Origin of the sequence: Bradyrhizobium icense (assembly GCF_001693385.1) — a bacterium.
Taxonomy (GTDB): domain Bacteria; phylum Pseudomonadota; class Alphaproteobacteria; order Rhizobiales; family Xanthobacteraceae; genus Bradyrhizobium; species Bradyrhizobium icense.
In genome coordinates, this window is record NZ_CP016428.1 from 785,442 (window position 1) to 898,672 (window position 113,231).

The 113,231-nt window shown below is 63.3% G+C and carries 104 protein-coding genes, 1 other RNA gene, 3 pseudogenes and 2 riboswitches (2 of these 110 cut by a window edge); of the genes and pseudogenes, 68 read left to right on the forward strand and 40 right to left on the reverse strand.

The genetic code is table 11. The annotated features are described in order from the left end of the window. Nucleotides 1-2,711, reverse strand: the 5' portion of a protein-coding gene (locus LMTR13_RS03745) for an EAL domain-containing protein (protein ID WP_065726728.1). Its footprint begins 166 nt before the window's first position; the window shows 2,711 of its 2,877 coding nt (coding positions 1-2,711); its start codon is at nt 2,709-2,711; its stop codon lies off the left edge, out of view. A gap of 121 nt (nt 2,712-2,832) precedes the next feature. Next, nucleotides 2,833-3,831: an NAD(P)H-quinone oxidoreductase gene (locus LMTR13_RS03750; RefSeq protein ID WP_065726729.1), complete on the reverse strand. Its 999-nt coding sequence runs from the start codon at nt 3,829-3,831 to the stop codon at nt 2,833-2,835. Nucleotides 3,832-3,952: 121 nt separating this feature from the next. Here LMTR13_RS03750 and LMTR13_RS03755 point away from each other — a divergent pair, with 121 nt between their 5' ends. Continuing rightward, nucleotides 3,953-4,144 (forward strand): DUF1192 domain-containing protein, encoded by a 192-nt coding sequence (locus LMTR13_RS03755; protein ID WP_065726730.1) that lies wholly within the window; start codon nt 3,953-3,955, stop codon nt 4,142-4,144. Nucleotides 4,145-4,662: 518 nt separating this feature from the next. After that, nucleotides 4,663-5,175 (forward strand): protease adaptor protein RcdA, encoded by a 513-nt coding sequence (gene rcdA, locus LMTR13_RS03760; protein WP_065726731.1) that lies wholly within the window; start codon nt 4,663-4,665, stop codon nt 5,173-5,175. An 82-nt stretch (nt 5,176-5,257) separates the two neighbouring features. Here rcdA and rpmE read toward each other — a convergent pair whose 3' ends face one another. Next, nucleotides 5,258-5,485 (reverse strand): 50S ribosomal protein L31, encoded by a 228-nt coding sequence (gene rpmE, locus LMTR13_RS03765; RefSeq protein ID WP_057833964.1) that lies wholly within the window; start codon nt 5,483-5,485, stop codon nt 5,258-5,260. A 180-nt stretch (nt 5,486-5,665) separates the two neighbouring features. Between rpmE and LMTR13_RS03770 the strand changes: the two genes are divergently transcribed. After that, on the forward strand, nt 5,666-7,519 hold the full coding sequence (locus LMTR13_RS03770) for an ABC transporter ATP-binding protein/permease (RefSeq protein ID WP_065732403.1): 1,854 nt from the start codon (nt 5,666-5,668) through the stop codon (nt 7,517-7,519). 170 nt (nt 7,520-7,689) lie between these two features. Here LMTR13_RS03770 and LMTR13_RS03775 read toward each other — a convergent pair whose 3' ends face one another. The 3 genes from LMTR13_RS03775 to LMTR13_RS03785 all read right to left on the reverse strand — a co-directional run bounded on the left by LMTR13_RS03775 (nt 7,690) and on the right by LMTR13_RS03785 (nt 10,293). After that, nucleotides 7,690-8,136, reverse strand: coding sequence for a GNAT family N-acetyltransferase (locus LMTR13_RS03775; protein WP_065726732.1), 447 nt, complete (start codon nt 8,134-8,136; stop codon nt 7,690-7,692). Beyond that, complete coding sequence (locus LMTR13_RS03780; RefSeq protein ID WP_065726733.1) at nt 8,136-9,161, reverse strand: peptidoglycan -binding protein; 1,026 nt, start codon at nt 9,159-9,161, stop codon at nt 8,136-8,138. The genes LMTR13_RS03775 and LMTR13_RS03780 overlap by 1 nt, the downstream gene beginning before the upstream one ends. 136 nt (nt 9,162-9,297) lie before the next feature. After that, complete coding sequence (locus tag LMTR13_RS03785; protein WP_065726734.1) at nt 9,298-10,293, reverse strand: flagellar motor protein MotA; 996 nt, start codon at nt 10,291-10,293, stop codon at nt 9,298-9,300. 266 nt (nt 10,294-10,559) lie between these two features. On the opposite strand from LMTR13_RS03785, the pseudogene LMTR13_RS43495 reads away from it, so the two are divergent. The 3 genes and pseudogenes from LMTR13_RS43495 to LMTR13_RS03795 all read left to right on the forward strand — a co-directional run. Further along, nucleotides 10,560-10,670 (forward strand): annotated as a pseudogene (locus LMTR13_RS43495) (SAM-dependent methyltransferase); the annotation flags it as partial. 331 nt (nt 10,671-11,001) lie between these two features. Then, nucleotides 11,002-12,207 carry an efflux RND transporter periplasmic adaptor subunit gene (locus tag LMTR13_RS03790; RefSeq protein ID WP_197520993.1) on the forward strand — a complete coding sequence of 402 codons (1,206 nt, stop codon included), beginning with the start codon at nt 11,002-11,004 and terminating at the stop codon, nt 12,205-12,207. Nucleotides 12,208-12,216: 9 nt separating this feature from the next. Continuing rightward, nucleotides 12,217-15,375 (forward strand): multidrug efflux RND transporter permease subunit, encoded by a 3,159-nt coding sequence (locus tag LMTR13_RS03795; RefSeq protein ID WP_065726735.1) that lies wholly within the window; start codon nt 12,217-12,219, stop codon nt 15,373-15,375. Nucleotides 15,376-15,677: 302 nt separating this feature from the next. Here the strand turns inward: LMTR13_RS03795 and LMTR13_RS03800 are convergent, their stop codons facing one another. Then, nucleotides 15,678-16,331 (reverse strand): glycerophosphodiester phosphodiesterase, encoded by a 654-nt coding sequence (locus LMTR13_RS03800; RefSeq protein ID WP_197520994.1) that lies wholly within the window; start codon nt 16,329-16,331, stop codon nt 15,678-15,680. Nucleotides 16,332-17,825: 1,494 nt separating this feature from the next. After that, nucleotides 17,826-19,271 carry an IS1182 family transposase gene (locus LMTR13_RS03810; protein ID WP_083218676.1) on the reverse strand — a complete coding sequence of 482 codons (1,446 nt, stop codon included), beginning with the start codon at nt 19,269-19,271 and terminating at the stop codon, nt 17,826-17,828. 261 nt (nt 19,272-19,532) lie between these two features. Here LMTR13_RS03810 and LMTR13_RS42115 point away from each other — a divergent pair. Then, a pseudogene (locus tag LMTR13_RS42115) lies at nt 19,533-19,685 on the forward strand (transposase); the annotation flags it as partial. Nucleotides 19,686-19,883: 198 nt separating this feature from the next. Here LMTR13_RS42115 and LMTR13_RS03815 read toward each other — a convergent pair. From LMTR13_RS03815 to tkt, 8 genes are all read right to left on the reverse strand, one after another. Continuing rightward, nucleotides 19,884-20,678: an inositol monophosphatase family protein gene (locus tag LMTR13_RS03815; protein WP_065726739.1), complete on the reverse strand. Its 795-nt coding sequence runs from the start codon at nt 20,676-20,678 to the stop codon at nt 19,884-19,886. 89 nt (nt 20,679-20,767) lie between these two features. Then, complete coding sequence (locus LMTR13_RS03820) at nt 20,768-21,874, reverse strand: tetratricopeptide repeat protein (protein ID WP_065726740.1); 1,107 nt, start codon at nt 21,872-21,874, stop codon at nt 20,768-20,770. Between the two features lie 8 nt (nt 21,875-21,882). Beyond that, nucleotides 21,883-22,578: a thiamine phosphate synthase gene (locus LMTR13_RS03825; protein WP_065726741.1), complete on the reverse strand. Its 696-nt coding sequence runs from the start codon at nt 22,576-22,578 to the stop codon at nt 21,883-21,885. A 2-nt stretch (nt 22,579-22,580) separates the two neighbouring features. Next, nucleotides 22,581-23,618 (reverse strand): class I fructose-bisphosphate aldolase, encoded by a 1,038-nt coding sequence (locus LMTR13_RS03830; RefSeq protein WP_065732405.1) that lies wholly within the window; start codon nt 23,616-23,618, stop codon nt 22,581-22,583. Nucleotides 23,619-23,731: 113 nt separating this feature from the next. Continuing rightward, nucleotides 23,732-24,799: a class II fructose-bisphosphate aldolase gene (fba, locus tag LMTR13_RS03835; protein WP_065726742.1), complete on the reverse strand. Its 1,068-nt coding sequence runs from the start codon at nt 24,797-24,799 to the stop codon at nt 23,732-23,734. Nucleotides 24,800-24,857: 58 nt separating this feature from the next. Continuing rightward, nucleotides 24,858-26,054 (reverse strand): phosphoglycerate kinase, encoded by a 1,197-nt coding sequence (locus LMTR13_RS03840; protein ID WP_065726743.1) that lies wholly within the window; start codon nt 26,052-26,054, stop codon nt 24,858-24,860. A gap of 159 nt (nt 26,055-26,213) precedes the next feature. After that, nucleotides 26,214-27,221 carry a type I glyceraldehyde-3-phosphate dehydrogenase gene (gap, locus tag LMTR13_RS03845; RefSeq protein ID WP_065726744.1) on the reverse strand — a complete coding sequence of 336 codons (1,008 nt, stop codon included), beginning with the start codon at nt 27,219-27,221 and terminating at the stop codon, nt 26,214-26,216. Between the two features lie 140 nt (nt 27,222-27,361). Then, nucleotides 27,362-29,347 carry a transketolase gene (gene tkt / locus LMTR13_RS03850; protein ID WP_065726745.1) on the reverse strand — a complete coding sequence of 662 codons (1,986 nt, stop codon included), beginning with the start codon at nt 29,345-29,347 and terminating at the stop codon, nt 27,362-27,364. A 374-nt stretch (nt 29,348-29,721) separates the two neighbouring features. Here tkt and LMTR13_RS03855 point away from each other — a divergent pair, with 374 nt between their 5' ends. Together LMTR13_RS03855 and LMTR13_RS03860 are read left to right on the forward strand one after the other, a co-directional pair. After that, nucleotides 29,722-30,048 carry a DUF4164 domain-containing protein gene (locus LMTR13_RS03855; RefSeq protein WP_065726746.1) on the forward strand — a complete coding sequence of 109 codons (327 nt, stop codon included), beginning with the start codon at nt 29,722-29,724 and terminating at the stop codon, nt 30,046-30,048. Next, nucleotides 30,045-30,428, forward strand: coding sequence for a cell division protein ZapA (locus tag LMTR13_RS03860; protein ID WP_028349229.1), 384 nt, complete (start codon nt 30,045-30,047; stop codon nt 30,426-30,428). Before LMTR13_RS03855 ends, LMTR13_RS03860 begins: the two co-directional genes overlap by 4 nt. 73 nt (nt 30,429-30,501) lie before the next feature. Here the strand turns inward: LMTR13_RS03860 and LMTR13_RS03865 are convergent, their stop codons facing one another. Next, on the reverse strand, nt 30,502-30,897 hold the full coding sequence (locus LMTR13_RS03865; RefSeq protein WP_065726747.1) for an endonuclease domain-containing protein: 396 nt from the start codon (nt 30,895-30,897) through the stop codon (nt 30,502-30,504). A 221-nt stretch (nt 30,898-31,118) separates the two neighbouring features. Here LMTR13_RS03865 and ssrS point away from each other — a divergent pair. From ssrS to LMTR13_RS03880, 3 genes are all read left to right on the forward strand, one after another. After that, nucleotides 31,119-31,279: non-coding RNA, 6S RNA (gene ssrS, locus LMTR13_RS03870), on the forward strand. Nucleotides 31,280-31,466: 187 nt separating this feature from the next. Further along, a complete protein-coding gene (locus tag LMTR13_RS03875; protein ID WP_065726748.1) occupies nt 31,467-32,042 on the forward strand; it encodes a 5-formyltetrahydrofolate cyclo-ligase in 576 nt (191 codons plus the stop codon). A 3-nt stretch (nt 32,043-32,045) separates the two neighbouring features. Continuing rightward, on the forward strand, nt 32,046-32,867 hold the full coding sequence (locus tag LMTR13_RS03880; RefSeq protein ID WP_065726749.1) for a TIGR00282 family metallophosphoesterase: 822 nt from the start codon (nt 32,046-32,048) through the stop codon (nt 32,865-32,867). Between the two features lie 14 nt (nt 32,868-32,881). On the opposite strand, the gene LMTR13_RS03885 is transcribed toward LMTR13_RS03880, so the two are convergent. The 4 genes from LMTR13_RS03885 to LMTR13_RS03900 form a co-directional block, all read right to left on the reverse strand. Continuing rightward, complete coding sequence (locus tag LMTR13_RS03885) at nt 32,882-35,089, reverse strand: xanthine dehydrogenase family protein molybdopterin-binding subunit (RefSeq protein ID WP_065726750.1); 2,208 nt, start codon at nt 35,087-35,089, stop codon at nt 32,882-32,884. A 5-nt stretch (nt 35,090-35,094) separates the two neighbouring features. Next, on the reverse strand, nt 35,095-36,111 hold the full coding sequence (locus LMTR13_RS03890) for an FAD binding domain-containing protein (RefSeq protein WP_065726751.1): 1,017 nt from the start codon (nt 36,109-36,111) through the stop codon (nt 35,095-35,097). Then, nucleotides 36,108-36,623, reverse strand: a complete 516-nt coding sequence (locus LMTR13_RS03895) for a (2Fe-2S)-binding protein (protein ID WP_065726752.1) — start codon at nt 36,621-36,623, stop codon at nt 36,108-36,110. The genes LMTR13_RS03890 and LMTR13_RS03895 overlap by 4 nt, the downstream gene beginning before the upstream one ends. Nucleotides 36,624-36,894: 271 nt before the next feature. Continuing rightward, entirely contained in the window at nt 36,895-38,673 is a 1,779-nt protein-coding gene (locus LMTR13_RS03900) for a methyl-accepting chemotaxis protein (protein WP_065726753.1), read from the reverse strand. 198 nt (nt 38,674-38,871) lie between these two features. Between LMTR13_RS03900 and LMTR13_RS03905 the strand changes: the two genes are divergently transcribed. From LMTR13_RS03905 to LMTR13_RS03950, 10 genes are all read left to right on the forward strand, one after another. Continuing rightward, entirely contained in the window at nt 38,872-39,618 is a 747-nt protein-coding gene (locus tag LMTR13_RS03905) for a YebC/PmpR family DNA-binding transcriptional regulator (RefSeq protein ID WP_065726754.1), read from the forward strand. Between the two features lie 147 nt (nt 39,619-39,765). After that, on the forward strand, nt 39,766-40,293 hold the full coding sequence (ruvC, locus tag LMTR13_RS03910; protein ID WP_065726755.1) for a crossover junction endodeoxyribonuclease RuvC: 528 nt from the start codon (nt 39,766-39,768) through the stop codon (nt 40,291-40,293). After that, complete coding sequence (gene ruvA / locus LMTR13_RS03915) at nt 40,290-40,907, forward strand: Holliday junction branch migration protein RuvA (protein ID WP_065726756.1); 618 nt, start codon at nt 40,290-40,292, stop codon at nt 40,905-40,907. The genes ruvC and ruvA overlap by 4 nt, the downstream gene beginning before the upstream one ends. A 41-nt stretch (nt 40,908-40,948) precedes the next feature. Then, a complete protein-coding gene (locus tag LMTR13_RS03920) occupies nt 40,949-41,368 on the forward strand; it encodes a cytidine deaminase (protein ID WP_065726757.1) in 420 nt (139 codons plus the stop codon). Continuing rightward, nucleotides 41,365-42,411, forward strand: coding sequence for a Holliday junction branch migration DNA helicase RuvB (gene ruvB, locus LMTR13_RS03925; RefSeq protein WP_065726758.1), 1,047 nt, complete (start codon nt 41,365-41,367; stop codon nt 42,409-42,411). Before LMTR13_RS03920 ends, ruvB begins: the two co-directional genes overlap by 4 nt. A 90-nt stretch (nt 42,412-42,501) precedes the next feature. Next, the gene (locus tag LMTR13_RS03930) at nt 42,502-43,371 is read left to right on the forward strand and encodes a DUF6869 domain-containing protein (protein ID WP_065726759.1); all 870 of its coding nucleotides are present in this window, start codon (nt 42,502-42,504) and stop codon (nt 43,369-43,371) included. Between the two features lie 95 nt (nt 43,372-43,466). Further along, on the forward strand, nt 43,467-44,378 hold the full coding sequence (locus tag LMTR13_RS03935; protein WP_065726760.1) for a metallophosphoesterase: 912 nt from the start codon (nt 43,467-43,469) through the stop codon (nt 44,376-44,378). A 75-nt stretch (nt 44,379-44,453) separates the two neighbouring features. Next, nucleotides 44,454-44,915 (forward strand): tol-pal system-associated acyl-CoA thioesterase, encoded by a 462-nt coding sequence (ybgC, locus tag LMTR13_RS03940; RefSeq protein WP_236843274.1) that lies wholly within the window; start codon nt 44,454-44,456, stop codon nt 44,913-44,915. A gap of 59 nt (nt 44,916-44,974) precedes the next feature. Beyond that, complete coding sequence (locus LMTR13_RS03945) at nt 44,975-45,442, forward strand: nuclear transport factor 2 family protein (RefSeq protein ID WP_065726761.1); 468 nt, start codon at nt 44,975-44,977, stop codon at nt 45,440-45,442. A 4-nt stretch (nt 45,443-45,446) separates the two neighbouring features. Continuing rightward, nucleotides 45,447-46,013 (forward strand): TetR/AcrR family transcriptional regulator, encoded by a 567-nt coding sequence (locus LMTR13_RS03950; RefSeq protein ID WP_065726762.1) that lies wholly within the window; start codon nt 45,447-45,449, stop codon nt 46,011-46,013. Nucleotides 46,014-46,184: 171 nt separating this feature from the next. Here LMTR13_RS03950 and LMTR13_RS03955 read toward each other — a convergent pair whose 3' ends face one another. After that, entirely contained in the window at nt 46,185-46,829 is a 645-nt protein-coding gene (locus LMTR13_RS03955; protein ID WP_065726763.1) for a glutathione binding-like protein, read from the reverse strand. Nucleotides 46,830-46,937: 108 nt separating this feature from the next. Between LMTR13_RS03955 and LMTR13_RS03960 the strand changes: the two genes are divergently transcribed. Next, nucleotides 46,938-47,597 (forward strand): TetR/AcrR family transcriptional regulator, encoded by a 660-nt coding sequence (locus tag LMTR13_RS03960; protein ID WP_065726764.1) that lies wholly within the window; start codon nt 46,938-46,940, stop codon nt 47,595-47,597. A 73-nt stretch (nt 47,598-47,670) separates the two neighbouring features. Here the strand turns inward: LMTR13_RS03960 and LMTR13_RS03965 are convergent, their stop codons facing one another. Then, nucleotides 47,671-48,636 carry a 2-hydroxyacid dehydrogenase gene (locus tag LMTR13_RS03965; protein WP_065732407.1) on the reverse strand — a complete coding sequence of 322 codons (966 nt, stop codon included), beginning with the start codon at nt 48,634-48,636 and terminating at the stop codon, nt 47,671-47,673. Nucleotides 48,637-48,971: 335 nt separating this feature from the next. Here LMTR13_RS03965 and LMTR13_RS03970 point away from each other — a divergent pair, with 335 nt between their 5' ends. The 5 genes from LMTR13_RS03970 to LMTR13_RS03990 all read left to right on the forward strand — a co-directional run bounded on the left by LMTR13_RS03970 (nt 48,972) and on the right by LMTR13_RS03990 (nt 52,300). Continuing rightward, a complete protein-coding gene (locus LMTR13_RS03970; protein ID WP_065726765.1) occupies nt 48,972-49,340 on the forward strand; it encodes a YciI family protein in 369 nt (122 codons plus the stop codon). Beyond that, complete coding sequence (locus tag LMTR13_RS03975; RefSeq protein WP_065726766.1) at nt 49,337-50,608, forward strand: RNA polymerase sigma factor; 1,272 nt, start codon at nt 49,337-49,339, stop codon at nt 50,606-50,608. The genes LMTR13_RS03970 and LMTR13_RS03975 overlap by 4 nt, the downstream gene beginning before the upstream one ends. A gap of 124 nt (nt 50,609-50,732) precedes the next feature. Beyond that, the gene (locus LMTR13_RS03980) at nt 50,733-51,146 is read left to right on the forward strand and encodes a DoxX family protein (RefSeq protein ID WP_065726767.1); all 414 of its coding nucleotides are present in this window, start codon (nt 50,733-50,735) and stop codon (nt 51,144-51,146) included. A gap of 32 nt (nt 51,147-51,178) precedes the next feature. Further along, nucleotides 51,179-51,715, forward strand: a complete 537-nt coding sequence (locus LMTR13_RS03985) for an SRPBCC family protein (RefSeq protein WP_065726768.1) — start codon at nt 51,179-51,181, stop codon at nt 51,713-51,715. A 171-nt stretch (nt 51,716-51,886) separates the two neighbouring features. Next, a complete protein-coding gene (locus tag LMTR13_RS03990) occupies nt 51,887-52,300 on the forward strand; it encodes a VOC family protein (RefSeq protein WP_065726769.1) in 414 nt (137 codons plus the stop codon). Nucleotides 52,301-52,405: 105 nt separating this feature from the next. On the opposite strand, the gene LMTR13_RS03995 is transcribed toward LMTR13_RS03990, so the two are convergent. From LMTR13_RS03995 to cobT, 3 genes and pseudogenes are all read right to left on the reverse strand, one after another. Next, nucleotides 52,406-52,843, reverse strand: coding sequence for a hypothetical protein (locus tag LMTR13_RS03995; RefSeq protein WP_065732408.1), 438 nt, complete (start codon nt 52,841-52,843; stop codon nt 52,406-52,408). Between the two features lie 727 nt (nt 52,844-53,570). Next, entirely contained in the window at nt 53,571-55,304 is a 1,734-nt protein-coding gene (gene ybaL, locus LMTR13_RS04000) for a YbaL family putative K(+) efflux transporter (protein ID WP_065726770.1), read from the reverse strand. 191 nt (nt 55,305-55,495) lie between these two features. Further along, nucleotides 55,496-56,511, reverse strand: a pseudogene (gene cobT / locus LMTR13_RS04005) (nicotinate-nucleotide--dimethylbenzimidazole phosphoribosyltransferase). A gap of 111 nt (nt 56,512-56,622) precedes the next feature. Here cobT and cobS point away from each other — a divergent pair. Continuing rightward, nucleotides 56,623-57,381, forward strand: a complete 759-nt coding sequence (gene cobS, locus LMTR13_RS04010) for an adenosylcobinamide-GDP ribazoletransferase (RefSeq protein WP_065726771.1) — start codon at nt 56,623-56,625, stop codon at nt 57,379-57,381. Beyond that, nucleotides 57,378-57,947: a histidine phosphatase family protein gene (locus LMTR13_RS04015; protein ID WP_197520995.1), complete on the forward strand. Its 570-nt coding sequence runs from the start codon at nt 57,378-57,380 to the stop codon at nt 57,945-57,947. The genes cobS and LMTR13_RS04015 overlap by 4 nt, the downstream gene beginning before the upstream one ends. 413 nt (nt 57,948-58,360) lie before the next feature. Here LMTR13_RS04015 and LMTR13_RS04020 read toward each other — a convergent pair whose 3' ends face one another. From LMTR13_RS04020 to LMTR13_RS04030, 3 genes are all read right to left on the reverse strand, one after another. After that, nucleotides 58,361-59,149 (reverse strand): SDR family NAD(P)-dependent oxidoreductase, encoded by a 789-nt coding sequence (locus tag LMTR13_RS04020; protein ID WP_065726773.1) that lies wholly within the window; start codon nt 59,147-59,149, stop codon nt 58,361-58,363. 102 nt (nt 59,150-59,251) lie between these two features. Continuing rightward, the gene (locus LMTR13_RS04025; RefSeq protein WP_065726774.1) at nt 59,252-60,937 is read right to left on the reverse strand and encodes a methyl-accepting chemotaxis protein; all 1,686 of its coding nucleotides are present in this window, start codon (nt 60,935-60,937) and stop codon (nt 59,252-59,254) included. Nucleotides 60,938-61,149: 212 nt separating this feature from the next. After that, the gene (locus LMTR13_RS04030; RefSeq protein ID WP_065726775.1) at nt 61,150-61,647 is read right to left on the reverse strand and encodes a winged helix-turn-helix transcriptional regulator; all 498 of its coding nucleotides are present in this window, start codon (nt 61,645-61,647) and stop codon (nt 61,150-61,152) included. Nucleotides 61,648-61,762: 115 nt separating this feature from the next. Between LMTR13_RS04030 and LMTR13_RS04035 the strand changes: the two genes are divergently transcribed. The 10 genes from LMTR13_RS04035 to LMTR13_RS04075 all read left to right on the forward strand — a co-directional run bounded on the left by LMTR13_RS04035 (nt 61,763) and on the right by LMTR13_RS04075 (nt 69,210). Continuing rightward, nucleotides 61,763-62,314, forward strand: a complete 552-nt coding sequence (locus LMTR13_RS04035) for a dihydrofolate reductase family protein (RefSeq protein ID WP_065726776.1) — start codon at nt 61,763-61,765, stop codon at nt 62,312-62,314. A 56-nt stretch (nt 62,315-62,370) separates the two neighbouring features. Further along, nucleotides 62,371-63,024 (forward strand): glutathione S-transferase family protein, encoded by a 654-nt coding sequence (locus LMTR13_RS04040; protein WP_065726777.1) that lies wholly within the window; start codon nt 62,371-62,373, stop codon nt 63,022-63,024. 14 nt (nt 63,025-63,038) lie between these two features. Beyond that, nucleotides 63,039-63,407: a nuclear transport factor 2 family protein gene (locus LMTR13_RS04045; RefSeq protein ID WP_065726778.1), complete on the forward strand. Its 369-nt coding sequence runs from the start codon at nt 63,039-63,041 to the stop codon at nt 63,405-63,407. Nucleotides 63,408-63,530: 123 nt separating this feature from the next. Further along, nucleotides 63,531-63,947, forward strand: coding sequence for a YciI family protein (locus LMTR13_RS04050; RefSeq protein ID WP_065726779.1), 417 nt, complete (start codon nt 63,531-63,533; stop codon nt 63,945-63,947). 28 nt (nt 63,948-63,975) lie between these two features. Continuing rightward, nucleotides 63,976-64,401, forward strand: coding sequence for a YciI family protein (locus tag LMTR13_RS04055; RefSeq protein WP_065726780.1), 426 nt, complete (start codon nt 63,976-63,978; stop codon nt 64,399-64,401). A 158-nt stretch (nt 64,402-64,559) separates the two neighbouring features. Further along, nucleotides 64,560-65,270: a TetR/AcrR family transcriptional regulator gene (locus LMTR13_RS04060; protein WP_065726781.1), complete on the forward strand. Its 711-nt coding sequence runs from the start codon at nt 64,560-64,562 to the stop codon at nt 65,268-65,270. A gap of 108 nt (nt 65,271-65,378) precedes the next feature. Beyond that, the gene (locus LMTR13_RS04065) at nt 65,379-65,864 is read left to right on the forward strand and encodes a DUF2852 domain-containing protein (protein ID WP_065726782.1); all 486 of its coding nucleotides are present in this window, start codon (nt 65,379-65,381) and stop codon (nt 65,862-65,864) included. Between the two features lie 183 nt (nt 65,865-66,047). After that, nucleotides 66,048-66,809, forward strand: a complete 762-nt coding sequence (locus tag LMTR13_RS04070; RefSeq protein WP_065726783.1) for a serine acetyltransferase domain-containing protein — start codon at nt 66,048-66,050, stop codon at nt 66,807-66,809. 385 nt (nt 66,810-67,194) lie between these two features. Continuing rightward, complete coding sequence (locus LMTR13_RS43500; protein WP_197520996.1) at nt 67,195-67,572, forward strand: twin-arginine translocation signal domain-containing protein; 378 nt, start codon at nt 67,195-67,197, stop codon at nt 67,570-67,572. A gap of 222 nt (nt 67,573-67,794) precedes the next feature. Then, complete coding sequence (locus tag LMTR13_RS04075) at nt 67,795-69,210, forward strand: PQQ-dependent sugar dehydrogenase (RefSeq protein WP_065726784.1); 1,416 nt, start codon at nt 67,795-67,797, stop codon at nt 69,208-69,210. Between the two features lie 233 nt (nt 69,211-69,443). Here the strand turns inward: LMTR13_RS04075 and LMTR13_RS04080 are convergent, their stop codons facing one another. Continuing rightward, nucleotides 69,444-70,151 (reverse strand): ferritin-like domain-containing protein, encoded by a 708-nt coding sequence (locus LMTR13_RS04080; protein ID WP_065732409.1) that lies wholly within the window; start codon nt 70,149-70,151, stop codon nt 69,444-69,446. Nucleotides 70,152-71,151: 1,000 nt separating this feature from the next. Between LMTR13_RS04080 and tolQ the strand changes: the two genes are divergently transcribed. From tolQ to pal, 7 genes are all read left to right on the forward strand, one after another. Continuing rightward, a complete protein-coding gene (gene tolQ, locus LMTR13_RS04085) occupies nt 71,152-71,865 on the forward strand; it encodes a protein TolQ (protein ID WP_065726785.1) in 714 nt (237 codons plus the stop codon). A 36-nt stretch (nt 71,866-71,901) separates the two neighbouring features. Then, nucleotides 71,902-72,378, forward strand: coding sequence for a biopolymer transporter ExbD (locus LMTR13_RS04090; protein WP_065726786.1), 477 nt, complete (start codon nt 71,902-71,904; stop codon nt 72,376-72,378). A gap of 54 nt (nt 72,379-72,432) precedes the next feature. After that, nucleotides 72,433-73,356, forward strand: a complete 924-nt coding sequence (locus LMTR13_RS04095; protein WP_065732410.1) for a cell envelope integrity TolA family protein — start codon at nt 72,433-72,435, stop codon at nt 73,354-73,356. A gap of 85 nt (nt 73,357-73,441) precedes the next feature. Then, nucleotides 73,442-74,773, forward strand: coding sequence for a Tol-Pal system beta propeller repeat protein TolB (gene tolB, locus LMTR13_RS04100; RefSeq protein ID WP_065726787.1), 1,332 nt, complete (start codon nt 73,442-73,444; stop codon nt 74,771-74,773). A 182-nt stretch (nt 74,774-74,955) separates the two neighbouring features. Then, nucleotides 74,956-77,286, forward strand: coding sequence for a putative bifunctional diguanylate cyclase/phosphodiesterase (locus LMTR13_RS04105; RefSeq protein WP_065726788.1), 2,331 nt, complete (start codon nt 74,956-74,958; stop codon nt 77,284-77,286). A 133-nt stretch (nt 77,287-77,419) separates the two neighbouring features. After that, nucleotides 77,420-78,163: an N-acyl amino acid synthase FeeM domain-containing protein gene (locus LMTR13_RS04110; RefSeq protein WP_065726789.1), complete on the forward strand. Its 744-nt coding sequence runs from the start codon at nt 77,420-77,422 to the stop codon at nt 78,161-78,163. A 321-nt stretch (nt 78,164-78,484) separates the two neighbouring features. Continuing rightward, nucleotides 78,485-78,976, forward strand: coding sequence for a peptidoglycan-associated lipoprotein Pal (gene pal / locus LMTR13_RS04115; RefSeq protein WP_057838504.1), 492 nt, complete (start codon nt 78,485-78,487; stop codon nt 78,974-78,976). Nucleotides 78,977-79,024: 48 nt separating this feature from the next. Here pal and LMTR13_RS04120 read toward each other — a convergent pair whose 3' ends face one another. Next, on the reverse strand, nt 79,025-80,011 hold the full coding sequence (locus LMTR13_RS04120) for an alpha/beta fold hydrolase (protein WP_197520997.1): 987 nt from the start codon (nt 80,009-80,011) through the stop codon (nt 79,025-79,027). Between the two features lie 70 nt (nt 80,012-80,081). On the opposite strand from LMTR13_RS04120, the gene ybgF reads away from it, so the two are divergent. The 3 genes from ybgF (at nt 80,082) to ftsH (ending at nt 84,503) form a co-directional block, all read left to right on the forward strand. Further along, complete coding sequence (gene ybgF, locus LMTR13_RS04125; protein WP_065726791.1) at nt 80,082-81,230, forward strand: tol-pal system protein YbgF; 1,149 nt, start codon at nt 80,082-80,084, stop codon at nt 81,228-81,230. Nucleotides 81,231-81,279: 49 nt separating this feature from the next. Then, nucleotides 81,280-82,314: a tRNA lysidine(34) synthetase TilS gene (tilS, locus tag LMTR13_RS04130; RefSeq protein ID WP_065726792.1), complete on the forward strand. Its 1,035-nt coding sequence runs from the start codon at nt 81,280-81,282 to the stop codon at nt 82,312-82,314. 266 nt (nt 82,315-82,580) lie between these two features. Next, entirely contained in the window at nt 82,581-84,503 is a 1,923-nt protein-coding gene (gene ftsH / locus LMTR13_RS04135) for an ATP-dependent zinc metalloprotease FtsH (protein WP_065726793.1), read from the forward strand. Nucleotides 84,504-84,593: 90 nt separating this feature from the next. Here ftsH and LMTR13_RS04140 read toward each other — a convergent pair whose 3' ends face one another. Together LMTR13_RS04140 and metE are read right to left on the reverse strand one after the other, a co-directional pair. Continuing rightward, nucleotides 84,594-84,794 carry a hypothetical protein gene (locus LMTR13_RS04140; protein WP_065726794.1) on the reverse strand — a complete coding sequence of 67 codons (201 nt, stop codon included), beginning with the start codon at nt 84,792-84,794 and terminating at the stop codon, nt 84,594-84,596. Nucleotides 84,795-84,943: 149 nt separating this feature from the next. Then, a complete protein-coding gene (gene metE, locus LMTR13_RS04145) occupies nt 84,944-87,301 on the reverse strand; it encodes a 5-methyltetrahydropteroyltriglutamate--homocysteine S-methyltransferase (RefSeq protein WP_065726795.1) in 2,358 nt (785 codons plus the stop codon). Nucleotides 87,302-87,408: 107 nt separating this feature from the next. Continuing rightward, a riboswitch (cobalamin riboswitch) is annotated at nt 87,409-87,622 on the reverse strand. A 132-nt stretch (nt 87,623-87,754) separates the two neighbouring features. Beyond that, a riboswitch (cobalamin riboswitch) is annotated at nt 87,755-87,974 on the forward strand. 117 nt (nt 87,975-88,091) lie between these two features. On the opposite strand from metE, the gene LMTR13_RS04150 reads away from it, so the two are divergent. From LMTR13_RS04150 to LMTR13_RS04170, 5 genes are all read left to right on the forward strand, one after another. Continuing rightward, on the forward strand, nt 88,092-90,998 hold the full coding sequence (locus LMTR13_RS04150; protein WP_065726796.1) for a ribonucleoside-diphosphate reductase subunit alpha: 2,907 nt from the start codon (nt 88,092-88,094) through the stop codon (nt 90,996-90,998). A gap of 25 nt (nt 90,999-91,023) precedes the next feature. Then, nucleotides 91,024-92,151, forward strand: a complete 1,128-nt coding sequence (locus tag LMTR13_RS04155) for a ribonucleotide-diphosphate reductase subunit beta (protein ID WP_065726797.1) — start codon at nt 91,024-91,026, stop codon at nt 92,149-92,151. Between the two features lie 253 nt (nt 92,152-92,404). Continuing rightward, a complete protein-coding gene (locus tag LMTR13_RS04160; protein WP_065732411.1) occupies nt 92,405-93,628 on the forward strand; it encodes a glycosyltransferase family 87 protein in 1,224 nt (407 codons plus the stop codon). A gap of 287 nt (nt 93,629-93,915) precedes the next feature. Continuing rightward, nucleotides 93,916-94,590: a TetR/AcrR family transcriptional regulator gene (locus LMTR13_RS04165; RefSeq protein ID WP_028351322.1), complete on the forward strand. Its 675-nt coding sequence runs from the start codon at nt 93,916-93,918 to the stop codon at nt 94,588-94,590. Between the two features lie 90 nt (nt 94,591-94,680). Continuing rightward, entirely contained in the window at nt 94,681-95,106 is a 426-nt protein-coding gene (locus LMTR13_RS04170; protein ID WP_065732412.1) for an OsmC family protein, read from the forward strand. Nucleotides 95,107-95,115: 9 nt separating this feature from the next. Here LMTR13_RS04170 and pyk read toward each other — a convergent pair whose 3' ends face one another. Further along, a complete protein-coding gene (gene pyk, locus LMTR13_RS04175; protein ID WP_065726798.1) occupies nt 95,116-96,552 on the reverse strand; it encodes a pyruvate kinase in 1,437 nt (478 codons plus the stop codon). Further along, nucleotides 96,549-97,133, reverse strand: coding sequence for a DUF1036 domain-containing protein (locus LMTR13_RS04180; protein WP_065726799.1), 585 nt, complete (start codon nt 97,131-97,133; stop codon nt 96,549-96,551). Before LMTR13_RS04180 ends, pyk begins: the two co-directional genes overlap by 4 nt. Nucleotides 97,134-97,327: 194 nt before the next feature. Between LMTR13_RS04180 and LMTR13_RS04185 the strand changes: the two genes are divergently transcribed. Together LMTR13_RS04185 and LMTR13_RS04190 are read left to right on the forward strand one after the other, a co-directional pair. Continuing rightward, nucleotides 97,328-97,630 (forward strand): DUF1244 domain-containing protein, encoded by a 303-nt coding sequence (locus tag LMTR13_RS04185; protein ID WP_065732413.1) that lies wholly within the window; start codon nt 97,328-97,330, stop codon nt 97,628-97,630. 333 nt (nt 97,631-97,963) lie between these two features. After that, a complete protein-coding gene (locus LMTR13_RS04190; RefSeq protein ID WP_057847308.1) occupies nt 97,964-98,236 on the forward strand; it encodes a DUF2312 domain-containing protein in 273 nt (90 codons plus the stop codon). A 171-nt stretch (nt 98,237-98,407) separates the two neighbouring features. Here LMTR13_RS04190 and mepK read toward each other — a convergent pair whose 3' ends face one another. From mepK to LMTR13_RS04215, 5 genes are all read right to left on the reverse strand, one after another. Further along, the gene (mepK, locus tag LMTR13_RS04195; protein WP_065726800.1) at nt 98,408-100,036 is read right to left on the reverse strand and encodes a peptidoglycan L,D-endopeptidase MepK; all 1,629 of its coding nucleotides are present in this window, start codon (nt 100,034-100,036) and stop codon (nt 98,408-98,410) included. A gap of 254 nt (nt 100,037-100,290) precedes the next feature. Beyond that, on the reverse strand, nt 100,291-102,450 hold the full coding sequence (locus LMTR13_RS04200; protein WP_065726801.1) for a L,D-transpeptidase family protein: 2,160 nt from the start codon (nt 102,448-102,450) through the stop codon (nt 100,291-100,293). A 367-nt stretch (nt 102,451-102,817) separates the two neighbouring features. Next, complete coding sequence (locus LMTR13_RS04205; RefSeq protein ID WP_065726802.1) at nt 102,818-104,317, reverse strand: sigma-54-dependent transcriptional regulator; 1,500 nt, start codon at nt 104,315-104,317, stop codon at nt 102,818-102,820. Nucleotides 104,318-104,419: 102 nt separating this feature from the next. Continuing rightward, nucleotides 104,420-105,064, reverse strand: coding sequence for a TerC family protein (locus tag LMTR13_RS04210; protein WP_065726803.1), 645 nt, complete (start codon nt 105,062-105,064; stop codon nt 104,420-104,422). A gap of 120 nt (nt 105,065-105,184) precedes the next feature. Continuing rightward, nucleotides 105,185-105,475: a hypothetical protein gene (locus LMTR13_RS04215; RefSeq protein WP_156795426.1), complete on the reverse strand. Its 291-nt coding sequence runs from the start codon at nt 105,473-105,475 to the stop codon at nt 105,185-105,187. A 201-nt stretch (nt 105,476-105,676) separates the two neighbouring features. Here LMTR13_RS04215 and LMTR13_RS04220 point away from each other — a divergent pair, with 201 nt between their 5' ends. The 11 genes from LMTR13_RS04220 to LMTR13_RS04270 all read left to right on the forward strand — a co-directional run. Then, nucleotides 105,677-105,937: a helix-turn-helix domain-containing protein gene (locus LMTR13_RS04220; protein WP_065732414.1), complete on the forward strand. Its 261-nt coding sequence runs from the start codon at nt 105,677-105,679 to the stop codon at nt 105,935-105,937. Then, a complete protein-coding gene (locus LMTR13_RS04225; RefSeq protein WP_065726805.1) occupies nt 105,934-106,377 on the forward strand; it encodes a hypothetical protein in 444 nt (147 codons plus the stop codon). Before LMTR13_RS04220 ends, LMTR13_RS04225 begins: the two co-directional genes overlap by 4 nt. 46 nt (nt 106,378-106,423) lie before the next feature. Then, entirely contained in the window at nt 106,424-108,301 is a 1,878-nt protein-coding gene (locus LMTR13_RS04230; RefSeq protein ID WP_065726806.1) for a M3 family oligoendopeptidase, read from the forward strand. Nucleotides 108,302-108,406: 105 nt separating this feature from the next. Then, entirely contained in the window at nt 108,407-108,994 is a 588-nt protein-coding gene (locus LMTR13_RS04235; protein ID WP_197520998.1) for a dioxygenase family protein, read from the forward strand. 141 nt (nt 108,995-109,135) lie between these two features. Then, entirely contained in the window at nt 109,136-109,408 is a 273-nt protein-coding gene (locus LMTR13_RS04240; protein WP_065726807.1) for an AbrB/MazE/SpoVT family DNA-binding domain-containing protein, read from the forward strand. Further along, nucleotides 109,405-109,791, forward strand: a complete 387-nt coding sequence (locus tag LMTR13_RS04245) for a type II toxin-antitoxin system death-on-curing family toxin (protein WP_065726808.1) — start codon at nt 109,405-109,407, stop codon at nt 109,789-109,791. Before LMTR13_RS04240 ends, LMTR13_RS04245 begins: the two co-directional genes overlap by 4 nt. Nucleotides 109,792-109,874: 83 nt before the next feature. Then, the gene (locus LMTR13_RS04250; RefSeq protein WP_057847315.1) at nt 109,875-110,027 is read left to right on the forward strand and encodes an aa3-type cytochrome c oxidase subunit IV; all 153 of its coding nucleotides are present in this window, start codon (nt 109,875-109,877) and stop codon (nt 110,025-110,027) included. Nucleotides 110,028-110,161: 134 nt separating this feature from the next. Continuing rightward, nucleotides 110,162-111,289 (forward strand): Re/Si-specific NAD(P)(+) transhydrogenase subunit alpha, encoded by a 1,128-nt coding sequence (locus tag LMTR13_RS04255; protein ID WP_065726809.1) that lies wholly within the window; start codon nt 110,162-110,164, stop codon nt 111,287-111,289. 11 nt (nt 111,290-111,300) lie between these two features. Further along, entirely contained in the window at nt 111,301-111,618 is a 318-nt protein-coding gene (locus tag LMTR13_RS04260; protein ID WP_065726810.1) for a proton-translocating transhydrogenase family protein, read from the forward strand. A gap of 43 nt (nt 111,619-111,661) precedes the next feature. Then, nucleotides 111,662-113,059: an NAD(P)(+) transhydrogenase (Re/Si-specific) subunit beta gene (locus tag LMTR13_RS04265; protein WP_065726811.1), complete on the forward strand. Its 1,398-nt coding sequence runs from the start codon at nt 111,662-111,664 to the stop codon at nt 113,057-113,059. A gap of 18 nt (nt 113,060-113,077) precedes the next feature. Next, nucleotides 113,078-113,231 carry the 5' portion of an alpha/beta hydrolase gene (locus tag LMTR13_RS04270; protein ID WP_065726812.1) on the forward strand. The gene runs 701 nt beyond the window's last position, so only the first 154 of its 855 coding nucleotides appear in the window; its start codon is at nt 113,078-113,080; its stop codon lies off the right edge, out of view.

Here is a 113,231-nt window from a genome sequence, read left to right on the forward strand (position 1 = left end):
TCATGCGCCAGCGCGATGATCGATTTGAGGATCACCGGACGGGTGCCGCGGCTGGTGGTGCGCACGAAGGACTGGTCGATCTTGATGGTGTCGAACGGAAAGCGCTGCAGGTAGGCCAGCGAGGAATGGCCGGTGCCGAAATCGTCCAGTGACAGTCCGGTGCCGAGTTCGCGAATGCGCGTCAGCATCTGTGCGGCGTGCTCCGGGTTCTCCATGACGAGCGATTCCGTCAGCTCCAGTTTCAGCGTGCCGCGCGCTACAGAAGAACGCGACAGCACGGTGCGGATGTCGTGGATCAGGTCGTGGCGCAGCAACTGCCGCGAGGAGACGTTGACGCTGGCAAAGATCGGCTCGCGCGAGCGCATCGCGCGCTGCCACACCGAGAGCTGCCGCGCCGTCTGGTCCAGCACGAACATGCCGAGATCGACGATCAGGCCGATTTCCTCGGCAATCGTGATGAACTCGGAGGGCGACATCCTCCCGAGCTTGGGGTGGTCCCAGCGCGCCAGCGCCTCGAAACCCGCGATCGAGCGGTCTTCCAGCCGCACGATCGGCTGATAGAGGATCGTGATTTCCTGCCGTTCGATGGCGCGGCGCAATTCGCTTTCCAGCGTCAGGCGGTCGGTCTTTCGCGCGCGCATCGCAGGCTTGTAGACGTCGATGCGATCGCCGCCGATCCGCTTGGAGTGATACATCGCAAGCTCGGCGTCCTTGATGATCTCGTCGGACAATTGCGTCTGCGGATCCGACAGCGCGAGGCCGATGGAGGCGGTCAGGAAGATCTCGCGGTCGTTGAAGGCGATCGGCGCGCGGATGGTCTTGCGGATGGTTTCGGCGAACGCGGTGATGCGCGCCGGGTCCTGTTCCGACATCAGGATCAGGCCGAACTGGTCGCCGGCCAGCCGCGCCAGCGTATCCTGAGGCTTCAGGATGCGCGTCAGCCGCCGCGCCAGCGTCAGCAGGATGGAGTCGCCGACCGCAATGCCGACGGAATCGTTGACCTGCTTGAAGCGATCGAGGTCGATCACCATCAGCGTCGGCCGCAGGTTCGGCATGCTCTTGGCGAAATTGGCCACCGCGCCGAGGCGATCCATGAACAGTTTGCGATTGGGCAGGCCGGTGAGGTTGTCATGCACGGAGTCGTGCAGCATGCGCTCTTCGGCGTTCTTGATGTCGGTGACGTCGGTCAGCGTGCCGACCACGCGCGAGACCTCGCCGTCGGAGCCGACCACCGGGCGCGCCTTCAGCGCGAACCACATGAAGTGGCCATCCGGCGTGCGCAGGCGAAAATCCTGCACCAGGCGGCCGCGGCGCTGGTCGAGCACGCTGTCCAGCGCGGCGCGGAAGCGGTCCTGGTCGAGCGGATGCAGCACCTCGAGCCATTTTGCGGCCGGCCCTTCCAGCGTGCCGCGCTTTAAGCCCAGCAGGCTTTCGGTCTCCGGGCTGGTGAACACCTTGTCGGCGGAAACGTCCCAGTCCCAGATCAGGTCGCCGGAGCCGGTCAGCGCCAGCGCGCGGCGCTCGACGTCGGAGACGATGCCGGTGGTCGCGCCGCCGCCGGCAAACGCGTGCTGCATCACCGTAAATCCGATCAGCATCACGATCAGCACGAGGCCGCCGAGCAGCGCCGGGCCGACGATGTCGTTGGTGACGCTTCCCGCCACCGTCATGCCGGCGGCGATCACCCAGACCACCAGCAGGAACCAGGTCGGGATCAAGAGCACTGCGCGGTCGAAACCATGTGTCGAGAGATAGACGATCAGCGCAAAGCCGGCGAAGGCGATCAGAACCAGCGAGATGCGCGCAATGCCCGAGGCGACCGCGGGATCGAACAGCGCCAGCGCCACCAGCGAGCCGAGGAAGGCGAGCCAGCCGACGGTGATGTGGGAATAGCGCACATGCCAGCGGCTGAGATTGAGATACGCGAACAGGAACACCAGCAGCGTCGCCGCCAGGATCGCTTCGCCGGCCGCGCGCCAGACACGCTCGGCGTTGTTCGACATGTCGAGCACCTTGCCCCAGAAGCCGAAATCGACGCCGATATAGACCAGCACCGCCCAGGCAAGCGCGGCGGCGGCGGGGAACATGATGCTGCCCTTCACCACGAACAGGATCGTCAGCACCAGCGCCAGCAGGCCGGAGATTCCGATCACGATCCCCTGGTAGAGCGTGAACGAGTTGACCTTGTCCTTGTAGGCGTCGGGTTCCCAGAGATAGAGCTGCGGCAGCTTATCTGTGCGCAGCTCCGCCACGAAGGTGATGACGGCGCCGGGGTCAAGCGTGATGCGGAAGATGTCGGCGGTCGCGCTTTCCTGGCGCTCAGGGCGATCGCCGGTCGACGGCGTGATGGTTGCGATGCGCGACAGGCCGAGGTCGGGCCACAGCAGGCCGGACGACACGATGCGATAATGCGGGGCGACGATCAGGCGGTCGAGCTGGTCGTCGGTGTTGTTGGCCAGCGCGAACACCACCCAGTTCTGTCCGCCTTCGCGGGCGCGCACCTCGATGCGGCGGACGATGCCGTCGGTTCCCGGCGCGGTCGAAACCTGGATGCGGTCGGTTTCGCTGCGCTGGTGATCGAGCACCGCGGTGAGATCGATGGCAGGCGCGTCGCTGCGGACGCTGACCGCGTCGATGGCGTGCGCCGCAGGCGCGGCCAAAACAATCATGAGGCCCAGCGCAAGTGGCGCAAGGCACCTGATCAGACGCAATGTCAGTACTCCGCGACCAACGATCCTCCCGGCCCAGCGAACGGGTCGGCGTTGCCCGCGATAAATGGCATGAAAGCGAAGCAAATCAAAGGGTTTCCGCCCGCACTCCGCTCGCGATCGTTTAAACCGCCAACACAATTTTGCCAATATGTGCGGAGGTCTCCATCCGCCGGTGCGCGTCGGCCGCTTTTTCCAGCGGGAATGAGCTGTCCATCAGCGGTTTTACACGTCCTTCGCGCAATAGCGGCATCACCTTGGCCTCGATCGCGGCCACCATCGCCGCCTTATCCGCATTAGTACGGGGGCGCAGCGTGGAGCCGGTATGCGTCAGCCGCTTCACCATCACCTTGGCAATGCTGACGGTGACCTTGGGGCTATTGAGGGTTGCGATCTGCACGATACGGCCATCCACCGCGGCGGCATCGTAATTGCGATCGACATAGTCGCCGGCGACCATGTCGAGGATGAGGTTGACGCCCACATTGTTGGTCTCCGCCTTGACCACGGCAACGAAGTCCTCAGTCTTGTAGTTGATCGCGCGATCGGCGCCGAGTTTCAGACAGGCATCGATCTTGTCCTGCGATCCTACGGTCACGATCACTTTCGAGCCGAATGCTTTCGCAAGCTGGATCGCCATGGTGCCGATGCCAGACGAGCCGCCATGGATCAGCAAGGTCTCGCCCGGTTTCAGCGCGCCGCGTTCGAATACGTTGTGCCAGACCGTCATCAGCGTTTCCGGGATCGCTCCGGCTTCCTGGATCGAAAGCGACGGCGGTACCGCCATCGCCTGCGCGTCTTGCGCGATGCAATATTGGGCGTAGCCACCGCCCGCCACCAGTGACATCACCTTGTCGCCGAGCTTGTGCTTTTTGGCGCCTTTGCCGAGCGCCACCACTTCGCCCGCGATTTCAAGGCCGGGCAGGTCGCTGGCGCCGGGCGGCGGCGGGTAAGCGCCGGAACGCTGCGCGACGTCGGGGCGGTTGACGCCGGCGGCCATCACCTTGACCAGGATTTCGCCTGGACCGGGCGCCGGCACTGCGCGGGTTTCGGGCAGCAACACTTCGGGGCCGCCTGGCTTGCTGATGCCGATGACGGTCATTTGCGCGGGCAGCTTTTCCATGATTTGTCCTTGCGAAAGGCTGAGAATTGAAGGCGGCCCCTGATTAGCCAGCCCGGCTGCGGCTGGCAACCGCGAGAAGGGACGGCCAGATCTTTAGGGAAATGCCGAAAGGAGGAAACGCATGGCCATCGAAGACGACGACAAGCCGCGGAAGAAAATCAGCCATGAGATCGGCCAGGATCTGTCGCTGCTCTCGGTCGAGGAACTGACGGAGCGGATTGCGCTTCTGAATTCGGAAATCGCCCGGCTGCAGGAAGCTGTCACCAAAAAGCGCGCGTCAAAGGACGCCGCGAACAGTTTCTTCAAGTCGTAGAATTCAAGCCGCGATCTCTCGCCTTGGTCCCGGACAAGTGAGCGCAGCGAACGCGATCCGGGACCCATACGCCGCGGCTTATCTTGTGGCAGGCCGCTGGCCGACTTTCCCTCAGTCATAACCGCCGGTGGTCATGGGTTCCTGCGTTCCGCAGCAACGACAAGGAATTTCAGTCAATCACCAAAACTCGGCCAATGGCCGACATGGCAAATAATCCCTAAATAAAATCGTTCGTTTACGATCGGTTAAGCTTTCCCGTTTATGACTGTCATCGTCCTCGTTTGGACACCGAGTGGCTCCTGTCCACTCTGTTTGACGCCTCCCTGTTATCAACTTCAAAAGCCGCCGGAAACGGCGGCTCTTTTTTGTGCTCTCCGCGGCTATTTTGTGCCCCCACGAGCTGGAAACCATAAATCCGGTTGCCGCTGGACTCTCGACTTCGCCCGAGCAATGATTTGTTCATCATAAGCCGGTGGTTCACAGCCGGTGGGGCAAATAGTGGCGTGAGGGCGTTAACCATGGCGGACCGTTCGCAAAGCGAATCCGCGCTCGTTCTGTTCAGCGAGCGGCTGACTAATTCGGCGGTGTTCGGAGCTCTCTTCCGGGAAGGCATGGATCTGGTCGAGGAAACCGCCGCCTATCTCGACGGTGACGGCCGCACCGAAGCCAAGGCGCTCGAACGCTCCGTCAGCCTCACTTACGCAACCGAAAGCATGCGCCTGACCACCCGCCTGATGCAGCTTGCGTCATGGCTGTTGTTGCACCGCGCGGTCAAGGAAGGCGAGATGACGCTGACCCAGGCCAATCGGGAAAAGACCAAGGTCAAGCTCACGGCCGCCGATCCCGGGCCGGAGGACATGATCGCAAAGCTCCCGCAGCAATTGCAGGATCTGATTGCACGATCGATGAGTCTGCAGACGCGGGTGCGCCGCCTCGACATCTCGATCCACGCGCCGGCCGCCGAACGCGCGCCGATCGGCAATCCGCTGGTGCCGCAGCTCAACAGGTTGAAAGCGGCGTTCGAGCAGTAATTCTCTTCGTCGTACAACAAAAAACGCCCCGGGAAACCGGGGCGTTTTTGCATTCTGGATGGAGACGGGAAGGGGCGGACCCTCAATCCTTCTTGAGGAAGCCCGAAAACTTCTTCTGGAACCGCGACACACGGCCGCCGCGGTCGAGGATCTGCTGCGAGCCGCCGGTCCAGGCCGGGTGCGACTTGGGATCGATATCGAGGTTCAGCTTGTCGCCTTCCTTGCCCCAGGTGGAGCGGGTCTGGTACTCGGTCCCGTCGGTCATCACGACCGTAATCGTATGATAATTCGGGTGAATTTCGGCTTTCATGGCATATCCTTCGGCGCGCCGGCGCCCATCTCAAAAAGTCAGGGGATACGGGATTTGGCGGCTCTATAGCTCAGGAAGCCCGTCAAAACAAGCTACGTATATGTCCTGATTGGGAATCTCCCGGATTTGCCAGAGGGGGCTGCGGAGGCCTATCTGGAGGCAGAAAAACGGGTCGGATTCATGAGCGCAGTGGAACAGATTGAAGCATCCCGCGGCAAGCCACCGCGCGATGCGCTGCTCGAGGACGAGGCCTTCATCGAGAGCCAGTTGACGCAATCGCCGACCAGGACCGGCGCCAGGCTGCGCCCGCTGCTGGCGCTCGCGCCCTATGTCGCGCGCTACCGCGGACGCGCGGCGCTCGCCCTTATCTCGCTGACGGTCGCGGCGATTACCACGCTGGTCGTGCCGATCGCGGTCAGGCGGATGATCGATTTCGGCTTCAGCCCGGAAGGCATCGCGCTGATCAACAGCTATTTCAGCGTCATGATCGCCATCGTCGCGGTGCTCGCCGCGGCCAGCGCGTCGCGCTACTACCTCGTCATGACGATCGGCGAGCGCATCGTTGCCGATCTCAGGCGCGACGTGTTCGCGCATCTGATCTCGCTCTCGCCTGCCTTCTTCGATTCCGCGCGCTCGGGCGAACTGGTGTCGCGGCTAACGGCCGATACCACCCAGATCAAATCCGCGGTCGGCGCCTCGGTATCCATCGCACTGCGCAACATGATGCTGTTCATCGGCGCCGCTACCATGATGGTGATCACGAGCCCGAAACTTTCCGGTTTCGTGCTGCTGGCGATTCCTGTCATCGTGATTCCGCTGGTCGCGTTCGGGCGCTGGGTGCGGCGGCTGTCGCGCAACGCCCAGGATACGCTGGCGGACGCCAGCGCGTACGCTTCCGAGTTGGTCGGCGCGATCAGAACCGTGCAGGCCTACACCAGCGAGCGGATGGCGACAGCCCGCTTCGGCGGCGAAGTCGAACAGGCTTATGAGGCGGCGCGCAGCTCGACGCGGGCGCGCGCGGTGCTGACGCTGATCATCATCTTCATCGTGTTCTCCAGCGTCGTTGCGATCCTCTGGGTCGGCTCGCATGACGTGCTGACCGGCCAGATCACGCCGGGCCGCCTCGGCCAGTTCGTGCTGTATGCCGCGTTCGCCGCGGCCGGTCTCGGCCAGCTCAGCGAGGTCTGGGGCGAAGTCTCGGCCGCATCAGGTGCGGCGGAGCGGCTGCTCGAGATCCTTCGGGTGAAGTCCCAGGTCACGGCGCCGCCGCAGCCCGTTGCGCTGCCGCAGCCGGCGCGCGGCGACGTCGGGTTCGAGAATGTCAGCTTTGCCTATCCGGCGCGGCCGGACGTGCTTGCGGTCGACAATGTTTCGCTATCGGTCAAGGCGGGCGAGAAGGTCGCGATCGTAGGTCCCTCGGGTGCAGGCAAGAGCACACTGTTTCATCTTCTGCTGCGGTTCTACGATCCAGACAAGGGAACGGTCTCGCTCGACGGAGTGCAGATCAAATCGGCGGACCCAATCGACGTGCGCTCGCGCATCGCGCTGGTGCCGCAGGACTCGGTAGTGTTCGCGGCCAGCGCACGCGAAAACATCCGCTTCGGCCGGCCCGATGCCACGGACGCCGAGGTCGAGCGCGCCGCCGACCTCGCGCACGCCACCGAATTCCTGCGCCGCCTGCCCGGCGGATTCGAGGCGCAACTCGGCGAACGCGGCGTGACGCTGTCGGGCGGCCAGCGCCAGCGCATTGCGATCGCGCGCGCGATCCTGCGCGACGCGCCGCTCTTGCTGCTCGACGAAGCGACGTCTGCGCTCGATGCCGAAAGCGAAACGCTGGTGCAGACTGCGCTTGAAGAACTGATGCGCCACCGCACCACGCTGGTGATCGCGCATCGCCTCGCCACCGTATTGTCCTGCGATCGCATCATGGTGATGGACCAGGGCAGGATCGTCGAGCAGGGCACGCATGCCGAGCTGGTCGCTGCGAACGGGCTGTACGCGCGATTGGCGCGGTTGCAGTTCGAGGGGATTTGATTAAGGCTGCCGCTCCACCACTGCTGTCGTCACCCGCCACCGGGTCGCGCGAATGCGCGCCCGACGACAGGCTCCGGCCGGTGATCAGTATTCCAGAGACGGTGACTTCAGAGGCAGCGGCGGATACCCCGCATTCGCGGGGTATGACGATTGAGGATTAGGTGCGAGCCTCACCCCTTCCATGCCATCTTCAACACCGGCCGCCCCGACGTCGGATTCACATCCTCGCCGGCATGTTCAAAGCCGTTGCGCTCATAGAAGCGGATCGCGCGGGCATTGTCCTTGTTCACGAGCAGCGTGACTCCCTTCGGAGAGATGCGCTTGGCCTCTTCGACCAACAGGTGAGCGACGCCGGAGCCCCAGTGCTCTGGCGCAACCACAAGCTGGTCGAGATAGCCTTCGCGATCGACGGTCACAAAACCGATCAGCGCGCCGGCCTCCTGTTCCGCGACCATGATCTCGGCCTTCGGTACGAGATCGTTGCGCCAGCGGCCGCGCCACCATTCCAGCCGTGAGGTGAAGTCGATCTCGGGATACGCCTCTTGCCAAGTGCGATGCCACAGCTCAATTGCCGCTGCTTCATCATCTGGACGGTAGAGGCGAGTGTGAAATACCACTACCGTTCCGTCAGCTTCAGCTCGATGCGGCGGTTGCGCTTGTAGGCGTCGTCGTTGGGCGCTGAGTCGAGCGGCTGGAATTCGGCAAAACCGGCGGCGACCAGCCGCTGCGCGGGAACGCCGAGGAAAACCAGATATTGCACGACGGAGATGGCGCGCGCTGATGACAATTCCCAGTTCGACTTGAACAGCGGCGAGTTGATCGGCCGCATGTCGGTGTGGCCGTCGACCCGAAGCACCCAGCCGATCTCGCTCGGTATCTGTTTGTCCAGATCGATCAGTGCGGTGGCGAGCTTGTCGAGTTCGGCGCGGCCCTCGGGGAGCAGCACCGCCTGACCGGTATCGAAGAACACTTCCGACTGGAATACGAAGCGGTCGCCGACGATGCGGATATCGGGGCGGTTGCCCAGAATGGCGCGCAGGCGGCCGAAGAACTCCGAACGGTAGCGCGACAGTTCCTGCACGCGTTGCGCCAGCGCGACGTTCAGGCGCTGGCCGAGATCGGCAATCCGCCCCTGCGATTCCTTGTCGCGCTTTTCGGAGGCTTCCAGCGCTTCCTCGAGCGCGGCAAGCTGGCGGCGCAGCGCGCTGATCTGCTGGTTCAGCACCTCGATCTGGGCGAGCGCGCGCGAGGTCACCGCCTTTTCGGATTCGAGCGCCTTGTTGAGCTCGTTGGCGCGGCCCTGGGCGTCGCCGGCACCGCTCAACCCCTCGTAAAGCCCCTTGATGCGGTCGCGCTCGCCTTCGGCGGCGGCGAGGCCGGCGCGCAATTGCGCGAGCTGGTCGTCGAGCGTGAGCTTGCCGAGCTTTTCCAGCGACAGCAGGTCGTTGAGCTGCGCGATCTTGGCGTTGAGTAGTTCGAGCGCCTTGTCCTTGCCGGTGACCTCCTGCGACAGGAAGAATTGCACCACCAAAAACACCGACAGCAGGAACACGATCGACAGCACCAGCGTCGACAGCGCGTCGACGAAACCCGGCCAGTAGTTGAAACCGGATACGCTGCGGCGGGCACGGGCGAGGGCCATTTGTTGTCTCCGGTATCCTGTCCCGGACGCGGTGCGGCGTGCAACGCCGCTCCGCAGAGCCGGGATCTATTCATGGTGGGCCCCGGCTCTGCGGCGCAACGCTTCGCTGCGCCGCGTCCGGGGCACGAATGCTCGTTCAGCTCTTCTCGGGCTGCCTGGCGATCCGCTCCAGGAGCTTCTTGATCTCGCGGTTTTGTTCGCCCTGGCCGTCGGCCCACTCGCGGATCATCTGCTGCTCCGTGCGCATATGCGCGACCAGGCCCTGGATCGCCTCGGCCAGATTGGCCATCGCAGCCGTGGTGTTGCGGCTGCCGCCGCTCTCTTCCACCACGGCGCGGATGCGTTCCATGGCATGCTGCAGTTCGCCGCCGATCCCGGAACTGCCATCGCCATATTCGCGCACGGTGGAGGCGAGCCAGTCCTCTAGGTCGGTATAGAAGCGGTTCTGCGCCTGGCTCGACTGCAGGTCGAGGAACCCCAGGATCAGGGAGCCGGCGAGGCCGAACAGCGAGGACGAAAACGAAATGCCCATGCCGCCGAGCGGCGCAGCCAGCCCCTCTTTCAGGGTATCGAACAGCGAGCCGGCATCGCCCCCGACCTTCAGGCCGTCGATCACCTTGCCGACGGAACTGACGGTTTCAATCAGGCCCCAGAAGGTGCCGAGCAGGCCGAGGAAGACCAGCAAGCCGGTCATGTAGCGGGAAATATCCCGGGCTTCGTCGAGCCGCGTCGCAATCGAATCCAGCAAGTGCCGCATGGTCTGCTGCGAGATCGTCATCCGGCCCGAGCGTTCGCCGCCGAGGATGGCCGCCATCGGCGCCAGCAGGGTCGGGCGGCGGTCGATCGCCAGCCCGGGATCGGCGATTCGGAAACTGTTGACCCAGGTTACTTCCGGATAGAGCCGAACCACCTGCCGGAACGACAGGATGATGCCGATCAGGAGCACGCCGCCGATCAGCGCATTGAGGCCGGGATTGGCAAAGAACGCCACGACGATCTGCTTGTAGAGCACGACCATGACCAGCGCGCATAGCATCAGGAACACCAGCATCCGCACCAGGAAAATTCGTGGCGAGGACAGTTTGCTCAGTTCGATCTCCATTTCGGAGCGGGAGGTGTGGCCTGATGGCATTTGCGGGGTGTCATCCGTTACGAAAAGCCGCGCTGGCGGCCAATATGGCACAGCGGGCTGGAGAAAAAAGCTGGCAAGCCGCGATTTCGGGCCGACGGTGGTGGAACCTCGTCCCGAAACCCGGCTTTGACATCAGCGTATTTTGGAACGGTTCGATGTCCAACCGGGATTTTCGTGACGGTCTCATGTCTCAAGGCGCTGGTGGCCATTGCCGCGTCTCTCTCGGTTCTGTTGCCAGGCGCCTAGGGTGATGCAGCAGCATTTCTTGGATGCGGCGCTGGCGCTGGTTCCTGCTCGCCAACGCAGGCCTGTTCGGTTAGGCCGGTGGCAGCGAGTGGGGCGTCAGCCATTACCGGATGGGAGCGACGGCGCATTAAGCAATTGTTTACCGATTCGTGCCCGATGCCCCACAAAATTGCGGTTCGTCGCTTTATCGTGCACGCCAATGATCTGTTTATGACCTTTAGTCTTAGATCTTCTTTCCTAAGCTTGAGGCGGAGCCGGCTCACAATCCAGTGAATCAGCAAAAATCGGCGCTGTTTCAGTGTGATAGCTTCGTGTGACATTGAGCCGCCGCCATTGCGTATTGCATCGCAGCAGCCTCTCCGTATCCTATCTGCCATCAACCGTGAGTTCCCGATACCGCTTACGACAACGTCGCGGATGCTCAATTCGCGCCTTCCAACCTGAACTGGGGCAATGCTTTCAATGTCCGGACTACGAACGCAATCGGCATGCATCGTTGTGATGTTGGCTGCGATGGCGCCGCTTTTGGCTGGCTGCAACGAACCGATCGCCGCGACCGCAGCGGTAAAGCCGCCCGAACCTGAAGTCGGCACTTTCACCGTCAGATCCCAGGCCCGTGCCATCGTTCGAGAATTGCCCGGCCGAATCGCACCTACCCGGGTCTCGGAAGTCCGTGCGCGGGTTTCGGGCATCGTCGTCGAACGCCTGTTCCACCAGGGTACCGAGGTGAAGGCCGGCGATCCCCTGTACCGGATCGATCCGAAACCGTTCGAGGTGGAACTGCAGGCGAGCGAAGCCGCGCTGGACAAGGCGGAAGCTGCGCTCGATCTCGCCACCCAGCACGCCCGGCGCATTGCGACGCTGACCAGCCAGCGCGCGGCGCCCGAGGCAGAGAACGAAAAGGCCATCGCAGCCCAGCGTCAGGCCGAGGCCGAGGTCGACAGCCGCAGGGCCGAAGTCGCACGCGCCAAACTCAATCTCGATTATGCGACGATCCGCGCGCCGATCGGCGGCGTGGTCGGTGCCGCCCTTGTGAGCGAAGGCGCGCTGGTGGTGCAGAACGAGACCACCAGTCTCGCTACGATCCAGCAGCTCGATCCGATCTATGCCGACTTCACCCAATCGGTCTCGGAGATGAACAAACTGCGCCGTGCGCTCGAAGCCGGCGACCTCGACCGGATCGCGCCCGACGTCGCCAAGGTCCGTCTCGTGCTCGACGACGGCACAGTTTATCCGGTTCCCGGCAAGCTTCTGTTCTCTGATGCCAAGGTCGACGCCTATACCGGGCAGGTTACCCTGCGCGGACAGTTTCCGAATCCGAAACGCGAATTGCTGCCGGGCATGTATGTCCGCGTTCTGATCGAACAGGGTATCGATTCCGACGCCATCGCCGTACCGCAGCAGGCGATCCAGCGCGATGCCGGCGGCGGCAGTGAAGTCTTCGTGGTCAAGGACGACGGCCGCGTCGCGACGCAGCCGGTCCGCACCGGCCCGATGCAGGACGGCGTCTGGCTGATCAGCGAGGGCCTCAAGGAGGGCGACCGCATCATCGTCGATGGGTTCCAGAAATTCGTGGCCGGCGACAAGGTCAAGCCGAAAGCGTGGATCGATGCGGATGCCTCCGTTGGCGGAATATCGAGCCAGGCGGCCACCCAGCCGGTCCGCTGAGACCAATCGATGCCCAGCTTCTTCATCGACAGGCCGATCTTCGCCTGGGTGGTCGCGCTTTTCATCTGTCTGGTTGGCGCGATCTCGATCCCGCTGCTGGCGGTCGCGCAATACCCGATCATCGCGCCGCCCTCGATCTCGATCTCGACCAGCTATCCCGGCGCCTCGCCAGAGAACCTCTACAACAGCGTCACGCGGCTGATCGAGGAGGAGCTCAACGGCGCCTCCGGCATCCTCAATTTCGAATCTACCTCTGACTCGCTGGGGCAGGTCGAAATCATCGCCAACTTCGTGCCTGGCACCGAAACCGGTGCGGCGTCGGTCGAAGTGCAGAACCGCCTCAAGCGCGTCGAGGCGCGGCTGCCGCGCGCGGTGATCCAGCAGGGCATCCTGGTCGAGGAGGCCTCCTCTGCCGTGCTGCAGATCATTACGCTGAATTCGACCGACGGCTCGCTCGACGAAATCGGTCTCGGCGACTTCATGATCCGCAACGTGCTCGGCGAGATCAGGCGCATTCCCGGCGTCGGCCGCGCCACGCTTTATTCGACGGAACGTTCGCTGCGGATCTGGGTCGATCCGGCCAAGCTGGTCGGCTACGGCCTCACTGCCGACGACGTCAACAAGGCGATCTCGGCGCAGAACGCGCAGGTGGCCTCGGGCAGCGTCGGTGCCGAGCCGAGCACGCCGGAGCAGAAGATTTCCGCGCTGGTGCTGGTCAAGGGCCAGCTCTCTTCGCCCGACGAATTCGGCGCCATCACGCTGCGCGCCAATCCGGATGGATCGACGGTGCGGCTGCGCGACGTCGCCCGCATCGAGATCGGCGGCTTGAGCTATCAGTTCAACACGCGGCTCAACGGCAAGCCGACGGCGGGCCTTTCGGTGCTGCTGTCGCCGACCGGCAACGCGCTTGCGACCGCCAGCGCCGTCGAAGCCAAGATGAAGGAATTGTCGAAATTCTTTCCGACCAATATCGGCTATGAAATCCCCTACAACATCACGCCCGTCGTCAAGGCCTCGATCAACAAGGTGCTGATGACGCTGGTGGAAGCGGTGGTGCTGGTCTTCATCGTGATGTTCCTGTTCCTGCAGAACATCCGCTACACCATCATTCCGACCATCGTGGTGCCGGTGGCGCTGCTTGGCACCTGCGCGATGCTGATGGCGGCCGGCTATTCCATCAACATGCTGACCATGTTCGGCATGGTGCTGGCGGTCGGCATTCTCGTCGACGACGCCATCGTCGTGGTCGAGAACGTCGAGCGCATCATGGCGGAGGAGGGCCTGCCGCCGAAGGAAGCGACCCGCAAGGCAATGTCGCAGATCACCAGCGCCATCATCGGCATCACGCTGGTGCTGATGGCCGTGTTCGTGCCGATGGCGTTCTTCCCGGGATCGGTCGGCATCATCTATCGCCAGTTCTCGGTCACCATGGTCTCGGCCATCGCCTTCTCCGCGCTGCTGGCGCTTTCGCTGACGCCGGCACTATGTGCGACGCTATTGAAGCCGGTCGAGGCCGGCCACGGCCATGCGCGCAAGGGCGTGTTCGGCTGGTTCAACCGCGTGCTCGAGAGCGGCCGCGGCGGTTACACGCGCACCGTCAAGGGATCGCTGAAGCGCACGGGTCGGCTGATGGCGATCTACGCCGTGCTGTTCATCGGCCTCGGCTGGGCATTCGTCCGGCTGCCCGGCGGCTTCCTGCCGGTCGACGACCAGGGTTTTATCACCACCGACGTGCAGACGCCGTCCGACTCCTCCTACGCCCGCACCGAGGCCGCGGTGGAGGCCGTGGAGAAATATCTACTCAATCGCGTCGGCGTCGAGGACGTGACGTTCCTGACCGGCTTCAGCTTCCTCGGTCAGGGCGTGAATACCGCGCAGGCCTTCATCACGCTGAAGGACTGGTCGGAACGGAGCAAAAAGGATTCCGCCGCGGCGATCGTCGCCGACATCAACCGCGACCTCTCTTCGGTTCGCGACGCCAGGATTTCGGCGCTGCAGCCGCCACCGATCGACAATCTCGGCAATTCTTCGGGCTTCTCGTTCCGCCTGCAGGACCGCGGCCAGAAGGGCTATCCGGCGCTGGTCGCCGCCGCCGATCGCCTGATTGCGGAAGCCAATGCCGGCCGCGTGCTGCAGAAGGTCTATGTCGAGGGCCTGCCGCCGGCGCCGCAGGTCAATCTGATGATCGACCGCGAGAAGGCCGGCGCGTTCGGCGTCACCTTCGAGGACATCAACCAGACGATTTCGACCAATCTCGGTTCGAACTACATCAACGACTTCCCGAACCGCGGGCGGATGCAGCGCGTGATCGTGCAGGCCGACCGCGCCAGCCGCATGAACGCCGACGACATCCTCAACTACAACGTCAAGAACAGCCGCGGCCAATTGGTGCCGTTCTCGGCCTTTGCCACGGTTCAGTGGTCGAAGGGGCCGACCCAGATTGCCGGCTTCAACTATTACCCCGCCGTGCGCATCTCAGGCGAGGCCAAGCCCGGCTTCACGTCGGGCGACGCCATCGCCGAGATGGAGCGGCTGGCCAACAAGCTGCCACGCGGCTTCGGTTACGAATGGACCGGCCAGTCGCTGCAAGAAAAGCTGTCGGGCTCGCAGGCGCCGTTCCTGCTCGGCCTCTCGGTGCTGGTGGTGTTCCTGCTGCTTGCTGCGCTCTATGAGAGCTGGACCATTCCGCTCGCGGTCTTGCTGACCGTGCCGCTCGGCATCTGCGGCGCCGTGATTGCCGCGACCATGCGCGGCCTGCCGAACGACGTCTATTTCACCGTCGGTCTGATCACCATCATTGGCCTCGCGGCCAAGGACGCCATCCTCATCATCGAATTCGCCAAGGATTTGCGCGCTCAGGGCAAGCCGCTGATTGAGGCGACGGTCGAAGCCTGCTCGCTGCGCTTCCGCCCCATCCTGATGACGGGTTTGGCCTTCGTCTGCGGCGTGCTGCCGATGGCGATTGCGACGGGAGCCGGCGGCGCCAGCCAGCAGGCGCTCGGCACCAGCGTGATGGGCGGCATGATCGCGGTGGTGATTCTGGCGCTGTTGATGGTGCCGGTGTTCTTCGTCAGCGTGCAGCGCGTGCTGGCGGGGGATCGGGAGAAGGTGGTGGAGGAGGTGGCGGGAGCCGAGGTGGCTGGCCCGCCGGCGCCGGTGAAGTCATAGACGCTGTCATGCTCCGTGACCCCGCGACGCCAGGCTTCGCCGGGACTTGCGGCCTCGGGCCGTCGAAAAACTTTAGCGTAGGCGGCGGCCGATGCATCCAGTCCGTGAATCCATAAATTTGCCGGGCTGACGCCGCGCCAGAGTCCGCTATGCCCGAGAGCCGATGTGCTGCTGCATAGCAGCGAAACGACGCTATGGGCCAAAGGCGACGTCACCGAAAGAGCCGGTTCCCAACGCCAGATCAGGCCGATCAGTTAGCTTCTTTCGAATAGTTCACGGGCGATGAACGGATTTGCGCCGAACTAATCAGGTCTGGCGCTACGGCCGATAGTGCGGTCGACGTCGGCAACCGCCCCGTAGAGGCGCTGCCGCGAGAGCCAATGAAGGTCGTCCATGCGTTGCACGATTCCTACCACAACCGGCACGTGGTGGCGTCGCGCAAGCTGCTCAAGGGAGAAAACGGACCACCAGGCGCGAAAAGCGACTCGCGTCCAAGCGCGCGCGTCCCAGCCGAGCAGGAGGACATCCGGCGCATACCTGCGCACCGCACGATTCAGGTTCCACGGGTACATGACGATGATGCCCAGGCGCACCGGTCGCGCACCCTCCCATGGAAAGGATCTTGCGACGGCGGCAAAGGCAAATACGACCGAGCGACGGGCCACGTTGCTGGCAACCAGCCTCTCGATGACTCCAGAGACAAGTCCCGTCTCCTTCACCTCCACAAACAGGTCAAGGTCAGTTGGTGAAAGAAGCGACAGTGCCGCATCGAGGGTAAGCGCATTCTCGACATGACGCGGCGGGTCGTGTGACACCACCAATGTGTCGGAATCCGCTGCAAGGCAGACGTCGAATTCGACACCAGATACTCTGCCGTCACGGGCGGCACGTGCGAACGCGGCGAGCGAGTTTTCACCCGGACCCGCGGACCATCCACGATGCGCAATAAGCTTCATGACGAGGTCCATAAAGCCAAGCTGCGCGCGCCATGCAACCTCCCCGTAGAGAGAAATGTCAATCCACGGCCACGACGTTGACCCATGATTAGCGTAGGGTCAAAGGTGACGTCCCCGAAACAGCCGCTTCGGGCACAAGCGGCGGTGGAAGGATCGCTGATGCGAAGTCCGACTGCCCTCAATACCAGACCAGCCGCAAGCGAAGAAGTCGGTCGGCCTGGGGCCAGAAGCCGACTCGCCGGTAGCTGTGTCTATTTGACTTCGAACAGATTGCTAAAATTGGCTATTGCCCTCGCTAGGTCTAGCCGCCTCACATCCGTCCGCGTTCGTTCCCAACCTCGTTTGAACGATATCGTCACTTTCTCTGGATTCGAATGGACCCGGCAGTCCGTCTTCCACGACACCTCGCCGAGTTCAATTTCCGCCACATCTCGGTGATCAAACGCGCACTCAATTGATCGGAAGATTTGCTTTGTGTCGTCGATTGAGAGTGTCATGGGCTGTATGACTTCGGAACCGCCGGCGCCTACTGACATCAACTTCACTTCCGCCTCCGGGACAGACACAAGGAAGTATACTCCATGCGTCAACTCGATTTTTTTGAAAGTGCCGAGATACGCTGATCTCCGCGATAAGGACACAGAAATTGCGGTCCGCAAGAAACGCACAAGGGCCCGCAGGAAAATCTTTAGTCTTCGAAACGGCGAACATACCTGATCCAAAATCAACGGTGGCAGCATAGCGTCAGCGGTAACGACCCGATCGCGGCCTACAAATGTCAGCTCCGTGTGAGACTCGGAACTGCTTTTGGTGCCAAATGCTAGTCCGGTTTCATTCCGGCAGCCGACGTGGACGCTGACCGAGTGCTTGGGCAGCTACGGGCCAAAAGGTGACATCGCGCTTGGTTCGTGGATGCGATCGCCCGTCGAGACGGCCCAGTTGCCCCTTGATAAAAATTGCAGCATTTGGTTGTGTTGTGCGTGGAGTTGGACCTCCGCGTTTCAATGAAGAGCTGATGCAGCACCATGCGAGTATTTTGGATCGGAGTTGCAACACTCACCGCATTGAGCCTAGTCGTGATTCCTTACATTGCGAGCGAACGCTGCAAGGATCGGTGGGCGCCCCATAATCTGGAAGGGATTTGGGAGTATGGGACCGGATGCTCGGTAAGGATTGGCGGCGGCCTTGTGAGAGAGGAATACGTCAGCTTTGCTCCGAGAAATCCGACGAGACTGCCAAGCAACGAGCCGCTTGATCCGCATGCGCGTAGCCAGACCTTGGCACGCCCCGACTGGGTGATTCTCGGACCCAACAATGTTGGCGCTCGGAAGAACGATCGCTAGGTCCGCTTCGGGTCTTGGTTGTGTGCAAACCGATAGGTCGGCACGCGGCCGTGGTCGGCAGGCGGCCGATGTTCTCGCGTCGGATCGTCCAATGACGGCCAAAGTGGGTATCGCGACGCGGTATTACGCTTTTCGACGCACTTTCCGACCTTCAGGTGGCGCGGATGGCTGCAATCAGGCTCGGTTTGCCGACGATGTTCATCACCCGTGTGAGGTTATAGGCGAGAACATGCAGCGCCATCTCAGCGGCGACATTCCGTAGGCGCTTCATCAGGAAGTGGCTCGCACCCATACGGGCTTTGATCGTGCCGAAGGGATGCTCGACCGTCTCGCGCCGCGTCCGCATGGCGTCGGGATTGGAATCGAGCCGTCTCTGGACCTCCTCGACCACATGCTCATGCTCCCAGCGCGTGATGCGGCGCTCCTTGGACGGCGTACAATGGCTCTTGATCGCGCAGCTCTGGCACGCCGCTGTCGACCAGTACCGGCGCAGCGTCATTCCATGCTCGATGTTGGTGTAGTGATAGGACAGCAGCTGGCCGGATGGGCAGCGGTAGACGTCCGCATCAGGCAGGTAGGCGAAGTCCTGTTTGCCGAACCGGCCCTCAGCCTTGGCGTTCGACGTCATGGGCTTGGGCAAGGTGACTGCAACGCCAGCCTCTTCGCAGGCCAATATCTCTTCTCCGTCGAAGTAGCCACGGTCGGCGACGGCCTCGAGTTTGTCCACTTCGAGCACTTCTTTGGCTTGTTTGGACATCCGAGCAAGCTGCCCACGGTCGTTGCCGACGTTTATGACCTCGTGCGTAACAATCAGATGGTGTTCGGTGTCCACAGCGACCTGGACATTGTAGCCGACGACGCCCGATCCGCGTCCGCTGGTGGCCATCGAACGGGCATCCGGATCGGTGAGCGATATCTGTTGATCCGGCGTGTTACGCATCTGCGCATCAAGCACTTCCAGGCGGCCCATCTCCTGCTTCAGCCGAGCGATCTTTTCCTTGATCCTCGTTGTCTTGATGATGATCGCTTCCGAAGGCTCCTGCCGATCGGCGCTATCGAGTTGACGCAGATATCGACCGACGCTTTCCTCGATCTGCGCCATCCGCCTCGCCATCTTGGCATGCGTGAAGTTGCGATCGCGGTTGTTCACCGCCTTGAACTTGCTGCCGTCAATCGCGACGCTCGGGGTCTGCAACAGGCCCATTTGCCGGCATAGCGCAACGAACTTCGCGCAAACCTTCCGGATCGCCGCGCCATTGTCCTTCCGGAAATCGGCGATCGTCTTGTGATCGGGAGCCAGGCGGCCGATCAGCCACATCACCTCGACATTCCGGCACGCCTCACGTTCCAGGCGCCGACTGGATTGCACCCGATTGAGATAACCGTAGATGTAAAGCTTCAGAAGGACTGCCGGATGATAGGAGGGCCGGCCCGTCTCCTTGGCGATCACACGCTCAAACCCCAGTCCATGCAGGTCGAGCGCCTCGACGAACACATCGATCACATGGACCGCGTTGTCCTCGCTTACCCAATCCTCCAGGCATTCCGGCAAGAGCGTCAGCTGGGATCTGTCCGCGCCATCAACGAAGCGTCCCATCCGTATCCCCCATCAGGAAACGGAGGAATCGTACCTGACTCGTGGCTTTTCACACAGCCAGGGTCAATCGCAACACGGGCGACTCAGCGGCAAGTCCGGCTATGCCGGCTATGCCTCCGAAAGCGGAAGTAAATTCAGAGCATTGGCGGCTTCGCTAGAGGCCGGTGGATTGATGGCGCTACCCTTGACGTCATTCAAGCTTCGAAACCGAAGCCTCGAATCATGCGCTACAGCGAACATGAGTAGACCGCCATTAAGCCGATGTTGCCGAACAAGCCGCGCGGCGTTCGGCGGGTAGATGACCGCCGCATGCTCGATGGCATCTCTTAGGTCTTGCGTTCAAGTGCGCCATGGCGCGACCTGCCGGCGACCGATGGTCCCCGCACGACTTGTTACAATCGCTTCGTTGGGTGGATGATGGATTTATCTCGCTGATTTGCCCGACGTGTCAAATGACTACTTCGGCACTCGACGAGTGCCGGCTACTGTGCATGGGGTTGTTTTCAATATTTTGGCTGGGAGCGCCGAGGCTCCTCCGTGTCCTTCCGCCGTCTCTGGAAGACTGCATCGCCGATCCCGGATGATGACGGCGCGCGGCTTGGAACCGTCGCTCTACTTGTCGAGCGGCCCCAATATCCTCACCAGCTCCCCGTGCACGTACTCATTCCCGCAGACCACATGCCCGGTCTTCAGCGCATCGTCCTTGCCGCCGATGTCAGAGATCGTGCCGCCTGCTTCCCGCACCATGATCTGCCCCGCTGCGATATCCCACGGCGACAGGTTGCGTTCCCAGTAGCCGTCGAGGCGGCCGGCGGCGACGAAGGCGAGATCGAGCGAGGCGGCGCCGAAGCGGCGGAAGCCGGCGACCTTGTTCTGCAGTGCGGCCATTTCCTTCAGCGCCAGTTGATGGTCGCCGCGCCCGATATGCGGCAGACCGCAGGCGATCACGCATTCGTTGAGCTGGCGGCGGCCGGCGACGCGCAGCCGCTGGTCGTTGAGGAACGCGCCCTTGCCGCGCTCGGCGATGTACAGCTCGTCGTTGGCGGGATTGTAGATCACGCCGGCGATGACGGTGCCCTCGCGCGCCAGGCCGATCGAGATCGCAAATTGCGGGATGCCGTGCAGGAAGTTGGTGGTGCCGTCGAGCGGATCGACGATCCAGGTGTGGGTCTTGTCGGCGCCCTCGCGCGTGCCACCTTCCTCGCCGATGAAGCCGTAACCGGGACGTGCCTTGGCAAGATCCTCGTACAGCATTTCCTCGGCGCGCTTGTCGGCCTTGGTGACGAAGTTCGCCGGCCCCTTCAGCGACACCTGCAGATGCTCGATCTCGCCGAGATCGCGCTTGAGGCTGCGGCCGGCGCGGCGCGCGGCTTTCACCATGACATTGATGAGGGCGGAGTAGAGCATGATGCGAGCTTATGGTGTGAGAGGGAACGGCCCAATGCCGTGAGGGGTTTAGGGAGTGGGTGCCCTGCAGATGTGCCGCCGTCAAGGCGTCATTTACTGGCGGTGCCGATCCATTTTTTCGCGGCTTCCTGGGCCTTGGCGCGATCTTCGGGACTGATCTCGGAGAACCTTTCGTCCAGCTCAGGATCGCCCTTTCCGGCGGTTTTGGCGACAATGTGCCACTTGAAGCCCTCGATCTTGTCCATCGGCGCGCCCTGTCCGGTCACCAGCACGCGGGCGAGCCGGTTCTGCGCGATCGGTGAGTTCTGGCGCGCCGCCTTGCGCAACAGCGCGACCGCGGCGGCCTGGTTCCTCGGCGTGCCGGTGCCGTTATAGAGCGCAATCGCGTACTCGACCTCGGCGTCGACATTGTCGGCCAATGAGGCCGCCTGCAGCAGCCGCACCGCCTTGTCGATGTCCTTCGGCACGCCGGTGCCTTCCTTGTAGAAGGTCGCTAACGCGTATTGAGCTTCCGGATTGCCCGCGTCGGCTGCGAGGCGCAGCAGTTCGGCGGCGCGCCGGACATCCTGCGGCAGCGTGTTGCCGTCGAGATAGAGCAGCGCCAGATTGTAGGCCGCCTTCGCGTTGCCGAGCTTGGCTGCGGAGGCCAGAAGCTTGACGGCCTGTTCCCGATTGGTAGGCCCGCCGCGGCCGGACAGCCGCATCATGGCTAGTGCGAACATGGCCTCGCGGTCGCCGGCGTCGGCCGCGCGCTGGTACCAATCGGCGGCCTTCGCATAGTCGCGCTTGATGCCGAGCCCGTTGGCATAGAGCTCGCCCAGCATCGTCATCGCCTTGGGGTCGCCGTTATATTGCGCGCGCGTGGTCGCGAGATCGAACGTCGTCTTGTACATGCCGCGCTGATAGGCGCCGTAGACGAGATCGACATTCGGATCCTCGAAGGCCGCCGTCGGCGAGGGGGCGGGCGTGGGCGAGGGCGTCGGCGTTGCCGCCGGTTTAGGCGTTGCGGTCGGCTTCGGCGTCGCGGCGGGCTGCTTCGCTGCCGGGGGAGCCTTCGGTTTCGGCGCTTCCTTTTTCGCAGCCGGAGGGCTCGCGGGCGGCTGCGCGGCGGGCGGCGTCAACGAGATCTGCGCGGAGGCGGCGGACATCGTCATCGAGAAGCCCGCAAGCAGCGATATGAGACGCAGGAGTTTCATTTCCGGCGTTATCCGTGCCCGGCCTTGTCCGTGCCAGCTTTGGCTTTGCCGAACGCTGCTTCGTACGCTTGCGCGATCGCCTGCGCGGCATCGATCAGCGCCGCCTTTGCGCCACGCGGGTCGGCCCAGATGAGATCGCCGACCAGCACGAAATCGGCGCCGGCAGCCGAGAATTCGGAAGCCTCGGCGAGCGAGGCGGCAAAGCCGATGCAGGGCGGCTCGAATAGTTCATCCCACCATTGCAGGCGCTCGGCAATCGCCTCGGTCGATGGCCGCTGGCCCTTGGCGTCGGGTTCGCCGAACAGCAGGTAGTCGGCACCGGCTTCGCCCGCGGTCATCGAATCGTGCCGCGTGGCAAGGCCTCCGACGCCGGCAATGCGGTCAGGCTTCAGCGACGGCCATGCTTCGTCCAGCGCGGCGAGACCGGTCAGATGCGCGCCATCGGCGCCTGCGCGCGCCACCAGTTCGACATGACCGTCAAGCAGGAGCGCCGCGCCCGCATTCTGGATCGCAGGTGCCAGCGCTTTCACGCGCGCGATCATGGTGCGCTGATCGGTCTGCTTCAGCCGCAGCAGCACCGCCGCGACATCGGCCGCGGCCAGCAGCTCTGGAAGCTGGCTGGCGAGCTGCGACGGATCGTCCACCTCGGGCGTCGCGAGATAGAGGCGCGGCGCCGGGCGCGGCGGAACGGGTTTGTTGGCCAAGTCTAGGCGACCTTCTTTTCCAGGCCGGTTTCCCACTCGCCCTTGCTAGCCAGCGCGTTCATCCGCGCACGGTGCGTGAATGCGCGCTGGCCCGCGGCGATGTTCTCGGCCTTACCGGACCACGCCTTCTGCGGCGCCGCCTGCAGCGCCCGGCCATAGGAGAAGGTCAGCCGCCAAGGCAGACTAGAAGGCAGGCCGCCGATCCGGTTCATGGCGTTCAGATGCGCGGTTGCTTCCTCATCGGATTGTCCGCCGGAGAGGAAGGCGATGCCCGGCACGGCCGCTGGAACGCACGCCTTCAGGAGACGAACGGTTTTCTCCGCAACTTCATCGACGGAAGCCTGCTTTCCGCACTTCTTGCCTGAAATGGCCATGTTGGGCTTCAGCACCATGCCCTCGAGCTCGACACGTTGGATGCGCAATTCCTGGAACGTTTTGTTCAGCACGCGCTGGGTTACGTCGTAGCAGCGGTCGATATCGTGATCGCCATCCATCAGCACTTCCGGCTCGACGATCGGCACGATCTGCGCCGCCTGGCACAGCGCGGCGTAGCGCGCCAGCGCATGCGCGTTGACGCTGATCGCGGTCATGCTGGGGATGCCGCTGCCGATATCGATCACGGCACGCCATTTGGCGAAGCGCGCGCCGCGCTCGTAGTATTTCTTCAGGCGCTCGGCGAGCTTGTCGAGTCCGACGGTGACCAGTTCGCCCGGACATTGCGGCAGCGCCTGCGTCCCTTCATCGACCTTGATGCCGGGGATGGCGCCGGACTGCTCGATCAGCTTGATCAGCGGCGTGCCATCCTTGGCGTTCTGCCAGATGGTCTCGTCGTAGAGGATGACCCCCGAGACGTACTTGCTCATCGCCTCGGTGGAGCGGAACAGCATCTCGCGATAGTCGCGGCGGTTCTCCTCGGTCGACTCGACCTTGATGGCGTCGAAACGCTTCTTGATCGTGCCCGAGGATTCGTCGGCCGCGAGAATGCCCTTGCCTGGGGTGACCATGGCGAGGGCAACCTTGTTGAGGTCAGCAAGATTCATGGGAACGTTCTCCGGAAACATCATGCCCTTGCGCACCAAAATAGGCGGTTCTCGGGCAATTGCCTAGAAAACGTTCGTCGCACCCTGGGTGTTTGCAAGGCGCGGGGGCCGGCTCAGGCGACCCGCGGGTCCAGCTCACCCTTGCCGTACCGCTTGGCCATTTCGGCCGTCGTCAGCACCTTCTTGATCTTGCTGGCTTGCCCCGCGGTATTGAATTCCTGCAGCCGCTGCTTGCACAGCTTGGCCATCGCCTCCATCGCGGGCTTGAGATACTTGCGCGGGTCGAACTCTTCCGGATTGTCCTTCAGCACCTTACGGATCTGCCCGGTCATCGCCATCCGGTTGTCGGTGTCGATGTTGATCTTACGCACGCCGTTCTTGATGCCGCGCTGAATTTCGGAAACCGGCACGCCCCAGGTCGGCTTCATCTTGCCGCCGTTGGCGTTGATGATTTCCTGCAGATCCTGCGGTACCGAGGAGGAGCCGTGCATCACCAGATGCGTGTTCGGCAGCTTGCGGTGGATTTCCTCGATCACGTTCATGGCGAGGATGTCGCCGTCCGGCTTGCGCGTGAACTTGTAGGCGCCGTGCGAGGTGCCCATCGCGATCGCCAGCGCGTCGACCTTGGTCTCCTTGACGAACTTCACGGCTTCGTCCGGATTGGTCAGCAACTGGTCGTGCGACAGCTTGCCTTCCGCGCCGTGACCATCTTCCTTGTCGCCCATGCCGGTCTCCAGCGAGCCGAGCACACCGAGTTCGCCTTCGACCGAGATGCCGCCGAGATGGGCCATGTCGGTGACGGTCTTGGTCACGCCGACATTGTAGTCCCAGTCGCCCGGGGTCTTGCCGTCGGCCTTGAGCGAGCCGTCCATCATGACGGAGGTGAAGCCGGCCTGGATCGCTGTCATGCAGGTCGCGGGCTCGTTGCCGTGATCGAGATGCACGCAGACCGGAATCTGCGGATAGATTTCGGTAACGGCGTCCATCATGTGCCTAAGCATCACGTCGTTGGCATAGGAGCGCGCGCCGCGCGAAGCCTGAATGATGACGGGCGCATCCAGCGAGGAGGCGGCCTCCATGATGGCCAGCGCCTGCTCCATGTTGTTGATGTTGAAAGCCGGCACCCCGTAATCGTGCTCTGCCGCGTGATCGAGCAGTTGACGCAAGGTAATGCGAGCCATTCAAATTCTCCTGTATTTGCCGCGCCTTCGGCGCTCCACTAAGTCTGGAAGTCTTGGTCTAACGCAGTTTCAGAACTTCGACGCCAGGCAACGGTTTGCCTTCCATCCATTCGAGAAACGCGCCGCCGGCCGTCGATACATAGGAAAAATCGTCGGCCACGCCGGCCTGGTTCAGCGCAGCGACCGTGTCGCCACCGCCGGCAACCGAGATCAGCTTTTTGGCTTTGGTGCGCTCAGCCGCGTGACGGGCCGCCACCATGGTGCCGCGGTCGAACGGCGTCATCTCGAATGCGCCGAGCGGGCCGTTCCAGACCAGCGTCGCGGCGTCGTCGATCGCGGAATGAATCCGCGCGATCGATTGCGGCCCGACGTCGAGGATCATGCCGTCGGCCGGGATCGCGTCGAGGCCATAGGCATGCGAGGGCGAGTTGGCCGCGAAGTGATAGGCGACCACGGCATCGACTGGAAGAATGATGGCGCAGTTCGCGGAAGTTGCTTTTTCCAGGATACGCAGCGCGGTGGCGGCGAGGTCTTTTTCCGCCAGCGACTTGCCGACGCCGACGCCTTGCGCGTGCAGGAAGGTGTTGGCCATGCCGCCGCCGATCACCAGCGCGTCGACCTTGGTTACGAGATTTTCGAGCAGATCGATCTTGGTGGACACCTTGGCACCGCCGACGATCGCGATGACAGGCTTGGTCGGCGCCTCCAGTGCCTTGCCAAGCGCATCGAGCTCGGCCTGCATGGTACGGCCGGCGTAGGCGGGCAGCTTGTGGCCGAGGCCCTCGGTCGTAGCGTGCGCGCGGTGCGCGGCCGAGAACGCGTCGTTGACCCAGATGTCGCCGAGCTTTGCCAGTTCGGCTACGAACGCCGGATCGTTTTTCTCTTCCTCTTTATGGAAACGGGTGTTTTCCAGGCAGAGGATATCGCCATCCTTCATCGCAGCCACGGCGTTGGCCGCGGTCTCGCCGATGCAGTCGTCGGCAAACGCAACCGGCTTCTTGATGACGTGGCCGAGCGCCGCCGCGACGGGCTTCAGCGAATCCTTGGCATCGCGCCCCTTCGGGCGGCCGAAATGAGCGAGCAGGATGACCTTGCCGCCCTTGTCCGCGATCTCGGCAATGGTCGGCGCGACACGCTCGAGCCTTGTCGCGTCGGTGACGCGGCCGTTCTCCATGGGCACGTTAAGGTCGACGCGCAGCAGCACGCGCTTGGCACTAACGTCGACGTCATCGAGGGTGCGGAATGTCTTGGTCATGGGCGCTTCTCTTGTCCCGGGCCCATGCGGCGCGAAGTGCCGCTGTGCAGGACCGGGACCTACGCTGGATGATCCCGAACGGGACCTACGCTGAAATGGGTCCCGGCTCTGCGGCGCGTCATTTCGTGCCGCGCCGCGTCCGGGACACGAAACTCAAACTTACAGCAGCTTCCCCATCGCCACGGCGGTATCGGCCATGCGGTTGGAGAAACCCCATTCATTGTCGTACCAGGACATCACGCGCACCAGCGTGCCGTTCTGCACCTTGGTCTGATCCTCGTGGAACGTCGACGAGTGCGGATCGTGGTTGAAGTCGATCGAAACATTCGGCGCTGACGTGTAGCCGAGAATGCCCTTGAGCTGCTGCTCGGAGGCACGCTTCATCGCCGCGTTTATTTCCTTAACATCGGTTGCGCGCTTGGCGACGATCTTGAGGTCGACCACCGAGACGTTCGGGGTCGGCACGCGGATCGCGACGCCGTCGAGCTTGCCCTTCAGCTCGGGCAGCACGAGCCCGATCGCCTTCGCCGCACCGGTCGAGGTCGGGATCATCGACATCGCCGCCGCACGGCCGCGATAGAGATCCTTGTGCAGGGTATCGAGCGTCGGCTGGTCGCCGGTGTAAGCGTGGATCGTGGTCATGAAACCGGTCTCGATGCCTACCGTGTCGTTCAAGACCTTGGCGACGGGCGCCAGACAGTTGGTGGTGCAGGAGCCATTGGAGACGACCAAATGATCCTTGGTCAGGGTGTCGTGGTTGACGCCGTAGACGATGGTGGCGTCGGCGTTGTCGGCGGGCGCCGAGACCAGCACGCGCTTGGCGCCGGCGGTTAGATGCGCGGAGGCCTTGTCCTTGGCCGTGAAGATGCCGGTGCATTCCAGCGCAATGTCGACGCCGAGCGCCTTCCACGGCAGCTTCGACGGATCGCGCTCGGCGGAAACCTTGATCTTGCCGTTGCCGAGGCTGAGCGAGTCGCCGTCGATAGTCACGGTGCCGGGGAAACGGCCGTGCACGGAATCGAAACGCAGCAGGTGGGCGTTGGTCTCGACCGGGCCGAGATCGTTGATGCCGACCACCTCGATATCCTTGCGGCCAGATTCCGCAATCGCCCGCAACACATTGCGGCCAATGCGGCCAAATCCGTTGATCGCGACGCGGACTGCCATGCTGGTCTCTCCTCTGATAGCCGGTGCTGGCCCCGCGGAGACGTTCCACGGAGGTGCTTACGGCGGAACGCCCGGTTCGGCCGGGCGGGAACGGTCAAGATGGGGGTCTAGGTAGTCCTTTTTCCCCTACAGCTCAACCGTCAGCCCACGCGCTTCAGGACAGCGTTAACCGCAGCCTCGGCAGTAATTCCGAAGTGCTTGAAAAGGTCCTTGGCGGGAGCGCTGGCCCCGAAACCATGCATCCCGATGAATTCACCATCCTGACCGATCACGGCGTCCCAGCCCCAGCGTACCGCGGCCTCGATCGCGACCTTGACCGGCGCATTGCCGATAATGGCCGTTTTTCGGTCCGCCGGCTGTGCCAGCAGGAGTTCGAGCGAGGGCACCGAGACCACCCGCGACGCGATGCCACGCTCGCTCAGTTGCTTCTGGGCAGCCACCGCGATCTCGACCTCGGAGCCTGAGGCGAACAGCGACACTTTTGCCTCTCCCTGCGCCGCGACCAGCTCATAGGCGCCATGCGCGCAAGGATTATCATTCGGCGCATTGGTGCGAAGCTGCGGCAGGTTCTGTCGGGTCAGGGCCAGCACCGTCGGGCCGTCGACCCGGTTGAGCGCCAGTTCCCAGCATTCCGCGACCTCGACGGCGTCGCAGGGCCGGAACACGCGCATGTTGGGAATGGCGCGGAGCGCCGCGAGATGCTCGACCGGCTGATGCGTCGGCCCGTCCTCGCCGAGCCCGATCGAATCATGGGTCATCACGTAGACGACGCCCGCGCCCATCAGCGCGGCGATCCGCATCGCGGGTCGGGCATAGTCCGTGAATACCAAGAAGGTAGCGCCGTTCGGCGCGAAGCCGCCATGCAGGAAGATGCCGTTCATGGCGGCGGCCATGCCGTGCTCGCGGATGCCATAATGGATGAAACGGCCCTTCGGCATCTTGGCCGAGAACGCCACAGCGGATTTCGCCTTGTTGTTGTTGGAGCCGGTGAGGTCGGCGGAGCCTGCCAAAAATTCCATCGGCATCGCGCCGGCGATCGCTTCGATCGCGGATTCGGAGGATTTCCGCGTCGCGACATTCTGCGGCGATTCCAATAGCGCCTTCTTGTGCGCCCGCAGCGCCTTCGACAGAGCGGCCGGCCGCTCGTGCCGCATCCGCCGCTCGAACTCGGCGCGCTTGCGGGGGCCGAGCTCGGCGAAAACGCTTTCCCATTCCTCGCGCGCGGCAGCGCCGCGGCTGCCGGCGGCTCGCCATGCCTTCAGCACATCGTCCGGCACCGAGAAGGCGTCGAGCGAAATGCCGAGCTTTTCCTTGGCGCCCTTGAGCTCGTCGGCGCCGAGCGCCTCGCCATGGACCTTCGCCGTGCCGGCCCGCGTTGGCGCGCCGTAGCCGATCGTGGTCTTGCAGGAGATCAGCGACGGCTTGTTGGATTTTTGCGCGCGGGTGATCGCGGCCGCAATCGCCTTCGGATCCTGGCCGTCGATCAGCTCGGCCGCCCAGCCCGCCGACTTGAAGCGCTTCACCTGGTCGACCGAATCGGCGAGCGAGGTCGGGCCGTCGATCGAGATGCCATTGTTGTCATAGAGCACGATCAGCTTGTTCAGCTTCCAGTGCCCGGCCATCGCGATCGCTTCCTGCGATACGCCTTCCATCAGGTCGCCGTCGGAGGCGAGCACGTAAGTATGATGGGCGACCACCTTCTTGCCGAACTCGGCAGCCAGCATCTTTTCCGCCAGCGCCATGCCGACCGAGGTGGCGATGCCCTGGCCGAGCGGGCCGGTGGTTGTCTCGACGCCGCTGGTCTCGAAATTTTCCGGGTGTCCCGGCGTCTTGGAGCCGAGCTGACGGAAATTCCGGATCTGGTCGAGCGTCATGTCCTTGTTGCCGGTCAGGTACAGCAGTGCATAGAGCAGCATCGAGCCGTGTCCGGCCGAGAGCACGAAGCGGTCGCGGTCCGGCCAGGTTGGTGCCGCCGCATCGAATTTGAGGAACTGCGTGAACAGCACGGTCGCGATGTCGGCAGCGCCCATCGGCAGGCCGGGATGGCCGGATTTCGCCTTTTCGACGGCATCCATGGCAAGCCCGCGAATCGCATTGGCCATACGGGTATGATCGACCTGCGTCATGTGAAAATCCGCCTGAAGTGAGGTGCTTGTTAGGGGTATGTACCGGGCGAAGGCCGCAATACGGGCGCGTTTGAGGGAAAGTGCGGGCTGGATAGCACCTCAATCCCCGGGAGTCCAAGGCGTGGAAACGCCCTTGCCATGCGAAAAGTTGCTTACGGCATGGTCCGGAAAAGTGGGTACCGGCTTTCCGAAAAGACCATGCCACTAAAGCGCCGGATCGGGGCGACCGGTCACCCCGATCTAGCAGTGCATAGCTTCGCGCGGGCGTTGCGCTCGGCTCGCTTGCCACGTAAATTTCGGGCTCTAACCGCTTGCCGAACCGCGGATTTTGCTGCTGTGCGGCGGGCCTACCGCGAAGGTGCGCGCTGCCTCTCATGAGCGATCGTCACACCAACGGGGCCGGCAATGCCGAGCCGGTCTATGCCGACATCGACGCCGCCACGCGGCGGCTGATGATGGCGCTTGATGCGCTCGAGGCCGCGGCCGAGCGGCGGCGCGATGCCGACCGTGACGAGAACGAACTGGCGAGCCGGATCCAGGCGCTCGGCGCCGATCGCTCGCGCCTCGCCGACGAACTCGACGGCTCGCTGGTGAAGACGCGGCGGCTAGAGCGCACCAACCGCGAGATCGCTGAGAAACTGGATGCCGCGATCGGCACCATCCGTGCGGTGCTCGATGCCGACGCCGGAGAGAGTGAATGAGTCACATCAACGTCACCATCAATGGCCGGCAGTACCGCATGGCCTGCGAGGAAGGGCAGGAAGTGCGGCTGTTGAAGCTCGCCGAGAGCCTGGAATCGCGGGTCGGAGAGTTGCGCGGCAAGTTCGGCGAGATCGGCGATGCGCGTCTCACCGTGATGGCCGCGCTCACGGTGTGCGACGAACTGCTGGATGCCAATGCGCGCATCCGTGCGCTGGAGGGCGAACTCGAAACCCTGCGCAACGTTCGCACCGCCGCCGCCGACCGCGCCAAGGCCACCCAGGTCGCCGTCGCCAACGCGCTCAACGCCGCCGCCGACCGCATCGAAAAGACCACCCAGGTCATCAACCGCACCATCGGCAGCGGCGTCGCGATCGGGTGAAGGGCGCGGGGCCGCTCTTCACCCTCCCCTGGAGGGGGAGGGTCGCCGCGCAGCGGCGGGGCGGGGTGACAGACTATCGTCGTCGATGGTGTTTCAGTGTAAACGCCTCTGCCTCGCGCGAGCCATACACTTCAACGTAAATCTTCTCCATGACCGCTCTGAGATCAAAGGCCACATCCGAATTCCAGAAGCGGATAACCCGATATCCTTCCTGCTCCAGCCAGGTCTGCCGTTCGCTGTCGCGCTTGGCTGTTGCATCCTCGTTGTGATGCCCGCCATCCAGCTCAATGATGAGACGCTTTGCTGGACAGAAGAAGTCCACGACATATGGACCAATAGGCGCCTGTCGCCGGAAATGCGTGCCTTCGATCGGCAGTTCTTTCAGCGCACGCCAGAGGATGCGCTCATGCGGCGTGGCATTAGCCCGCAGCTTCTTCGCAGCGGCGCGGCGGATCGCCGTTGAAATCATTCTACCTCGCTCGCGGATAGATCACCCCACCCCGCTTACATCGACGTTGCTGCGCATCATCGATGTAAGCGACCCTCCCCCTCCAGGGGAGGGTGAAGTGAACCGCAATCTAAGGGCGAAAACAAGCGGATGTTTGTTTCGCCGCCCCAGTAGCGTCCATAGGAAGGTTGCTAACTGCTAACTGCTGGCGGATTCGCCCCGTAACGCCTACATTGTCTCTCGCGAAGCTGCGTCGTGCGTCAGGAGCCATATATCCCCGGGGCCTTATCGATCCTTTAGGGAACTGTCCCTGGCCGGGTCCGTGGATCCGGACATATGGTGCCCACCTACTTTCGTAGGGAACTCCGGGATCGAGTGCTTCAACGGCGTTCGCGGCCTCGCACTTTTGTTTGTCGTCGAGTTTGTTTCCAAAGCTTTCGGTGCATTGCCGTTCGATGCGGCGTGCCCTGCGTAGCCCGGATGGAGCGAAGCGCAATCCGGGACAGGATCTGCTTGGTTGCGAGATGATCCCCGGATTTCGCTTCGCTCCATCCGGGCTACGATTGCATCGAATACGGATCATTCATCGTATGACGGCAACCCTGTCGAAAGCCGATCTCCGCGCCGCAGCTCTGGCGAAACGCGATGCGTTGAGCGACGAGCAGCGCGCGGCTGCGGCGCAGGCGATGGCGAAGCGCGGGCTGCCGTTCGAGATCGAGCCGGGACTCGTCGTATCCGGATATTCGCCGATCCGCAGCGAGATCGACCCGGCCCCTCTGATGCGCAAGCTCGCCGAGCAGGGCGCAAAGCTCGCGCTGCCGGCGGTGCTGTCGCGTGGCAAATCGCTCGCGTTTCGCGCGTGGTCGCCTGATGACAGGCTGATGATGGGGCCGCTCGGCATTCTCGAACCGTCGCCGGCGGCGGCCGAACTCGTTCCCGACATCATGCTGGTGCCGCTGGCGGCGTTCGATCGCGCCGGCCATCGCATCGGCTACGGCGCCGGACATTACGACTTCACGCTGGTCCATTTGCGCAAGGTGAAGGCCATTACGGCTGTCGGCACCGCCTTTTCCGTGCAGGAAATAAAAGCCGTTCCCGCGCTGCCGCACGACGTGGCGCTGGATTATGTGCTAACGGAAAAGAAAGTGTTCGATTTCCGGAGCTGAACTTTGCGTATTCTCTTCGTTGGTGACGTGGTCGGCCGCGCTGGGCGCACCGCGGTCGCGGAATATCTGCCCGGCATGATCAGGGACTGGGCGCTCGATCTCGTCGTCGTCAATGGCGAGAATTCCGCCGGCGGATTCGGCATCACCGAGGCGGTCTATCAGGAACTGCTCGACGCCGGCGCAGATGCCATCACGCTCGGCAATCACGCCTGGGATCAGCGCGAGGCGCTGGTGTTCATCGAGCGCGCGCCAAAACTGATCCGGCCTGCGAACTATCCAAAGGGTACGCCTGGCCGGGGAGCGGCGCTGGTCGATACCAAGAACGGCAAGCGTGCGCTCGTCATCAACGCCATCGGCCGTGTCTTCATGACGCCGTTCGACGACCCCTTCGCTGTGCTCAATCAGCAGCTCGATGCCTGTCCGCTGCGCGAAGCCGCGGATGCGATCGTGGTCGATTTCCATGGCGAGGCGACGAGCGAGAAACAAGGCATCGGCTATTTCTGCGACGGCCGCGCCAGCCTCGTCGTCGGCACGCACACCCATGTGCCGACCGCCGATCATCAGATCCTCGCCGGCGGCACCGCCTACATGACCGACGCCGGCATGACCGGCGACTATGATTCAGTCATCGGCATGCAGAAGGAAGAGCCGCTGCGGCGCTTCACGACGGGTATCCCGTCAGCCCGTTTCGAACCGGCCGCAGGGGCGGCGACACTCAGCGGCGTTGCGGTCGAGACCGATGATTTAACCGGCCTCGCGCTGCGTGTTGGGCCGGTGCGGGCCGGCGGCAGGCTCGAGCCGGCCGTGCCGGCGTTTTGGGTGTGAGGGCCGCGCGGGATTCAATTGAACTGAACCACCTTGTCGAGCGTAATCGGGAGGTCGCGCACGCGCTTTCCGGTCGCATGATAGACCGCGTTGGCGATCGCTGCCGCCACGCCGACAATGCCGATCTCGCCGAGTCCCTTGATGCCGAGCGGATTGACGATCTGGTCCGGCTCGTCGACGAAGATCACCTTGATGTCGTGCACGTCGGCATTCACGGGCACGTGGTATTCGGCGATATTGGCGTTCATGACGCGTCCGAAGCGATGGTCGAACAGCGTTTCCTCGTGCAGCGCCATGCCGATTCCCCAGACCACGCCACCCATGACCTGGCTGTGGGCGGTCTTCAGGTTGACGATGCGGCCGGCGGCGACGGCATTGACCACGCGGGTGACGCGGATCACTCCCAGCTCTTCGTCCACCTTGACCTCCGCGAAGATCGCGGAATGGACATTGCGTGCGTGAGACTTGTCTTCGTCCACCTTGTTGGCCTCCTCGCGCGTGATGCGCTCGGCCTTGCCGGACTGCATGACGCTTGCGATCGAGACTACGCGGTTGGCATCCCGCCTGCTGACGATCTTGCCGTCGATCAGCGCGACGTCGTCCACGCCGGCGCCCGCCAGCGGCGAATCCTTCGTCGCCTTTGCAAGCTTCAGCAAGTCGCCGCGAACCGCGCGGGCGGTATTCGCGATGGCGTTGCAGACCGAGGAGGCAATCCAGGAGCCACCTTCCAGCGGACATTGAGGTAGCGTGGAATCGCCGAGCTTGACGCTGATACTGTCGATCGGCAGGCCGAGCATATCGGCCGCGACCTGCGCCATGATCGTGTAGGTCCCCGTGCCGATATCGGAGGCGGCTGTCGCCACTTCCGCATGCCCGTTCGCCGTCAGCACGATGCGGACCGTGGCGGGCATCTGCAGCGCTTCCCACACGCCGGATGCCATGCCCCAGCCGACGAGATCGTTGCCGTCCCGCATCGAGCGCGGTTCCGCGTTGCGCTTGTTCCAGCCGAACGCCGCCGCGCCCTGCCGGTAGCACTCACGCAATTGCTTGCTGGTATAGGGAAGGTCCTCGCCCTGATGGCGATCGGAATAGCATTGCAGCCGTAGTTGCACCGGATCGGTCTTGAGGGCGATGGCGAGTTCGTCCATCGCGCATTCCAGCGCATAGACGCCAGTCGCAGCGCCCGGCGCCCGCATGTCGCAGGAGGTCGGCAGATCGAGCCTCACCAGTCCGTGTCCGAATTCCGCATTCGGACTCTTGTAGAGCAGGTTTCCCCAGCCGGTATCGTTGCGCGCGAAATCCTCGAACTGCGAGGTCTCGGCGATGGCTTCATGTTGCATTGATTCGAGCGTGCCCTCGCTGTTGGCGCCAAGCGCAAGCCGTTCGATGCTCGCCGGCCGGTAGCCGAGTGCATACATCTGCGCCCTCGTCAGCATGACCCGAACCGGGCGCTTCAGCGCGCGTGCCCCCAGCACCGCCAGCACGACCTGGTATTGCGGACGCAGGCCGGCGCCGAAGCCGCCGCCCATATAGGGCGACATCACACGCACCTCGCCCGGCTTCATCTTGAACACGCCGCAGAGATACTTCTGCACGTTCTGCACGCCTTGCGTCTTGTCGTAGACCGTGAGCTGGCCGTCTTCCCAGATCGCGGTGGAGGCAAACAATTCCATCGGATTGTGGTGCTCGGTCGGAATGAAATATTCTGCCGCGTGGCGCACGGCGGCGGACGCAAACGCCTTTCCGGCATCACCGCGCGACTTCTCCGGACTGTCGGTCGCAAAAGCGCGGGCGCGCTCGGCGTGCAGATCGGTGACGTGCGGCTCCTTCTGGTATTCAATCCTGACCTGCGAGGCGGCGACGCGGGCGGTTTCCCAATCCTCCGCCAGCACCAGCGCCAGCGGCTGTCCGGTGAAATGAATCTTCTCGTCGTAGAGCGGGCGATAGGGCGAGCCCTTCTCCGGCGCGACGTCGTCCTTGTAGGCGTCATTCTTGGCGGCCATTGGTGGCCGGTTCCGATGCGTGAGCACGTCGATCACGCCGTCAACGCCCAATGCCGCGCTGGAGTCGATGCGCACGATCCGCCCCTTCGGTATCGTCGACTCGATGACATAGCCATGGACCAAGCCGGGGACGTTGAACTCGCCGGCATATCTGGCTTCGCCGGTAACCTTGGCCCTGCCGTCGACGCGGGATGTCGCTGATCCAATATAGGATGCCATGGCCCTCACCGTATCTTCTTGTCGGAGTTCGACTGCGGCGTGCCCCGCGCGGCCTGACTGAGCGTTCGCACGATAGCGCGCCGCGCCAGGCCGATCTTGAAGTTGTTGTGGCCGTAGCCTTTGGCCCCGTGCAGCAGCCAATCCGCGGCCTTCATAAATGCGGTCGCATCGGCGCGTTGTCCGAGCAGGGCCGCTTCGGCCGCGGAACTGCGCCACGGTTTGTGCGCAACGCCGCCAAGCGCCACGCGGGCGTCCTTGATCGTATCGCCGTCAAGTTCGAGCGCTGCCGCGACCGATACGAGCGCGAACGCATAGGACAGGCGGTCTCGGATCTTCAGGTACGAATAGTTCGCGCTAAAACCCTTCGGTGGAAGCTCGATCGACGTGATGATCTCATCGGGCTCCAGATTGGTGTCGCGCTGCGGCGTATTGCCGGGCAGGCGATGGAAATCCGCAAACGCGATGCTGCGCTGCCCGGCCGGACCGGTGACATGCACGATGGCTTCGAGCGCTGCGAGCGCCACGCACATGTCGGACGGATGCGTGGCGATGCAGGCTTCGCTCGTGCCGAGGATGGCATTGATGCGGTTGACGCCGTCGATCGCCGAGCAGCCGCTACCCGGCTCGCGCTTGTTGCATGGCGTCGCCGTGTCGTAGAAATAGAAACAGCGCGTCCGCTGCAAGAGGTTGCCGCCGGTCGAGGCCATGTTGCGCAATTGCTGCGACGCGCCTGATAGTATCGCGCGCGCGAGCAGTGGATAGCGGTCTTCGATCATCGGATGGTAGGCGAGGTCGGCGTTCGGCACCATCGCGCCGATCAGAACGCCGCCGGTGGACGTCGGCTCGACGCTTCTGAGCGGCAGGTGCGAAATATCGACCAGCCGGCTTGGCCCCTCGACATCATATTTGATCAGGTCGATCAGGTTGGTGCCGCCCGCGATGAATTTTGCGGAAGGGTCCGTGGCGATCTGCCTGATGGCATCGGCAACGTCGTTGGCGCGCGCGTACTGGAACGGGGTCATGATCGCTCCATCGCCTGCTGGATAGCCGCCACGATGTTCGGATAGGCGCCGCAACGGCAGATATTTCCGCTCATGAGTTCGCGAATCTCGTCGGCCGTTTTGGCTTTGCCCTCGGCGATCAGCCCGGCGGCCGAGCAGATCTGGCCCGACGTGCAATAGCCGCACTGAAATGCATCGTGATCGATGAAGGCCTGCTGCAGCGGATGCAGCTCACCGTCGCGCGCAAGGCCTTCGACGGTGATGATTTCGGCGCCTTCCTTCATCACCGCCAGCGTCAGGCAGGAATTGATCCGCCGCCCGTCGACCAGAACGGTGCACGCGCCGCATTGTCCGTGGTCGCAGCCCTTCTTGGTGCCCGTCAGGTCGAGATGGTCGCGTAGCGCGTCGAGCAGCGTCGTCCACGGGGCGACCGTCAGTTCCATACGGTTGCCGTTGACGGTCAGCCTGATCGGAATTTTGTCCGGTACGATGACCGTCCGCGTCACACGCTTTGCTGGGCCAGATCGGGCCATTTTGACCTCCGCCTGCTGATCTCCGCCTGCCTTTGGCTGGTGCGCGAAGGTGCTGCGCGGGGACGATCCAGCCTGCTTGACCTGGCGCGCTGAGGGAGCCGGTCAGCCGCGGTTCCAAGCCTGCCTATAACGAGTTCGAACAAGGAAGGTTCAGCGCGAAAGCGCGGTAGGCGCATCGCGCTCTGCGGCACGTTTTTTCAGGCAGCCATCCGCGCAATCACGCGAACGACGCACGCAATTTGATGCAGTATGCGCGGTGAGGGGAGTGTGGCTACAGCCGGTAGGCCGTGCGGAAGCCGCCCCAGTGGCGGCCCTTGATGCGGATCGGCACGTCGATCTCGCGCATCATCACCATGTTGCCGTTGCCCATGTCGCGCGCGTAGCTCTGGATCAGATAGGCGCGCTGATTGCGGCCGGCGGCAAGCCCGGCCGGATCGTTGAAGATGCGGCGGTTGCGGCTGTTGGCGGTGTTCCAGGTGACATCGCCTGGGCGCTGCGGATGCGAATAGATTTTGTTGTGCACCGGCAAATAGCCGTTGGTGTCGACCATGGCGCAGAACGCCATCCGCTTGTCCTTGGCGAGGAACGCTTCCTGGAACGGCGGCAGGGCGCGATCGGCCCAGTCCAGCATCCTGGTGCGGTACTGCACCGGGTTGGTGCCCGGTATCTCGACATAGTTGGTGTCGAACATGTCTTCCATCGAGATGGCGCCGCTATCGATACCATCATCGAAAATCTTCTTCAGCGCGGCGCCGGCTTCCATTGCGCGGGTTACCGCCTCCGTGTTGTCGTCCTGGATCGACCACAGTTTGTCTTCGATCTTCTCGGTCAGCGCGGCGTTCGCCCGCTCGAACCGCGCCTGCGCGCCGGCCTTCGAGCGCTCGCTGACGCGAATGCGGCAAGCGCCGATGTCCTGCAGCGTGGCGTCGAAGCTCTGGCCCTGCGCGAGCCTCTCGGCGTCTGACCCGCTGACCAGGATGCCATCGATCGAAATCTCGTAGACCGGCGCCGTTATCACGCCACGCGGCGTCTGGATTTCGATCTTGAGGCTGCAGGGCAGCTTTTGCTGTTCGCGGCGCTCCGTGCGGTCGCCTTGCCGCAGCAGCACCGCGCAACGCGCCTTGAGCTTCTGTGCAAACGCGGTGACTGCCCGTCCGGCCTTGGCGACGCTTTCGCCATGGGCCTCGGCCTCCTTGGTCGCGCTGTCGATTTCGGTGGCACTGTCGCCGACGGAAGCGATGAAGTTGGAAGCAGAGGCAGCATTGTCGGCCATCTCGCCGGTGGTCGCGTTCTGCTCGGCGACCGCGCCGTTGACGTTTTCGAACACCGGGCGGATCGCCTCGATCGCCTGCGTGATGCGATGCACCGCGTCGACGGAGCCCGCGGCGTCCCGCTGCAGCGCCTCGATCTTCTTGGTGATTTCCTCGGTCGCGTTCTGGGTCTGCACCGCGAGCGCCTTCACTTCGGTGGCGACGACGGCAAAACCACGCCCGGCCTCGCCGGCGCGTGCGGCCTCGATGGTGGAATTGAGCGCCAAGAGCGTGGTCTGCCGCGCAATCTGCGCGATCAGGTTGACGACGTTGCCGATCGCCGCCGATGATTCCCTGAGACGATCGACATTGGTGCCGGCTTCGCGGGCGGCCTCACTGGCCTGGTCGGCGAGCTTGCCGGCGTCGCGCACCTGGGAGCCGATCCCTTGCGCCGATTGGGTGAACTTGTCGGCGGCGCGCGAAAACGTCGTCGCCGTGCCTTGTGCAGCGCTGGTGCGGCTCGTCAGGGCGTCGGTGCGCTGACGGATGGTGGAGAGCGTCGCAGCGGTCGCCTCGGCGCCGCCGCCGACCGAATTGGCCGCGCGTTCGAGCTGACGGATCATGGCGCCGAGTTCGAGTTCCAGAAGCTCGAGGATGGCCTTGGCCGACTCGCCCTCGCCCGAAACGGCCTCCGCCGCGGCGGCCGGCTGAACCGCCGTTTGAGCCGCCGTTTGAGCCTTGGGCTGGACGGCAGGCAAGGCCGGTTCCGGCACCTGCTTTTTGAACAAACCGAAGGCCATGGGGTCTCTTGAAAGTTGAGGGTGCTTGCCAAATCCTCTCATCCGAGCATGAAGTCATGGTTAACAACTGCCTGATATTTCGGCGCGCGGCAGTACCGGCATACCCGGGCGGGCTGTAACTCTTTGATTTCAGCCGGTTGGCGGCCTATAACGCCGCGCTCACCCCACATCCCCCGGGACGAATCCAAGAGACCTCGCATGGCCGGCCATTCCCAATTCAAGAACATCATGCACCGCAAGGGCCGGCAGGATGCCCAGAAATCCAAGCTGTTCAGCAAGTTGGCGCGCGAAATCACGGTCGCTGCCAAGCTTGGAACCCCGGACCCTGCCATGAACCCCCGGCTGCGCGCGGCAGTGATCGCGGCGCGCCAGGAAAACATGCCGAAGGACAATATCGAGCGCGCCATCAAGAAGGCGATCGGCGGCGAGAGCGAGAGCTATGACGAAATCCGCTACGAGGGCTACGGTCCCGGCGGCGTCGCCATCATCGTCGAGGCGCTGACGGACAACCGCAACCGCGCCGCTTCCGACATCCGCTCCTACTTCACCAAATCAGGCGGCAATCTCGGCGAAACCGGCTCGGTCGCCTTCATGTTCGACCGCACCGGCATCATCGAATACGACGCCAGCAAGGCCTCCGACGACGCGATGCTGGAAGCCGCGATCGAGGCCGGCGCCGACGACGTCGTGTCCAGCGAAGGCGGCCACGAGATCTACGCCTCGCAGGAAACCTTTCGCGAGGTCGCGAAAGCGCTGGAAGCCAAGTTCGGCGAAGCCCGCAAGGCGGCGCTGACCTGGAAGCCGCAGAACACGGTGTCCGTCGACGACGAGACCGGCGAGAAGCTGTTGAAGCTGATGGACCTGTTGAACGAGCACGACGACGTGCAGAACGTCTATGCGAATTTCGAGGTCTCCGACGCGCTGGTCGCCAAGATGGCCGGGTAATCCGTCGTTCCTGCGAGTTCGCAGGGACGACGATGGTACGACGATTTGGGCGCATCAGCCTCTCGGGGTGCTCGATCCAGCCCGCATCCAGGGGATTTCCGTTCTCTTTATGTTTCGTTCACCCGGCTCTGGCGTTATCACTACGCCATGACATCCCCACCGATTCGCCACCCCGTCCGGATCATCGGCATCGACCCCGGCCTGCGCCGCACCGGCTGGGGCGTGATCGAGACCGAGGGCAACCGCCTCGTCTTTATCGGCTGCGGTTCGGTGGAGCCGCCGGACAATCTGCCCATAGCGAGCCGCCTGCTCGCGATCCATGAGGGGCTCGCCGCGGTACTCGGCGATTTCAGGCCGGCGGAAGCTGCGGTCGAACAGACTTTCGTCAACAAGGACGGCGTCGCCACGCTGAAGCTCGGCCAGGCCCGCGGCGTTGCCATGCTGGCGCCCGCGATGTTCGGCATATCGGTTGCGGAATACGCGCCCAACCAAGTCAAGAAGACCGTGGTCGGCGCCGGCCACGCCGACAAGAACCAGATCGCGGTGATGCTGAAAATCCTGCTGCCGAAGGCCGAGCCGAAATCCGCCGACGCCGCCGACGCGCTCGCCATTGCCATCACCCACGCCCATCATCGCCAGAGCGCGGCGCTGCGGCTGAAGGTAGCTAGCGCATGATCGGCAAACTCAAAGGCCTGATCGATTCCTACGGCGAGGATTACGTGATTCTCGACGTCGGCGGCGTCGGCTATCAAGTGCATTGCTCCTCGCGCACGCTGCAGGCGCTGCCGTCGCCCGGCGAGGCCGCGGTGCTCTCGATCGAGACTTATGTGCGCGAAGACCAGATAAGACTGTTCGGCTTCCGCACCGACGCCGAGCGCGAATGGTTTCGCGTGCTCCAGACCGTGCAGGGCGTCGGCGCCAAGGTCGCGCTCGCGGTGCTCTCGACGTTGCCGCCGGCCGAACTCGCCAATGCCATCGCGCTGCGCGACAAGGCCGCAGTATCGCGCACGCCGGGCGTCGGCCCGAAAGTCGCCGAGCGCATCGTTTCTGAATTGAAGGACAAGGCGCCTGCGTTCGCCAATGTCGATCCGGCCGTGGTGCATCTCGCCGGCGCGATCGACAGCGACCGCGCGCCGCGTCCGGTGACAGACGCGATCTCCGCGCTGGTCAATCTCGGCTACGGCCAGCCGCAGGCCGCCGCCGCCATCGCCGCCGCCTCGCGCAGCGCGGGCGAGAACGCCGAGACGGCCCAATTGATCCGGCTGGGCCTGAAGGAACTGGCGAAATAGACTATGTTCGCCGCTGACTGTCGAAGGAATGCGTTGCTGCCATGTTGAGCGAGAAAGACCAGGAACTAATTGCCGCCGCGATTGACGCGATCAGGCCGCGTTATCGCAACAAATGGCAGGAGGTCGGCGCGGCCATGCGGACCCGCGATGGCCGTATCGTCACTGGGGTGAACATCGACGCCTATATCGGCCGGATCGCCGTCTGCGCGGAGGCGATCGCCATTGGGCGCGCCATCACCGAAACCGGCGATCGCGGCATTGAGACCATCGTCGCCGTCCGCCATCCCAAGCCGGACGAGCCCGGCAGTATCGCCGTGGTATCGCCCTGCGGCATCTGTCGCGAGCTGATCCACGATTACGATGCAAAGGCGCGGGTCATCGTTCCCGACAATGGCCGCGAGCCGAAGGTCGTCACCATCGGCGAGCTTTTGCCCAACAAGTACCGGAGGGGCAACGGGTGAACACCCCCTCCCGCATCGTCACCCCCGAGCCCCGTTTCGACGATGTCGGCGACACCGCGTTGCGCCCGCAACTGCTGTCCGAGTTCGTCGGCCAGGCGCAGGCGCGCAAGAATCTCTCGATCTTCATCGAGGCCGCGCGCAAGCGAGGCGAGGCGCTGGATCACGTGCTGTTCGTCGGTCCCCCCGGCCTCGGCAAGACCACACTGGCGCAGATCGTGGCGCGCGAACTCGGCGTCGGCTTTCGTGCCACGTCCGGTCCCGTCATCGCGAAGGCCGGCGATCTCGCGGCACTATTGACCAATCTCGAAGAGCGTGACGTCCTGTTCATCGATGAAATCCATCGCCTGAGCCCTGCGGTCGAGGAAGTGCTGTACCCTGCGATGGAGGATTTTCAGCTCGACCTGATCATCGGCGAGGGGCCGGCGGCGCGTTCGGTGAAGATTGATCTCGCGAAGTTCACCCTTGTCGGTGCCACGACGCGCGCAGGGTTGTTGACCAATCCGCTGCGTGACCGCTTTGGCATTCCGATCCGGCTGAACTTCTACACCGAGGAAGAGCTGGAGAAGATCGTCAGCCGCGGCGCCCGCGTGCTCAACATCGGCATGACGCCGGATGGCGCCAACGAGATCGCGCGCCGCGCCCGCGGCACCCCGCGCATCGCGGGGCGTCTGCTCCGCCGCGTGCGCGATTTTGCATCCGCAGCCGACGCCAGCTCCGTCGACCGTGCCATCGCCGACCACGCGCTAAGCGCGCTCGAAGTCGATGCCGCAGGCCTCGATGCCATGGACCGCCGCTATCTGACGACCATCGCGCTGAACTATGGCGGTGGCCCGGTCGGCGTCGAGACCATGGCGGCGGCGCTGTCGGAGCCGCGTGACGCCATCGAGGACATCATCGAGCCGTATCTGATCCAGTGCGGCTATTTGCAGCGCACCCCGCGCGGCCGGCTGCTCACCTCGCACGCCTTCCGCCACCTCGGCCTCGCCGAACCGGCGCGGGATCCCGCGCAGTTCGGCCTGTTCGGCAACGACAGCGACGATTGATCGCTTCGAACCCGATCGTTCCGGCGATGCACTAAGGGCAAACAGCCGGCGCTTGCGCGCCCGGCCTGCTTGCCGTGGAGTGCAACAACAATGGCATCGACCGAAGACGCTGACATGCTCGCCCTGATCTCGGGGGCGCCGGAACTGGCGACGCCCGATGACACGGAAACGTTCCTCGACGCCATGCCGATCTCGGAACTCGCCTCGATGTGGGGCGCGCTGCAGCGCCTGAGCCGGCGCGACCAGACGGGCGCCGCATGGTCGGCGATTCTCTATTTCGACCATCTGCCGCACAAGCGGCCGGACCGCGCGATCGACCTCGCGCTCGAAGTGCTGCGCTCCGAGACTGACAAGCCGACGGTGATGCAGCTCAACGACAAGTTCATGCTGTCGCTGCTCTATGCCCATGGCGCCGCCGTGATCGATCGGATCGAGGCCGAGGCGAAACAGAATGCCGCCCTGCGCTGGCTGCTGGGTGGGATGCACTTCGGGCCGGATGAACCGTTCCAGCGCCGCATCGAGGCGATTGCCGACAGCAAAGCTTGGCACGCCGACGATCGCGCGCGCCGAACGCCGAAGCGCCCGCTCGATTGCGAGACGATGTCGGTGACCGAGCTGGCACTCGCCTGGGTCGAGCAGTATTCGAAATCCGAGCGCGACCGCGATGACAATTTCTTCGCAATCATGGACTACGAGCGCGACCTGCGGGAGGAGGATCCCGACAAGGCCATCGACCTCATCGTCGAGATACTGAAGATCGAGACCAACCCGGTGTTGCTGTCGCTGCTCGCCGCCGGTCCGCTCGAAGACGTCATCAGCATGGAAACCATCGAACGCATCGAGCGCGAAGCTTCCACCAACAGGCGCTTCCACGATCTGCTCGGCGGCGTCTGGTATTACCGCGCGCCCGACGAACTGAAGGCGCGGCTGGATGCCCTGGTCGGGCAGAACCGCTGGTGAGAAGCTGCTGGAGGTCTGCTGACGTTCTGCACAAAAGTACCCCAATTCGGGCTCAATCCGCTACCATGTTTAGCGCTGCATCACGATCGGATCACATGTTAACACGCCGTCATTTCTTGAAGTCCATGGGTGGATTGGGCGCGCTGGGCGTCTCGACCACCGCTTACGGGTTCTCAGCGCCGGTCGTCCGGCTTCGCGTCGTGCGGTACGACCTTTCGCCGCCGCAATGGCCGGCAGGTCTCAATCTCAGGATCGCCGCCATCGCCGACCTCCACGCCTGCGATCCCTGGATGTCGCTCGATCATATCGGTGAGATCGTCGAGCGCACCAATGCGCTCAAGCCTGACATCGTCGTCATGCTCGGCGACTACGTGGCCGGGCATCGCAAGGTGACGCGCTTCATTCCCGACGCCGAATGGGCGGGAGCGTTGGCCGGATTGAAGGCGCCGCTCGGCGTTCATGCGGTGCTCGGCAATCACGACTGGTGGGAAGACAAGGAAGTGCAGCGCAACGGGCAGGGGCTGCCGAGCGCTGGCCGTGCGCTGGAGGCCGTCGGAATTCCCGTTTACGAGAACGAGGCGAAGAAGCTCAGCAAGAATGGCCACTCGTTCTGGCTGGCCGGATTGGGCGACCAGCTCGCCTACATTCCGGCGCGCCGCTTCAGGCCGCTCAAGCGCATCGGCGTCGACGATCTCGGTGCGACGCTGGCAAAGATCACTGACGATGCGCCCGTGGTTCTGATGGCGCACGAGCCCGATATCGCGCGCCGCGTGCCCTCGCGCGTCGCGCTGCAGCTCTCCGGACATACCCATGGCGGCCAGGTACGGATGCTCGGCTGGTCGCCGATCTCGCCGTCCGGCCAGCAGCTCGCCTACGGCCACATCAAGATGAACTGCGACGTCGTCGTCTCCGGCGGCCTCGGCTGCAGCATCATGCCGTTCCGGCTGGGGGTGCCGCCGGAAATCGTGCTGGTGACGGTTGGGGTGGGGCGGCCGGCGGTGGCGTAGCGTTCCTCGCAGCGCTTGCGCGCCGCGCCGATTTTGCGCAAAACCGATGCTTTCCAGCGCGATCAGGGACGGCAAGTGACATCACCCATTCTCGACGGCGAGATCCGCGACGGCCGCCATCACATGCAGGTCCGCGTCTATTACGAGGACACCGATTTCTCCGGCATCGTCTATCACGCCAATTACCTGCGCTTCATGGAGCGCGGGCGCACCAACCACCTGCGGCTGATGGGCGCCTCGCAGCACGCGCTGTTCGAACAGGCGCAGGAAGAGACGCCGGGCTTTGCCTTCGTTGTGCGCTCGATGCAACTCGACTTCCTGCGGCCAGCGCGAATGGACGACGTGCTCGACGTGGTGACGTGGCCGGTTGCGGTGAAGGGGGCTTCCATCACGCTGTCGCAGGAGGTGCGGCGAGGCGAAGACGTCCTCGTCAAGGCGGAGGTGCGCGTCGCCTTCATCAGTGAGGGCCGGGCGCAGCCGATCCCGAAATCGCTGCGGCTGTTGATGAAAGCCGATCTGGCCCGGAGTGAATCTTAGGATTGACTCTCTGTACCGATCGGTACAGTATCGCGGGATCGCCACTCCGGAGACACCTCATGTCGCGTCCGCCGCTGCCGCCCTTCACCCGCGAAACCGCCGCCCAAAAGGCGCGCATGGCCGAAGACGCCTGGAATTCACGCGATCCGGTCCGGGTATCGCTCGCCTATACCGAGGACAGCCGTTGGCGAAACCGATCCGAATTCTTCCAGGGCCGCCAGGCAATCGTCGAATTCCTCACCCGCAAATGGGCGAAGGAGCATGACTATCGCCTGATCAAGGATCTCTGGGGTTTCGATCAGAACCGCATCGCGGTGCGCTTCCAATATGAGTGGCACGACGATGCCGGGCAGTGGCATCGCTCCTACGGCAACGAGCAGTGGGAATTCGACGAACACGGCCTGATGCGCCGCCGCGAAGCCAGCATCAACGATATCGCCATCAAGGAGAGCGAGCGCCGTTTCCATTGGCTGGCACCGGGCCCACGTCCGGCCGATGTCGCAGGACTGAGCGAGAATCCGCTATGATCAGATGCTGAAAAGAGGCGTCGAACGTGGAGAGGTGCTGCGCGCTCTCGGCGAGGTGTTTCGCGCGCATGGTTACGAGGGCGCCTCGCTGACGCTGATTACGGAGGCCACCGGGCTCGGCAAGGGCAGCCTGTATCATCTATTCCCCGGCGGCAAGGAGCAGATGGCCGCCGAGGTGCTGGCCGAGATCGACGGCTGGTTCGAACTTCATATCTTCGCGCCCTTGCGCAGCGCTGACGATCCCGCGCGCGCCATCGCTGCGATGATCGCTGGCGTCGATCAATATTTCCACTCGGGCGATCGCGTCTGCCTGGTCGGCATGGTCGCGCTCGGGGCAGCGCGCGACAGTTTTGCCGAAGCGGTCGATGGTTATTTCGCGCGCTGGCAGGCAGCGCTCGCCGCGCTGTTGCGGCGATCTCGCCTGACGAACAGCCAGGCACAGCGACGCGCCGAAGACGCGCTCCTCACCATTCAGGGCGCACTGGTGCTGGCGCGGGCGCGGGGCGACGCCAAGATCTTTCGCCGCGCGTTGAGCGATCTGACGGCGCGGCTGCTGGCGCCGCCGGCGTGACGGCTGCTAGAACGATGTCGTCCCTGCGAAAAGCAGGGACCCATACGCCCCGGCCTTTCGAGTTGTACACGGTGAGTGACGATTGTTCCCACGGACCCCGGTGGTTTTGCGTCCCCGCGCCAAGTGCGCTATTGCGCACAAGGCGGGGACGACGTGTTGAGAGACTGCGCCCTACGCCGCCGCCTTATGCCGCGCGAGTTCGGCCTTGTAGAGTTCGAACTCCTCGGCGACTGCTTTCGCAATGCTCGGGCGGGCGCGCAGCCGCTCGTAATAGGCCTTCACAGTCGGCCACTTCGCCAGTTCGATCGGCGGCGTTGCCATCGTCCAGTTGATGATGGTGACGAGATAGGCATCCGCGACGCTGAAGTGATCGAGCAGGAATTCGCGGCCCTTCAGGTAGTTCTCGAGATAGTCGAGGCGCGACATATTCTTGTTCAGCGCGTAGGTCTTTGCGTCTTGCGGCGCCGTCTTGTCGAGCAGCGGCACGAACAGTGCCTTGTGCAGTTCGGTGCCGATGAAGCACAGCCATTGATGCAGGCGGCTGCGCTCCTCGGCGGAGTTGGCCGAGATGCCGGCCTTTGGAAAACGATCGGCGACATATTGCAGGATCGCTGCGTTCTCCGTCAGCACAGTCCCGTCGTCGGTGCGCAGCGTCGGCACCAGCCCGAGCGGATTGACGGTGCGGAAATCCGAGCCGTCCTTCTGCACCACCTTGGTCTTGGGATCGACCTCGAGATAGTTGGCCTCAGCGCCGGCTTCGTACAGGGCGATCCGGGTCGCCAGCGAGCAGGCGAGCGGCGAGAAATACAGGTCCATGGGTTTGCCTCCTTGGCGGTTGATCAATCGGCCGGCGTTGAAGGCGGGCAGGATTGATTTTTATACTGTTCCGCATAATATAAATCCGGTCAAGGAATTTTTTGCGAGATGGTACAAAAAAGGAAGAAGTTGCCGGTCCCCCGGATCGACGCTCCCGTCCAGCCCAGGCGCCGGGGCCGGCCGCGCGCGTACGAACCGGAGATCGCGCTCGGCAAGGCGCTCGACCTGTTTCGGAAGGACGGTTTTGCGGCCACCTCACTCGACGATCTCTCTGCCGCCACCGGCATGAACCGCCCGAGCCTCTATGGTGCGTTCGGCGACAAGCGCGAACTCTTCATCAAGAGCTACCGGCGCTATCGCAACGACGCGCGAGTCGCGATGGGGGACATCTTCAGGAACGAACTGCCGATCCGAAAGCGGCTGGAACGGATCTATGCGGTGGCGCTCGACATCTATCTGTCCGGCGAATCCGGTCCGCGCGGCTGCTTCACGGTGATGACCGCAGCCTCCGAGGCGGTGCATGACCCCGATATCCGCGCGATGGTGCTGGAAGGTTTTGCCGAGCTCGACAAGGCTTTTGCGGCCTGCTTCCGGCTCGCCCAGGAGAAGGGCGAGCTGCCGGTGAGCGCCGACGCGATCGTGCTGGCGCAACTTGCCTCCGCCACCATTCACACCATCGCCATCCGCGCCCGCGCCCAGGTACCGCGCAAGGAACTGGAGGCGATTGTCAACGGCGCGATCGACGTGATGGTCGGGGCGGCGAAATAGCTTTCCGTCGTCCCTGCGTTCGCATTGCGTTCGCAGGGACGACAATCTTTTTCGCCGATACAGTAACGGAGAACTAGTAGCCCCGCTTGCGGTCCACCACATTCTCCAGCGCGCCGCCTTCCTCAAACCGCGCGATCTGCTGCGCGACATATTTCGAAATCTCGTCGGGATCGGTATCGGCGGCGTTGTGCGGGGTCAGCACCACTTTTGGATGGGTCCAGAACGGGCTGTCGGCGGGCAGCGGCTCGGTAGCATAGACGTCGAGCGAGGCGCCGCCGAGCGTGCCGTCGTCGAGGCATTGCAGGATGTCGGCCTCGTTCTGCAAGCCGCCGCGGCCGGCGTTGATCACGACCGGCGCGCCAAGCGGGCTCGTGCGATTCAGCTTCTCAAACAGCCCGCGATCGAGAATGTGTCGCGTCTGCGGCGTCAGCGGCAGAAGGCATACCAGAATGTCGGTCCGCCGCAGGAATGCCTCGAGCTGCGCTTCGCCGTGAAAGCATTCGATGCCGTCGATCGTCCGCGGGCTGCGGCTCCAGCCTGCGACACGAAAGCCCAGCCGCCGCAGCACGTCGGCGGCGTCAGTGCCGAGCGTGCCGAGCCCCATGATTCCGACGGAGATTGCGCCCGCCGCCCATTGCGATTTCGGCGCCCAGCGCTTTTCGCGCTGCGACTCGCGCAAGTATGGCTCCTGCCGGTGGTGCATCAGGACATGCAGCACGACGTATTCGGTCATCCGCGCGGTGAGGTCGCCGACCGCGACGCGCACCAGTGGCACGTCGGGCAATGAGCGATCGGCCATCAGCGCATCGACGCCGGCGCCGAGATTGAAGATGACACGCAGGTTGGGGAAGACGGCGAGCTCGCCCGGATGCGGCTTCCACACTGCCGCGTAATGGACATCAGCCGGATCGAACGACGCATCCGGCAACAGCAGCACGGACCGCCCCTCGCAAACGTCATCGAACCGGCTCTTCCAGCGCTGCGGCGACCAGTTATCGGTCCCGCCATGCACCAGCAGCGCAAGCGCACCCTTCGTCATTGCCATTCCTTTCGCGTCGCCAAATCGGCGTGACCCGCCTCACATCGCGGACCGAGGTGTTTCTCTAGCCTCCTTTCATCCGATAAGGGAGACCTTGCATGGCCAATCAGGGTCGAGGCCGCCAGATGAAAACGCTCAGGTGCATCGTTCTCATTCTCGGAGTGTGCAGCCTTTGTTCCACGGCAGCCATTCACGCCTACAGGCACTTCAATCCACCACCGCCGCCGATTGTAGGTCCCTGACGGCAGGCAGGGCATTTTCAAAATTTCTTCGACGCGCCTGTCGGCTCCGGGCATAATCGTTCGTCATCAAGACAACGGAGATGCCTGGTCCTCATGCTGTACGCCATTCTTTGCTATCACGATGAAGACACCGTCGGTTCCTGGACCAAGGAACAGGACGCAGCGGTCATGAAGAAACTGACCGTCGTTCAGGATAAACTGACCAAACAGGGCCGGCTCGGTCCGGTGGCGCGGCTGTTGCCGACCACGGCGGCGACCACGCTGCGCAAGGACGATCCGCCGCTGGTGCTCGACGGCCCCTACGCCGAAACCAAGGAGCAGTTGCTCGGCTTCTATCTGGTCGACTGCAAGGACCTTGACGAGGCGCTCGGCGTCGCCCGCGATCTCGGCGCGGCCAATCCCGGCGGCGCCTACGAGATCCGTCCCGTCGGCCACTTCACGGCGGGAAGTGTGCAGCCATGACCGATACGGCCTGGATCGATGCCGCACTGACTTCGGCTCGCCCCCAGGCGGTCGGCGCGCTGCTGCGTTATTTCCGTAACCTCGATACCGCCGAGGAAGCGTTTCAGAACGCCTGCCTTCGAGCGTTGAAAACCTGGCCGCAGAACGGTCCGCCGCGCGATCCGGCGGCGTGGCTGATCATGGTCGGCCGCAATGTCGCGATCGACGATATCAGGCGCGGCAAGAAGCAAACGCCGTTGCCGGAGGACGAGGCGATCTCCGATCTCGACGACGCCGAGGAGCAGCTTGCCGAGCGCCTCGACGGCTCGCATTACCGCGACGATATCCTGCGGCTGTTGTTCATCTGCTGCCATCCGGACCTGCCGGCGACGCAGCAGATCGCGCTGGCGCTGCGCATCGTCTCGGGTCTCACGGTGAAACAGATCGCGCGCGCCTTTCTGGTCTCGGAAGCCGCGATGGAGCAGCGCATCACGCGGGCGAAGGCGCGTGTCGCCGATGCCAATGTGCCGTTCGAAGCGCCGGGCGCAGCGGAGCGCTCCGAACGCCTCGCCTCCGTCGCTGCCATGATCTACCTGATCTTCAACGAGGGTTATTCGGCAAGCGGCGACACCGCCGAAATCCGCGCGCCGCTGTGCGAGGAGGCGATCCGGCTGGCGCGGCTGTTGCTGCGGCTGTTCCAGAGCGAACCGGAGATCATGGGGCTGACCGCGCTGCTGTTGCTGCAGCATGCGCGCGCCGCGGCGCGGTTCGATGCAGACGGCGCGGTGATCCTGCTCGACGATCAGGACCGTTCATTATGGAACAAGTCCCTCATCGCCGAGGGGCTGGCCTTGATCGACAAGGCGATGCGCCATCGCCGCAGCGGGCCCTACCAGGTGCAGGCCGCGGTCGCGGCGCTGCATGCCCGCGCCGAGAAGCCCGAGGATACCGACTGGGCCCAGATCGATCTGCTCTATGGCGCACTCGAGATCATGCAGCCGTCGCCGGTGGTCACCTTGAATCGCGCCGTCGCGGTATCCAAGGTGAAGGGGCCACAGGCCGCGCTCGACATGATCGAGCCCCTGGCGCAGCGGCTGTCGAATTATTTTCATTACTTCGGCGTGCGCGGCGCGTTCCTGATGCAGCTCGGCCGCAACGACGAGGCCCGCATCGCCTTCGACCGCGCCATCGCGCTGGCCAACACCTCGGCCGAAGCCGCCCACATCCGCATGCACCTCGACCGCCTGCAGCGCGACAGCCAGCCCCGCGGTAAGAAGGCGGGGAAGTAAACTCTTCTTCCCCTTGTGGGCGAGGGGAAGAGGCTGCCGCGAAAAATTCCGCGCCTCCTGTCGGTTTCCACCTCCCTCGTTCGTCTTGAATCCGAGCAGCCATTCAAGACAACGGGGACCGATCATGACCGTCATCGCCGAGACCGCGCCTGTCTCAAACCCGGCACGCTGGATGGGCCGTGCCCTCTCCGGCCTGGTCATCCTGTTCCTGATGATCGATGGCGCCATCAAGCTGGTGCCGTGGCCGGTGGTCACGGAAACCATGGACCGAATGGGTTACGGTTCGAGCGACGCCCTGATGCGCGGCCTCGGCGCCGTCACCATCGTCTGCACCGTGCTCTATTCCGTTCCGCCGACCTCGATCCTCGGCGCGATCCTGCTCACCGGCTATCTCGGTGGCGCGATGGCCTCGCATGTGCGGATCGGCAGCCCCTTGTTCACGCATACGCTATTCGGGCTTTATCTCGGCCTGATGCTGTGGGGCGGGCTGTGGCTGCGCGACAAGAACCTGCGCAACTTGATCCCGTTTCGCCGCTGACCAGCTTCAACGATCATTCACGGAGTTCGACAATGCTGGAAGTCATTGCCATCATCGCCGTCATATTGGCGATTGCCATCGCCGTGGTGCTCATTCTCGCCGCGACCAAGCCGAATACCTTGCGGATGCAGCGCACGATCAGCATCAGGGCGCCGGCGGAGCGGATCTTTCCGCTGATCTCCGACTTTCAGCAGTGGCGGAGCTGGTCGCCTTACGAGGAGAAGGATCCGGCGATGAAGCGCACCTATGGCGGTGCGGAGCGCGGCACGGGCGCCGTCTATGCGTGGGACGGCGACAAGAACGTCGGTTTCGGTCGCATGGAAATTCTCGAGGCTGCGACGCCCCGGAAAATCGTCGTCAAGCTCGATTTCTTCAAGCCGTTCGAAGGCCACAACACCGCCGAGTTCACAATGCTGCCGCAGGGGGATGGCACCCATTTCACATGGCTGATGCATGGTCCGGCGAACTTCATGTCGAGGCTGATCCAGGTTTTCATGAACCTGGATCGCATGATCGGCAGGGACTTCGAGGTCGGTCTCGCCAATCTGAAAACGCTCACCGAGAGATGAGTGTCACTACACTGTCTCGACACTATCGTGTCCCGGACGCGGCGCAGCACGGCAGTGATGCGACGCAGAGCCAGGACCCAAACATGGACCCGGAATGGCAGCGCATCGCTATTGCGCTGCACTGCATCCGGGGAACGTCGCTGACATCATAACAACCAAAGGAGGCCCACGATGCAGGTCAATCCCTATCTGTTCTACAACGGCAATTGCGAGGAAGCGCTGAAGTACTATCAGAAGGCGCTTGGCGCCCAGATCGAGGCGATGATGCCGTATGGCGACGGGCCCGCCGACATGCCGGTGCCGGCGGACTGGAAAACGAAAATCATGCATGCCCGCATCACCGTCGACGGCGAGGTGCTGATGGCGTCCGACGCCACGCCGGGCGATTACCACCAGCCGCAGGGCATGTCGGTTGCGCTGGCGGTCGAGGATCCCGCCGACGCGGAGCGTCGCTTCAATGCGCTCGCCGAAGGCGGCACGGTCAGGATGCCGTTCGGCAAGACCTTCTTCTCCAACGGTTTCGGTATGTGCGTCGACAGGTTCGGCATTCCCTGGATGGTGAACTGCCCGAAGGAAGACATGTAGATTCGTTGGCGCCGTAGGGTGGGCAAAGCGCCAGCATGCCCACCATTCGCGCCACAGGGAAGATGGTGGGCACGGCGCAAGAGCGCCTTTGCCTACCCTACAAAATCATCTGCACCGTGGATAGATCGCGGCGAGCTCGCGCCCGCGCAACAGCAATAGCCGCGACGTCAATCCGCCGCGCCGGCTGATCCAGTCCCGCACCCGCGCGGGATAGGCCGCCTGCACCGCGCGCGAGGCCTCCGGTTCGGCATAGATCCGGCCGCGGCCATCGATCGACCGCGCGGCGTGGAAACCGAGCACCGCGCGGCGGGTCACGCAGATGCGCTCGGCCGGCACCGTCATCAGCACCAGCGTGCAGGCCGACAGGCATGGCCCGTCGATCACCACACGCTCGCCGGATTCGCGCACGCGATCGAACAGTTCGAGAAACGGCCCGACCTGTCCGCCGGGGCTGGCGAGAATGCGAATCTCGGCCCGCACCGGCATGATCGCCGCCGACAGCGCGGCGGCAACAACGATGAGCTTGATGACCGCCATTCGCATGTGCGGCTCCTTCGTCAGCACTGCCCCTCCCGGTCAGTTACGCTGAGATATGGGCAAGGTTTGGTCAAGTGCCTGCGCCGGACATCCCGGCTTGCAGCCTGGACCCGCAGAACGCGGTCGCAACGCTGTTCCGCGAGCAATTGCTCCTCCTCACCCCGATTCTTTCCGCGACGACCGCGAGCTAAGCGACGCGTCGCTGAGCAGGCCGTGAAATCAAGCAATGGGTAAAGAGCAGACCATGCACAATGGCTCTCTATCGGGCTCACTTGTTCGAAAGAGTTGAAGCAACAGGAGAGTTCGCAGTGGCGCTGGCCTCACGCGACGAACTGCCGAGCCCATAGCAAAAAAGGAATCATACAGGGATCAGATGCGAGCTCGCCATACTCTCTCCCCACGACTCCTGCTGTGTAGATTAGACCCAGTACAACAGCCATCAACATTGCTGGTTCTGCAAGAGAGTGAAGCCAGAAGGCAGCGCGCTGTCGCCGCGTAAGTTTGGGAAACCGGTGAATTTTCCCGTCGGGCGCAATGAGGTCAAATGCCTGGATATTGCGAGGCGTCTGAGGTGCTCTCGCGGGCAACATTGCACACATCCTCTCGTCCGATCGCCACTCCCCCTGCCGCTAATTTAGCACTGCGCATTTTCCTTGAATATCGCCCCCGCACCCCGCGATGTTTCGACGCACGGCGGGCTGCCATGAATGGCGGAACAGCTAACGTTGTGCCGCTAGCTGCGCGCTTGCCACTCGAACAGCTCATGAATTATTCCGAGCGCAATCTCCCGCTCCCCCATGATGATGAGATCGGCGCCGAGCGACCTCAGATGCTCGACTTCGGCATCTGAGTGCGCACGGGCGATGATCTGGATACCCGGGTTCGCAGCGCGAGCCTGTTGCACAATTTGTCCCGCTTCGAATGCTTCCGGTATGGCAATCAGCAGATATCGTGCACCGGCAAGATTGGCGGATTTCAGGATATCGGAACGCGCAGCATTGCCAACGATGGTCTCGAAGTTGATGTCGCGCAGCTTCGCAACGACATCGTCGGCATCCTCGATAACGAGGAACGGTTGACCGCTCTTCTTCAAAGCATCGGCAACAATGCTGCCGACGCGGCCATGGCCGACAAGTATTGTATGATCTGTCAGACGCGTAGCCTCGGGCGAGGCGGATGATTTTGCGGGCGGGGCAGCCTGTCCTGTTGTCTCGGCGCCGAAAACGTCGATACCGCCGTGGCTGGGCGCTCGCTCCAGGCGCCGGGACAACCAGTCGATTGCGGCGAAGATCAGCGGATTAAGCATGATGGTGAGGATTGCGCCGGCCAGAATGAGGTCGCGTCCCGCCGTCGGCAACAGGTTCAGCTTCACCCCAAGCTCAGCCAGAATGAACGAGAATTCCCCTATCTGGGCGAGGCTGGCCGAGATTGTTAATGCCGTTCCGACCGGATGATGAAACGCGAGCACAATCAGGAACGCAGCCACCGATTTTCCGATGATGATGATGAAGAGCGTGGCGAGCAATGGCCATGGCTCGCGTAGTACGCTTGCGGGGTCGAACAACATGCCTACGGAGACGAAGAACAGTACGGCAAAGGCATCGCGCAACGGCAATGTTTCCTGGGCCGCTCGTTGGCTTAGTGCACTTTCGCTGAGGATCATTCCGGCAAAAAACGCGCCGAGTGCAAGGGAAACGCCGAATAGCTTCGCCGATCCGAATGCCACCGTAAGGGCAATTGCCAGAACGGCGAGGCGGAACAACTCCCGCGAGCCGGTGTGTGCGATGTAGTGAAGTATCCAGGGAACCAGGCGCCGCCCCACGATCAGCATGATGCCAACGAAGACTCCGACTTTTGCAACGGTGACCGCCAGCACTCCGCCAATCCCCATCCCGAGCCAGGACGCCAGCGGGTCCGCAGCGAGTGTGTTGCTGTTCGCGTCCTGCAAGCCGGCCAGAGCCGGAAGCAAGACGAGCGCGAGCACCATTGCGAGGTCTTCCACAATCAGCCAGCCTACTGCTATGCGGCCCCGCTCCGTCTCCATCAGCCGCCGTTCCTGCATGGCTCGGAGCAAGACCACGGTGCTTGCGACGGACAAGGCCAGTCCAAAGACGAGACCGGCGCCAATGGTCCATCCCAAGAACAGCGCGAGACCCAGTCCCATCAGGCTGGCGACAACGATTTGAACAATGGCACCCGGCAGCGCTATCGCGCGCACGGACAAAAGGTCGTTGAGCGAAAAGTGAAGCCCAACGCCAAACATCAGCAGAATGACGCCGATCTCGGCCAACTCGGTCGCCAGTGCCTGATCTGCAACGTAGCCCGGCGTGAAAGGGCCGACGGCGACGCCTGCCAGCAAGTAGCCAACGAGTGGTGGAATTCGAAGGCGCTGAGCAACTGCGCCAAGCACAAAAGCGAGCCCCAGGCCGGCGACGATGGTAGCGATGAGAGGCGTATCGTGCTGCATTCTTTGTCCCGCGCGGTTCGAGTTTCGCATTTTGCCATGGCCGTGCTTCCCAACCCTGCGACCAAGTGAGGCGGAATGATGCTCAATGCCAAAACGGCAGAACTGAGCGCCGCAGAACTACTCGCATTCGTTCAGCGCGCGTCGATCAAGGTGGCCTTGAGTTGATGCGGCCACGCCTGGTGGGTTTTGCGTCAATCGTCCGCGCCGGAGACGCCGGCCTCGGTAAATGTTGCCATTCCGGCGTGGCAGGCGAGTGCGGCGCGCGCCAGCAGGATCGCGACGCCGGCACCGGACGCCTCGCCGAGCCGCATGTCGAGGTCGAGCAGCGGACGCAGTTCCAGTTCGCGCAGGAGATCGCGGTGACCGGATTCGGCCGAGACGTGCCCGGCGCGGCAATGGTCGAGCGCACCAGCGTCGAGACGCGCCAGCGGCAGCACCGCCGCACCTGCCACGAAGCCGTCGAGCAGCACCGGGACGTTATGCTGCCGCGCGGCGAGCACGGCGCCGGCGATTGCCGCGAGCTCGCGGCCGCCGAGTGCGGCTGCCACCGCCAGCGCATCGCCGAGTATATCGCGATGGAAATTCAGCGCAGCCTCGATCGCGGCGTGTTTGCGCGCCAGGGCGTCATCGTCGATGCCGGTGCCACGGCCGGCCCAGCGCGCCGCGCCGCCGCCGAGCAGGGCCGTGCACAGCGTTGCCGCCGTCGTCGTGTTCGCGATGCCCATCTCGCCGACCGCGAGAAGATCGCAATCCTGGGGCACGGTGCGATATCCGGTGTCGACCGCGCTCAGAAATTCCGCGGCGCTCATGGCCGCGGCTTCGGTGAAATCGCGCGTCGGACGTTCGAGCTCGATCGGCACCACCCGGAGCTCGGCTGCTGCAGTCTTCGCGATCTGGTTGATGGCGGCGCCGCCCGCGGCAAAATTCGCCACCATCTGCGCGGTGACGGCGGCCGGATAGGCCGAGACGCCGCCGCGGCGACGCCGTGATTGCCGGCGAAGACGGCGATCGTGACGCGCTCAAGCCGCGGCATCTCGCGGCCCTGCCACTCCGCCAGCCAGATCGCAAGCTCTTCGAGCCGGCCGAGGCTTCCCGGCGGTTTTGTCAGATTCCGTTGGCGTCCGGCGGCGAGACCGGCGAATCGTCGATCGCCGCGGGTCAAGTCGCGACAGCAGGCGCGGATGTCGTCTAGACTGTCGAACTGCATGCGATTCTCTTTGAAGCATGATCCGAAAAAGTGGGACCGGTTTTTCGATCAGATCGTGCCAGATGGGGTCGGAAGGGGTTCGCACGCTAGACCGATTCTCCGGACATCTCCATGAATGAATGGTTCGACGATTTCAAAACCGCCGTCGCGTTCCTGACGCGGCTGCCGATGCCGCATCCGGATGGCGCGATGCCCCTAAATTTCGTGCGTGCGCACCGGATGTTTCCGGCGGTCGGCGCGCTGATCGGTGCGGTGGTGGGAATACTGTGTCTCGGCCTGCGATCGATCGGCGTGCCCGATCTCGCTGCGGCCGCGCTGGCGCTGGGCGGCAGCGCCATTATCACGGGTGCGCTGCACGAGGAGGGCCTTGCCGACGTCGCCGACGGCTTCGGCGGCGGCCGCAACCGCGAATCGAAGCTGGAGATCATGCGCGACAGCCGGCTCGGCACCTATGGCGCCATGATCCTGCTGGTGAGTTTTGCGGCGAAGCTGTCGGCTCTCGCGGCGATCCCGAATGCCTATGTCGTGCCGAGCCTGATCGCCGCGCACGCGCTGGGGCGCGGCATATTGCCTGCGATATCGCTGAACCTGCCTTATGCGCGCAAGGACGGATTGGCCCGCAATGCCGGCCAACCCGATGCAGCAACGGCGATGATCGCCGGCGGGCTGGCGCTGGCGATCGCGCTGATATCGCTGTCGTGGAGCAACGCGCTCGGCGCCGCGCTTGTGGCCGGCATCAGCGCGTTCGCCGTGGCGTGGCTGGCGCTGCGGCAAATCAATGGCCAGACCGGTGACGTGCTTGGCGGCGCCGAGCAGGTGGCCGAGACCGCGATCCTCGTGCTACTCGCCGCTCGGCTGGCGCAGCCGTGAGTATGGCAACAAATCTCTGGCTGATCCGGCACGCGCCGGTCGACGGTCCACGCGGCGTGATTCACGGGCCCAACGCGCCGGCCGATCTCGGCAATGCCACAGCCTTTGCTGCATTGAAGACGTCATTGCCGGCGAACGCGCACGCGGTGTGCAGCCCGGCGCGCCGCACGCGGGAGACGGCTGCGAGGCTGGGTCTCGATCCGGTCGAACAGGCTGCCTTTCGAGAGCAGGATTTTGGTGCGTGGACCGGGCGGCGTCACGACGATCTCCTGGCCGAGCTCGGCGCCGCTTATCGCGAATTCTGGAAAGCGCCGGCCAGCAACCGGCCGCCCGGCGGCGAAAGCTTTGTCGACCAGATCGATCGCGCAAGGGCTGGGCTTTCGCTTCTGCCTGCAGGCGATGCGATCCTGGTCGTGCATTCCGGCACGATCCGTGCCGTGCTCGCCATCGCCCTCGATCTTGCGCCCGAGCAGGCGCTGCGTTTCGTGATCGATCCGCTGTCGCTGACCCGGATTGACAGGCTCCAGAATGGCTGGCGCGTGGTTGCGGTGAATCGGCGTGGATAGACCGAAGCACAGGTAGCAAAAGCGACGTGCCCACCGTGGGCTTCGCGAGCGAACGCGGAACCGGGCCTTCACCTCTACTACGGTCGCTGAAAACGCAGCGCTGCTCTATCGAAATGGCGACGCGTTCCGGCGGAACGAACAATGCGGCCCCTCGTTGAGGGTCTCATGGATCATCTTTTCCTCAGCACTATCTGCGCGAGCGTTTTGCTGCTCGTGACGGCGTTCGCACTGGGAACGCCGAGCATGAGGCCGGATGTTCCACCGGAAAAGACGGTATTGCTGCATCGCGGCGCGCTGAACAATGACCTGCCTCCTCGATCCAGCAATGCTCGATCCAGCAATGATGGGCCGCCAGCCAAGGCGGTTCTCACTAGGTTCTGATCTGCACTCCAAGCGACACAGCCACTGAGGAACTACCCGTTCCGCCGCTGGCCTCGCAGCGTCGGCAGGCCGATGCCGGCGGCGTCGAAGCCGCCATCGACGGCGAGGATTTGCCCGGTGATGTAGCTTGCGCGGTCGCTGCACAGGAAGAAAATCGCCTCCGCCAGTTCCTCCTCGAGACCGTAGCGGTTGAGCGGAATGGCGTCGTGATAGTCGGCGCGGATTTCCGGCGTGTGGACCTGTTTTGCCATCGCGGTCTCGACCGGGCCGGGCGCCACGGCGTTGACGCGGATGCCGAGCGAAGCCAGTTCGACCGCGAGCTGTTTGGTGAGATGCGCGAGCCCCGCCTTGCTGGTGCCGTAGGCCGAGCGCAGCGTGGAGGCGCGCACCGCCGAGATCGAGGTGATGTTGACGATCGCGCCGCCGCCATGTTCGCGCATCAAGGGCGCCGCCGCCTTAGTGCAGAGGAACGGGCCGGTGAGATTGACCTGCAGGATACGGTTCCAGTCGTCGTCGGGGGTGTCGAGCAGCGGCGCGAATACCGCGATGCCGGCATTGTTGACCAGCGCGTCGAGCCGGCCGAAGCGTTCGCTCACCGCCGCCATGGCGTTCGCCACTGCCTTGACGTCGGAGACGTCGCAATGCAGCGCCAGGGTGTTGTCGGGATCGGCGAGGCCGGCGACCGCGCCGCGCAGCAACTCGCCTTCGATGTCGAGCAGCGCCACCTGCCAGCCCTCGGCGAGAAACCGTTTCGCCGTAGCAAACCCGATGCCGCGCGCCGCGCCGGTGACGAGAGCAACTTTTTGCGGGGAGGAGGGCATGACGGGTCCGTTGGCGCGAGAGAAGATTTCCCGCTCCTATAACCCAAGCCCCGTCGCGTGTCGCGGCGACAATGATGCGGATTCAGCGCTGTCCGATGATATCTAGCCGCTGGCGCGCTGCGCGATTGCCTTCGCTTCAGCGGCGGCGCGCTGCATGCTGGAGGACATCTCGCCGGTCACCGTGCTCTGCTCCTCGACCGCGGCTGCAGTGGCGGTAACATATTCGCTGACGCTCTGGATCGCGGTCTTGATGCTGTCGAGTGCGCTGACGACGTCGCCGGAGATGCCGTTGAGATTGCCGATCTCCTGGCCGATCTTGTCGGTCGCCTGCTTGGCCTGGGTGGCGAGGTTCTTGACCTCGGATGCCACCACGGCAAAGCCGCGTCCGGCCTCGCCGGCGCGCGCCGATTCGATCGTCGCATTCAGCGCCAACAGGTTGATCTGGCCGGTGATGTTGCCGATCAGCTCCACGATGCCGCTCATCGCCTGCGCCGCTTCGTTCAGCCGCTGCGCCTGGGCGTCGGCCGCCTCGACCCGCCCGACCGCGGTCGCCGCCGTCTCGCGCGACTTGGTCATGGCTTCGGAGATTTCCCGGACCGAGGCGTTGAGTTCCTCGGCGCCTGCCGCCACCGATTCCATCATGCCGCGCACGCGCTCGTTGCCCATGCGGACCAGCACTTGGGCGGTGGTGTCGGTGGCGTATTTCACCACCTTGAACGGCTTGCCGTTGAGATCGAGGATCGGATTGTAGGACGCCTGGATCCAGATTTCCTTAGCCCCCTTGCCGATCCGCTTGTACTCGGCCGCCTGATATTCGCCGCGGTTGAGCGCCGCCCAGAATTCACGATAGGCCGCGCTGTCGCGCTCGACCTGTTCGACGAACATGCTGTGGTGCCGGCCGCGGATTTCGTCGAGCGAGTAACCGACGGCACGGAGAAAGTTCTGGTTGGCGCCGATGATGGTGCCGTCCATGTTGAACTCGATCACGGCCTGCGACTTGCCGATGGCAGCGATCTGGCCGGCGAGTTCGGCGGTCGAAAGCTTCTGGCTGGTGATGTCGGTGGCGAACTTCACCACCCGGAACGGCTTGCCGCTGTCGTCGAGCACGGGGTTGTAGGAGGCGAGGATCCAGACTTCCTGCCCGCCCTTGCCGATCCGCTTGTACTCGGCCTGTTGGCTTTCGCCGCGGTTGAGGTTCGCCCAGAACTGCCGGTAGGCGGCGCTGTTGCGCTCCGACTGATCGACGAACATGCTGTGATCCTTGCCCTGGATTTCGGCGAGCGTATAGCCCATCGCTTTCAGGAAGTTGTCGTTGGCGGTGACGATGGTGCCGTCCATCTCGAACGCGATGACCGCCTGCGCGCGGCTGATCGCGGCGATCTGGCCGGCATCCTCCATGCTCTTGATCTTGCGGGCGGTGATGTCGGTCGCGAATTTCACGATCTTGCAAGGTTTGCCGCTGCCGTCGAGCACGGGGCTGTAGGTCGCCTGGATCCAGACTTCCTTACCGCCCTTGCCGATCCGCCTGTATTCGGCGGCCTGGTATTCGCCGCGCTTGAGCGCCGTCCAGAAGTCGCGGTACGCCGCGCTGTCGCGCTGCGATGGATCGACGAACATGCTGTGATGCTTGCCCTGGATTTCGGCGAGCGAGTAACCGAGGGCTTTGAGGAAATTGTTGTTGGCGGTGATGATGGTGCCATCGAGGTTGAACTCGATCACGGCCTGCGAGCGGCCGAGCGCGTCGGCAAGTGCCTTGTCGGCCGAGGAATTCTTGAGAAACTGAAACACGGAAAGGCCCCATCCAGATGGCGGTGAAATGAAGAGGCCGTCGACCAGTTCAATCCGAGCCTCGTTAGCGTTCACGGTTGACCGGGAGGCAAAAAGAATCCGTTAACGCTGTTCTCCGTAAGATGACGGATAACTTCGCGACGTAATGCTGATCTTAAGGATGTCCCCCGCGCGCCACGCCAGCTTGACGAGCATGCGGCCGGGATCCGGGGCTACCTTCCGTTCACGACGCTTTCATACGCCGCCTGCAGCCGCTCGCCGACCGACGGACCGCTACGTCTGCGCCGCTTCGCCCCGAGATGGCTCTCGCGCAGCTCGTCCATGAATTCGGCCCACATTTTCGGTCCGCCATCGCGGAGCAGCCGCGCACGGATGCCGAGTTCTTCCGTGACCGGGAGATACTTGTAACCCCAGGCCGCCATCTGCGCGAGAAGGGGCAAGAGCTCGATGCCTTGCTCCGTCAGCGAATAGATTCCCTTCTGCTTGTGCGTGGGATCGTCCTCGCGGGTGATGATGCCCTGCTCAAGCAGCGTCTTCAGCCGGTCGGCGAGGATGTTGGATGAGATGCCTTCCTCCGATTTGGTCAATAGCTCTCGAAAATGCCGCCGGTTGCCGAACATCATGTCGCGGATGATCAGCAAGCTCCATTTGTCGCCGAGTACTTCCAGCGAAAGATTGATCGGGCAGCCGGAGCGCTGGGCATCGGTCATGGTCGTCTCCCAAAACGGGCGCCAGGGCGCCTCAAAAAAACCGCTTGCATTATCGCATCAGTTCGATAGAGATACAACCAGTTGCAATTCGCAATCAGTTTAGGGAGGACTCGCAATGGCAAAGGTGATCATGTGGAACCTAATGACGCTGGATGGCTTCGTCGAAGGCCCCAACCGCGACATCTCCTGGCACTCCGACGTTTGGGGCGAGGAGCTGGAGCAATTGTCGACCGAGCAGATGAACGCCGCCGGTGGATTGCTGTTCGGCCGCGTCACCTATGAGCTGATGGCGGGTCACTGGCCGAGCGCGACCGGGGAGGTTGCCGACTTCATGAATGCCGCGCCGAAATACGTCTTCTCGCGCACGGTGCAGAAATCCGATTGGAACAACACGCAGATGTTCAGCGCCGATGTGGCGGGGACCGTCGCGCGGCTGAAGCGCGACAGCACCAAGGATATCTTTCTGTTCGGCAGCGCCGATCTCGCCAGCAGCCTGATCCCGCACGGGCTGATCGACGAATTTCGCATCGCGGTAAGCCCCGTCATCCTCGGCGGCGGAACACCGCTGTTCAAGCCGGGCGACAAGGTGAAGCTGAAGCTGCTCGACAGCCGGCCGTTATCGACCGGCGTCGTGATCCTGCGCTACGTGCCCGCAGCGGCACAATAATCGATGATCAAATGTCGGTGCGCCCGAGGGCGCGCCGTCTTGTCAGGGAGTTTCCCATGTCGCTGACGCTGCATTTCCATCCACTGGCCTCGTACTGCTGGAAGGCGCTGATTGCGCTTTACGAGAACGACATCCCGTTCACGCCGAATCTGGTCGATCTCGGCAATCCGGCCGAGCGAGCCGCGCTGGTGAAGCTGTGGGGGATCGGCAAGTTCCCGGTGCTGCGCGACGATGCGCGGGATCAGACCGTGCCGGAATCCAGCATCATCGTCGAATATCTCGATCGCCACCATGGCGGCCGCACGCGGCTCATCCCCGGCGATCCTGACAGGGCGTTGCAGACGCGGCTGCGCGACCGCTTCTACGATCTCTATGTGCATCTGCCGATGCAGAAGATTATGCTCGACCGGTTGCGGCCGGAAGGAAAACGGGACCCGCACGGCGTCGAGGAGGCGCGGGTGCAGTTGCGCACGTCCTACGCCATGATCGAGCGCCAGATGGAAAACGGCGGCTGGGCAATCGGCGAGGATTTCACCCTCGCCGATTGCGCGGCAGCGCCGTCATTGTTCTACGGCAACATGGCGGTGCCGTTCGGCGAAGCGCAGAAAAGTCTCAGCGCCTATCTCGCGCGGCTGAAGGCGCGCCCCTCCGTCGCGCGCGTATTGAAGGAAGCCGAGCCCTATTTCCAGATGGTGCCCAAGGAGCCTTGAGGGAGGAGCGCTAAATGACCGGAGCCAGCAGGGCGGAGACGATCCGCGGGATTTTCACAGCGTATCTCGCCAACGATCGCGAGTTCGTCGAGGATGCCTTCAGCGACGAGTTCCGCTTCACCAGTCCGTTCGATGACAACATCGACAAAGCCACTTATTTCGCGCGCTGCTGGCAGAACAGCGACTGGATCGAACGGCACGAACTCGAGCGAATTTTGGTTGACGGCGACGAAGCCTTTGTGACCTACCGCTGCACGGCCAAGGGCGGAAAGAGTTTTCGCAATACCGAATTCTTCGTCTTCGACGGCGACAAGGTAAAGCGCATCGACGTCTATTTCGGCGCGGCCTACCAGGACGGCAAGTTCGTCAGGCAGCCGGGATAGCGGCCGCGATTACCTCCAAAATAATTTCCACTGACATGTCGGCATCGTAAGAGCCCGCGCGTCTTGTTGACGAAGGCCGACGCGGCAGTGGCTGGCCCAAGAAGGTCAATACGGAGAATAACGATGCGATTCATGGTGATTGTGAAGGCAAACAAGGATACGGAAGCCGGCGTGATGCCGAGTACGGAACAACTGGCGGCGATGGGCAAGTTCAACGAGGAGTTGGTCCAGGCGGGCATGATGGAAGCGGGCGAGGGCCTGCACCCGACCTCGAATGGCGCGCGGATCAAGTATGCAGGCGGGCAGGGCAGTGCCAGCCGCGGGCCGTTCCCGCTCTCGGGCGATCTCGTCGCCGGCTTCTGGCTGATCAACGCCAAATCGCTCGATGAAGCGATCGACTGGATGAAGCGCGCGCCGTTCGGCGACGGCGACGAGATCGAAATTCGCCAGGTGTTTTCGACCGAGGACTTCGGCGAAGCCCTCACGCCCGAACTTCGCGAGCAGGAAGAGCGGCTGCGGGCGCAGACCGCGAAGAAGTGACGGCAACTGAACAACAAGGACACCCACCATGCGATTCATGATGCTGATGATCCCCCTCGGCTACGAGACCGCGCCGCCCGACGTCCAGCTCGACCCTGAACGGGTCAAAGCGATGATGAAATACAACGAGGCGCTGAAGGAGGCCGGCGTGCTGATCGCGCTCGACGGGCTGCATCCGCCCTCGATGGGTGCGCGGGTCTCCTTCGCCACCGGCAAGCCTGTCGTTACCGACGGCCCGTTCACGGAGGCCAAGGAAGTACTCGGCGGCTACTGGATGATCAACGTGAAGTCGCGTGAGGAGGCGATCGAGTGGGCGCAGAGGTGCCCGGCGTCCGAAAACGAGATCATCGAGATCCGCCAGGTGCAGGAAATCGGCGATTTCTCGGAGGAAGTGCAGCAGGCCGCCAAAGGCTTCGACGAACTGCAGAAGGGAAATGCGCACAAGGCACGGTGAGCCTCGCGGCGCCTGCTTCTCCCCCGAGCCGCTGTCTCCACTCCCTCTCCCCGCGAGAGCGGGGCGAGGGAGGCAGCACCATCTGCCGCCGCCCGTTAATCTTCCTTAACGTTCAAATTAAGTGACCTTTGCGTCCCGCTCATGTAAAAGCCATTCACATGAGCTGGCAAAAGGACCGCCGCGGCGAGCGTGGCTACCATCACGGCAATCTGAAAGAGGCATTGCTGCAGGCGGCGCTCGACCTGATTTCGCAAAAGGGCCCGGCCGGCTTCACCTTTGCGGACGCCGCACGCATGGCCGGAGTCAGTCCGGCCGCGCCCTACCGCCATTTTCGCGACCGCGATGAATTGCTGTCCTCGATCGCGCAACGTGGTTTCGAGCAGTTCGAGGCGATGCTCGTGCAAGCCTGGGACGACGGCCGCCCCGACACCGTCACTGCGTTCGAGCGGGTCGGCAAGGCCTATCTCGCCTTCGCGCGCAACGAGCCGGCGTTCTATTCGGCGATGTTCGAATCCGGGATTCCAGTCGATTCCAACCCGACGTTGATGGCCGCGAGCGAGCGCGCATTCGCCATTATCCGCGCCGCCGCCGAGCGGCTGGCAGCGATGACGCCACCCGGAACCCCGCGGCCGCCGGCGATGATGATGGCGCTGCATATCTGGTCGATGGCGCACGGTGTGGCCTCGCTGTTCGGGCGTGGCGATGCGGCGCGGCGCAAGCTGCCGATGTCGCCGGAAGATCTCTTGGAAGCGCAAGTGCTGATCTATCTGCGCGGCCTCGGCTTCCCGACCGACCGCCGGGCTTCCGACCAGAAGCCCGCAGGCCCGCCACCGGTGCCGCCGGCCGGTCCATGGGGAACTCCCAAATAATTTTTCGAAGGTGCGTCCAGCCGCGCGCTTGACAAAAACGCGGGATGGTTTAGGTATGTAAATGTTATTTACATTCACAACGGCGTGATCGCCGTCATGGAGAGGGAAATGGCCTACACCGCAGATGTCAATCGATGGCGCGGTCCGACGGAACAGACCTATCGACCGCATATGCTTGAGAGCCCCTGGCACCCCGGCTGGATCGTGGTGACTATCCTCGGCTTCATCATCTGGTGGCCGATCGGGCTTGCCCTTCTCTTATTCACACTAGGGAGCAGAAAAATGGGTTGCTGGAGCCACGGTGATCGCTGGCAGAACAAGATGGAGCGGATGCAGTACAAGATGGACCGGATGCGTGACCGCATGGAGCGCCGCGGTTTTGGCGGCTTCGGCTTCGGCCCGCCGTCGAGCGGCAACCGCGCCTTCGACGAGTACCGTATGGAAACCCTGCGCCGGCTCGAGGAAGAGCAGGTCGAGTTCAAGAATTTCCTCGAGCGCCTGCGCCACGCCAAGGACAAGGAGGAGTTCGACGCGTTCATGGCGCAGCACAAGCAGCGTCCGACCCCGCCGAACGACCAGCCGCAGCAGGGCTGAAGTTCGACCTCGGAATCCGCATTCAGCCTCAGGCGTGATGCCCCCATGACGCCGGACGGCGGATACAGCCGCCCATCTGCGAGAGCAGGTGGGCGGTTTGTTGTTGTGGGCCGGGGAAGGCGTGGTGGCGCTATTCCGCAGCCGGCCTATATTGTGCGGACGCGCTAATCCCAGGCGGCTGCCATGAACGGAATTGCATCTGTCGATCAGCTCTGGCGATCGATCCGGCGTGAAGCGGAAAGCGCCGTGGCGCGCGACCCGGTGTTCGGCACCGGGCTATCATCGGCCATTCTCGATCTTCCCGATTTCGCTCACGCGCTGTCCCATCAGATCGGCGCGCGGCTCGGCAAGACGCCGGCGGACCGCGCGCGCTTTGCGCAGCTCGCGCGCGAAGCGTTCGCTGGCTCACCTGATCTGATCGACGCGGCGTGCCGCGATCTGCAAAGCATTGCTTTTCACGATCCCGCGACCACGACGCTTTTGCCGCCACTATTAAACTTCAAGGGTTACGTCGCGCTGCAAGCCTGGCGCCTCTCCAATTCGCTCTGGCATCAAGGCCGCTGCGATCTCGCACTGTTGCTGCAAAGCCTGTCGTCCGATCAGCTTCAGGTCAGCATTCACCCCACCGCCTCGATCGGCACTTCGGTGTTTCTCGATCACGCCACCGGCATCATCATCGGCGCCTTTGCCGTGATCGGCGATGAAGTAACGATCCTGCAGAACGTCACCATCGGCCGAAAACATGCGGAGCCGGACCGCGCGCCGAAGATCGGCAGGGGAGTGTTGCTCAGCGCCGGATCGACCATTCTCGGCAATGTCAGTGTCGGCGATTTTGCCAAGATCGGCGCCGGCGCAGTCGTCGAGCACGATGTGCCGCCCGGCTGCACCGCCGTCGGCGTTCCCGCGCGGTTGACCAATTGCCCAAAAACGACGGCGCCGGCCTGAACACGACATCGCAGATCCCGCGCTGTGCCCACCACCATCCATTCCCGATCGCCTTCTGACAGTCTGTCATCACTCCGCGAGCGCCCTTGCGCTCGTCGCCGGGCGCACGTTCTCGTGACCCGTTCCTTTTTCTTGTGCAGTGGCACGGCGCCCGCATAGGTGGTCACGCCGACATTCTCGAACATCGTAGCTGGGAAGAAGAGGTAATATGGCTGCCCTGATTTTGTCGGAGGGCGCCCTGCCGGCGCTGCGAGGCCTTAGCTGCGATCTGCGCAACCCGCTGTGAAGGAAAAGTCGGCAATGCGCGGAACAACGCTTCCCTCGGTAAATTGTTTTGATCGTCTGGGAGACCGCGAATGGTCCCTCCACAACCTTGGAGGCACCCGTGAGCGAGCATTCGAAAAAGGAATCCATTTCGCGCCGCAATTTTATTGGAAAAACCCTTTGTGGAGCGGCACTGGCCGGGACCGCGCTGCCGGCATGGGCGGCGCCGCCGATTACGCCTTCGCCATTGGACGACGGGCTGCTGCAAGAGATACGCGGCCGGCGAAAAGTCAGCAAAGCATCGGCCCAGTATCGCGGTAGTCCAAATGGATCCCAGCGCTGCGGCGGCTGCGTCAATTTCCGCGGAGGGACCTGCACGATCGTCGAGGGACGCATCAGCGCCAACGGCTGGTGTCGCCATTACCGAGCCGCCAGTCGAGGCCGAGCGCCCGGTGCTTCCGGCGGCGGAGGTGCGCGTGGAGGCGGAAGCAGTTACTAGAACTGCCGCCAACGCGTACGGTACCGTAAGCCCTGCCTGCGCTGACAGTCGTTTTTGGCCGAGTGGCATATTGGCTGTGCCGTGACCATAGCGGTGCAGAAAACGAATGTCTGGCGGCAGCAAAGACGATTCAAGGGCAGACCACTGATCGACCGGAAGGCGGCGCTGCACTCAAGTATCTAAAGTCGAAAAGCCTGACTCGACTTCGATGGGAGGCTCGCAATGAAAATCCCTTCTTCCCGCCTCGTGACCCTTGCGGCAACCCTTGTTGCGATTGGCTTTGCGCTTGCACCGGCCTGGGCTCAGCGTAAAAACGCGCCCGCCGCTCAGCCCCCGGCAGAAAAGCCGGCGGACCCGGCGCTATTGCCCGACCAGGAACTTGGATGGCGGTTCACGGTCAAAGCGGAGGACCTGCCGTCCCCGAAGACCGGTCCGGTCGTCAGCAGCCGCTCCCTTGTCATCCCCCACCAGGGCCAAACGCCCCGCGTCCCTGAAGGCTTCATCACGACAGCCTTCATGACCGGCCTTGAGCATCCGAGGCGTCTGCTTGTGCTGCCGAACGGCGACGTGCTCGTGGCCGAACAGAAGGCGGGGTATCTCACACTGCTGCGCGATGAGGACGGGGACGGCAAGGCCGACTGGATTCAGCGCCACGCGGAGGGACTCAACCAACCTTACGGACTCGCTTGGCGGGACGATCACGTCCTGGTCGCGGATCAGGATGGAATCTGGAAGGTGCCGCACCGGCTTGGCGCATTGCGTGCAGGCCGAGGTGGCGAGCAGCCGAAGGCTGCCGATGTGCCGCCGGATCAGCGCAAACCTTCGCCCGCCGTGGTTGGCGAGGAAATGATCACCGGGAAGGGCGTATTCGGCATCGTTCAAGGCCATGCTAACCGACACCTCGCGATTGACCCCAAGACTGGCGGACTGTTCGTCGGCGTCGGCTCGTCCGGAAACATCGGTGTTGAACCGGAGGTCAAGGCGACGATCCAGCGCTTCGATCCCAACGGCGCGAACCAAGCCACGTTCGCCTCGGGATTGCGCAATCCGACGGCGCTCGCCTTCGAACCTGGAACGGGCGATCTCTACGCGGTGGTTCAGGAGCGCGACGGTCTCGGCGATCGGCTTCCGCCCGATTATCTCACGCGCGTCGAGAAGGGCGCCTTCTACGGCTGGCCTTACGCCTATATCGGTCAGCACCCGCAGCCGGGTTTCGCCAAATTGAAACCAGACAAGGTCAAGGCTTCAATCAAGCCCGACCTTCTGTTCGAAGCGCACTCCTCGGCGATGGATCTGGTGTTCTACGATGGCGAACAGTTTCCGCCTGAATTCCGAGGCGGCGCCTTTGTTGCACTCAAAGGGTCGTGGAATCGATCCGAGCCAACCGGCTACAAGATCGTGTTCGTTCCGTTCAAGGATGGCCGTCCGCAAGGCTGGTATCAGAATTTCGCCGTCGGCTTCTGGATCTCCGGCATGCATCGGGCGGAGGTCTGGGGCCGACCTGCCGCGCTTGCGATTGCCAAGGACGGTTCGTTGCTCGTTGCCGACGACACCGGCGGCACCATCTGGCGCATCGCTTACACGGGGTCTCAGAACCGCACAGACAAGACCGATGGCAATACTGAGGCGCCACGCTAGGTAGATTGCTCGTCCGAACAGCCAGCGCGGCGGATGCCGGCACGGTCACAACCTGGATTGCGCGTGATATCGGGTGCGGCGGCCGCGACCGCTGCGAAGCAATCATGCAGCAGCGATGTGCAATTGCACGCCGGGAGATTTCCAAGCGACGAAAAGCCAGTGGGTCCCTGCTTCGTGCGCAACCGCGCACTCGGCAGGGATGACCAACACATGCGGCAGAGTGCGTATCGCGGTCAGGTCGTCTTGAGTTCTCCGTTCATTCCGTTCGGGTAGAACCCGCCCTTGCTGACACCGGCCTTCTCGGTCAGATAGACGATGCGCAGAACCTCTTGCGGCGTACGCGTGAACGCGATTGCGTCGGGCGTTGAAGGAACGAAGTTGGCTTTGCCGTCTATCCTGATCCCCTCGTCTTCCTTTTCGGGGGTCCCGTCAATTTTATCCCGTGCATCCGAGATTGCGTTGGCGGCGTCCCATGCCTTCTCGCCCATCATGTAGAGCTGAGAGCGCGCCATTCCCATGTGGTAGGCCTCAACAGCAAGAATTCCGGCCGCCGCTTCCAGGAATTCCTTTTTCTTCAGCAGGGGAGCCGCGCCCGCATAGGCAGTCACGCCAACGTCTTCGAACAGCATGCCTCCGAGCAGAACCGACATGTCATCGGCAAATGGGTCGAAATCGGCAGGCAATCCGGCAGCCTGAGCAGCAGCCTTGAAGCCGGCGTCGAAGTCGATCGCAGGTCGTGAAATGGCGCTTCGGCCAAGTGTCTTGCGGTAGAAGCGAACGTGGGCCAGTTCGTTCTCCGCCGTCTCTTCGATGAACTCGCGGATCGCTTTCTCTTTGAATTGGGCCTCGTGGCCGCCGACGACCCTGCCGGCATCCATACCGGCATCGGTATCGCTGATGCCCTTGCCGGTCGTTGCGCGCAGATAGAACTCGGCTTCCATGTATTCGAGGTTCAGCGCGAAGGTAAAAATGTCCTCGTCGTCGATTGCTGCTCCCTTCTTGCCGATCCCAACGCCCGTGGTCTCGCGCTTCTGCTGGGCATAGGCAGGTGGAATAAGCAGTCCCGCGAGTCCTGCGACCGATAGGCCGGCGATCGATTGCCGGCGGGAAATGCGCAATGCATCCATGGCGTAACCTCCTCCGTTCTGGATTGGGGGCCGCGCCACTCACTGTTCAGCGCTATTGAGGGCGCTCATGGCGCGACCTCGGTACCAGCCTGCTGCTGGCGCGGTACAACGTGAGGCCGCAGGTCACGTTCCAAGCGGCGCATCGGAGATGACGGAAAGGAACCGCGACAAATCCACTTGTCGGGCAAATCGCTTCTGATTTTCAGAAATCGTGTCAAGTCCGGGACTCAGAAACATTCCACTTAACACGAGGGGCAAATCATCGGCATAACTCCGCCCGTCTCACCCGATGGAGGGGCGGCTCGCGATCGTCACGAACGTGCGGTAAGATGCGATGGACGCGAATGGCGCACAAGACGGCGCCAGTAACTGAACCGATAAGCCGCAGAGTGCTGGATCCCCGCCGGCGCGGGGGATGACGATAGAGAGCCGTGTCGCTCATCTGCTCGCCGACGCGTCGCCATCCCGAACGGTGAGGCCACCTGCCGCCCCGCAGCCTTCCGGGGGCCTGGAACTTGGCCCCCCGGCCTTCTTAACCGCCCGGCGTGACTGGACTTCCGGCAATGGAATTCCCTATTGGTAACCTAAAGTTAACCAAGCTAAGCGTCTGGTTAGGGACGGAATGACGCGCTGGCAGCCCTCGTTTTGACATGTTGGCAGGGGAAGCAAGGCCCGGCTTTCGGCGGGCCCCCCATGCGACAGGAAACAGGCTTCTCGCGCTGGCGCAAATCGCCGCGCCCGACGCGCGGCTGTGGAACCGGCGGCCATATGCTCCGGAGGAAATAGGGACACTTGCGTTGAGAGGATACCGCTCATGAATCCCGCCGACGTGGCTCCGTCAGCTTTGCCGTTGGTCTCCGCCGACGTGTCGCTGATCGCGCTGTTCTGGCAGGCCCACTGGGTCGTGAAGACCGTCATGCTTGGCCTGCTCGCCTGCTCGGTCTGGGTCTGGGCAATCGCAATCGACAAGATTTTCCTCTATTCGCGCACCAAGCGCGCGATGGACCGCTTCGAACAGGCGTTCTGGTCGGGACAGTCGATCGAGGAACTCTACCGCGCGCTGTCGGCGAAGCCGACGCAATCGATGGCGGCGTGCTTCGTCGCCGCCATGCGCGAGTGGAAACGCTCGTTCGAGAGCCAGTCGCGCTCCTTTGCCGGCTTGCAGATGCGGATCGAGAAGGTGATGAACGTCTCCATCGCCCGCGAGGTCGAGCGGCTGGAGCGGCGGCTGCTGGTGCTGGCGACGGTTGGCTCCGCCGGGCCGTTCGTCGGCCTGTTCGGAACCGTCTGGGGCATCATGTCGAGCTTCCAGTCGATCGCAGCGTCGAAAAACACCTCGCTGGCGGTCGTGGCGCCCGGCATTGCGGAGGCGCTGTTTGCGACCGCTATCGGTCTTATCGCCGCCATCCCGGCGACCATTTTCTACAATAAGTTCACGTCCGAGGTGAACCGGCAGGCGCAGCGGCTGGAGGGCTTTGCCGACGAGTTTTCCGCCATCCTGTCCCGCCAGATCGACGAGCGGGCGTGAGATGGCAAATGACGAGCGCATCGTGAGATCAAGATCATGGCGATGAACATGGCAGGTTCGGCCGGAGGCGGCGGTGGACGCCGGGGCCGGCGGCGTGCCGCCGTGATGGCGGAGATCAACGTCACGCCGATGGTCGACGTGATGCTGGTGTTGCTGATCATCTTCATGGTGGCGGCGCCGTTGATGACTTCAACGATCGATATCGATCTCCCCGTCGCCGGCGGCGGCAAGCAACTGCAAGCGAACGCGCCGCCGCTGACGCTGTCGGTCAAGCGCACCGGCGGGACCTGCAATTCCAACGTCGAGCTCTATCTCGGGGACACGCTGATTCCGGCTGGTGAACTCCTGCCCAAGATAACGGCGATCAAGGAGACCAGATCGGAGGCCGAGCGCGTGGTATACCTGCGGGGCGACAAGGACGTCTGTTACACGGATATGATGAAATTATTGGGGTATATTCGGCAGGCGGGGTTCAAGGCGAATATTGTGATCGTGCCGGAGCAAGGCTCCTGAGCCATGCAGCGGCGTGCGGATGATTGAGGGCGGAGCGGGAAAGCTCGAGTGAAGATCAAGGTCGACAAGACGGTGATGGCGTCGGTTGCCCTGCACGTGCTCGTGCTGGGCTGGGTGATGCTGTCGTTCTCGACCAAGGCGCTCGAAATGCCGCCGGAAGAGTCGGTCGCGGTCGATGTCGTTTCGCCCGACCAGCTTGCCAAGGTGATGGCCGGCATGAAGACCGGCAAGAAGGAAAACCCGAAGCCGCTGGTCGAGAAAGTCGCCGAAGCCAAGCCGGTCGACGATGCCGTCGGCAAGATCACCGAGAAGGCGCCGGTCGTGACCGAGACTGCGCCGCCTCCGCAGCCGAAGGTCGAGGAAAAGCCGGTCGAGAAGAAACCCGACCCGCCGAAGGTCGTCGAGAAGCCGAAGGAAGAGCCCAAGCAGGTCGAGAAAAAGCCCGATCCGCCGAAGGTCGATCCGATCGGCGACACCCTCAAGAAGGAAGAGAAGAAGCCGCCGCCGAAGCCGGTGCAGGCTGCCAAGCCGCCGGAGGTGCCGAAGCAGCGGATCGTGGAGCGGCACTTCGACCAGAACCAGATCGCGGCCCTGCTCGACAAGCGTGATCCGTCGCGTCAGGCCACGACCGGCGACACGCTGAATTCCAATGCCGCCCTTGGCACGGCCAAGGGCGCGGCTGCGGATAATTCCGCGACATGGGGCTCGATGTTCCAGCGGCAGGTCGAGCGATGCTGGAAGAAACCCTATGGCGGGATCGAGTCGCAGAAGCCTGAAGTCGCGTTTGCCATTCGTTTGAAGCGCGACGGCACGCTCGAAGGCGCGCCGGTTCCGGAAGGCATTCCGTCAACGCCTTTCCTTCGCGTCTATCAGGAGAGCGCACTGCGCGCGATCATCGAATGCCAGCCGTACAAGCTGCCGGCGGCCTTCTACGAGGAATGGAAATATTTCGCGCCGGTGTTCAAGGAAAAAGTCTAACGATTTGGTCACGTGGCGGACACTTGTTGGCAATGACGGATATGCAAAGTTTGAAGCGATGACTGACAAAGATGGATTGCGGAACATGCTGTATCGCCCGAGCCGCCGTCAGATCATTGCCGGAATGACTGCGCTTGGCGCGGTCGCCGGCGGTCGCAATGCCTTCGCGCAAGCGCCGAAGCGGGTTATCATTCCCGAGGGCGAATTCACGCCGCTGCCGATCGCGATCCCGAATTTCGTGGCCGGCACGCCGGGCGATGCCGAGGTCGGCGTCGGCGTGGCGCAGGTCATCACCAACAATCTCAAGCGCAGCGGGCTGTTCGCGCCGATCGATCAGGCTGCTCATATCGAGCGCATCACCAATATCGACACCGCACCGCAATTCCAGAGCTGGAAGCAGATCAACGCGCAGGCGCTGGTGACGGGACGGATGACGCGGCAGGGCGACGGCCGCCTCAAAGCGGAATTCCGCCTCTGGGACATCAACACTAACCAGCAGCTCACCGGCCAGCAATATTTCACTTCGCCGGAATACTGGCGGCGGATCGCCCACATCATCTCCGACCAGATTTATGAGCGCATGACCGGCGAGAAGGGCTATTTCGACAGCCGCGTCGTGTTCGTCGACGAGACGGGCTCGAAAGAGCGCCGCGTCAAGCGGCTGGCGCTGATGGATCAGGACGGCGCCAATGTCAGGTACTTGACCAGGGGCTCCGATCTGGTGCTGACGCCGCGCTTCTCGCCGTCGACGCAAGAGATCACCTACATGGAGTTCGGCCAGGGCGATCCGCGCGTCTATCTGTTCAACGTCGAGACCGGGCAGCGCGAGATCGTCGGCAATTTCCCCGGCATGTCGTTCTCGCCGCGGTTCTCGCCGGACGGCCAGCGCATCATCATGAGCCTGCAGCAGGGCGGCAACTCGAACCTGTTCGTGATGGATTTGCGCTCGAAATCGACGACGCGGCTGACCGATACGCCGGCGATCGACACCTCGCCGTCCTATTCGCCCGACGGCAGCCGGATCTGTTTCGAGTCCGACCGCGGCGGCAAGCCGCAGATCTACGTGATGCCGGCCACTGGCGGCGGCGCGCAGCGCATCTCGTTCGGCGAGGGCAGCTATTCGACCCCGGTGTGGTCGCCGCGCGGCGACTACATCGCCTTCACCAAACAGGGCGGCGGCGCGTTTGCCATCGGCATCATGAAGACCGACGGCTCGGGCGAACGCATCCTCACCTCCGGCTTCCACAATGAAGGGCCGACCTTTGCGCCGAACGGCCGGGTCGTGATGTTCTTCCGCGACCCCGGCGGCAGCGGCGGGCCGTCGCTCTTCACGGTCGATATCTCAGGTCGCAATGAATTGCGGGTGCCAACGCCCGGTTTTGCGTCCGATCCGGCTTGGTCGCCATTATTGTCGTGATGGAACCTGACTGCGCGGCAGCGCAGTCGTCAATCGGCAAACATTGCCTACCCTGCTGATTTTTCGGGCAAATTCTTCTGTGTGCCGGGCAAAAGCAACGTCTCGGTAACGATGTTCCCTCAGAAAGGCTTCATCTGGGAAGGGTAGAACTACGTACCCTAACAGGACGTGTGTGCCCCAAGATGCAGCTCGCGAACCAGAGCGGAGAATCCGATCAGAAGATGTCGCCGTCGATTCACGCGGCGCTGATCGATTCGCTGTTCACCGATCCTGGTCCGATGTTCGCGGGTGCGCTGTGCGCCGCCGTCGCCGCGCTCATGACGGCGCTGAAGACCGGCAATGAGCTGCTGTGGCCATGCGTCGCGCTGCTCGTCATCACCGGTGCGCTGCGCGCGCTCGACACCGCTCAGTATCGGAAGGGTCGTGACAACCTGACGGTCGACGGCGCCGCGCGCTGGGAAGTACGCTACCAGTTCGGCGCGATGCTCTACGCGGCAGCGCTCGGGCTGTGGTGCCTGGTTGCGGTGATGGGCAGCGACGATGCGGTCGCCCACATGATCGCGACCTCCGTCACGCTCTGCTACGTGGCGGCCGGCGGCGGCCGCACCTACGGCCGGCCCTGGATCTTCCACGTGCAGATGCTGCTGGCCATCGGACCGCTGACATTCGCGCTGGCCGTCGACGGCAGCCCGTTCTACGTCGGCATGGCGCTACTGAACATATTGTTCTTCTTCTCCCTGAAGCACATCTCCACCAGCCTGCAGAAAATGTTCGTCCGCGCCCTGATTGCGCGCGAGCGCGAGGCGGCGCTTGCCAATCAGTTCGACACGGCGCTGAACAACATGCCGCATGGCCTCGCGATGTTTCGCGCCGATGGCCGCCTGGCGGTCATGAATCACCGCTTCAGCAAGATGATGAAGCTGTCCGACGACTTCGTGCAGCGCGGCGCTGATGCTGCGGATATCTGCACGGCCTGCGTTGCGGCCGGCACGATCTCGGATGCCAGCGCCACGCTCATCCTGCAGGAAATCGAGCACTCGCGCGCCAGCGACATCATCACCACCGATCCGGACTTCTATAAGAACCGGTCGCTGTCGTGGACGTTCCAGCCGATGGCCGACGGCGGCACCGTCATGCTGGTGGAGGACATCACCGAGCGCAAGGATGCTGAAGCCAGGATCAGCCATCTGGCGCGCTACGACGAGCTCACCGAACTGCCCAACCGCGTCAATTTCCGCGACGAGATCGGACATCTTCTGGCGGTCCAGCAGGGCGCCGAACAATTGTCGGCGCTACTGTTCATCGACCTCGACCAGTTCAAGCAGGTCAACGACACGCTCGGCCACCCCTGCGGCGACCAGTTGCTGTGTGCGGTGAGCGAACGGCTGCGCGAGATGCTGCGTCCCGAGGACTTCGTGGCACGCTTCGGCGGCGACGAATTCGTGGTGTTCCAGCAGAACATCCATTCGGCCGAGGACGCCGCGGGTCTTGCCCGGCGCATCGTCGATCGTCTCAGCGAGCGTTACAAGATCGACAATCATCTGGTCGAGATCGGCGCGAGCGTCGGCATCGCCATGACCTCGCGCGGCGTCAGCGCCGACACGCTGCTCAAGAACGCCGACATGGCGCTGTACCGCGCCAAGGCCGACGGCCGCGGCACCTTCTGCTTCTTCCGGGACGAGATGGCGCAGGTCGTCGAATCCCGCCGCATCCTCGAGCTGGATTTGCGCAAGGCGCTGGCCAATGAGGAGTTCGAGCTGTTCTTCCAGCCGCTGGTCAATCTCAAGTCGGGACGGATATCGACCTGCGAGGCGCTGATACGCTGGAATCATCCGGTCCGCGGCACGGTGTCGCCGACCGACATCATTCCAATCGCCGAGGACATGGGCCTGATCGTCGATCTCGGCCGCTGGATTTTGCGCAAGGCCTGCATGGAATGCATGAAGTGGCCGGAAGGCGTCAGCGTCGCCGTCAACTTCTCGCCGCAGCAATTTCATCAACGCGACGTGCTGAGCGAAGTACGCTACGCGCTCGAGGTCTCCGGCCTGCCGGCGAACCGGCTCGAAATCGAGATCACCGAATCCTCGCTGCTGCGTAACACGCAGTTGACGCACGACGTGCTGTCGCAATTACATTCGCTCGGCGTGCGGATCTCGCTCGACGACTTCGGCACCGGCTATTCGAGCCTCAGCTACCTGCACAACTTCCCCTTGCAGAAGGTGAAGATCGACCGGTCCTTCCTGGAGGGGATCGACAGCGACCGTCCGCTGACGCTGCTCCGCGGCGTGGCGCGGCTGTCGGCCGACCTTGGAATGTCCGTCGTGGTGGAGGGAGTCGAGACCAACGAGCAGCTCGAGCTGATCAGCGCCGACGGCGCGGTAACCGAGGCGCAGGGCTATCTGTTCAGCCCGCCGGTGCCCGCGGTGCGGGTTCGCCAACTTCTGAATGCCTCGCACGGCCGCCGCCCGCCGGACGGACATCTGGTGTCCGTCGCCTCTCGGTCCATCGCATAAACTCCGTGAAAATACGGAGCGGCTCTTAACCCTAAGATTGTGATCCCTTTGCACGGCCGTTAAGAAGATGTTAATCTTTTGCCGTGCCCGCGGAAGTTGTTTGGTATTTGTATGGCGGTGCCGGGAGTAATGAATGAGAGCCGCCGCCAAAGTAACCGCGTTATTTCCTGAGCGCAGCCCGGACCACCCCCTCGAATTCGTAGATTACCGTCTCGCCGAGACTCCTGAAGAGAAGGACGAGATCTATCGTCTGAGATACCGGGCTTACCTGCGCGAGGGCGCGATCCTGCCCTCGGAGTCCAAGCGCGTTACCGATCGCTACGATGACGAGCCGAACAATTTCACCTTCGGCGTCTACTATCGCGACGAGCTCTACAGCTCGATCCGTATCAGCGTGCTCTGCGGCGAGTGGCGCGGGTCGCCGTCGTCGGAAATGTTCGCCGATCTTCTGCACCCTGAGCTCGATCGCGGCAAAATCATCATCGACCCCACGCGGTTTGTGGCCGATCCCGACAAGGCCCGCGTATTTCCAGAACTACCATACGTGACCGTGCGGCTTGGTTACGTCGCCTGCGGCCATTTCAACGCCGATATCGGGCTTGCCAACGTTCGCCCCGAGCACCGCGCCTTCTATCGCAAGGTGTTCCTGCAGGAACCGCTGGGCGAGCCGAAACTGTTTCCCGGCCTCATCAAGCCGGTCGGCCTGATGGCGGCCAACTATCGCGAGATCCGCGAGCGGGTATTCCAGCGCTTCCCGTTCATGCGCTCCAGCGCGTTCGAGCGGCGGACGCTATTCCAGCGCTCCGGCGAACGTCACACTTCCTCGCGCGGGGCTGTCAGCTCCTTCGAGCGCGCCTCGATCGTCTCGAATTCCTGAGCGGCCGAATCGCCAGGGGTCCAGACCTGGCCAGTCGGCCAGCGCGCCGGGGTATTCTCCTCGCAAAGCCCCCGATAATCGTCTGCGGCCGTTGCTTCTTCCCCACGCCCGCGCTCATTTTGGGTGATTTCGGCCCTGTGCGCACTTGCCTTCACCCTCGCGCCACATTTACAAATCATTAACTATCGCGGTCGCTTTTCACGGTTTGTCGGCATTTGATCGGGTCTGGCAAGGTTCCATCAAGGTTGACGGAACGTTCGCTTAACCATCGACCTGTAGACCGGATAACAGTCGAAAAACGTGAGCGTTGGAGGCTCCGGAATGAAATACCAGATGCGTATCCTCCAGGGATGGAAGCTGGCGGCTGTGGTCGCTGTGGCGCTGTCGATGGGCGCCTGCGCCAAGAACAACGTCGGCGCCGATGGCGCGATGGCCAGCGCGGCAACCCCGGGTAGCCAGCAGGACTTCGTGGTCAATGTCGGCGACCGCGTGTTCTTCGAGAGCGACCAGACCGATCTGAGCCCGCAGGCGATCGCCACGCTGGAGAAGCAGGCGCAGTGGCTGCAGACCTACAACCGCTATTCCTTCACCATCGAAGGCCATGCCGACGAGCGCGGCACCCGCGAATACAACATTGCACTCGGCGCACGGCGCGCCCAGTCGGTGCGCAGCTATCTCGCGTCGCGCGGTATCGACCCGAATCGCATGCGCACGATCTCCTACGGCAAGGAGCGCCCGGTGGCGGTCTGTAACGACATCTCCTGCTGGTCGCAGAACCGCCGCGCCGTCACGGTGCTGAACGCCGGCGCCTGACGATTCGACCTTGCAGCATTTCAAAGCCGGCGCCCTCGGGCGCCGGTTTTATTTTGGGCGGGCGATGAAATCGCGGATCACGGCCATGGCGCGCTCCGGCGCGTCCTGCATCACGCCGTGTCCGCAATCCGCAAACCGTTCGAACTGCACGAGATGCGCGGGCAGGGCGGCGGCGATATCCGCCTGGCTCTCGATCGGGTGCATCGGATCGTCCTCGCCGCCGAGCACGAGTGTTGGGCAGCGGACGCGGCCAAGGTCCGGGAACATGTCGAACGCGTCGCTCTCGCCGCCAGGTCTGGCGAACCAGTGCAGCCCCACCGCAGGGCGATTGACCGCGCGGCGCGCCATGTTCGGATCGCGCGGCCGGCGCGTATAGGCGGGCAAAGCGAGGCGCAGCCAGGCCACCCGCGCCGCCTCATCCCAAGGCAGCTCAGGTTGCAAAAACCGGCGGCGTGCCAGCGCACCGGCTTCCGGCCCGCCGAAGCGCTCGAACAGCGCGACGCGACGTTCCCGATAGGAACCGCCGGCAGCCTCCGTGCTGATGAGGATCAATCGCGAAGGGTGATCCGGATGACGCGTCGCATAGCTTAATGCGACCGTGCCGCCGAACGAGGCGCCCAAGACGATCGGATCGACGATGCCAAGGGCCTCGCAGAATGCGTGCACGTCGTCGCCCCACTGCGCCAGGGTCCAGCGCTCGCGCGGGCCGTCCTCGCTGCGGCCGTTGCCGCGGTGGTCGAGGTAGACGATCTGGGCGATGTCAGACAGGGCGGAGTAGGCGGGCCGGTAGATCGAGTGGTCGGCGCCAGGACCGCCATGCAGCATCAAGAGCACTGGCTTTTCCCGCATCATGGGGCCGTCGGGGACGAATTTCGTGCCCTCGACGTCGAAGAACAGCCGCACCCCGTTCACGGACACGTGCATCGGCGGGTCTCCCTCGATTTGTGAACGGTCCGGCCGCATCGGGCGGCTTGTCTTGGAGGGGATACTAAACCATACCGGGATGCAGCGAACCGATTCGGAAATGCCAGTCACAATTCTGGCGTACTCCCTCTCTCAATGTGTTCTGCTTTCGTTTGACACGGGATTTCGTCGTCAGGGCAAGATGTCATCCAGATTCCTCAATGCTGCCGGCGCCGCGGCGATTGCCGCGATGCTGGCTTTGTCTGTGCAGCCCTCGGTCGCACAGATCACGTTCCCGTGGGAGCGTTCCCCGCAAGGCTCTCCGCAAGTCCAGGCGCAGTCCGACGACGCCGATCTGGAGATGCGGATCCAGCGGCTGGAAAACCAGCTCCGGCAACTGACCGGCCAGAACGAGGAACTGCAGTACCGCAATCGCCAGCTCGAGGAGCGGCTGCGCCAGCTCGGTGCCGCGCCGCCGGCGCCGGGTGGCCTGGCCCAGGTTGCGCAGCCCGGCGTGGCTGCAGCGCCCCCTCCAGTTCAGCCCGGCGCGCCGCAGCGGCAACAGGCCTATCCGCAACAAGCCTATCCGCAGCAGGGGGCTCGCCAGCCGCAGGGCTACCCGCAGGCGCAGCCCGGCTATGACCGGCAGCCGCAGATCGCTTCGCCAGCGCCCATCGTGCAGGAGCCGGCAGCCCCGGCGGTTGGCAATCGGCGGCGTGGCGATGCGTTCGACCCCAGCCAGAATCCCAACGCTCCCGGTGCGCCGCGTGCACTCGGCGGCGGCCAATTGCCGATCGGAAATGAAGCTTCGGTCGGCGCGCCCGGCGGACGCGGACCCGGTGAGCCGCTCAATCTCGGCGGTCCGCGCGATCCCGGTGGCGCCTTGCCGCCGCCCGCTGCAGCCGCACCGCCACAGCGCGGCCCGGGGCCCGGCGCCAGCGCCGCGCTGACCCCGTTGCCGCCCTCGGCCACGCCGAAGGACGAATTCGATCTCGGCATCGGCTACATGCAGCGCAAGGATTATGCGCTGGCCGAAGAGACCATGAAGAACTTTGCGCAGAAGTATCCGAGCGATCCGCTGATTGGGGATGCGCAATACTGGCTCGGCGAAAGCCATTTTCAGCGGCAGCAATATCGCGACGCCGCCGAAGCGTTCCTCGGCGTAACCACCAAGTTCGACAAGTCGGCCAAGGCGCCGGACGCGCTCTTGCGGCTCGGCCAGTCGCTGGCGGCGCTGAAGGAAAAGGAAGCCGCCTGCGCGGCGCTCGGCGAGGTGACGCGGAAATATCCGCGCGCATCTGCCGGCGTCAAAGCCGCCGTCGATCGTGAGCAAAAGCGGGTTAAGTGCTAAGCACAAGCCGGTCGGGGCCGCCATCGGTCTCGAATGGACTGGCGATGACATGCCTGACGATGACCACGCGCCGATCTCGGTACAGCAAGCGAAGGAGCTGTTCGCGCACTGGAAGGCCGCGCCCGCGCTCGTGCTGGCGGTGTCCGGCGGTCCCGACTCGCTTGCCCTGATGTGGCTTGCCACGCGATGGCGCCGTGCGCTCTCGCGCGGACCGCGGTTGATCGCCGTTACCGTCGACCACGGCTTGCGGCCGGAGGCCGCGCGCGAGGCGCGCGAAGTCAAGCGTCTCGCGCGCTCGCTCGATCTGCCCCATCGGACGCTGCGGTGGACCGGCACCAAGCCGAAGACCGGCTTGCCGGCCGCAGCGCGGGAGGCGCGCTACCACTTGCTGGCGCAAGCTGCGCGGGCCAGCGGCGCAACACACGTCCTCACCGCGCATACCCGCGACGATCAGGCCGAGACACTGTTGATGCGGATGCTGCGCGGCAGCGGCATCGCCGGTCTCGCGGCAATGGCGCGCGAGACCGAGCGCGACGGCGTGTGGCTGGCGCGGCCGCTGCTGGACACCCCGAAGTCCCGGCTCGTCGCGACGCTGAGCAAGGCGAAGATCGCCTTTGCCGACGATCCCACCAATCGCGATATGAGCTTCACTCGGCCGCGGCTGCGTGCGTTGATGCCTGTTCTGGCCGAGGAGGGCGGCGACAGCCGAAATCTGGCGCGGCTGGCTTCAAGGTTGGCACGGGCCAATGCAGCGATTGAAGTGCTGGCCGATGGCGCCGAGCGTTACCTCGCCGTGAGAGACCGCGACGATGCCTCGCGCTTCGGGTTCGACGCCGAAGCGTTTGCCGGTCTGCCCGAGGAAATCCGGCTTCGGCTGCTCAAGCGCGCGATCGACCGGGCCGGTCACGAAGGGCCTGCGGAACTCGGCAAGGTCGAGGCGCTGCTGGCGGTACTGGACAACGCCATTGCGAACGGCCAAAAGCAGACAAGACTGAAACAGACGCTTGCCGGGGCCGCGATCAGCCTGGCCGAAGGCCGAATTTATGTCGATGCAGCGCCGCCGCGACGGGGTAGCCGGGCGTGAGAAGCGTTCCTATATCCCAGCATCTGCGATATCGGGACGGAGAGCCTTAACCACCCCGGAAAAACCCTGGCTTTTGCGCCATTTTTTGACCGGGAATCGCGTTAAGATGCGTTAAATAGTCCCGTGTGGTTCCCTTGGCATTGACCCGGGCGCCACCTAGATTGGGTTTAGTGGACCGGGGATTCTCGCCTCACTACCCAAGGAATATTCTAGGGTTACTAGCAAGGACATAAGGCCGCGATCCGCGCGACCACGAAGGAAGATCAATGAACGCCAATCTGCGCAACTTCGCCCTCTGGGTCATCATTGTCTTGCTGCTGTTGGCATTGTTCACGCTTTTCCAGAATCCGGGTCAGCGCACGTCCTCGCAGGACATCACGTTTTCGCAGCTATTGAGCGAGGTCGATCAGAACCGCGTGCGTGACGTCGTGATCCAGGGGCCTGAAATCCACGGCACCTTCACGAACGGATCCTCGTTCCAGACCTATGCGCCGAACGACCCGACGCTGGTGAAGCGCCTCTATGACGGCAAGGTCTCGATCACCGCCAAGCCCCCCGGCGACAACGTGCCGTGGTTCGTCTCGCTGCTGGTCTCCTGGCTCCCCTTCATCGCGCTGATCGGCGTGTGGATCTTCCTGTCCCGGCAGATGCAGGGCGGCGCCGGCAAGGCGATGGGCTTTGGCAAGTCGCGCGCCAAGATGCTGACCGAAGCGCACGGCCGCGTCACCTTCGAGGACGTTGCCGGCGTCGACGAAGCCAAGCAGGACCTGCAGGAGATCGTCGAATTCCTGCGCGATCCCGGAAAATTCCAGCGCCTCGGCGGACGGATTCCGCGCGGCGTGCTCCTGGTCGGCCCTCCCGGCACCGGCAAGACCCTGATCGCGCGTGCGGTCGCGGGCGAAGCCAACGTGCCGTTCTTCACGATCTCGGGCTCCGACTTCGTCGAAATGTTCGTCGGCGTCGGCGCTTCTCGCGTCCGTGACATGTTCGAGCAGGCCAAGAAGAACGCGCCCTGCATCATCTTCATCGACGAAATCGACGCGGTCGGCCGTCATCGCGGCGCCGGCTTGGGCGGCGGCAACGACGAGCGCGAACAGACCCTCAACCAGTTGCTGGTTGAGATGGACGGTTTCGAAGCCAATGAAGGCGTGATCCTGATCGCCGCGACCAACCGGCCTGACGTGCTCGATCCCGCGCTGCTGCGTCCCGGCCGCTTCGACCGTCAGGTCGTGGTGCCGAACCCGGACGTCGTTGGCCGCGAGCAGATCCTCAAGGTTCACGTCCGCAAGGTGCCCTTGGCGCCCGATATCAACCTCAAGACCATCGCGCGCGGCACCCCGGGCTTCTCCGGCGCCGATCTGATGAACCTCGTCAACGAGGCGGCGCTGACGGCTGCCCGGCGCAACAAGCGCATGGTGACCCAGGCCGAGTTCGAGGAAGCCAAGGACAAGGTGATGATGGGCGCCGAGCGCAAGTCGCTCGTCATGACCGAGGAAGAGAAGCTCTTGACGGCCTATCACGAGGGCGGCCACGCCATCGTCGGGCTCAACGTTGTCGCGACCGATCCGATCCACAAGGCGACGATCATCCCGCGCGGCCGTGCGCTCGGCATGGTGATGCAGCTCCCCGAGCGCGACAAGTTGTCGATGTCGCTCGAGCAGATGACCTCGCGGCTTGCGATCATGATGGGCGGCCGCGTCGCGGAAGAACTGATCTTCGGCCGCGAGAAGGTTACCTCGGGCGCGGCTTCCGACATCGAGCAGGCGACGCGTCTGGCGCGCATGATGGTGACGCGCTGGGGTCTGTCGGAAGAGCTCGGCACAGTGTCCTATGGCGAAAACCAGGACGAAGTGTTTTTGGGCATGTCGGTGTCGCGCACACAAAACGCGTCGGAAGCGACCGTCCAGAAGATCGACAAGGAGATCAAGCGGCTGGTCGAGGAAGGCTACAACGAGGCCACCAAGATCCTCACCGAGAAGCGCGAGGATCTCGAGATGCTGGCCAAAGGCCTGCTCGAGTTCGAAACGCTGAGCGGCGATGAGATCATCGATCTCTTGAAGGGCAAGAAGCCCAACCGCGAGTCGGTCTTGGAGCCGAGCGCGCCGCGCGCCTCTGCCGTGCCACCCGCCGGCAAGCCGCGCCCGCGTCCCGATCCGGACCCGGGTCTGGAGCCGCAGCCGCAGGCGTAAGAGCCGCGGGGCTGTCTTCTGAATAAAAAACGCGGCGGCGACGCCGCGTTTTTTTATGCTTGTCGCAGACCGGGATTGACGTTCGAACAGTCATGGCGCCGCGGCCGGCGCCCCGAGGTGTACAGTCAGAATATGTTCCGGCGTCTCGACCACTTCGATCTTTTGCCCGTCGCCGCCGACAAAGGCGAGCACGGTGCGCTCGCCATCGCGCGACATGTTGCCGACGAGCGCGATGTTGATATGGATGGGCTGCCCCGTCTCGAACCTCGTGCATTGAATCCAGAAGCGCATGGCGGTCTCCTTCGATCTGCCGCGGTGATCATAAAGCTGTAGGGTGGGCAAAGCGAAGCGTGCCCACCATTCACGTCGAAGATCCCGGAGAAATGGTGGGCACGGCGCGAAGCGCGCCTTTGCCCACCCTACGCAGCACGTCGCGCTAACTAAGCCGATGCCCGCAATTCGCGGGCCGCGGCGACCATGTTGGCGAGCGCGGGGCGGACCTCTTCCCATTTGCGCGTTTTCAGTCCGCAATCCGGATTGATCCAGATCTGGGTATCGGATAGCCGCATCCGCGCCAGCTTCAGCAGGGCGGTCATCTCGCCGATCTCGGGAACGCGCGGCGAATGGATGTCGTAGACTCCGGGACCGATTTCGTTCGGGTATCGGTAATCCCTGAAGACATCGAGCAGTTCCATCTTCGAACGCGAGGTCTCGATCGAGATCACGTCGGCGTCCATTGCGCCGATCGCGCCGATGATGTCGTTGAACTCCGAGTAGCACATGTGAGTGTGGATCTGCGTCTCGTCGCGCACGCCGGACGAACAGAGGCGGAAGGCGTCGACGGCCCAATCGAGATAAACCTTCCATTCGGATTTGCGCAGCGGCAGGCCTTCCCGCAGCGCCGCCTCGTCGATCTGGATCATGCCGGCGCCGGCCGCTTCGAGATCAGCGACCTCGTCGCGGATCGCAAGCGCGATCTGCCGGCAGGCCTCGCTGCGCGGAATGTCGTCGCGGACGAACGACCAGTTCAGGATGGTGACGGGGCCCGTGAGCATCGCCTTCATCGGCTTTTTCGTCAGCGACTGGGCGTACTGCCACCACTCGACCGTCATCGGCTTCGGCCGCGACACGTCGCCGAACAAGACCGGAGGGCGAACGTAGCGCGATCCGTAGGACTGCACCCAGCCGTGCGCGGTGAAAGCGAAGCCTGCGAGCTGTTCGCCGAAATACTGCACCATGTCATTGCGCTCGAACTCGCCATGCACGAGCACGTCCAGTCCGATATTTTCCTGCCAGCGCACCGTGCGGGCCGTCTGATTCTGCAGATAGAGCTTATAGGCTTCGTCCGTCAGGGCGCCCCTGGCGTGAGCGGATCGGGCGTTCCTGACATCAGTGGTTTGCGGGAACGAGCCGATGGTCGTGGTCGGGAACGCCGGCAGGTTGAAGCGCTCGCGCTGAACGGTGGCGCGTTCAGCGAAGATGCTGGCGCGGAAGCGCATCGGCTCATCGATGCCGGCAACGCGTGCCGCCACCTTCGCGTCGTGAATGCGCGGCGAAGTCTTGCGGGAGGTCGCCGCCTGATCCGATGCCTTCAGGCTGGCCTCGGCCGCTGCTCGGCCATCGGAAAGCGCCGTTCCGAGGGCGGTCAGCTCCTCGAGCTTCTGCACCGAAAACGCCAGCCAGCTCTTGATTTCGGGATCGAGCCCGGTCTCCAGAGCCAGATCGATCGGGACATGCAGTAGCGAACAGGAGGGGGCGATCTGCACGCGATGCTTGCCAAGCTCGGCAATCACGGGCTCGAGCCGGTCGAGAAGCCGGCTCAAATCCGCGCGCCAGATGTTACGACCATCGATGAGGCCGAGCGACAGCACGCGGTCATCAGGAAAGCCGGTAAGCTCGTCGATCTGTTCTGGCGCGCGCACGAGGTCGAGATGCAGGCCGGCAACGGGAAGGGACAGCGCGGTATCGCGGTTGGCGCCCAGCCCGCCAAAATAGGTCGCCAGCATGACCTTGAGCTGCGGCACTGCGCTCGCGATCTCCGCATAGGCATAATGCAGCGCCTGCTGGGCGACGATATCGAGGTCGAGCACGAGACACGGCTCGTCGATCTGAACCCATTCCGCGCCGCGGTAGGCAAGTTCGCGCAGCACCTCGATGTAGACCGGCAGCAAGCGATCAAGCAGGGACAGCGGATTGAAACCGGCATCCTTGCTCTTGGCGAGTTTGAGAAACGTGACGGGGCCGACCAGCACGGGGCGGGTCTGATAGCCCAGCGCTTTCGCTTCCTCGTATTCCTCGATCGGCTTGCGCGAGGCGAGGGTGAACTGCTGATCCTTCGCCAGTTCGGGCACCATGAAGTGGTAATTGGTGTCGAACCATTTTGTCATTTCCAGCGCCGGCACGCCGTGCGCGGCGTCCTGCCCGTGATGGGCGTGGCTGCAGCTCGCCTCATGTGCCTTGCCTTGCGCGCCGCGGGCCATTGCAAAATATGTCGCGAGCGGGACCGGGCCGCCGTTCCAGCGATAGATTTCCGGAATCGCACCAACCATCACGGACGTGTCGAGCATCTGGTCGTAGAACGAGAAATCGTTCGACGGGATCACGTTGACGCCGAACTTTTTCTGGCGCGCCCAGTTGGCGGCGCGAAGCCCGACGCCGGTCTCGATCAGCGCCTTCTCGTCTGACGCGCCCGACCAGAAACTCTCCAGCGCGAATTTCAGCTCGCGGCGCGGACCGATGCGCGGCGTGCCGAGGGAGGCAACCGGAAGTGAAGAAGTGGAGATGGTGGAAGTAGACATTGGCTTAACCCCAAAAGTTGGGGGCAAAGGCCGAAGTGACACGTCTGGATTCCGCTACGGCAACGCGCGCGGAATCGCAACCGCACCACCGGGACACCCCGCCCGAGGACGTGTATGTTGTCGAGGCAGGTCTCCTGGCTCGCGGGTCAATGCTGCTGTCCGGCCTTCCCGAAACCTCGTGAGGTCTCAGTGACTTTGTTGGACAGCGGCTCGCCGCTTACAGTTGCGGGGGCAGCTCCGGCTTTGGCTTTTCGGCCGCACCGGCTTCCCTCTTAGCTTCGGAAGAACGTCTCCCGAAGAACCACGACAGGTCCACTTATCGGCAACGCGGCAGGCGCGTCAACTCGGCGACATCACCGGCGCGTTGTCATCGTTGTTCACAGCCCCGGGGTTCCGTCGTTGAAATTCTTGCACATCGCCCGCTCGCCCCATTGACAGCCGGATGCGAATAACACGAGATATAGCCGTCACGGTCCGCCATGGCCCAACACATGGTGGCTAAGAGGGAAGCCGGTGTATCGCGCGAAAGCCGCGAAAATCCGGCGCTGCCCCCGCAACTGTAAGCAGTGAGTTGCTCCCGAATCTTACGTCACTGATGCGGCATCGCATTGGGAAGACACGGGGACAACGGCGACCTGCAAGCCAGGAGACCTGCCGCGACACCGAAGAAAACGTCCACGGGCGGGGTGTCCCGGCGGCGCTTGCAGATTCATGCCCCGCGTTTTCGCGTGGGCTAAAAGCTGTAGCGTCCTCATGACATCCGGCCCCAACACCATCACGGGGTCTCTTGATGTCACTCTCTCTCGATCGCGAAGCCAGCGCCGCTCCATTCATCCAACTGCGCCCCGAATCGCTCGCCGCATCGGGAGCGCAGCCGCCAATGCAGGTGATCCGCCGCAACGGCACGATTTCGAAATTCGACGCGAGCAAGATTTCGGTCGCGATGACCAAGGCGTTCCTCGCGGTCGAGGGGCATGGCGCCGCCGCCTCCCGCCGCGTGCATGAAATCGTCGAGCTACTGACCGCCGAAGTCGTCGGCGCGCTGTCGCGCCGGATGAGCGAGGGCCGCACCTTTCATATCGAGGACGTGCAGGACCAGGTCGAACTGGCGTTGATGCGCAGCGAGCATCACAAGGTCGCGCGCGCCTATGTGCTCTATCGCGAGGAACGCACGCGCCAGCGGGCAGGACAGGGGGCGGCCAAGGCCACCCAGCCGTCGGGCGAGCCTTCGCTGCGTGTCACGCTGGCCAGCGGCGTGCAGGTCCCGCTCGATATTGCGCGGCTGACGCTGATCATCGAAGAAGCCTGCACTGGCCTTGAGGGCGTCGGCGCCATGGCGGTGCTCGCCGAGACGCAGCGCAATCTCTATGACGGCATCAGCGAGGACGAACTGGCGCTGGCGTCGGTGATGGCCGCGCGGACGCTGGTGGAGCAGGAGCCGAACTACGCCTATGTCAGCGCGCGGCTTTTGCTCGACAAGCTGCGCACCGAGGTGTTGTCCTTCGTGCACGATACGCCGACCAGCGCGTCGCAGGCCGAGATGGCCGCACGCTACGGCGAATATTTCCCGGCCTACATCAAGGCCGGCGTCAAGGCGGAACTGCTCGATCCCGATCTGGCGCGCTTCGACCTGAACAAGCTTGCCGCGGCGCTGAAGCCGGAACGCGACCTGGCGTTCCAGTTCCTGGGGCTGCAGACGCTGTACGATCGCTATTTCCTGCATGCGCACGGCAACCGCATCGAACTGCCGCAGGCGTTCTTCATGCGCGTCGCGATGGGGCTCGCCGTCCGCGAGATCGACCGTGAGACACGCGCGATCGAGTTCTACGATTTGCTGTCGTCGTTCGACTTCATGGCCTCGACCCCGACGCTGTTCAATTCCGGCACGCTGCGGCCGCAATTATCGTCCTGCTTCCTCACCACCATCGCCGACGATCTCGACGGCATCTTCAAGTCGGTCAAGGACAATGCGCTGCTGGCAAAATATTCCGGCGGCCTCGGCAACGACTGGACCCGCGTGCGCGGGCTCGGCGCCCACATCAAGGGCACCAATGGCGAAAGCCAGGGCGTGGTTCCGTTTCTGAAAGTCGCCAACGACACCGCCATCGCCGTCAACCAGGGCGGCAAGCGCAAGGGCGCGGTCTGCGCCTATCTCGAAACCTGGCACATCGACATCGAGGAATTTTTGGACCTGCGCAAGAACACCGGCGACGACCGCCGCCGCACCCATGACATGAACACCGCAAACTGGGTGCCGGACCTGTTCATGCAGCGCGTCGAGGCCGATGGCGAATGGACGCTGTTCTCGCCGGACGAGACGCCCGACCTGCATGACCTTTACGGCAAGGCGTTCGCCGAGCGTTACGCGGCTTACAAAGCAAAGGCGGCGCGGGGTGAGATCCGCGTGTTCAAGCAGATCCGCGCCACGGATCTCTGGCGCAGGATGCTGACCATGCTGTTCGAGACCGGGCATCCCTGGATCACGTTCAAGGATCCCTGCAATCTGCGCTCGCCGCAGCGCCATGCCGGCGTGATTCATTCCTCGAATCTCTGCACGGAAATCACGCTCAATACCTCCGACGAGGAAACCGCCGTCTGCAATCTCGGCTCGATCAACCTGCTCCACCATGTGCGCCAAGGCCGGCTGGACGAGACGCGGCTGCAACGCAGTGTGACGACGGCAATGCGCATGCTCGACAACGTCATCGACATCAATTTCTACACCATTCCCGAAGCGCGCCGTTCGAACCTGCGGCACCGCCCGGTCGGTCTCGGGCTGATGGGATTCCAGGATGCGCTGCAGGCGATGCGGATCGCGATGGCTTCCGATGCGGCGGTGACGTTCGCCGATACCAGCATGGAGATGATTTCCTACTACGCCATCTCGGCTTCCGTCGATCTGGCTGCCGAGCGCGGGCGTTATCCGTCGTTTGACGGCTCGCTGTGGAGCCGCGGCATCTTGCCGATCGATTCGATCGAACTGCTGGCGGAAGCGCGCGGCGGTCTCGCGATGGACCGCGGCATGACGCTCGACTGGGATACCTTGCGCGACCGCGTTAGATCGATCGGCATGCGCAATTCGAACGTGATGGCGATCGCGCCGACCGCGACGATTTCCAACATCTGCGGCGTCGCGCAGTCGATCGAGCCCGCCTACCAGAACCTCTACGTCAAATCCAACATGTCCGGCGACTTCACCGTGGTGAACGAATTTCTCGTTCGTGACCTCAAGGCGCGCGGGCTGTGGGACGAGGTGATGGTCAACGACCTCAAATACTTCGACGGCAGCCTCGGGGCCATCGATCGGATTCCCGATGACCTCAAGGCGCTCTATGCGACCGCCTTCGAGATCGACAGCGCTTGGTTGATCGAAGCGGCGTCGCGGCGGCAGAAATGGATCGACCAGTCGCAATCACTCAACCTCTATATCGCCAACCCTAGCGGCAAGAAGCTCGACGCGCTGTATCGGCTGGCGTGGGCGCGCGGATTGAAGACGACCTATTACCTGCGCTCGCGCAGTGCGACGCATGTCGAAAAGTCCACGCTCCGGGGGACCGACGGCAAGCTCAACAGCGTCGCGTCCGTGACGATGATGGCTCCAGCCCCGATCATCGTCGCGCCGGCCGCCACCGCGCCGGATTTAACCGGTGCGGTGGCGTGCTCGATCGACAATCCCGAATGCGAAGCCTGCCAGTAAGCAGCAAGAACAAAAGGAAACGACAATGCTCGACTGGTCAGAACCATCTGCGCCCGCGCGTCAGACGCCGCCTCTCGTAACGCACCCCGTTGCCGTGGCCGAACAGACCGGCCTTGGCACGATCGATCGTCGTGGCGGACGCGTGTCCGTCGACGACAAGCGGATGATCAACTGCCGCGCCGACGTCAATCAATTGCTCCCGCTGAAATACAAATGGGCCTGGGAGAAATATCTCGCCGGCTGCAACAATCACTGGATGCCGACAGAAGTGTCGATGCAGGCCGACATCGCGCTATGGAAATCGCGTGACGGGCTGACGGAAGACGAGCGCCGCGCCATCAAGCGCAACCTCGGCTTCTTCGCGGCGTCCGAAAGCCTGGTCGCCAACAACATCGTGCTGGCGATCTACCGCCATCTGACCAATCCGGAGTGCCGGCAATATCTGCTGCGGCAGTCCTTCGAGGAAGCCGTGCACACCCATACCTTTCAGTACATCGTCGAGAGCCTGGGGCTCGACGAGGGCGAGCTGTTCAACATGTACCGCGAGGTACCGTCGATCACTGACAAGGCAGCCTGGGCGCTGAAGCACACGCAGCATCTCGACGATCCCGATTTTAAGACCGGGACGCCGGAGGCCGACCAGGCGTTCCTGCGCGATCTCGTCGCCTTCTACGTCATCTTCGAGGGTATGTGGTTCTATACGGGCTTCGCGCAGATCCTCTCGCTCGGCCGGCGCAACAAGATGGTCGGCATTGCCGAGCAGTACCAGTACATCCTGCGCGATGAGTCCATTCACCTGAATTTCGGTATCGACGTCATCAACCAGATCAAGATCGAGAATCCGCATCTGTGGACGAAGGCGTTTCAGGACGAAGTCCGCGCCATGGTGCGCGAGGCGGCCGAACTGGAAGCGGCCTACGGGCGAGACACCATGCCGCGCGGGTTTCTCGGGCTGAATGCGGCGCTGTGCGAGAGCTACATGCACTTCATCGCCAACCGCCGCTGCGCGCAGCTTGGGCTGCAGCGGGTGTTCGACGAGACCGAGAATCCGTTTCCCTGGATGTCGGAAGCGATGGACCTGAAGAAGGAGAAGAATTTCTTCGAGACACGGGTGATCGAGTATCAGAACGGCGGTGCGCTGAGCTGGGAGTAGGGAGGCCATGCTCTCCCAACAAGTCGTCCCCGCGAACGCGGGGACCTATACCGCGTGATTTATTGATAAGGCACGACGGAAGACGCCTACTGTCCACAATCGGCATCGGTGGTTATGGGTCCGTGCGTTCGCAGGGACGACCGGAAAAACCGCCGGTACGGCGCTAGAACTTAAGATTTCCTCAATTCAGTCCGGCCTATTGCTTTAAGGGGTGCGCGCTTTCGGACAGGGCGCGCCCAGGCAAGGACTGCACATGACCGCCTCTCTTTCCACCCTCGAGACCGCACGCGAACCAGCCCCGATTCCGGCGTGGCTCGTGAAGGCGTGCCTTGTGCTGGCGGTTGCGAACGTGACCCTTTGCCTGTCGGCGTATTTCTCACACTGGTGGGTTTACAATGCTGACGGCCTCGGCATCCCGACCGACTTCATCAACGTCTGGGCGGCCGGCCGCCTGGTGCTCGATGGTGTCCCGGCTCAGGCCTATGACTGGGACATCCAGAAGCAGGTCGAGGTCGCAAAACTTGGCCAGGGTTTTGTCGGCTATTTTGCCTGGCACTATCCGCCGCCATTCCTGTTCGTCGCATCCTTGCTGGCGCAGCTTCCTTATCAGGTCGCATTTATCGGCTGGGTCGTAGTCAGCTTCCTGCCCTTTCTTGTCGCGATGCGCGCGATCGTCGGCCGCAACTTCGGCTATCTGCTCGCGCTCGCCATTCCGATGGCGTTCATCAATGCGCTGGTGGGGCAGAACGGCTTCCTGACCGCGGCGCTGATCGGCGGCACGCTCTATCTGATTCCGATACGGCCGGTACTGGCGGGCATCTGTCTCGGGCTTTTGACGTACAAGCCGCAATACGGGCTGCTGTTTCCGATCGTGCTGATCGCAGCCGGGCATTGGCGCGTATTCATCAGCGCCGGCGTAACGGCGGTCGTGCTGGCCACCGCTTCCTGGCTCGCCTTCGGCATCGAGAGCTGGCTGGCCTTCTTCCACTGGATGCCGAGATTCTCGCAGGCGTTCCTGACCGAAGGCCAGGCCCCATGGTGGAAGATGCAGAGCATCTTCTCGCTGGTACGTTACCTCGGCGGCAGCGAGCCGCTCGGTTGGGCATTCCAGTGGGTCCTCACCGCCTCCGTTGCCGTGGTGCTCGCGCTGATGTGGCGAAGCCGCGTACCCTATACGTTGAAGGCCGCTAGCCTCGCCGCCGGTGCGCTGCTGACCACGCCCTATCTCTTTATGTACGACATGATGGTGCTGGCGATCCCGATAGGCTTCCTGGTCCGCATCGGACTGCAGACCGGCTTTCGTTCTTACGAGCTTCCGGCGCTCGGCATCGTCGTCGCCCTCATCGTTTGCTACATGCTTACGGGCACGCCGACGGGTCTCGGCGCCACGCTGATCGTGGGCGGTCTGGTCCTGCGCCGCGCCGGTCCCTGGTGGCGGCATGAGCCGGTGCCAAAACTCGTCTCGGCAAGCGCGTGAACGGTGGAAGTTGATAGTCGCGGTATTATGCGCCCTGGCGTGAAATTACCGCTCGCCATCTGATGAACGCCGCCCGTATGCAGCAGCCGTCAAGGGTGCGGTGTCGCTGGCAAGTGCATCGGTAGCGGCTTCGTCATCAGTGTCGCAAAACCGTCTTGTCATCAGCCGTGAATAGTTGTTCACTTCTTCAAAGCGATGAGCTCTCCTATCGCTCAAGACATTGAAGGTGTGCGCGTTCCGGCAGGCTCCCCGGGGCTCGAGGGCGCGCCGGGGACGGAAAACGCGCCATGGTCTATCGGCGAACCCATCAGGTCGTAAAGCGGCTGGCGGCGCGGCGTAGCGCCATCCTGGCGGCGGCGCGGGATGCTGCGGCCGAAGGCGGCATGGCGGCGGTGCAGATCGCCCCGGTCGCGGTCCGCGCCAATGTCGCGGCCGGCACCGTCTATCGTTACTTCCCCTCCAAGGCCGAACTGATTTCCGAACTGATCGCCGAGGTGTCGCGGGACGAACTGGCCGCGATCCGCCGCGCGGCGGATGCGGCGCCGGGACCGTCCTCGGCGCTCGCCGCCGCCGTCACCACGGTTGCCGTTCATGTGCTGTCGCAACGCAAGCTCGCCTGGGGCATTCTGGCCGAACCTGTCGATGTCGACGTCTCGGTGTCGCGCCTTGCCAGCCGCCGCGAAATCTCGGGCGAGATCGCTGCCAGAATTGAGGCCGCGGTGCGTGCCGGCCATCTGCCGGCGCAGGATACCGCGCTCGCCGCCACCGCGCTGCTCGGCGCGCTGCATGAATCGCTGGTCGGCCCGTTGGCGCCGGAGAATCTGGATGATCCGGCGAAGCTGCGCGATGCCGTGCAGACGGTCACACTATTGGCGCTGCGCGCCGTCGGCGTCATGGATGCCCGTGCCCGCGGCCTCGTGGTGCAGGCCGTGCTGCCGGCAAAGGCGCTGGTCGGGGCCTAGAAACTTCCCTCCCTTTGCGACACGTCTTTGTCGCAACCATTTGCCACGCTGCGGCTTATCGACGATCCAACCCGCGATCAGGAGCATGCGATGACGACGACATCAGGGTCCGCCAAATGGCAGGGCGGCATCAAGGACGGCAAGGGCGCGATCTCGACCCAAAGCGGCGCGCTGAATGATTATCCCTACGGCTTTTCCAGCCGCTTCGAGGGCAAAGCCGGCTCCAATCCGGAAGAGCTGATCGGCGCGGCGCATGCCGCCTGCTTCACCATGGCGCTGTCGCTGATTTTGGGCGAAGCCAAGCTCACCGCCGAGCACATGGAGACCAAGGCCGACGTCACGCTTGAAAAGCAGGGCGATGGTTTTGCCATCACCTCGATTCATCTGATGCTGAATGCCAAAGTCCCCGGCGCTGACAAGGCGACATTCGAGGAACTGGCCGGCAAAGCGAAGACCGGATGTCCGGTGTCGAAACTGCTGAACACAAAGATCACGCTGGACGCGACGCTGCAGTAATTGGCGCCGTCAACTATCGGGCTTGCCTTCCCCACCGACAGTGGCGATGCGCACCATGTTGGTGGTGCCGGGGATGCGAAGCGGCACGCCGGCGACGATGATCACGCGCTGGCCTGCGTTGGCGAAGCCGTCGCGAAACGCGATCGAGCCGGCGCGATCGACCATGTCGTCCTGGTCGTGCGCATCTTCCGCCACCACGCAATGCACGCCCCAGACGACCGACAATTTGCGGCCGGTCGCAAGGTTCGGCGTGATCGCCACCACCGGCAGCTTCGGCCGCTCGCGGGCTACCCGGATCGCCGTGGAGCCCGACGAGGTCCAGCAGATGATCGCGGATAATTCCAGCGTCTCGGCGATCTGCCGCGCGGCGTCCGCGATGGCGTCGCCGACCGTATTCTCCGGTTCGGCCCGCTGCGCCGACAGCACCGAGCGATAGGTCGGATCGCGCTCCACCTCTTCGCCGATCCGGTTCATGGTCGAGACCGCTTCGACCGGGAATTTGCCGGCCGCGGACTCCGCCGACAGCATGATGGCGTCGGCGCCTTCATAGACGGCGGTCGCAACGTCGGAGACTTCGGCGCGCGTCGGCACCGGCGCCTGGATCATCGATTCCAGCATCTGCGTCGCAATCACCACCGGCTTGCCGGCGCGGCGCGCCATTCGCGTCATCTGCTTCTGCAGGCTCGGCACCCGCTCCAGCGGCAGTTCGACGCCGAGGTCGCCGCGCGCCACCATCAGCGCGTCGGAAGCATCGATGATCTCGGCGAGCCGGTCGATCGCCTGCGGCTTTTCGATCTTGGCCATGACAGCGGCGCGGCCGCGGATCATCCGCTTGGCTTCATGGACGTCCTCGGCGCGCTGCACGAAGGAGAGCGCAATCCAGTCGACTCCGGTCACCAGGGCTGCTTCGAGATCGGCGCGATCCTTCGGCGTCATCGCCGACACCGGCAAGTCGGTATCGGGCAGGCTGACGCCCTTGCGGTCCGACATCTTGCCGCCGATCACCACGCGCGTTACCGCGCGTTCGGACGAGGTCTCCTCGGCGATCAGGCGCACCTTGCCGTCGTCGAGCAGCAGCGCATGGCCCGGCCGAAGTGCTGCGAGGATTTCCGGATGCGGCAACTGCACGCGGTTGTTGTCGCCCGGCGCTTTGTCGGAATCGAGCACAAAGCTCTGGCCGTTCTTGAGCTGGGTCGAACCTTCGGCGAACGCGCCGAGCCGCAGCTTCGGTCCCTGCAAATCGACGAGGATGCCGATCGGACGGCCGTAGCTGCTCTCGACATTGCGGATGGTATTGACCAGCTCGCGCATCTTGTCGTGCGGCGTGTGGCTCATATTGATGCGGAACACGTCCGCACCCGCCTCGAACAGCTTCCGGATCATCGCGCTGTCTGACGATGCCGGGCCGAGAGTTGCGAGAATCTTGATTCGACGAAGCCGTCTCATGGCTTGGGCGCCGGGGCTGGCGGCAGACCCGGTCCGCCCGGCGGATTGGACAGGCCGGGAACCCCGCCCGGGCCGCCCGGTCCCATTGTGCCTGGAATGCCCGGCACGCGCTGCGCGGGCTGCTCGTTGGCTTCTGTCAGTTGCACGGTCCACGCTCGCTGTTCGCCTGTGTCGACCTCGAAGAACCCGGTGCGGTCGTAGCCGCGCGCCAGGCAGTTCTCGGTACCCTTGATGGTGAATTCCTTATCACGCGAACACATGAAGGCCTGCCCCGACCATTCGCCGCCGCGGTCATAGTCGAGCGCGTAGATGTAATAGTAGCGCGCAACAAGAGTTCCGCGCAGCAATGTCTCGCAACTGCGTGACGACACGTTCCACCAGCCCTCGGTGGTCCAGCCCTCGGCATCCTTGTAGCCCAGCGCAATGCCGACCCGGCTGGAAGTGTTGTTGCAGAGCCGGAAATCGGCCGCCGCTGGACTGCTCCACAGACACGCAACCGCCAGTGCAAGCACCGGCGCAAGGCCGGCGGCGGTCACGCGAGCGGGGAGGGGAGACAAGCAGCGCGAATATTTTCCGATCATGCAGCGAAGCTATATCAAATCATTTACGATTTCGCGTGACCCGGCGGGGCCTGTCAACGGCCGTGGAACGCCTTTCCCGCGCTATGGGAAACCGGGACACCCTGTGAGGTTGCCAAATTTGCGCGCAGATGTGGCAGAATCTGTGACAATTCCCACCTAATATGCTCGGCACATGTAACGCGGGATCCAAGACCATGACGATCGACGACAAAACAAGAACAGAACTGGAAGCCGCCGTTTTCCGGCGCCTGGTCGGCCACCTGCGTGCCCGCACCGACGTCCAGAACATCGATCTGATGAATCTGGCGGGCTTCTGCCGTAACTGCCTGTCCAACTGGATGAAGGAAGAGGCCGACGCCAAGGGGGTCGCCGTCAGCAAGGACGAGAGCCGCGAGGCGGTCTACGGCATGCCCTATGAGGAGTGGAAGGCGAAATATCAGGGCGCGGCCACGCCCGAGCAGCTCGAGGCGATGAAGAAGGTTCATCCCGGGCATTGATCCGTTTTTATTCTCTGGTGGGATCTGCCACCAAGTTCTCCGTCATGCCCGGGCATAGCGGTCTGTTTCGCGCAGACCGGGTAAACTTGTCTGCGCTCCCCGGCATCCACGTCTTGACAGCATCTCGGCAAGACGTGGATGGCCGGGTCAAGCCCGGCCATGACGAGGAGAGAGCGTGCCCTATCTCCTGTGGGCGCGCTGTGGATGAGCGCGATGCTGCCTTGACGCGAGGCCCCCCGATCTTGAGGGTCATCTGCGCAAAAGCGCCGTGCGGTAACGCGTGCGGCGCTTGATCTTTCGAGCATCACCATCAGTTCCACTCAGGAGTACCCGATGGCCACCTCCGCCGCCGCCGTCCAGGACGAGCCCGCGACAAGATTCGCCAAAGACCAGCTCAAGGCCATCATCGAGCGCATCGAGCGTCTGGAAGAAGAGAAGAAGACGATCTCCGACGATATCCGTGACGTCTATGCCGAAGCCAAAGGCAACGGTTTCGACACCAAGGCACTGCGCACCATCGTGCGGATGCGCAAGCAGGACGCCAACGAGCGCGCCGAGCAGGAAACCATTTTGGAAACCTACATGCAGGCGCTCGGGATGCTCTGAGTTTCCGTCGTCTCGGCCAAGCGAACGAAGTGAGCGCGAGCCGGGGCCCATAACCACAAATGATGATGTTGAGCAAAGCTGGGGCTACAGCCGGCTCTGACGCGCACATTTTGTGGTTATGGGTCCTCGCGTTCGCGAGGACGACGGCTAGTGTGTGGAGAGACGGTGTGCCTAGCGCAGCGCGGCGGTACGCAGCACGAACGACTGCGTCGGCAGTTGCGCGGTTGCCGATCCCGTGAAGCGGTCGCAGGTCATGCCCATCATCGGATCTTCCGAGAAAGTCATTGAGACCGCGGCCTGCGGCTTGACGAAGTGAGCGCGCATCTGGGTCATCTCGGTATCGCCGAGCACGGTCGTCGACATCGCACTGCTGGCGCTCGGCGCCAGCATCACCACGCGCATCCAGATATTGTTGCCCTGCGCGGCGGCGAGGCGGGTCGAGGTGGCGACCACGCTGTCCTGCCCCTGGGTGCCCTTGGCGACCACCGTGTTGATTTCGGTTGATGCAGCATCGGCAATGCGCGCCGGGCGAACGGGGCGCGGGATCGCCGTGGAGGCCGCGACGATGTTGGCGCGGTCGACCGGCGAAGATGCCGCCGGCGCATAGGCCATCGCCTTGTTGAACGCGTGGCTGACGCTGGCGGTCGGCTGCGGATCGGTGGCAGCGGCGAGCGCCTGGCGGGCGCGCAGGGCCGCGATTTGCGCGGGAGTGGCCTGATTTGCCGTGCTCGGTACGTCGTCCCAGAAGCCGCGGGAATTGATGATATCGGCCGGCGTTTGCGGCCTCGGCTCGGCCTTGTCGGCGGAAGCCTGCGCAACCTGTTTCGTCTCAGGCTTGGATTCGGCTCTGGCTTTGGGCGCCGACACGATCTGGGCGTCGGCCGCGGCGAGCTGGATCGTCGCACCGACCGGCTTTGCGCGCGGGGTCGGGACCGGCTCGGCGGATTTCACAGCAGCCACACTGGCCGGCGCAGGCTTCTCGCTCTTGACGGGAGCGCTGCCGCCCTCGTCATCTTCTTCAGTCGATTTGCCGCCCCTGAACAGCGCCGCGAACAGGTTCGGCATCTTGATGGTCGCGGCGTCGTTGCCATTGCCGCGGCGTTCGATGTCGGCGCGGGCCAGTTCATAGCCCTTCATCGGACCGCCATTGGACGGCAGGTGCACCGTGCGTCCGTCCGGGAATATCCTGGCGAGCTGATCGTGGGTCATGCGCGGCCAGTGACGAACGCTGCCGGTATCGAGATGGACGAAAGGCGATCCGGAGGTCGGGTAGAAGCCGACGCCGCCACGCTGCAAGCGAAGCCCGGCGGCGCGGATCTGCTCCAGCGGCACGTCCGGGATGTAGAAGTCCATGGCGTGGCCGAGCATGTGCTGGCTGAAACGCGCCACGCCCGAGGAGCGGCGGCGGAGCATGGAGTTGGTGGCGGGGGAGCGATAGGCGGAGATGACCTGGATCGGCTTCTTGCCGTCGACGTCGCGGTAGACTTCCCAGATGATATCGAACAGATGCCGATCCATCGTGGTGGAGTCCTGGCTGCGCCAGTCGCGAAGGAAGTGATTGAGCTTCTTCAGCGCCTCATCATCGTAGCGGCCGTTGCGCTTGAAGGTGACGGTGAGGTCTTCGCCGGAATGGGTGTGATGGAACGAGAGGGTGCGGGTTTCGTTCAGCGCCGTCGCATCATGCACCGTGCCTGCGCCGGCCAGCAGCAAAAGCGACGTCAAGCCGATCCGATATCCGGCCTTTGGCAGAGCAAGCGGATTGAATTGGCGCGCGAAACCAGCCAGCACGTATGAGCCCACCCAGTCGACGAGCGTTCACGGTGTTCTTTTGCAGACCCCCGGCAAAAGACGATGAACGCTTTCTTAAAGCAGGAGGGTTAACCGAGGTTTACCATCCTGCCCCCAAGCAAGCCTTAACCTAACGCGCGGACTGTGGCGAAAAAGCGCCCGGTGTCGAATCCGGGTGGATAGTGGTTAACGTAAACAATCTCTCCGGTGAGGAGAGATTGTTGATTTTGTTGGGAAATTCTGCCCGCGGGCAGTAGTCCTCCGGATTACCGGGTGAACCGCGGTTGCGGCCGGCGGCCAACCGGGGCCGGCGGCGTCATGGGCGACGGACCGCCGAACAGGCGCTCGAAGAACGACGGGCCGGAGGAAAAGGTATTGTCGCTGGCGAAGTTGACACCGGCCGGCAAGCTCGAGCCGGAAGGTCGCGTGTAGCTCGGCTGCGCATGGGCGACCATGGCCTCCAAATCCTTGCTGCGGCTGTTCTTGAGCAGGGCGATCATCGCGGCGTCGCGGCCGTAGATATCCTTGCGGATCTGCAGCTTGCCGGCATCATCCACGAACGCGGTCTGGTAGGTGATGTTGACCGGAATGGGTGTCGGGAATTTCAGGTCGATCTCGCTGCGGCCGTACATGCTGCGAATCCGCTCCGGCGTATAGTGCTCGTTCGGCATCACGATATTGAGCAGGGTCGAGGCGTATTGATCCGGATTCTGCACCCGCATGCAGCCATGGCTGAAGGCGCGTTCTTCCTTGGCGAACAGATGCTTGTCCGGGGTGTCGTGCTGATAGACCAGGAACTTGTTCGGGAAGTTGAAGCGGATACGCCCGAGCGCGTTGGCCTCGCCAGGCGGCTGGGAAATGTGGATGCTGCCGTCGCGACGGCGCTCGAGCCTCAGACCCATGCGATCCAGCACGGTCGGATCCTGCTGCAGGGCAGGCAGATACTCGTTGTAGATGATCGACGGCGGCACGTTCCAGGTCGGGTTGACGGTGATGAACTTCATCGTCTCCGTCAGCATCGGCGTGGCGTGCTTGCCCGGCTTTCCGGTCACCACGCGCGTGGTCCAGACCGGTGCGCCGTTCTGCATCACCTTCAGCGTGAAGTCGGGCACGTTGAGAATGACGTAGGCGTTGCCGAGCGAGGCCGCGCCAAGCTGGCGCGGCAGCCAGCGCAGGCGTTCCATGTTGACGAGGACTACGTCGATCTGCCGGTCGCGCTTGGGGCTGTTGATCGCCTTCACCGTGCGGTCGTCGAGCACACCGGTCGGCTTGAGATCGACGCTTCCCTGGAATTTGCGCACGGCGGCGGCAACCTTGGCGTCGTAATTCGTGCCGTCGGGATTCTCGGTGATGCCGAGCTTGGCGCGCAGTTGCGGCACGCGCGGATCTTGCGGTGCTACCTCACCCTGCTTCTTGGTGGCGGCCTTGTACGCCAGCGCCGGACCCTCCGCGATGTGGATCATCGGTCCGTCGCCCTGGCCGCGCAGCTCGGCGAGCTTGCCCTTCAGGTCCTTGTAGAACTTGTGCGGCGGGTTGTAGCCCTCGAGCGCGGCGGAAGCATCATTGGCGGTCGAGATGTTGGCGAGCACTTCGGCCGGATCGGTCGGGTGCTCGGGGTACAAGATATCGGCAGCGACCTGCGACCAGTGCATCCGGCCGCTCTGGGCCTGTCGCGCATAGTCGAGCATGCTCGCGGTCAGTTTCAGCTCGGCCTCGGCGAGCTGGTCCGGCGAAGTGGCGACGGCAAAATCGGGTACCGGATAGTCGGCCGGATTGAGGCCCTCGGTGGCGGCGTCCTTCAGGCGGGCGATCACGCCGTTGGCGCTGTCGGTCAATTTGCCGGCCTGCGTCCATTGCGGCGCATAGTCCCGAGCCGAGTAGAACTTCTCGACGGCAGCGCGCTCATTCTTGCGGTCGAAATAGCGCAGCGATTTGGCTCCGAGCATGTCGCGAAGTCTGTCGGCGACCGGCTGGTCGGCCGGTGCGACGGTGCTGATCTTCACCGGCTCTTGGGCAGGTTCGGCGGCCGGTGCAGTGGCTGTCGCAGCCGGAGGCGTGGTTGTGGCGGCGTCGCTTGGCTTGGCCGCGGGCGCGGTGACGTTCTCCGCCGGCTTGATATCCGGCTTGATATCCGTCTTGGGTTCAGCCGCCTTCGGGGCCGTCCCCGTTTCGGCCGGCTTCTCTGTGGCTTTGGCCGCATCGGGCACCGCGCCGGTCGAGTCCATCTTGAAATCGCCGATGGTCGGGGGCGGGACATTCGCCGGTTCGGGACGGGGGACTGCTGCGTCGATCGCGAGTTCGGCAGCACTGGCGCGCGGCGTATCCGACGGAGCCGCCAGTGCTGAGGTCGCTGATACCGTGAGGAAGGTTGCCGCGACGGCCATCAGCACGCGGTCAAATCCTGCACGATTCGAACAGTCACGCATCGTCACACCCCCTTGGGCGAAACTGCCCCGGCATGGAACAGTCGCTGGTATCGTTCATAGCTTGCGCGGGAAAGCGCCGGCCTCGATCGGTTTCTCAGTCGTACGCCTGCACGCCACGATTCAAACGCAGACGATACATGTGCCCCTTTCATGCAGCCAGCGCCATGCGGGACAACTCACGACAAACTGACCTCAAACTACCCGTTTGCACTCGGATCGCGCATTTTTGCCACGCCCCCCACGTTTTGTCTGTCACCGCCAAGCCACGGTTCAAAAGCTTCCGAACGGTCGATGTCGTTGGTTTGCCACGATCTTTGCCATGCGGGCGCCATAATCGCGCGAGGTGATCGCTCGCTCAGTTTGCATCTCAGTTAGCGTCCTGCGCGCCGCCTTCGGCCGGGTCGCTGGCCGCCGCTTCATCGAGTTTGCGGTAGAGCGTGGAACGGCCGATCTTGAGCCGGCGCGCGACTTCCGACATCTGGCCGCGATAATGCGAGATCGCAAAACGGATGATCTCGTTCTCCATGCCTTCGAGTGGCCGTACCTCGCCGGTGGCAGTCAGCATCGAAAGGCTGCCGGCAGTGGCGAGCGGCGCAATTGGTATTTCGCTACCCGACACCATTGCAGGCGCCGTCGACGGCGCGACGACCAATGGCTCGCTGTGCGCCAACTGGCCGTCCGGTACGGCATGACCGACAGTCTGCGGGAAATCGGAGAGGCCAAGCTGATCGCTCTCGCTCATGACGACGGCGCGGTACACCGTGTTTTCAAGCTGGCGGATGTTGCCGGGCCAATCGAGCTGCGCGAGATGGGCCACGGCCTCGCCGCTGATGCCGGTGATGGTGCGGTTTTCCTCGGCGGCAAAGCGCGCCAGGAAATGCCGTAGCAGATGCGGGATGTCTTCGCGCCGCATCCGCAGGGGAGGGATGGTCAGCGGCAGCACGTGCAGCCGGTAGAACAGGTCCTCGCGGAACGCGCCGCTCTTCACGAGCTCGAGCAGCTTGCGGTTGGTCGCGGAAATGATGCGGACGTCGACCTTCACCGGCTTGCGGCCGCCGACCGCCTCGACGGTGCCTTCCTGCAGCGCGCGCAGCAGTTTCACTTGCGCAGCCAGCGGCAACTCGCCGACCTCGTCGAGGAACAGCGTGCCGCCGGAGGCTTCGACGAACTTACCCATGTGGCGTTCGGTAGCGCCGGTGAAGGCGCCCTTCTCGTGGCCGAACAGGATCGATTCCACGAGATTGTCGGGAATGGCGCCGCAATTGACCGCGACGAAGGGTTTTGCCTTGCGTTCGCCGGAACCGTGAATGGCGCGGGCGAACAATTCCTTGCCGACACCGGACTCGCCCTCGATCAGCACCGGAATGCTGGAAGCTGCCGCCTTCTGCGCGGTGCGCAGCACGGCTGCCATGGTTTCGCTGCGGGTGATGATATCGGCAAAGGTCAACCGGCCTTCGCGGCTGTGTCGGATGCGCTGCAGTTCGCCCTTGAGCGCGCTCGTGTTGAGCGCATTGCGCAGCGACACCTGCAGCCGCTCGAAGCCGACCGGCTTGACCACGAAATCCTGCGCGCCGGCGCGCATCGCCGAAACCACATTGTCGATGCCGCCATGCGCGGTCTGCACGATGACGGGGATGTTCAGGCCTGCTTCACGCATTTTTGCGAGCACGCCGAGCCCGTCGAGGCCGGGCATCACGAGGTCGAGAACCACTGCGTCGATCGCCTGCGCGTCGGGCGCGGTCAGCAAGGCCACGGCCGCATCGCCGCTGTCGACGACAAGGGGCTCATAGCCGCACTTCTGCACCATGTTTTCAACCAAACGGCGCTGCACGGCGTCGTCGTCGGCAATCAAGATGGTGGCAGCCATGGCTCTTCCCCGCACGCTACTGAATTGTACCGAATCGGGGCACTTTCGCCGATGCCGATTAACGCTCCGTTAAACGTTGAGAATGGCGTCGTTATGGAGGGGCTAGACGTTGAGGTGCGGCCACACTTCGAGCGCGCCGCGATAACACATGTCGAGAGCCACATAGAGTATGATGGCGAGGCCGACATAGGCGATCCAGCGCTGCTTCTCCAGCAGGCGCGCGATGAAGTTGGCGGCGAACCCCATCAGCGCTATGGAGAGCGCCAAGCCGAAAATCAGAATCATCGGATGCTCGCGCGCTGCGCCCGCGACGGCGAGCACGTTATCGAGCGACATTGAGACGTCGGCGAGCGTGATCTGCCAGATGGCCTGGCCAAGCGTCTTCTGAGGACCCGCAGTGGCTGACTCATCGATCGTCCTTGCGGCCGATAGATCCTGCAATTTCGGCTCATGATGATGCGATGTACGAAGCTCGCGCCACATCTTCCAGCATACCCAAAGCAGCAGAATGCCGCCGGCGAGCAGCAGACCAATGATCTGGAGCAGTTGAACCGTGACGGAAGCGAAGCCGATGCGTAGGCCCGTGGCGGCCAATATGCCGATCAGAATCGCCTTTTTGCGCTGACCCTCCGGCAGTCCTGCGGCTGCAAGCCCGATGACGATCGCATTGTCGCCGGCGAGCACCAGGTCGATCATCACGACCTGGAAAAACGCTGTGAGGTGTTCTGAGGAGATTAGTTCCAGCATGCGGGCCACTCCGTGAAATGGTCCAATCCGACATCGCAGTTCGCTTGAACTGCCAGAGGGGCCCGGGCTTGGACGCGTAGACAAAAACGACGCAGTCAGACTGCGGAAAAACTGCTTCCGTTACTCAGGTTGATGCGACAGGGTGAAAAGCCTGATCATTTGATCCGGCTCGATCAGGACGGATAGGACGACGCCGATGAACGTCAGGCATCCAGCGAGGTCGAACCACATTGTGCGGAATCGATCGCGCCGGGAGAGCAGCGCAAAGCCAGCCGTTACAGCAGCCACCGCAAACAGCAGGGTTACGATAGCCGGCGCCAGTGCATCCGCGGGCACCACGTTTCGAATTCCGACGGTCGCGATCAGCGCCACGATAAGAATGCCGGCAAACAACTCCTTGACGCGCGCCAAAGGCGCTCGGTCGCTCGTTCGGACAATCTGACTGCGGTCCAAGAAGGCCATCGGAATCTTATTCGCGAACTAAGATTGTGGTAGGGAACCTCACCGGTCCCGTTATTCAGTTTGGCTAGTTTAGTAATCATGAAACGAGTGAAACATCAAGACGTTTTCGCTGAACGGCTTGCGGGCAAGGCCGCGCCGGAAGCCAAGCAAATGCGGAAACTGGCCGGGGATTGGCTCAAGCAGCGCCGGGCGGATGCCGGGCTGTCGCAGGCAGATCTCGCCGCGCGGCTTGGCCTGAAATATTACACGTTCATTTCACAGGTCGAGAACGGGTTCAGCCGCGTTCCAACCGAAATTATGGGCGCATGGGCCAGCGAGTTGGGTCTTGAACGCTCCGCATTCGCTAGGCATCTGTTATTATACTACGAGCCGGAATTGCACCGGCTGCTGTTCGGAGCGGAAAGCAAATGAGCGTGGTTGCGTTCGAGCGCAAACAGGACACCGGCGCGTGGAGCGAAAGGGAGCTTGGCACCATTGTCGCGGCGTTGAGCGGAGCGCTTGCGCCCGCGACCGGCCGCGAGTGGGAAACCGGCATGACGGAAAAAGGCGATGCCCAGTTCTATCTGCTGGGCGTTGGTCCGGATCAGGCCTGCGAGCTGTGCGTGTCCCGGATCGCGGGGCGATACATCCTTGAAGATGGATGCGGTCGGCTGCTGTTCGAACATCGGAATCTCGATCTTGTCGCCCTGCATGCGAGGGCTGCGGTGCCGTCGACGTCCCGGCTATTGGTCCGCGCGATAGCCTTATGGTGTGCGATTCGCAGCGCGCTCGAGGAAAGGTTGGAGCCGGTGCTCACCGAGACCGAAGAGCTGCTTGTCCAGTTTGCGCCGCAGCTCGCGGCTTTCGCCTGACCGTACGTCAATTGCCCTGATCACCAAGCCAATTTTTGAAGGTTTCATGAGCGCAAAATCTGCGACATCCCGAGCCCACAAGACGTCCCGCAAATCCGCAATGAGCAAGGCAACCGCCGCCCGCAAGACGACGGCAGCCAAATCCAAGACCGGCGAGCTACCGGAATGGAATCTGTCCGATCTCTATTCCGGCATCGACGCCCCCGAAATCGCACGCGATCTGCAAAAGATGGATGCGGACTGCGTTGCGTTCGAGACGGACTACAAGGGCAAGCTGGCGGAAGGCATCGCCGGGGACGATGGCGGAAGTTGGCTCGCAGAGGCGGTCAGGCGCTACGAGGCTATCGATGATCTCGCCGGCCGGCTCGGCTCCTATGCGGGCCTCGTTCATGCCGGCGACAGCGTCGATCCCACGATCTCCAAATTCTATGGCGACGTCTCCGAGCGGCTGACGGCGGCCTCGCTGCATCTCTTGTTCTTCGCGCTCGAACTCAACCGCATCGACGATGCCGTGATCGAGCATGCGATGCAGACGCCGGAGCTCGGGCACTACCGGCCGTGGATCGAGGACCTGCGCAAGGATAAGCCGTATCAGCTCGAAGATCGCGTCGAGCAACTGTTTCACGAAAAATCCCAGAGCGGCTACGCCGCCTGGAACCGGCTGTTCGACCAGACCATCTCCGGCCTGCGCTTCAAGGTCGGGGCCAAGGAGCTCGCGATCGAGCCGACGCTCAATCTGCTGCAGGACCGCACGCCGGAAAAGCGCAAGGCGGCCGCACAGGCGCTGGCCAAGACTTTCAAGGACAACGAGCGGACCTTTGCGCTGATCACGAACACCCTCGCCAAGGACAAAGAGATTTCCGACCGCTGGCGCGGTTTCCAGGACGTTGCGGATTCGCGGCACCTCAATAACCGCGTCGAGCGCGAAGTCGTCGATGCCCTGGTCGGCTCGGTTCGCGCGGCCTATCCACGGCTGTCGCACCGCTATTACAATCTGAAAGCCGGCTGGTTCAAAAAGAAGAAGCTCGCGCATTGGGACCGCAACGCGCCGCTGCCGTTCGCGGCGACCGGCACCATCGCCTGGCCGGAAGCGCAGAAGATGGTGCTGACGGCGTATCGCGGCTTTTCATCCGAGATGGCCGCGATTGCGGAACGTTTCTTCACCGACCGCTGGATTGATGCGCCGGTGCGGCCGGGCAAGGCGCCGGGTGCGTTCTCGCACCCGACCACGCCCTCGGCGCATCCCTACGTCTTGATGAACTACCAGGGCAAGCCGCGCGACGTGATGACGCTGGCGCATGAGCTCGGTCATGGCGTGCACCAGGTGCTGGCCGCGAAGAACGGCGCGCTGATGGCGCCGACGCCGCTGACGCTTGCGGAGACGGCAAGTGTGTTCGGCGAGATGCTGACCTTCAAGCGGCTCCTGTCGCAGACCAAGAACGCGAAACAGCGCCAGGCGCTGCTGGCCGGCAAGGTCGAGGACATGATCAACACCGTGGTGCGGCAGATCGCGTTCTATTCGTTCGAGCGCGCCTTGCACACCGAGCGCAAGAACGGCGAACTGACCGCCGAGCGCATCGGCCAGATCTGGCTCAGCGTGCAGGGTGAAAGCCTCGGGCCGGCCATCGACATCCGTCCGGGCTACGAGAATTTCTGGATGTACATTCCGCACTTCATCCATTCGCCGTTCTACGTTTACGCCTATGCGTTCGGCGATTGCCTGGTGAACTCGCTTTACGCGGTCTACGAAAACGCCACCGAGGGTTTCGCCGAGCGCTATCTCGCCATGCTCGCAGCCGGCGGCACCAAGCATTATTCTGAACTGCTCAAGCCGTTTGGCCTGGATGCCAAGGATCCCAAATTCTGGGACGGTGGGCTTTCGGTCATCGCAGGCATGATCGACGAGCTGGAAGCGATGGGCTGACGGGTTCGGCCGCGCGGGCACGAAACGGAATTGTGATGGGCGCGGACTCAATTTCCGCCGCCGTCGCCCTACATGATGACGGTGACGACAGAAGGGGAGTGCCCCATGATCGACACCCCGACGCGACGCGTTGTACTTGGAGCGGGAGTCTTCGCAGCCGGTTCGCTGCTCATGATCGATGGCAGCATGGCTCAGGCCCCGCTTGCACCCACGCCGGAATGCCACGATGGCGAGGCGGCAACATTGCCGCAAACCGAAGGGCCATTTTTCAAGCCGTCGTCGCCTGAGCGGATCGAACTGCTCGAAGAAGGCATGGCGGGACAGCCGATCGAACTGGTCGGCTTCGTTCTTACCCGCGCCTGCAAACCGGTCGCCGGCGCCTTGCTGGATTTCTGGCAGGCCGACGACAAGGGCCGCTACGACAATTCCGGCTTTCGCCTGCGCGGTCACCAGTTCTCCGATGCGGAAGGGCGCTACCGGTTGCGCAGCGTCGTCCCCGGCGCCTATGTCGGCCGTACACGCCATATCCACGTGAAGGTGCAGCCGCGCGGCGGCCGCGTGCTGACCACCCAGCTCTATTTCCCGGGCGAATCGCTGAACCGCACCGACGGCCTGTTTCGCAAGGAATTGCTTATGCGCACGGCCAAGAACGCCGGCTGGCTCGCTGGGCGTTTCGATTTCGTAGTCGGGTAGGGGCGGCTCGCCTGCGTCCAAGCCTCGTCTGGCGATCAATAGCCGCCCTGGTTCCGGAGGGCGAGCCGGCGAGCGATTGTAAAACATCTGTTGAACGTGGCGCTCATCTGTGTTATACGTTTGGTATAACGGAGATGAGCCATGAACGATCATTCCAAGATTGCGCCCGATGCCCGCGGTCAGTTGATCGGAACGGTTGAGATCAAAAAGATTGGAAATTCCTCGGGAATTATCCTCTCCAAGGATGTGCTCGCGCGGATGAACGTCACCGTCGGCGACAAGCTTTATGCCACGCTGACGCCGGATGGTGGCTTCCGGCTCACCCCTTATGATCCGGATTTTGAGAAGGCGATGGAAATCGCAAGGCGTGGGATGAAGCGCTATCACAACGCGTTGGCCGAACTCGCCAAATGACTGAGCCGTTTTGGCTTACCCGCCAGATGATTGTTGCAATTCACGACGAGCAACTGACGATCCACGGCGGCGCGAGCGGATTGCGCGACGAGGGCATGCTTGAATCTGCACTCGACCGGCCGAAAAACAGATGGGCATACGAGCAGGCTGAGCTGGCCGAATTGGCCGCAGCCTATGCTTTCGGCATCGCGCGCAATCATCCGTTTGTTGATGGCAACAAGCGAACCTCGTTGCTCGCGCTGTATACCTTTCTTGGTGTCAATGGCATCGACTTTATCGTGCCTGAGGCAGAGGCGGCCGCCATCATCCTTTCCCTTGCCGCAGGCGAGGTCAGCGAAGAAAGCCTGGCCCGCTGGATCCGGGATAATTGGCCTTCCGAATGACCCGATAGGCAAGGGGCCGTTGCCCTCCCAGACGCTTTGCGGTAATTGCACGCGAGAAACGCGGATTTTGACTGGGGATACCGATGGCAGACCATAACGAAGTGGCCTACACGACCGCTGACGGCAACGACTATCAGGCCCATGAGCAGACCTATGAAGGGTTCATCATGCTGGTCAAATACGGCACCATTGCCGTCGTAATCATTGTCGCCCTGATGGGCTATTTCCTGACCTGACGCGTCGCTGCCTGCACCGCCGGCCCCGGCGGTGGCCAGAAAATTCGCACGCATGCCGGTTCCGAAACCGGTATCCAACTAAGCGAAAAAGACGCTAGTTTGCTTGCGCGCGCCCGCCGCGCCGGGGAGGCCTCATGAAAATTGCCGTTGCCAAGGAAATCGATCCGTCCGAACCGCGGGTTGCCGCTTCCCCGGACACCGTCAAGAAATTCAAGGCGCTGGGCGCTGAAGTCGCGATCGAACCGGGTGCGGGCATCAAGTCGGGCCTGCCGGATTCCGAATTCACCGCCGTGGGCGCCACCGTCAGCGCGGACGCGTTGAAGGACGCTGACATCATCATCAAGGTGAAACGTCCAGAGGCCTCGGAGCTTTCGCAATACAAGCGCGGCGCGCTGGTGATCGCGATCATGGACCCCTACGGAAATGAGGCGGCGCTGAAGACGATCGCGGACGCCGGCGTCTCGGCATTTGCGATGGAGTTGATGCCGCGCATTACGCGCGCGCAGGTCATGGACGTGCTGTCTTCGCAGGCGAATCTCGCCGGCTATCGTGCGGTAATCGAGGCGGCCGAGTCCTTTGGCCGCGCCTTCCCGATGATGATGACGGCGGCCGGCACCGTGCCGGCGGCAAAGGTGTTCGTGATGGGCGTCGGCGTTGCCGGCCTGCAGGCAATTGCGACCGCGCGCCGGCTTGGTGCCGTCGTCACCGCAACCGACGTGCGGCCGGCGACGAAAGAGCAGGTCGAGTCGCTCGGCGCCAAATTCCTCGCGGTCGAGGACGAAGAGTTCAAGAACGCCCAGACCGCCGGTGGCTACGCCAAGGAAATGTCGAAAGAGTACCAGGCCAAGCAGGCCGTACTCACCGCCGAGCACGTCAAGAAGCAGGACATCGTCATCACCACGGCCCTGATCCCGGGCCGCCCCGCGCCAAGGCTCGTCAGCACCGAGATGGTCAAATCGATGAAGCCGGGTTCGGTGCTGGTCGATCTTGCCGTCGAGCGCGGCGGCAACGTCGAGGGCGCGAAGGCCGGCGAAGTCGTCGATGTCGAAGGCATCAAGATCGTCGGCTACACCAATGTCGCCGGCCGCGTGGCGCAATCGGCATCCGGCCTTTATGCCCGCAACCTGTTTTCGTTCATCGAGACCATGATCGACAAGGCGAACAAAGCGCTCGCGGTCAATTGGGAAGACGAACTGGTGAAAGCCACCGCGCTGACCAAGGATGGCGCCGTCATCCATCCGAACTTCCAGCCGAAAGCCTAAGGAGAGAAGCCATGGAGCATGTCGTCCAAGCCGTCGATCCCTTCGTCTTCCGGCTGTCGATTTTCGTCCTCGCCGTCTTCGTCGGCTACTTCGTAGTCTGGTCGGTGACCCCTGCGCTGCATACGCCGCTGATGTCGGTGACCAACGCGATCTCCTCGGTGATCGTGGTCGGCGCGTTGCTCGCGGTCGGCGTCGGCATGATCTCCAGCGGCTCAGGCTGGGCGCGCGGCTTCGGCTTCATCGCGCTGATCTTCGCCTGCGTGAACATTTTCGGCGGCTTCCTTGTCACCCAGCGCATGCTGGCGATGTACAAGAAGAAGGTGAAGTGAGTGGCGTGCACCTCGTGGTGACAAAGTCAAATGGGGACCTGAGATGAACGCCAATCTGGCAGCAGTTCTTTATCTTGTGGCGGGTGTGCTGTTCATCCTGTCGCTGCGCGGGCTGTCGAGCCCGGCATCGTCCCGCCAGGGCAATCTGTTCGGCATGATCGGCATGGCGATCGCGGTCGCCACCACGCTCGCCAGTCATCCGCCGGCGGACGCTGTCGCCTGGGTGCTGGTCATCCTCGGCATCGCCATCGGCGGGACGATCGGGGCCGTGATCGCGCGGCGCGTGCCGATGACGTCGATGCCGGAACTGGTCGCGGCTTTTCACTCGCTGGTCGGCATGGCCGCGGTGCTGGTCGCGGCCGGCGCCTTCTATGCGCCCGAAGCGTTCGATATCGGCACGCCAGGCGCCATTCACGCTTCCAGCCTGGTCGAAATGTCGCTCGGCGTCGCGATCGGCGCGCTGACCTTCACCGGTTCGGTGATTGCCTTCCTGAAGCTTTCCGCGCGCATGAGCGGTGCGCCGATCATCCTGCCCGGCCGTCACATCATCAACATCGCGCTCGCGCTTGCGCTGGTGTTCTTCATTTTCGGCCTGGTCCGCTCCGGCAGCGCGATCGACTTCTGGCTGATCACCATCATCGCGCTGGTGCTCGGCGTACTCATGATCATCCCGATCGGCGGTGCCGACATGCCGGTCGTGATTTCGATGCTGAATTCCTATTCCGGCTGGGCCGCGGCCGGCATCGGCTTCACGCTCGGCAATTCCGCCCTGATCATCACGGGCGCGCTGGTCGGCTCCTCGGGCGCGATCCTGTCCTACATCATGTGCCACGCGATGAACCGCTCCTTCATTTCGGTCATCCTCGGCGGCTTCGGCGGCGAAACGGCGGCCGCGGGCGGCGGCTCCGGCGAACAGAAGCCCGCCAAGCTCGGCTCGGCCGACGACGCCGCCTTCATCATGAAGAATGCGTCGAAGGTCATCATCGTGCCCGGCTACGGCATGGCCGTAGCGCAGGCGCAGCACGCGCTGCGCGAAATGAGCGACATGCTCAAGAAGGAAGGCGTCGAGGTGAAGTACGCGATTCACCCGGTCGCGGGCCGCATGCCCGGTCACATGAACGTGCTGCTCGCGGAAGCCAACGTGCCCTATGACGAGGTGTTCGAGCTCGAGGACATCAATTCCGAATTCGCCCAGGCCGACATCGCCTTCGTGATCGGCGCCAACGACGTCACCAACCCGGCCGCGGAAGAAGACAAGACCTCGCCGATCTACGGCATGCCGGTGCTGCAGGTCTGGAAAGCCGGCACCGTGATGTTCATCAAGCGCTCGCTGGCATCGGGCTATGCCGGCATCGACAATCCGCTGTTCTATCGCGATAACACCATGATGCTGCTCGGTGACGCCAAGAAGGTCACCGAGAACATCGTCAAGGGGATGTAACGCGATCGCAGGAAGTTCATGACCGGGCTGAAATGGCTGCTGATCATAGTTTCGGCGGGTTATGTCTGTAGTCTGCTGGCGTTGTTCTTCGCGCAGCGTGCCGTGCTGTTTCCTGCCCCGACAGGCGTGCGCACGCCGCCGCAAGCGGCCGGCTTTCCGGAAGCAGAAGAAC

Excerpts from the sequence above, each read along its gene's own strand:
- LMTR13_RS03750 (WP_065726729.1), bottom strand. The coding sequence starts at position 3,831 with ATGGAAAAGCTGCCCGCGCAAATGACCGTCATCGGCATCAGCAAGCCA.
- LMTR13_RS03755 (WP_065726730.1), top strand. The coding sequence starts at position 3,953 with ATGGCCATCGAAGACGACGACAAGCCGCGGAAGAAAATCAGCCATGAG.
- rcdA (WP_065726731.1), top strand. The coding sequence starts at position 4,663 with ATGGCGGACCGTTCGCAAAGCGAATCCGCGCTCGTTCTGTTCAGCGAG.
- rpmE (WP_057833964.1), bottom strand. The coding sequence starts at position 5,485 with ATGAAAGCCGAAATTCACCCGAATTATCATACGATTACGGTCGTGATG.
- LMTR13_RS03770 (WP_065732403.1), top strand. The coding sequence starts at position 5,666 with ATGAGCGCAGTGGAACAGATTGAAGCATCCCGCGGCAAGCCACCGCGC.
- LMTR13_RS03780 (WP_065726733.1), bottom strand. The coding sequence starts at position 9,161 with ATGGCCCTCGCCCGTGCCCGCCGCAGCGTATCCGGTTTCAACTACTGG.
- LMTR13_RS03785 (WP_065726734.1), bottom strand. The coding sequence starts at position 10,293 with ATGCCATCAGGCCACACCTCCCGCTCCGAAATGGAGATCGAACTGAGC.
- LMTR13_RS03790 (WP_197520993.1), top strand. The coding sequence starts at position 11,002 with ATGTCCGGACTACGAACGCAATCGGCATGCATCGTTGTGATGTTGGCT.
- LMTR13_RS03795 (WP_065726735.1), top strand. The coding sequence starts at position 12,217 with ATGCCCAGCTTCTTCATCGACAGGCCGATCTTCGCCTGGGTGGTCGCG.
- LMTR13_RS03800 (WP_197520994.1), bottom strand. The coding sequence starts at position 16,331 with ATGAAGCTTATTGCGCATCGTGGATGGTCCGCGGGTCCGGGTGAAAAC.
- LMTR13_RS03810 (WP_083218676.1), bottom strand. The coding sequence starts at position 19,271 with ATGGGACGCTTCGTTGATGGCGCGGACAGATCCCAGCTGACGCTCTTG.
- LMTR13_RS03815 (WP_065726739.1), bottom strand. The coding sequence starts at position 20,678 with ATGCTCTACTCCGCCCTCATCAATGTCATGGTGAAAGCCGCGCGCCGC.
- LMTR13_RS03820 (WP_065726740.1), bottom strand. The coding sequence starts at position 21,874 with ATGAAACTCCTGCGTCTCATATCGCTGCTTGCGGGCTTCTCGATGACG.
- LMTR13_RS03830 (WP_065732405.1), bottom strand. The coding sequence starts at position 23,618 with ATGAATCTTGCTGACCTCAACAAGGTTGCCCTCGCCATGGTCACCCCA.
- fba (WP_065726742.1), bottom strand. The coding sequence starts at position 24,799 with ATGGCTCGCATTACCTTGCGTCAACTGCTCGATCACGCGGCAGAGCAC.
- LMTR13_RS03840 (WP_065726743.1), bottom strand. The coding sequence starts at position 26,054 with ATGACCAAGACATTCCGCACCCTCGATGACGTCGACGTTAGTGCCAAG.
- gap (WP_065726744.1), bottom strand. The coding sequence starts at position 27,221 with ATGGCAGTCCGCGTCGCGATCAACGGATTTGGCCGCATTGGCCGCAAT.
- tkt (WP_065726745.1), bottom strand. The coding sequence starts at position 29,347 with ATGACGCAGGTCGATCATACCCGTATGGCCAATGCGATTCGCGGGCTT.
- LMTR13_RS03855 (WP_065726746.1), top strand. The coding sequence starts at position 29,722 with ATGAGCGATCGTCACACCAACGGGGCCGGCAATGCCGAGCCGGTCTAT.
- LMTR13_RS03860 (WP_028349229.1), top strand. The coding sequence starts at position 30,045 with ATGAGTCACATCAACGTCACCATCAATGGCCGGCAGTACCGCATGGCC.
- LMTR13_RS03865 (WP_065726747.1), bottom strand. The coding sequence starts at position 30,897 with ATGATTTCAACGGCGATCCGCCGCGCCGCTGCGAAGAAGCTGCGGGCT.
- LMTR13_RS03875 (WP_065726748.1), top strand. The coding sequence starts at position 31,467 with ATGACGGCAACCCTGTCGAAAGCCGATCTCCGCGCCGCAGCTCTGGCG.
- LMTR13_RS03885 (WP_065726750.1), bottom strand. The coding sequence starts at position 35,089 with ATGGCATCCTATATTGGATCAGCGACATCCCGCGTCGACGGCAGGGCC.
- LMTR13_RS03890 (WP_065726751.1), bottom strand. The coding sequence starts at position 36,111 with ATGACCCCGTTCCAGTACGCGCGCGCCAACGACGTTGCCGATGCCATC.
- LMTR13_RS03895 (WP_065726752.1), bottom strand. The coding sequence starts at position 36,623 with ATGGCCCGATCTGGCCCAGCAAAGCGTGTGACGCGGACGGTCATCGTA.
- LMTR13_RS03900 (WP_065726753.1), bottom strand. The coding sequence starts at position 38,673 with ATGGCCTTCGGTTTGTTCAAAAAGCAGGTGCCGGAACCGGCCTTGCCT.
- LMTR13_RS03905 (WP_065726754.1), top strand. The coding sequence starts at position 38,872 with ATGGCCGGCCATTCCCAATTCAAGAACATCATGCACCGCAAGGGCCGG.
- ruvC (WP_065726755.1), top strand. The coding sequence starts at position 39,766 with ATGACATCCCCACCGATTCGCCACCCCGTCCGGATCATCGGCATCGAC.
- ruvA (WP_065726756.1), top strand. The coding sequence starts at position 40,290 with ATGATCGGCAAACTCAAAGGCCTGATCGATTCCTACGGCGAGGATTAC.
- LMTR13_RS03920 (WP_065726757.1), top strand. The coding sequence starts at position 40,949 with ATGTTGAGCGAGAAAGACCAGGAACTAATTGCCGCCGCGATTGACGCG.
- LMTR13_RS03930 (WP_065726759.1), top strand. The coding sequence starts at position 42,502 with ATGGCATCGACCGAAGACGCTGACATGCTCGCCCTGATCTCGGGGGCG.
- LMTR13_RS03935 (WP_065726760.1), top strand. The coding sequence starts at position 43,467 with ATGTTAACACGCCGTCATTTCTTGAAGTCCATGGGTGGATTGGGCGCG.
- LMTR13_RS03945 (WP_065726761.1), top strand. The coding sequence starts at position 44,975 with ATGTCGCGTCCGCCGCTGCCGCCCTTCACCCGCGAAACCGCCGCCCAA.
- LMTR13_RS03950 (WP_065726762.1), top strand. The coding sequence starts at position 45,447 with ATGCTGAAAAGAGGCGTCGAACGTGGAGAGGTGCTGCGCGCTCTCGGC.
- LMTR13_RS03955 (WP_065726763.1), bottom strand. The coding sequence starts at position 46,829 with ATGGACCTGTATTTCTCGCCGCTCGCCTGCTCGCTGGCGACCCGGATC.
- LMTR13_RS03960 (WP_065726764.1), top strand. The coding sequence starts at position 46,938 with ATGGTACAAAAAAGGAAGAAGTTGCCGGTCCCCCGGATCGACGCTCCC.
- LMTR13_RS03965 (WP_065732407.1), bottom strand. The coding sequence starts at position 48,636 with ATGACGAAGGGTGCGCTTGCGCTGCTGGTGCATGGCGGGACCGATAAC.
- LMTR13_RS03970 (WP_065726765.1), top strand. The coding sequence starts at position 48,972 with ATGCTGTACGCCATTCTTTGCTATCACGATGAAGACACCGTCGGTTCC.
- LMTR13_RS03975 (WP_065726766.1), top strand. The coding sequence starts at position 49,337 with ATGACCGATACGGCCTGGATCGATGCCGCACTGACTTCGGCTCGCCCC.
- LMTR13_RS03980 (WP_065726767.1), top strand. The coding sequence starts at position 50,733 with ATGACCGTCATCGCCGAGACCGCGCCTGTCTCAAACCCGGCACGCTGG.
- LMTR13_RS03985 (WP_065726768.1), top strand. The coding sequence starts at position 51,179 with ATGCTGGAAGTCATTGCCATCATCGCCGTCATATTGGCGATTGCCATC.
- LMTR13_RS03990 (WP_065726769.1), top strand. The coding sequence starts at position 51,887 with ATGCAGGTCAATCCCTATCTGTTCTACAACGGCAATTGCGAGGAAGCG.
- LMTR13_RS03995 (WP_065732408.1), bottom strand. The coding sequence starts at position 52,843 with ATGCGAATGGCGGTCATCAAGCTCATCGTTGTTGCCGCCGCGCTGTCG.
- ybaL (WP_065726770.1), bottom strand. The coding sequence starts at position 55,304 with ATGCAGCACGATACGCCTCTCATCGCTACCATCGTCGCCGGCCTGGGG.
- cobS (WP_065726771.1), top strand. The coding sequence starts at position 56,623 with ATGAATGAATGGTTCGACGATTTCAAAACCGCCGTCGCGTTCCTGACG.
- LMTR13_RS04020 (WP_065726773.1), bottom strand. The coding sequence starts at position 59,149 with ATGCCCTCCTCCCCGCAAAAAGTTGCTCTCGTCACCGGCGCGGCGCGC.
- LMTR13_RS04030 (WP_065726775.1), bottom strand. The coding sequence starts at position 61,647 with ATGACCGATGCCCAGCGCTCCGGCTGCCCGATCAATCTTTCGCTGGAA.
- LMTR13_RS04035 (WP_065726776.1), top strand. The coding sequence starts at position 61,763 with ATGGCAAAGGTGATCATGTGGAACCTAATGACGCTGGATGGCTTCGTC.
- LMTR13_RS04040 (WP_065726777.1), top strand. The coding sequence starts at position 62,371 with ATGTCGCTGACGCTGCATTTCCATCCACTGGCCTCGTACTGCTGGAAG.
- LMTR13_RS04045 (WP_065726778.1), top strand. The coding sequence starts at position 63,039 with ATGACCGGAGCCAGCAGGGCGGAGACGATCCGCGGGATTTTCACAGCG.
- LMTR13_RS04050 (WP_065726779.1), top strand. The coding sequence starts at position 63,531 with ATGCGATTCATGGTGATTGTGAAGGCAAACAAGGATACGGAAGCCGGC.
- LMTR13_RS04055 (WP_065726780.1), top strand. The coding sequence starts at position 63,976 with ATGCGATTCATGATGCTGATGATCCCCCTCGGCTACGAGACCGCGCCG.
- LMTR13_RS04060 (WP_065726781.1), top strand. The coding sequence starts at position 64,560 with ATGAGCTGGCAAAAGGACCGCCGCGGCGAGCGTGGCTACCATCACGGC.
- LMTR13_RS04065 (WP_065726782.1), top strand. The coding sequence starts at position 65,379 with ATGGCCTACACCGCAGATGTCAATCGATGGCGCGGTCCGACGGAACAG.
- LMTR13_RS04070 (WP_065726783.1), top strand. The coding sequence starts at position 66,048 with ATGAACGGAATTGCATCTGTCGATCAGCTCTGGCGATCGATCCGGCGT.
- LMTR13_RS04075 (WP_065726784.1), top strand. The coding sequence starts at position 67,795 with ATGAAAATCCCTTCTTCCCGCCTCGTGACCCTTGCGGCAACCCTTGTT.
- LMTR13_RS04080 (WP_065732409.1), bottom strand. The coding sequence starts at position 70,151 with ATGGAAGCCGAGTTCTATCTGCGCGCAACGACCGGCAAGGGCATCAGC.
- tolQ (WP_065726785.1), top strand. The coding sequence starts at position 71,152 with ATGAATCCCGCCGACGTGGCTCCGTCAGCTTTGCCGTTGGTCTCCGCC.
- LMTR13_RS04090 (WP_065726786.1), top strand. The coding sequence starts at position 71,902 with ATGGCGATGAACATGGCAGGTTCGGCCGGAGGCGGCGGTGGACGCCGG.
- tolB (WP_065726787.1), top strand. The coding sequence starts at position 73,442 with ATGCTGTATCGCCCGAGCCGCCGTCAGATCATTGCCGGAATGACTGCG.
- LMTR13_RS04105 (WP_065726788.1), top strand. The coding sequence starts at position 74,956 with ATGCAGCTCGCGAACCAGAGCGGAGAATCCGATCAGAAGATGTCGCCG.
- LMTR13_RS04110 (WP_065726789.1), top strand. The coding sequence starts at position 77,420 with ATGAGAGCCGCCGCCAAAGTAACCGCGTTATTTCCTGAGCGCAGCCCG.
- pal (WP_057838504.1), top strand. The coding sequence starts at position 78,485 with ATGAAATACCAGATGCGTATCCTCCAGGGATGGAAGCTGGCGGCTGTG.
- ybgF (WP_065726791.1), top strand. The coding sequence starts at position 80,082 with ATGTCATCCAGATTCCTCAATGCTGCCGGCGCCGCGGCGATTGCCGCG.
- tilS (WP_065726792.1), top strand. The coding sequence starts at position 81,280 with ATGCCTGACGATGACCACGCGCCGATCTCGGTACAGCAAGCGAAGGAG.
- ftsH (WP_065726793.1), top strand. The coding sequence starts at position 82,581 with ATGAACGCCAATCTGCGCAACTTCGCCCTCTGGGTCATCATTGTCTTG.
- LMTR13_RS04140 (WP_065726794.1), bottom strand. The coding sequence starts at position 84,794 with ATGCGCTTCTGGATTCAATGCACGAGGTTCGAGACGGGGCAGCCCATC.
- metE (WP_065726795.1), bottom strand. The coding sequence starts at position 87,301 with ATGTCTACTTCCACCATCTCCACTTCTTCACTTCCGGTTGCCTCCCTC.
- LMTR13_RS04150 (WP_065726796.1), top strand. The coding sequence starts at position 88,092 with ATGTCACTCTCTCTCGATCGCGAAGCCAGCGCCGCTCCATTCATCCAA.
- LMTR13_RS04155 (WP_065726797.1), top strand. The coding sequence starts at position 91,024 with ATGCTCGACTGGTCAGAACCATCTGCGCCCGCGCGTCAGACGCCGCCT.
- LMTR13_RS04160 (WP_065732411.1), top strand. The coding sequence starts at position 92,405 with ATGACCGCCTCTCTTTCCACCCTCGAGACCGCACGCGAACCAGCCCCG.
- LMTR13_RS04165 (WP_028351322.1), top strand. The coding sequence starts at position 93,916 with ATGGTCTATCGGCGAACCCATCAGGTCGTAAAGCGGCTGGCGGCGCGG.
- LMTR13_RS04170 (WP_065732412.1), top strand. The coding sequence starts at position 94,681 with ATGACGACGACATCAGGGTCCGCCAAATGGCAGGGCGGCATCAAGGAC.
- pyk (WP_065726798.1), bottom strand. The coding sequence starts at position 96,552 with ATGAGACGGCTTCGTCGAATCAAGATTCTCGCAACTCTCGGCCCGGCA.
- LMTR13_RS04180 (WP_065726799.1), bottom strand. The coding sequence starts at position 97,133 with ATGATCGGAAAATATTCGCGCTGCTTGTCTCCCCTCCCCGCTCGCGTG.
- LMTR13_RS04185 (WP_065732413.1), top strand. The coding sequence starts at position 97,328 with ATGACGATCGACGACAAAACAAGAACAGAACTGGAAGCCGCCGTTTTC.
- LMTR13_RS04190 (WP_057847308.1), top strand. The coding sequence starts at position 97,964 with ATGGCCACCTCCGCCGCCGCCGTCCAGGACGAGCCCGCGACAAGATTC.
- LMTR13_RS04200 (WP_065726801.1), bottom strand. The coding sequence starts at position 102,450 with ATGCGTGACTGTTCGAATCGTGCAGGATTTGACCGCGTGCTGATGGCC.
- LMTR13_RS04205 (WP_065726802.1), bottom strand. The coding sequence starts at position 104,317 with ATGGCTGCCACCATCTTGATTGCCGACGACGACGCCGTGCAGCGCCGT.
- LMTR13_RS04210 (WP_065726803.1), bottom strand. The coding sequence starts at position 105,064 with ATGCTGGAACTAATCTCCTCAGAACACCTCACAGCGTTTTTCCAGGTC.
- LMTR13_RS04220 (WP_065732414.1), top strand. The coding sequence starts at position 105,677 with ATGCGGAAACTGGCCGGGGATTGGCTCAAGCAGCGCCGGGCGGATGCC.
- LMTR13_RS04225 (WP_065726805.1), top strand. The coding sequence starts at position 105,934 with ATGAGCGTGGTTGCGTTCGAGCGCAAACAGGACACCGGCGCGTGGAGC.
- LMTR13_RS04230 (WP_065726806.1), top strand. The coding sequence starts at position 106,424 with ATGAGCGCAAAATCTGCGACATCCCGAGCCCACAAGACGTCCCGCAAA.
- LMTR13_RS04235 (WP_197520998.1), top strand. The coding sequence starts at position 108,407 with ATGATCGACACCCCGACGCGACGCGTTGTACTTGGAGCGGGAGTCTTC.
- LMTR13_RS04240 (WP_065726807.1), top strand. The coding sequence starts at position 109,136 with ATGAACGATCATTCCAAGATTGCGCCCGATGCCCGCGGTCAGTTGATC.
- LMTR13_RS04245 (WP_065726808.1), top strand. The coding sequence starts at position 109,405 with ATGACTGAGCCGTTTTGGCTTACCCGCCAGATGATTGTTGCAATTCAC.
- LMTR13_RS04250 (WP_057847315.1), top strand. The coding sequence starts at position 109,875 with ATGGCAGACCATAACGAAGTGGCCTACACGACCGCTGACGGCAACGAC.
- LMTR13_RS04255 (WP_065726809.1), top strand. The coding sequence starts at position 110,162 with ATGAAAATTGCCGTTGCCAAGGAAATCGATCCGTCCGAACCGCGGGTT.
- LMTR13_RS04260 (WP_065726810.1), top strand. The coding sequence starts at position 111,301 with ATGGAGCATGTCGTCCAAGCCGTCGATCCCTTCGTCTTCCGGCTGTCG.
- LMTR13_RS04265 (WP_065726811.1), top strand. The coding sequence starts at position 111,662 with ATGAACGCCAATCTGGCAGCAGTTCTTTATCTTGTGGCGGGTGTGCTG.